Source organism: Nitrospira marina, assembly GCF_059568365.1.
Genome location: NZ_JCANTH010000001.1, coordinates 1,672,475 through 1,787,817 on the forward strand (window position 1 = coordinate 1,672,475; position 115,343 = coordinate 1,787,817).

Annotated in this window: 102 protein-coding genes (1 of these 102 cut by a window edge); 53 read left to right on the top strand and 49 right to left on the bottom strand. The window is 52.0% G+C overall.

The annotated features are described in order from the left end of the window. Positions 1–8: 8 nt before the first annotated feature. Together LX98_RS06815 and LX98_RS06820 are read left to right on the top strand one after the other, a co-directional pair. Positions 9–422, top strand: a complete 414-nt coding sequence (locus tag LX98_RS06815) for a hypothetical protein (protein WP_496428189.1) — start codon at positions 9–11, stop codon at positions 420–422. Positions 423–669: 247 nt separating this feature from the next. Further along, on the top strand, positions 670–1,632 hold the full coding sequence (locus LX98_RS06820; protein ID WP_496428190.1) for a CorA family divalent cation transporter: 963 nt from the start codon (positions 670–672) through the stop codon (positions 1,630–1,632). A gap of 207 nt (positions 1,633–1,839) precedes the next feature. Here LX98_RS06820 and LX98_RS06825 read toward each other — a convergent pair whose 3' ends face one another. The 15 genes from LX98_RS06825 to LX98_RS06895 all read right to left on the bottom strand — a co-directional run bounded on the left by LX98_RS06825 (position 1,840) and on the right by LX98_RS06895 (position 20,783). Beyond that, the gene (locus LX98_RS06825; protein ID WP_496428191.1) at positions 1,840–2,175 is read right to left on the bottom strand and encodes an EF-hand domain-containing protein; all 336 of its coding nucleotides are present in this window, start codon (positions 2,173–2,175) and stop codon (positions 1,840–1,842) included. Between the two features lie 12 nt (positions 2,176–2,187). After that, a complete protein-coding gene (locus tag LX98_RS06830) occupies positions 2,188–2,628 on the bottom strand; it encodes a hypothetical protein (protein ID WP_496428192.1) in 441 nt (146 codons plus the stop codon). A 38-nt stretch (positions 2,629–2,666) separates the two neighbouring features. After that, positions 2,667–3,287, bottom strand: coding sequence for a TMEM175 family protein (locus LX98_RS06835; RefSeq protein WP_496428193.1), 621 nt, complete (start codon positions 3,285–3,287; stop codon positions 2,667–2,669). A 697-nt stretch (positions 3,288–3,984) separates the two neighbouring features. Next, on the bottom strand, positions 3,985–5,022 hold the full coding sequence (locus LX98_RS06840) for a haloacid dehalogenase-like hydrolase (RefSeq protein WP_496430575.1): 1,038 nt from the start codon (positions 5,020–5,022) through the stop codon (positions 3,985–3,987). A 392-nt stretch (positions 5,023–5,414) separates the two neighbouring features. After that, complete coding sequence (locus LX98_RS06845; protein WP_496428194.1) at positions 5,415–6,986, bottom strand: sulfatase-like hydrolase/transferase; 1,572 nt, start codon at positions 6,984–6,986, stop codon at positions 5,415–5,417. Between the two features lie 242 nt (positions 6,987–7,228). After that, positions 7,229–7,480 carry a hypothetical protein gene (locus tag LX98_RS06850; RefSeq protein WP_496428195.1) on the bottom strand — a complete coding sequence of 84 codons (252 nt, stop codon included), beginning with the start codon at positions 7,478–7,480 and terminating at the stop codon, positions 7,229–7,231. A gap of 213 nt (positions 7,481–7,693) precedes the next feature. Continuing rightward, positions 7,694–10,114 carry a sulfatase-like hydrolase/transferase gene (locus tag LX98_RS06855; RefSeq protein ID WP_496428196.1) on the bottom strand — a complete coding sequence of 807 codons (2,421 nt, stop codon included), beginning with the start codon at positions 10,112–10,114 and terminating at the stop codon, positions 7,694–7,696. Positions 10,115–10,239: 125 nt separating this feature from the next. Further along, positions 10,240–11,499: an SUMF1/EgtB/PvdO family nonheme iron enzyme gene (locus LX98_RS06860; RefSeq protein ID WP_496428197.1), complete on the bottom strand. Its 1,260-nt coding sequence runs from the start codon at positions 11,497–11,499 to the stop codon at positions 10,240–10,242. A 173-nt stretch (positions 11,500–11,672) separates the two neighbouring features. After that, positions 11,673–12,386 (bottom strand): DUF4410 domain-containing protein, encoded by a 714-nt coding sequence (locus LX98_RS06865; RefSeq protein WP_496428198.1) that lies wholly within the window; start codon positions 12,384–12,386, stop codon positions 11,673–11,675. 243 nt (positions 12,387–12,629) lie between these two features. Then, positions 12,630–13,598 carry a peptidyl-prolyl cis-trans isomerase gene (locus tag LX98_RS06870; RefSeq protein WP_496428199.1) on the bottom strand — a complete coding sequence of 323 codons (969 nt, stop codon included), beginning with the start codon at positions 13,596–13,598 and terminating at the stop codon, positions 12,630–12,632. Then, on the bottom strand, positions 13,595–15,826 hold the full coding sequence (locus LX98_RS06875) for a DUF3604 domain-containing protein (RefSeq protein WP_496428200.1): 2,232 nt from the start codon (positions 15,824–15,826) through the stop codon (positions 13,595–13,597). Before LX98_RS06875 ends, LX98_RS06870 begins: the two co-directional genes overlap by 4 nt. A 209-nt stretch (positions 15,827–16,035) precedes the next feature. Beyond that, on the bottom strand, positions 16,036–16,746 hold the full coding sequence (locus tag LX98_RS06880; protein WP_496428201.1) for a DUF4410 domain-containing protein: 711 nt from the start codon (positions 16,744–16,746) through the stop codon (positions 16,036–16,038). A gap of 198 nt (positions 16,747–16,944) precedes the next feature. Next, the gene (locus LX98_RS06885) at positions 16,945–18,906 is read right to left on the bottom strand and encodes a DUF3604 domain-containing protein (protein ID WP_496428202.1); all 1,962 of its coding nucleotides are present in this window, start codon (positions 18,904–18,906) and stop codon (positions 16,945–16,947) included. A gap of 15 nt (positions 18,907–18,921) precedes the next feature. Continuing rightward, positions 18,922–20,043 carry a HupE/UreJ family protein gene (locus LX98_RS06890; protein ID WP_496428203.1) on the bottom strand — a complete coding sequence of 374 codons (1,122 nt, stop codon included), beginning with the start codon at positions 20,041–20,043 and terminating at the stop codon, positions 18,922–18,924. Next, positions 20,040–20,783, bottom strand: a complete 744-nt coding sequence (locus LX98_RS06895) for a peptidyl-prolyl cis-trans isomerase (RefSeq protein WP_496428204.1) — start codon at positions 20,781–20,783, stop codon at positions 20,040–20,042. Before LX98_RS06895 ends, LX98_RS06890 begins: the two co-directional genes overlap by 4 nt. A 616-nt stretch (positions 20,784–21,399) precedes the next feature. Between LX98_RS06895 and LX98_RS06900 the strand changes: the two genes are divergently transcribed. Continuing rightward, complete coding sequence (locus LX98_RS06900; protein ID WP_496428205.1) at positions 21,400–21,561, top strand: hypothetical protein; 162 nt, start codon at positions 21,400–21,402, stop codon at positions 21,559–21,561. An 85-nt stretch (positions 21,562–21,646) separates the two neighbouring features. Here the strand turns inward: LX98_RS06900 and LX98_RS06905 are convergent, their stop codons facing one another. Both LX98_RS06905 and LX98_RS06910 read right to left on the bottom strand, forming a co-directional pair. Continuing rightward, positions 21,647–22,705, bottom strand: coding sequence for a hypothetical protein (locus LX98_RS06905; protein ID WP_496428206.1), 1,059 nt, complete (start codon positions 22,703–22,705; stop codon positions 21,647–21,649). Between the two features lie 381 nt (positions 22,706–23,086). After that, the gene (locus tag LX98_RS06910) at positions 23,087–23,800 is read right to left on the bottom strand and encodes a DUF4410 domain-containing protein (protein ID WP_496428207.1); all 714 of its coding nucleotides are present in this window, start codon (positions 23,798–23,800) and stop codon (positions 23,087–23,089) included. A gap of 1,567 nt (positions 23,801–25,367) precedes the next feature. On the opposite strand from LX98_RS06910, the gene LX98_RS06915 reads away from it, so the two are divergent. After that, on the top strand, positions 25,368–25,928 hold the full coding sequence (locus tag LX98_RS06915; protein WP_496428208.1) for a hypothetical protein: 561 nt from the start codon (positions 25,368–25,370) through the stop codon (positions 25,926–25,928). A 777-nt stretch (positions 25,929–26,705) separates the two neighbouring features. On the opposite strand, the gene LX98_RS06920 is transcribed toward LX98_RS06915, so the two are convergent. Continuing rightward, positions 26,706–27,512 carry a transporter family protein gene (locus tag LX98_RS06920; RefSeq protein WP_496428209.1) on the bottom strand — a complete coding sequence of 269 codons (807 nt, stop codon included), beginning with the start codon at positions 27,510–27,512 and terminating at the stop codon, positions 26,706–26,708. A 473-nt stretch (positions 27,513–27,985) separates the two neighbouring features. On the opposite strand from LX98_RS06920, the gene LX98_RS06925 reads away from it, so the two are divergent. Then, a complete protein-coding gene (locus tag LX98_RS06925) occupies positions 27,986–29,485 on the top strand; it encodes a transglycosylase SLT domain-containing protein (RefSeq protein WP_496428210.1) in 1,500 nt (499 codons plus the stop codon). A gap of 68 nt (positions 29,486–29,553) precedes the next feature. On the opposite strand, the gene LX98_RS06930 is transcribed toward LX98_RS06925, so the two are convergent. Continuing rightward, on the bottom strand, positions 29,554–29,766 hold the full coding sequence (locus LX98_RS06930) for a hypothetical protein (RefSeq protein WP_496428211.1): 213 nt from the start codon (positions 29,764–29,766) through the stop codon (positions 29,554–29,556). A 73-nt stretch (positions 29,767–29,839) separates the two neighbouring features. Beyond that, on the bottom strand, positions 29,840–31,672 hold the full coding sequence (locus LX98_RS06935) for a mechanosensitive ion channel domain-containing protein (protein WP_496428212.1): 1,833 nt from the start codon (positions 31,670–31,672) through the stop codon (positions 29,840–29,842). Between the two features lie 303 nt (positions 31,673–31,975). On the opposite strand from LX98_RS06935, the gene LX98_RS06940 reads away from it, so the two are divergent. The 9 genes from LX98_RS06940 (at position 31,976) to LX98_RS06980 (ending at position 38,743) form a co-directional block, all read left to right on the top strand. Next, entirely contained in the window at positions 31,976–32,227 is a 252-nt protein-coding gene (locus LX98_RS06940; protein ID WP_496428213.1) for a hypothetical protein, read from the top strand. A gap of 208 nt (positions 32,228–32,435) precedes the next feature. After that, positions 32,436–33,167 carry a TetR family transcriptional regulator gene (locus tag LX98_RS06945; protein WP_496428214.1) on the top strand — a complete coding sequence of 244 codons (732 nt, stop codon included), beginning with the start codon at positions 32,436–32,438 and terminating at the stop codon, positions 33,165–33,167. A 72-nt stretch (positions 33,168–33,239) separates the two neighbouring features. Further along, entirely contained in the window at positions 33,240–33,692 is a 453-nt protein-coding gene (locus LX98_RS06950; protein ID WP_496428215.1) for a globin family protein, read from the top strand. Between the two features lie 114 nt (positions 33,693–33,806). After that, positions 33,807–34,292 (top strand): hypothetical protein, encoded by a 486-nt coding sequence (locus tag LX98_RS06955; RefSeq protein WP_496428216.1) that lies wholly within the window; start codon positions 33,807–33,809, stop codon positions 34,290–34,292. 390 nt (positions 34,293–34,682) lie between these two features. After that, positions 34,683–35,078, top strand: coding sequence for a lipoprotein N-acyltransferase Lnb domain-containing protein (locus tag LX98_RS06960; protein ID WP_496430576.1), 396 nt, complete (start codon positions 34,683–34,685; stop codon positions 35,076–35,078). A gap of 218 nt (positions 35,079–35,296) precedes the next feature. Further along, positions 35,297–35,770 carry a hypothetical protein gene (locus tag LX98_RS06965; protein WP_496428217.1) on the top strand — a complete coding sequence of 158 codons (474 nt, stop codon included), beginning with the start codon at positions 35,297–35,299 and terminating at the stop codon, positions 35,768–35,770. A 497-nt stretch (positions 35,771–36,267) separates the two neighbouring features. Continuing rightward, positions 36,268–36,963, top strand: coding sequence for a DUF3313 family protein (locus tag LX98_RS06970; RefSeq protein WP_496428218.1), 696 nt, complete (start codon positions 36,268–36,270; stop codon positions 36,961–36,963). Positions 36,964–37,027: 64 nt separating this feature from the next. Continuing rightward, positions 37,028–37,357, top strand: coding sequence for a hypothetical protein (locus LX98_RS06975; RefSeq protein ID WP_496428219.1), 330 nt, complete (start codon positions 37,028–37,030; stop codon positions 37,355–37,357). Between the two features lie 72 nt (positions 37,358–37,429). Continuing rightward, entirely contained in the window at positions 37,430–38,743 is a 1,314-nt protein-coding gene (locus LX98_RS06980; RefSeq protein WP_496428220.1) for an outer membrane protein transport protein, read from the top strand. Positions 38,744–38,912: 169 nt separating this feature from the next. On the opposite strand, the gene LX98_RS06985 is transcribed toward LX98_RS06980, so the two are convergent. Further along, entirely contained in the window at positions 38,913–39,623 is a 711-nt protein-coding gene (locus tag LX98_RS06985) for a DUF3313 family protein (protein WP_496428221.1), read from the bottom strand. A gap of 356 nt (positions 39,624–39,979) precedes the next feature. On the opposite strand from LX98_RS06985, the gene LX98_RS06990 reads away from it, so the two are divergent. Further along, on the top strand, positions 39,980–42,133 hold the full coding sequence (locus LX98_RS06990; RefSeq protein WP_496428222.1) for a helix-hairpin-helix domain-containing protein: 2,154 nt from the start codon (positions 39,980–39,982) through the stop codon (positions 42,131–42,133). Positions 42,134–42,292: 159 nt separating this feature from the next. On the opposite strand, the gene LX98_RS06995 is transcribed toward LX98_RS06990, so the two are convergent. Both LX98_RS06995 and LX98_RS07000 read right to left on the bottom strand, forming a co-directional pair. After that, complete coding sequence (locus LX98_RS06995; RefSeq protein ID WP_496428223.1) at positions 42,293–42,595, bottom strand: hypothetical protein; 303 nt, start codon at positions 42,593–42,595, stop codon at positions 42,293–42,295. 182 nt (positions 42,596–42,777) lie between these two features. Then, the gene (locus tag LX98_RS07000; RefSeq protein ID WP_496428224.1) at positions 42,778–43,674 is read right to left on the bottom strand and encodes a LysR substrate-binding domain-containing protein; all 897 of its coding nucleotides are present in this window, start codon (positions 43,672–43,674) and stop codon (positions 42,778–42,780) included. Between the two features lie 143 nt (positions 43,675–43,817). Between LX98_RS07000 and LX98_RS07005 the strand changes: the two genes are divergently transcribed. From LX98_RS07005 to LX98_RS07015, 3 genes are all read left to right on the top strand, one after another. Beyond that, positions 43,818–45,278 (top strand): MFS transporter, encoded by a 1,461-nt coding sequence (locus LX98_RS07005; protein ID WP_496428225.1) that lies wholly within the window; start codon positions 43,818–43,820, stop codon positions 45,276–45,278. A 164-nt stretch (positions 45,279–45,442) separates the two neighbouring features. Continuing rightward, a complete protein-coding gene (locus LX98_RS07010; RefSeq protein ID WP_496428226.1) occupies positions 45,443–45,994 on the top strand; it encodes a hypothetical protein in 552 nt (183 codons plus the stop codon). Positions 45,995–46,112: 118 nt separating this feature from the next. Continuing rightward, a complete protein-coding gene (locus LX98_RS07015) occupies positions 46,113–46,427 on the top strand; it encodes a GIY-YIG nuclease family protein (protein WP_496428227.1) in 315 nt (104 codons plus the stop codon). 1,420 nt (positions 46,428–47,847) lie between these two features. On the opposite strand, the gene LX98_RS07020 is transcribed toward LX98_RS07015, so the two are convergent. After that, entirely contained in the window at positions 47,848–48,162 is a 315-nt protein-coding gene (locus LX98_RS07020; protein ID WP_312642032.1) for a hypothetical protein, read from the bottom strand. Between the two features lie 446 nt (positions 48,163–48,608). On the opposite strand from LX98_RS07020, the gene LX98_RS07025 reads away from it, so the two are divergent. Both LX98_RS07025 and secB read left to right on the top strand, forming a co-directional pair. After that, entirely contained in the window at positions 48,609–49,499 is an 891-nt protein-coding gene (locus LX98_RS07025) for an MBL fold metallo-hydrolase (protein WP_496428228.1), read from the top strand. A gap of 498 nt (positions 49,500–49,997) precedes the next feature. Further along, the gene (gene secB / locus LX98_RS07030; protein WP_496428229.1) at positions 49,998–50,465 is read left to right on the top strand and encodes a protein-export chaperone SecB; all 468 of its coding nucleotides are present in this window, start codon (positions 49,998–50,000) and stop codon (positions 50,463–50,465) included. A 691-nt stretch (positions 50,466–51,156) separates the two neighbouring features. On the opposite strand, the gene LX98_RS07035 is transcribed toward secB, so the two are convergent. From LX98_RS07035 to LX98_RS07135, 21 genes are all read right to left on the bottom strand, one after another. Beyond that, positions 51,157–51,510 (bottom strand): HepT-like ribonuclease domain-containing protein, encoded by a 354-nt coding sequence (locus LX98_RS07035; RefSeq protein WP_496428230.1) that lies wholly within the window; start codon positions 51,508–51,510, stop codon positions 51,157–51,159. Further along, positions 51,500–51,793 carry a nucleotidyltransferase domain-containing protein gene (locus tag LX98_RS07040; protein WP_496428231.1) on the bottom strand — a complete coding sequence of 98 codons (294 nt, stop codon included), beginning with the start codon at positions 51,791–51,793 and terminating at the stop codon, positions 51,500–51,502. Before LX98_RS07040 ends, LX98_RS07035 begins: the two co-directional genes overlap by 11 nt. A gap of 897 nt (positions 51,794–52,690) precedes the next feature. Beyond that, positions 52,691–52,882 carry a hypothetical protein gene (locus tag LX98_RS07045; protein WP_496428232.1) on the bottom strand — a complete coding sequence of 64 codons (192 nt, stop codon included), beginning with the start codon at positions 52,880–52,882 and terminating at the stop codon, positions 52,691–52,693. A 32-nt stretch (positions 52,883–52,914) separates the two neighbouring features. After that, entirely contained in the window at positions 52,915–53,400 is a 486-nt protein-coding gene (locus LX98_RS07050) for a DUF1456 family protein (protein WP_496428233.1), read from the bottom strand. 782 nt (positions 53,401–54,182) lie between these two features. Further along, positions 54,183–55,265 carry an SIR2 family protein gene (locus LX98_RS07055; RefSeq protein WP_496428234.1) on the bottom strand — a complete coding sequence of 361 codons (1,083 nt, stop codon included), beginning with the start codon at positions 55,263–55,265 and terminating at the stop codon, positions 54,183–54,185. 1,231 nt (positions 55,266–56,496) lie between these two features. Then, positions 56,497–57,924 carry a BamA/TamA family outer membrane protein gene (locus LX98_RS07060; protein WP_496428235.1) on the bottom strand — a complete coding sequence of 476 codons (1,428 nt, stop codon included), beginning with the start codon at positions 57,922–57,924 and terminating at the stop codon, positions 56,497–56,499. Between the two features lie 766 nt (positions 57,925–58,690). Beyond that, a complete protein-coding gene (locus LX98_RS07065) occupies positions 58,691–59,356 on the bottom strand; it encodes a class I SAM-dependent methyltransferase (protein ID WP_496428236.1) in 666 nt (221 codons plus the stop codon). A 93-nt stretch (positions 59,357–59,449) separates the two neighbouring features. Then, positions 59,450–59,740, bottom strand: coding sequence for a type II toxin-antitoxin system RelE/ParE family toxin (locus tag LX98_RS07070; RefSeq protein ID WP_312642001.1), 291 nt, complete (start codon positions 59,738–59,740; stop codon positions 59,450–59,452). Beyond that, positions 59,733–59,969 carry a type II toxin-antitoxin system ParD family antitoxin gene (locus LX98_RS07075; RefSeq protein ID WP_312641999.1) on the bottom strand — a complete coding sequence of 79 codons (237 nt, stop codon included), beginning with the start codon at positions 59,967–59,969 and terminating at the stop codon, positions 59,733–59,735. The genes LX98_RS07070 and LX98_RS07075 overlap by 8 nt, the downstream gene beginning before the upstream one ends. Before the next feature lie 161 nt (positions 59,970–60,130). Further along, complete coding sequence (gene pdeM, locus LX98_RS07080; protein ID WP_496428237.1) at positions 60,131–60,811, bottom strand: ligase-associated DNA damage response endonuclease PdeM; 681 nt, start codon at positions 60,809–60,811, stop codon at positions 60,131–60,133. Further along, on the bottom strand, positions 60,808–63,288 hold the full coding sequence (locus tag LX98_RS07085) for a ligase-associated DNA damage response DEXH box helicase (protein ID WP_496428238.1): 2,481 nt from the start codon (positions 63,286–63,288) through the stop codon (positions 60,808–60,810). Before LX98_RS07085 ends, pdeM begins: the two co-directional genes overlap by 4 nt. Then, positions 63,285–64,901, bottom strand: a complete 1,617-nt coding sequence (locus LX98_RS07090; RefSeq protein ID WP_496428239.1) for an ATP-dependent DNA ligase — start codon at positions 64,899–64,901, stop codon at positions 63,285–63,287. Before LX98_RS07090 ends, LX98_RS07085 begins: the two co-directional genes overlap by 4 nt. Further along, a complete protein-coding gene (locus LX98_RS07095; protein WP_496428240.1) occupies positions 64,898–65,914 on the bottom strand; it encodes a ligase-associated DNA damage response exonuclease in 1,017 nt (338 codons plus the stop codon). Before LX98_RS07095 ends, LX98_RS07090 begins: the two co-directional genes overlap by 4 nt. Before the next feature lie 380 nt (positions 65,915–66,294). Then, entirely contained in the window at positions 66,295–68,721 is a 2,427-nt protein-coding gene (locus tag LX98_RS07100) for a heavy metal translocating P-type ATPase (protein WP_496428241.1), read from the bottom strand. Positions 68,722–68,947: 226 nt separating this feature from the next. Beyond that, positions 68,948–69,088: a hypothetical protein gene (locus LX98_RS07105; protein WP_496428242.1), complete on the bottom strand. Its 141-nt coding sequence runs from the start codon at positions 69,086–69,088 to the stop codon at positions 68,948–68,950. Further along, complete coding sequence (locus LX98_RS07110) at positions 69,085–69,303, bottom strand: heavy-metal-associated domain-containing protein (protein ID WP_312641985.1); 219 nt, start codon at positions 69,301–69,303, stop codon at positions 69,085–69,087. Before LX98_RS07110 ends, LX98_RS07105 begins: the two co-directional genes overlap by 4 nt. Before the next feature lie 196 nt (positions 69,304–69,499). Continuing rightward, positions 69,500–70,096, bottom strand: a complete 597-nt coding sequence (locus LX98_RS07115; RefSeq protein WP_496428243.1) for a sigma-70 family RNA polymerase sigma factor — start codon at positions 70,094–70,096, stop codon at positions 69,500–69,502. A 223-nt stretch (positions 70,097–70,319) separates the two neighbouring features. After that, positions 70,320–70,994, bottom strand: a complete 675-nt coding sequence (gene deoC, locus LX98_RS07120) for a deoxyribose-phosphate aldolase (protein WP_496428244.1) — start codon at positions 70,992–70,994, stop codon at positions 70,320–70,322. Positions 70,995–71,114: 120 nt separating this feature from the next. After that, a complete protein-coding gene (locus LX98_RS07125; RefSeq protein WP_496428245.1) occupies positions 71,115–71,378 on the bottom strand; it encodes a hypothetical protein in 264 nt (87 codons plus the stop codon). Between the two features lie 448 nt (positions 71,379–71,826). Next, positions 71,827–72,231 (bottom strand): hypothetical protein, encoded by a 405-nt coding sequence (locus LX98_RS07130; protein ID WP_496428246.1) that lies wholly within the window; start codon positions 72,229–72,231, stop codon positions 71,827–71,829. A gap of 258 nt (positions 72,232–72,489) precedes the next feature. After that, entirely contained in the window at positions 72,490–73,461 is a 972-nt protein-coding gene (locus LX98_RS07135; protein ID WP_496428247.1) for an aldo/keto reductase, read from the bottom strand. A 238-nt stretch (positions 73,462–73,699) separates the two neighbouring features. On the opposite strand from LX98_RS07135, the gene LX98_RS07140 reads away from it, so the two are divergent. The 5 genes from LX98_RS07140 to LX98_RS07160 all read left to right on the top strand — a co-directional run bounded on the left by LX98_RS07140 (position 73,700) and on the right by LX98_RS07160 (position 78,293). After that, a complete protein-coding gene (locus tag LX98_RS07140; protein WP_496428248.1) occupies positions 73,700–74,254 on the top strand; it encodes a hypothetical protein in 555 nt (184 codons plus the stop codon). Between the two features lie 546 nt (positions 74,255–74,800). Beyond that, positions 74,801–74,965 (top strand): hypothetical protein, encoded by a 165-nt coding sequence (locus LX98_RS07145; RefSeq protein ID WP_442433243.1) that lies wholly within the window; start codon positions 74,801–74,803, stop codon positions 74,963–74,965. A gap of 84 nt (positions 74,966–75,049) precedes the next feature. Further along, positions 75,050–75,898 (top strand): CBS domain-containing protein, encoded by an 849-nt coding sequence (locus LX98_RS07150; RefSeq protein ID WP_496428249.1) that lies wholly within the window; start codon positions 75,050–75,052, stop codon positions 75,896–75,898. Positions 75,899–75,948: 50 nt separating this feature from the next. Continuing rightward, complete coding sequence (locus LX98_RS07155) at positions 75,949–77,001, top strand: alcohol dehydrogenase catalytic domain-containing protein (RefSeq protein ID WP_496428250.1); 1,053 nt, start codon at positions 75,949–75,951, stop codon at positions 76,999–77,001. A gap of 200 nt (positions 77,002–77,201) precedes the next feature. After that, on the top strand, positions 77,202–78,293 hold the full coding sequence (locus LX98_RS07160; RefSeq protein ID WP_496428251.1) for a HEAT repeat domain-containing protein: 1,092 nt from the start codon (positions 77,202–77,204) through the stop codon (positions 78,291–78,293). A 164-nt stretch (positions 78,294–78,457) separates the two neighbouring features. On the opposite strand, the gene LX98_RS07165 is transcribed toward LX98_RS07160, so the two are convergent. Then, positions 78,458–78,772 carry a hypothetical protein gene (locus LX98_RS07165; RefSeq protein WP_496428252.1) on the bottom strand — a complete coding sequence of 105 codons (315 nt, stop codon included), beginning with the start codon at positions 78,770–78,772 and terminating at the stop codon, positions 78,458–78,460. Positions 78,773–79,033: 261 nt separating this feature from the next. Here LX98_RS07165 and LX98_RS07170 point away from each other — a divergent pair, with 261 nt between their 5' ends. From LX98_RS07170 to LX98_RS07200, 7 genes are all read left to right on the top strand, one after another. Continuing rightward, on the top strand, positions 79,034–79,288 hold the full coding sequence (locus LX98_RS07170) for a SemiSWEET transporter (protein WP_496428253.1): 255 nt from the start codon (positions 79,034–79,036) through the stop codon (positions 79,286–79,288). Between the two features lie 134 nt (positions 79,289–79,422). Further along, on the top strand, positions 79,423–80,577 hold the full coding sequence (locus LX98_RS07175; protein WP_496428254.1) for an SGNH/GDSL hydrolase family protein: 1,155 nt from the start codon (positions 79,423–79,425) through the stop codon (positions 80,575–80,577). Next, positions 80,574–81,914: an ATP-grasp domain-containing protein gene (locus LX98_RS07180; protein ID WP_496428255.1), complete on the top strand. Its 1,341-nt coding sequence runs from the start codon at positions 80,574–80,576 to the stop codon at positions 81,912–81,914. The genes LX98_RS07175 and LX98_RS07180 overlap by 4 nt, the downstream gene beginning before the upstream one ends. 76 nt (positions 81,915–81,990) lie before the next feature. Beyond that, the gene (locus tag LX98_RS07185; protein ID WP_496428256.1) at positions 81,991–83,217 is read left to right on the top strand and encodes an MFS transporter; all 1,227 of its coding nucleotides are present in this window, start codon (positions 81,991–81,993) and stop codon (positions 83,215–83,217) included. A 34-nt stretch (positions 83,218–83,251) separates the two neighbouring features. Next, entirely contained in the window at positions 83,252–83,578 is a 327-nt protein-coding gene (locus LX98_RS07190) for a YnfA family protein (RefSeq protein WP_496428257.1), read from the top strand. Between the two features lie 509 nt (positions 83,579–84,087). Further along, on the top strand, positions 84,088–84,723 hold the full coding sequence (locus tag LX98_RS07195) for a DUF1326 domain-containing protein (protein ID WP_496428258.1): 636 nt from the start codon (positions 84,088–84,090) through the stop codon (positions 84,721–84,723). A 306-nt stretch (positions 84,724–85,029) separates the two neighbouring features. Further along, entirely contained in the window at positions 85,030–85,797 is a 768-nt protein-coding gene (locus LX98_RS07200) for a copper chaperone (RefSeq protein WP_496428259.1), read from the top strand. Between the two features lie 40 nt (positions 85,798–85,837). On the opposite strand, the gene glgC is transcribed toward LX98_RS07200, so the two are convergent. Further along, on the bottom strand, positions 85,838–87,061 hold the full coding sequence (glgC, locus tag LX98_RS07205) for a glucose-1-phosphate adenylyltransferase (protein WP_496428260.1): 1,224 nt from the start codon (positions 87,059–87,061) through the stop codon (positions 85,838–85,840). A 120-nt stretch (positions 87,062–87,181) separates the two neighbouring features. After that, positions 87,182–87,682: a glutathione peroxidase gene (locus LX98_RS07210; protein WP_496430577.1), complete on the bottom strand. Its 501-nt coding sequence runs from the start codon at positions 87,680–87,682 to the stop codon at positions 87,182–87,184. Positions 87,683–88,005: 323 nt separating this feature from the next. Between LX98_RS07210 and LX98_RS07215 the strand changes: the two genes are divergently transcribed. Together LX98_RS07215 and smbP are read left to right on the top strand one after the other, a co-directional pair. After that, entirely contained in the window at positions 88,006–89,277 is a 1,272-nt protein-coding gene (locus LX98_RS07215; RefSeq protein WP_496428261.1) for a DEAD/DEAH box helicase, read from the top strand. A gap of 358 nt (positions 89,278–89,635) precedes the next feature. After that, complete coding sequence (gene smbP / locus LX98_RS07220) at positions 89,636–90,019, top strand: small metal-binding protein SmbP (RefSeq protein WP_496428262.1); 384 nt, start codon at positions 89,636–89,638, stop codon at positions 90,017–90,019. Positions 90,020–90,122: 103 nt separating this feature from the next. Here the strand turns inward: smbP and LX98_RS07225 are convergent, their stop codons facing one another. After that, positions 90,123–90,662 carry an FKBP-type peptidyl-prolyl cis-trans isomerase gene (locus LX98_RS07225; protein WP_496428263.1) on the bottom strand — a complete coding sequence of 180 codons (540 nt, stop codon included), beginning with the start codon at positions 90,660–90,662 and terminating at the stop codon, positions 90,123–90,125. A 403-nt stretch (positions 90,663–91,065) separates the two neighbouring features. Here LX98_RS07225 and LX98_RS07230 point away from each other — a divergent pair, with 403 nt between their 5' ends. The 19 genes from LX98_RS07230 to LX98_RS07320 form a co-directional block, all read left to right on the top strand. Next, positions 91,066–91,710 carry a molybdopterin-dependent oxidoreductase gene (locus LX98_RS07230; RefSeq protein WP_496428264.1) on the top strand — a complete coding sequence of 215 codons (645 nt, stop codon included), beginning with the start codon at positions 91,066–91,068 and terminating at the stop codon, positions 91,708–91,710. 175 nt (positions 91,711–91,885) lie between these two features. Continuing rightward, positions 91,886–92,569: a complement resistance protein TraT gene (gene traT, locus LX98_RS07235; protein WP_496428265.1), complete on the top strand. Its 684-nt coding sequence runs from the start codon at positions 91,886–91,888 to the stop codon at positions 92,567–92,569. A 238-nt stretch (positions 92,570–92,807) separates the two neighbouring features. Then, a complete protein-coding gene (locus tag LX98_RS07240; protein ID WP_496428266.1) occupies positions 92,808–93,941 on the top strand; it encodes a hypothetical protein in 1,134 nt (377 codons plus the stop codon). Positions 93,942–94,191: 250 nt separating this feature from the next. Next, positions 94,192–95,304: an enolase C-terminal domain-like protein gene (locus LX98_RS07245; protein WP_496428267.1), complete on the top strand. Its 1,113-nt coding sequence runs from the start codon at positions 94,192–94,194 to the stop codon at positions 95,302–95,304. 258 nt (positions 95,305–95,562) lie between these two features. Then, positions 95,563–97,122, top strand: a complete 1,560-nt coding sequence (locus tag LX98_RS07250) for an insulinase family protein (RefSeq protein ID WP_496428268.1) — start codon at positions 95,563–95,565, stop codon at positions 97,120–97,122. Then, positions 97,119–98,606: an insulinase family protein gene (locus tag LX98_RS07255; RefSeq protein WP_496428269.1), complete on the top strand. Its 1,488-nt coding sequence runs from the start codon at positions 97,119–97,121 to the stop codon at positions 98,604–98,606. Before LX98_RS07250 ends, LX98_RS07255 begins: the two co-directional genes overlap by 4 nt. A 73-nt stretch (positions 98,607–98,679) precedes the next feature. Then, positions 98,680–99,597: a M48 family metalloprotease gene (locus LX98_RS07260; RefSeq protein ID WP_496428270.1), complete on the top strand. Its 918-nt coding sequence runs from the start codon at positions 98,680–98,682 to the stop codon at positions 99,595–99,597. An 82-nt stretch (positions 99,598–99,679) separates the two neighbouring features. Beyond that, positions 99,680–100,711, top strand: a complete 1,032-nt coding sequence (locus LX98_RS07265; protein ID WP_496428271.1) for a WD40/YVTN/BNR-like repeat-containing protein — start codon at positions 99,680–99,682, stop codon at positions 100,709–100,711. Between the two features lie 122 nt (positions 100,712–100,833). Further along, positions 100,834–102,114, top strand: a complete 1,281-nt coding sequence (gene clpX, locus LX98_RS07270; RefSeq protein ID WP_496428272.1) for an ATP-dependent Clp protease ATP-binding subunit ClpX — start codon at positions 100,834–100,836, stop codon at positions 102,112–102,114. Between the two features lie 280 nt (positions 102,115–102,394). Next, positions 102,395–102,724 carry an RNA-binding regulator gene (rbp, locus tag LX98_RS07275; protein WP_312748148.1) on the top strand — a complete coding sequence of 110 codons (330 nt, stop codon included), beginning with the start codon at positions 102,395–102,397 and terminating at the stop codon, positions 102,722–102,724. A 192-nt stretch (positions 102,725–102,916) separates the two neighbouring features. Then, positions 102,917–104,695, top strand: coding sequence for an AAA family ATPase (locus tag LX98_RS07280; RefSeq protein WP_496428273.1), 1,779 nt, complete (start codon positions 102,917–102,919; stop codon positions 104,693–104,695). Between the two features lie 59 nt (positions 104,696–104,754). Next, complete coding sequence (locus LX98_RS07285; RefSeq protein WP_496428274.1) at positions 104,755–106,293, top strand: proteasome accessory factor PafA2 family protein; 1,539 nt, start codon at positions 104,755–104,757, stop codon at positions 106,291–106,293. Positions 106,294–106,298: 5 nt separating this feature from the next. After that, positions 106,299–106,514, top strand: a complete 216-nt coding sequence (locus tag LX98_RS07290; RefSeq protein WP_496428275.1) for a ubiquitin-like protein UBact — start codon at positions 106,299–106,301, stop codon at positions 106,512–106,514. A 2-nt stretch (positions 106,515–106,516) separates the two neighbouring features. Continuing rightward, entirely contained in the window at positions 106,517–107,311 is a 795-nt protein-coding gene (locus LX98_RS07295) for a proteasome subunit alpha (protein ID WP_496428276.1), read from the top strand. Then, positions 107,304–108,122, top strand: a complete 819-nt coding sequence (locus LX98_RS07300) for a hypothetical protein (RefSeq protein WP_496428277.1) — start codon at positions 107,304–107,306, stop codon at positions 108,120–108,122. Before LX98_RS07295 ends, LX98_RS07300 begins: the two co-directional genes overlap by 8 nt. A gap of 22 nt (positions 108,123–108,144) precedes the next feature. Continuing rightward, complete coding sequence (locus LX98_RS07305; RefSeq protein ID WP_496428278.1) at positions 108,145–109,677, top strand: proteasome accessory factor PafA2 family protein; 1,533 nt, start codon at positions 108,145–108,147, stop codon at positions 109,675–109,677. A gap of 1,146 nt (positions 109,678–110,823) precedes the next feature. Next, complete coding sequence (locus LX98_RS07310) at positions 110,824–111,918, top strand: efflux RND transporter periplasmic adaptor subunit (protein ID WP_496428279.1); 1,095 nt, start codon at positions 110,824–110,826, stop codon at positions 111,916–111,918. A gap of 32 nt (positions 111,919–111,950) precedes the next feature. Then, complete coding sequence (locus LX98_RS07315; protein ID WP_496428280.1) at positions 111,951–115,160, top strand: efflux RND transporter permease subunit; 3,210 nt, start codon at positions 111,951–111,953, stop codon at positions 115,158–115,160. 167 nt (positions 115,161–115,327) lie between these two features. Beyond that, positions 115,328–115,343 carry the 5' end (the start) of an efflux transporter outer membrane subunit gene (locus tag LX98_RS07320; protein ID WP_496428281.1) on the top strand. It continues 1,313 nt past the right edge of the window, so 16 of the gene's 1,329 nt are visible here — the first part of the coding sequence; it begins with the start codon at positions 115,328–115,330; the stop codon falls past the right edge of the window.

Sequence of the window (115,343 nt, forward strand, 5' to 3'; positions counted from 1 at the left end):
TCCGGTTTATGAGCAAACGAAGCACCATCGGGACCAATCCACTGGATGAGATCATTCCCAATCCATTGGAGACTGCGGTACCTGACCAACACAAAGGTTCAGAACCAGTAGCGCTTCAAGAAGTTGAGAGGTCGGAAAATGGAATAAGGCCTGCCGGGCAGCAACCTGTGCGAGGTCGTGTTCCTCATGACAAAAAAGAGGGGACACGGCTTCATGCGGTTTTACAGGATGACGGGCCTCAACGGAGAACCAAAAGCCCCCAAGGGAGTCCCGTATCAGCAGCTCAATTAAACGTAGAGGTGCTTCCGGCGATCGGTCAATTATCGGAGCGCCTTGTTGAACTTGAAGAGGAGAATCTTTGCCTGAAGTGGGCATTGGGATTGATTCTCGCGCCTCTTGTCCTGTTAGCCTTGCTGGGGTAGGCCCGATTCGATCGGATTGCACCTTCCGGCCCACCAAAAGGGGAGGGATGGATCTATGGTCTTCCTCGAGAAAAAACTTATCGAACCTTTTTGACCTGGCATTGGCATGCAGGCTTCAGCTCATAGGCAGGTAGGTAAACAACATCCGCCCTTTGTATCGATTCTGCTCTGAACGGTTTCCACTTCCCAATGATTGCGGGCTTCCAAGGACTTTGATAAGAACTATTAGTATTGGAGAGTGCTCCCAGTGCAGATACATTGCTTCCGACTCCAAGAGCAGGGTTTGCTTCAACTGACCGAGGAAAGACCTTCGGCATCATGGCTTGGGGATGGGATCGTCCGTTTATTGGATATTGATAATCCCGACTTGACCAAAGAGCTGCCGGAGCTTCTTGCACCCTTGAACCTGGATGACGCTTTGCTGGACAAAGTCAAATCCCAAGCCGGGGGTGTCAGTGTGGAAACTTTCTCGCACGCCTTGTTTCTTCGATTCCCACGCCCGGCCTTACATGATTTTAAGGATCCCTATATTACCGCGATCTGTGTGAAAGAAACCCTCATTGTCCTTCACAATGAACTCTATTTGCCCCCGGATCAAATTCTCGCAAGGATCGATCGATTCGGTGGGATCGGAACCACCACCATCACGGACCTGCTTCTCCATATCCTGTTATTGGGCATTAATCGTGATATCGAATTGTATCAGCAAACTCGACAATTGATTGCGGAATTGTCAAATGACTTTGACCAGTGTCTCAACACCGACGTCCTCAATGATATTCAGAATCTGACCAATCACGTGAGCCGCCTCCAATCAACGACCGAAGATCGTCTCATTCTTATGGGAAGCCTCCTCACGTTGAAATCTTCTTTGTTGGATTTGCATGAGGTACGATTGTATTTTAAAGAAGCCATGAACGAATTAAATCAAATGCAGCGTTGGCTGGAACGGTTGGAGGGGCGGCTACAGGGATTATCCCAACACTACAATTTGTCACTCCAGAATAGCACGAACAACCGACTTCAAATTCTGACGGTGATTTCGGCCATCTTTATGCCACTCACCCTTATTGCCGGTATTTACGGCATGAATTTCCCCAATATGCCGGAACTTCAGATGCCCTACGGGTATTTTATCCTTCTTGGTCTCATGGCTGTGATAGGTGGGGGATTGGGAATATTTTTTTATGTGCGGGGCTGGTTTGATTAGAGGTCTCTTTCGATTTGTCTTGAACTCCTGAAAAATAGTCGGGAGCCTTTTATGGCCTCTCTCCAGGAAAAGCCTCCCCTGACGAATTGTTTGTGAAATTTCACCAATAGACCTGTTTCAGGTCATCCGCCGATTGGTTAAGCAAAGATTCCCGAGCTCATGTAACGGAGGTTTGGTCCGAACCGTTCCCATTCTCAATAGGCAAAATTATTTGTCCTGGGATGAACCCTCGCCCGGTTCCTTCGCCATTTCTTTTTTGGGTGGCGGGCTGTCCTCAAGTATTGATGCGAACTCATTCCAGGAAATGGCTCCGTCCTGATCCTTGTCGAGTGCCTTTAAAACGCCTTCCACCCATAGTGTTCGGGTCAGGAAATTTCCTATCTTGGCATCCGCGAGAAGTTGCTCCAACGCGGATGACCCGATCTTTAAATCCTGGCCATCGATGGAATCGTAATGGTCGAAGCCTTTGCGAAAGTCACCATCAAATTTTTCCTTGACCAGTCGACGAATTTTTTTTGCCAACTCCTCCTCTTCGGCTCCCACTGCATCTCCTTTCTATCGATTGCAGGGCTTGGGTCCCGCATCAACCTGTTGCGGTGTCTTTCGAAACTCGAACATAAAACCATCCGGGGTTTTCAATCGGAGTTCATCCCCACGGAAGGAATAGTCAAGGCGAATTCGTTCCTTTTCTGGCGATGGGATCAAAAGGAGAGCGTGGCCTTGAATGCGATAGGTTCCCGAATGGCAAACGCCTTCAGGTTCGACCCATGTAAATGTCCCATGCCGGTCCAGGACCAAGCTGACATTCCTGGCTGTGTTAGAGGCCAGCGCCTCGGAAAAAAAGGGAGAATGATGGGAAATCTCAGTGCTTGCCCACGATCCTGTTAATAGGAGGTCTTGCGAGGCACAGGCAAAAATCCCGACCGCGCAGAATAGAGTGAATGTCAACCAGAGTCGCCCCAAGCATGCCAATCTTCGTCGATAGGGATTCATCATTCATTCTCAAAGTGGATCGTTTTTGCCTCGGGGTCCAATTATCTCTGTGAGAAAAAACGTGCCCAGAGCGGCGCGAGGAACCAGAAGGCAATCGCGCCATTGACGTTGCTGAAAGAGATGAGAATAGCACCTATCGCGAAAATTGGTGCCGGGTACATGGCCCACAAGTTCGGGTTCGTCCAGAGCTTGGGAGCACCATCCAGATGCCAATCGCGTTTGGCGGCCACATACTGGTGGAGGATAAGTAAGGAAAAACTTGCCAGACCAAGAGTTGAGGAAAAAATGATGACGGCAACGGCATCTTCTTCGTAATGTCCGAGCAACGAGGCCGCGTAGGGGATGAGCGATACAAACATCAGATGAACAAAGTTCAACCAGACTGTTTTTTCATCGCATTTCTGGAGATGCTTGAGAATCCAGAAATTCCTCATCCACAGAAACGCCGCCATATAAAAACTGAGTATCCAGGCAGCAAAATTTGGGATCTGTTTCTGCAGGTCGGTAAGAAGCTGCCCTGTGGTCAGTCCTGGAGTTTCAGGCACCTTCAAATCCAGCACCAAAAGGGTGATCACAATTGCGTATACACCGTCGGTGAGGGCATTGAGACGTTCCAGTGTGGTGAGATGGCCTAAAAATATGCCTCGACTCCAATTCCTCATAATCCTGCGGTGTCCTTGAAAATGAGTAGACGCTCACCCCACTATTTTATGTCTCGAGTATCCAGAAGTGTGAGTGACGTATTGTGCGACGTTGAAGTGGGCGCCCAATGCAATGTTGAAAATATTACCTCATAGAAGACTTGGAGTGCTACCTCGGTTGTTTGCCGACTTGCCGGTCACTCCTGAAACGCATCGGAACCGCCATGGAGAACAGCATGAGAATCCAATGAGTTGGAATAGCGTGAGGAGTGAAATGAAGGAAGAGACGAATGTTATAAACGACTCTTCAAAGTTGGGCTGGCGTTGGGACTGAAAGTGGGGGGCAAGCCTCTGGACTTGCCGTTCAGAGAACGCTGTACTCTTTCAGAATAATCCACGGCATGTTTAAAGAACAGGGTATCTCGTCACTGATCCCTCATCAGAAGAGGAATGGTTCGAGTCCTTCAGCAGAAGGGTTTTATTTTTAAGGCAGGACCGTATATCTTCCCATTCCAATGGAAAGCGATCATCCGAATTTTTTTGATCCATGCCCGGCGTGACCGGGTTGGGATGGAGTTCCCCATTTTTAAACCAATACAGCGATGACCGGCAGATGGCCCACCGGGTTTGGTGGACCACATGCATTTCAAGAGGAAAGCGTTGTCCAGCAATGTACTGTTCCCTTGGCTCATCCTCCGATAAATCGGCAATATGAAATTCATCTATCCGAGGATTCGGACATAGACATATCACCGCTATGCCTGTGAAACGGATAGACGGCCTTCCAATCCTTTTTCATATCTACCACCGTCCACCCATTGCCTTTCGCTTCGTCCAGTGCCGTATCTAGATGGCCGATGGATGACTTGCGGTCATAGGCCCATTCACGCTCAGCGTCCGTGTGGTGGATGAGAGCCATGAATCGTGCTCCGCTTCCGCTTGCCGTCCACTGGAGCATTTGAAGATCGCCGTCTGAGTTGCCGATGGCAAGAATGGGCCTCCGGCCGATGTGTGTCTGAATGCCGACAGGTTTGCCGTCCTTGTCGTCAATGAAGTTGATTTCAGGAAGCTTGACGAGTACCGGATCTCCATCGCGCAACGCATATTTCAACTTGCCGCTGCTGCCGACGACCTGTTCGGGTGGGATTCCATACACGCGCTCCGTCCAGGGTCGCATGAACTCGATGCCGCCGCCGGAAACAATGAACGTCTTGAAACCATTCGATCGAAGATACGCCAGCAACTCCAACATGGGCTGATACACCATTTCGGTGAGCAGACGTTCGGTCTTGGGGTGTTTCGCAGCCGCCATCCAGTCTTTCACGATTGTCTCAAACTCCGCCGTCGTCATCCCCGCGTGGGTGGCCATGACGATTTTGAGGATTGCGTGTTCACCGCCAGCCAGAGCGCCCTTTACATCCCCTTGGAGCAGGGAGGCGAACGGCTCCGTGGTTTTCCATTCGGGATGTTGTGGCGCCAAGGCTTTGACGCGGTCAAGTGCAAAGAATAATTGGAAGTACATGGGCTGTTCCGCCCATAGCGTGCCATCATTGTCGAACACACCAATGCGAGCAGCTTCAGGGACAAAGTCGGGACCTGGTGTGGTGACACGTTTGACAAAGCTTACGAGGGCCTGTTTGTTCAGGCCGTCGTTCCAGGATGAAAGCTCGTCTGCGGCGTAGATCAGGGTTGCCGGGAAAACCGAGATGCAAAAGACACTGGCGGCAACAAAAATATGGGTGCGGTTCGTTTTCATCCGGAGTCCTTTCTGTGTTTGAAATCGATCTTGGACGACGATCCCTTGATCAGGTTCACAGAGGTGATTGAAGGCAACCGAGGCACCATACACGGTGTGAAGCACAGCTGCCGGCTAAAGACCGGTTCCAGAGAGCCTGTGCCTGCATACTGAAAGACTCTGCGATGAGACCGCCGTCTGTATCGAGGGAAGTACCAACCAGAATCACAGCCGGTGCCGATGGGGAAAGGACTCACGCTAAACCTGTCCCGCCTCAAGCATCGCTGTCAGGATGAACAGAGATCTGAGTTGCACCGTGAGTTTTCCAATGTGCGTGTATTGGGTTAGCCCGCATCCTCCGATTGGGGGGATGCGGGCCGGTAGGTTGATTCAGTTTGTCAAGGTATCGGGCATTACTTGCTGCCTACGCCCGTTTGAAGTGTCTCCAGAACTTGGTCGATGGTGAAGCTGGCCGCCTTTTGACGGGGCGGAAATTCTTTAAAAGATCCCAAGAATCTCCCGACATAATCCTGTGCCGGCAGCAGGAGGTAGGCATGATCGATATACCAATCCCAGTAGGTATTGGACGTAATCGGTGCTCGTTCATAGGGGTCCATTCGTAGGTTAATGAGCAAGGGAATCCGGGTCTTCACGAAAGGCTCGCTCCAGACCGCCAGGGTACCAGCTGCCCGTTGCTGAGCAAAGATCACCTTCCAGTTGTCGTAGCGCAAACCTGTCAAATCCCCATCGTCAGAAAAATAGAGGAATGATTCGCGAGCGCTCTTCTTCTGCTGGCCAGTAAAGTACGGTAACTGGTTAAAGCCGTCCAGATGTACTTTGTACGTCATTTTTCCAATCTGGTAGCCCTTTTTCAATTTTTCCTTGATGTCGGGCTCGCCGGCGGCGGCCAAGAGGGTCGGTGCCCAATCAAGGTGGGACACAATGTCGTTGGCTACGGTGCCGGGCTGAATGTGGCCGGGCCAGCGCACCATAGCAGGGACGCGATAGGCTCCTTCCCAGTTGGAGTTCTTCTCGTTACGGAAAGGTGTCATCCCGGCATCCGGCCAGGAATTCATGTGAGGTCCATTGTCGGTACTATACACGACGAGGGTGTTGTCGCTAAGACCCAATTCATCAAGTTTGTCGAGTACGGTGCCGACGTTCTTGTCGTGATCGATCATCGTGTCGTGGTATTCACTCTGCCATCGCCCGGACTGGCCCACATTCTCCGGCTTGGGATGGGTGCGGAAATGCATGTGAGTAAAATTGACCCAGACAAACATCGGCTTGCCGGCCTTGGCCTGTTTCTCGATGAACTCCGCTGCACGGTCGGCAATGTCGTCGTCGATTGTTTCCATACGCTTCTTGGTGAGAGGACCCGTGTCCTCGATTTTCTGGGTACCGTCAGAATTGGCAAAGCTATGAATCACTCCGCGCGGACCGAATTTTTTGCGGAAGTTGGGGAAGTCGGCTTCTTTAGGATAATCGGGCTGTTCCGGCTCTTCTTCGGCGTTCAGGTGATACAGGTTCCCATAAAACTCATCGAATCCATGGGCGGTAGGGAGATGCTCGTCCTTGTCTCCCAGGTGATTCTTACCGAATTGGCCTGTGGCATACCCCTGTGCCTTTAGCAACATGGCGATGGACGGGTCTTCCTTCCTCATGCCGATGGGGGCGCCCGGCATGCCGACCTTGCTCAAGCCTGTACGGAAAACGTTCTGGCCGGTGATAAAGGCCGATCGCCCGGCGGTGCAGCTTTGCTCGGCGTAATAGTCGGTGAACATCATACCCTCTTTTGCGACACGATCAATATTGGGCGTCTGGTAGCCCATCATGCCTCGTGAATAGGCGCTGACATTGCTTTGTCCTATATCGTCGCCCCAGATGATAATGATGTTCGGTTTTGTTTCAGCAGCGTGGGCTGTCGTCAGCCCGCTCAATGTCAGCAAGACGGCCAGCCTACAAGCGGTCAGTAATGATTTCATTGCTGCGGTGTTCCTTTCTGTGAAATTTGGGGGTGATTTTTTGTGGGCTATTTTGGGCAGATGAATGGCGTCATTATCTTGTCGCGTTCTTGTCCTCCTGCGGGTAACCGCCTCTTATCCCAAACGACTTAGAGCGGGCTTGCGAAAATTTGGCAAAATCAGATTCGCTTGATGAGGAGTGCGGTCAGACTATACCTCAATAAGGCGGCTCGATTCCATCTGCTAAAAATTTCTTGTAATTTTTAGCGAAACACCAAAATGAGGAATAGATAAAACACATGCAGGAAACTGTGCCAGAAGACGTTCTCCTTCCCTAATGCCATAAATCCGTTCGTCAGGGCCAACATTCGTTGCAGTGCATTAGTTTGATCTCGAAATAGGCCTTTTCCCATTTTGGGGATTTCAGTCGTACCTTTCTGACTGAGGAGTGGGTTCATCCCCAGGTCTGGAGGCCGCAGGTCCTTCTTCATGTCCGGTCGGGCAGACAATTTCATGTACTTCAATTCGATGAAAATTCTTTTGATCTTCTCCGTCAATCGATAAGGCAGGGTGATTTCGTAATCCTCAACTATCGCGGGTCTCGTCATCTTCCGTAACAGCAGCCATGCAAATTCTAGGCATTACTTCTTCACCCATCCATATTCACGGAAGAGGAAAACAGGTAGGAAAAGTCGCAAGCCTTTCCCTGTCCGTACCATGCAGCATTTTTAGTCGGACAAAGCTTTTTTGTGAGTATATTCAATGCGAGCTTGATTTGCTTCGTGCCGGTCGGCAGCTGTCATATCTTGAAGATCAACTGTGACCTGCTTGATTGTTCCGTTGAATCGATATGGCGCCGGAATTCCATAGTTCTCAATGACAGGCGTCCCTTCATCCAACCCTACATCCGCACCCTCGTCCGCGGAAAACACGCAGCATTGCGTGCGCTCGATTTTTCCCTCGGCCACTTTCTGATCATTGATAAAAATTGTACCGACGCCGCCTTTGCCCATACCTGGTGCCTCATAGACGAATTCGTACCGTATCGTGACTTTGCCGGGTTCAAGAGTATGTGAAGCCGCCACGGTGAACCGCTGTAAGCCCAGGAAGTTATAGGTATAGGTCGGCTTCCCGTCTCTCACATAAAGACTCCAGCCGCCGAAACGGCCCGCTTGCGCAAGAATCACGCCGTTAATGTCTCCATTGGGAATCTCCAACTGAGCAGTAATAGTGTGAGAGCGATTTTTGGTATTGATGAAGACGTTTTCCGACATTCCCTCCATGCCCTCATAAAGGGTAAGGGATGTGCGGCCATCCATCAAATCCGGTCGGCCCGCCGTAGCTGCATTGACGCGCTCCAGGAGGCGGTCATCTATGGGCAACACGCGATATTTGACGGCTTCCTCCAAAAACAGAGCCTGCAGTTCCTTCAGCTTGTCTGAATTCTTGGCCGCCAGATCGTTCGAAAGGCTGAAATCAGTGCGCGTATCGTATAGCTCCCATATATCATCGAGAAGTGCTCTGCGCGGCTCGAATTCCCACGGCGCCCGATGGACCGTTCCGGCAAACCAGCCGTCCGCGTAGATGCCGCGATTGCCCATGATTTCAAAGTATTGCGTGGTATGCCGATCTGTTGCCTTCGGATTATCAAATGTATACACCATGCTCACGCCTTCGATGGGAGCCTGTTTCGTTCCGTTGACCATGCTCGGCTCCGGCAGGCCGGCAGCCTCCAGCACGGTCGGTGCTACATCGATCACGTGGTGGAATTGTTGGCGAATCTCCCCTTTGGCCTTGATTCGTTTGGGCCAGTGAATGACCATTCCGTTCCGGGTGCCGCCGAAGTTGGAAGGCACTTGTTTGGTCCACATAAAGGGTGTATCACCGGCCACCGCCCACCCGGCCGCCATGTGAGGATACGACATCGGTCCCCCCAGATCATCGTAATGCTCCAGAATGTCCTGGACAGTTTCGGGTACTCGATTAAAATACGTCATCTCATTGAACAGGCCGCTCATGCCACCTTCCGCACTTGTGCCATTGTCCCCGATGATGTAGATGATCAGGGTGTTGTCCATGTGGCCGGTCTGCTCCACCGCTTGAACCAACCGCCCGATTTCCCTGTCGGTATATTCGCCGAATCCTGCGAAAACTTCCATTTGTCGTGCAAACAACTTTTTTTCATCCGCTGTCAATTTGTCCCAGTCCTTGATGGCTTCGGGTTTCGATGCGAGTTTCGTACCGGCAGGCACCACCCCAAGTTTGATTTGACGGGACAGAGTTTCTGCGCGAAACTGATCCCACCCTCCATCAAATTTGCCCTTGTACTTTTCGATCCATTCTTTGGGCACATGGTGAGGCGCATGGGTGGCCCCAGGCGCAAAGTAAATGAAAAATGGTTTGTCAGGCGTAAGCGACTTTTGATACCGCATCCAGTGAATTGCCTGGTTCGTCATGTCGTTCATGAAATGGTAGTTCGGATCTTTTGACAGCTCCACTTGCGACAGGCCGTCATAGAGTAAGGGCGCCCATTGATTGGTTTCTCCGCCGATGAAGCCATAAAACTTGTCGAATCCGGACCGGGTCGGCCAGCGGTCGGTCGGACCGGAGGGGCTCACTTCCCAGGCAGCCGTCTCGTGGTTCTTGCCGAAAAACGCAGTGCTGTAACCGTTCAGCCGCAGCATCTCTGCCAGTGGGGCCACATTGTTCGGACGCCGGCCGGTATTGCCGGGGAATGGCGTGGCCATTTCCGTGATGGCGCCCATGTTGTTCATGTGATGGTTTCGGCCACTCAATAGGGCGGCACGGGTCGGCGAACAAAGAGCGGTCGTATGGAAATGGTTATAGCGGAGTCCCTGATTAGCCAATCGTTCTGCGGTTGGCATGTGTATGGGCCCGCCAAAAGCGCTGGGCATTCCGAACCCCATGTCATCAATCATCACGAGCAGTACGTTGGGCGCGTCCGCAGGGGCCTTTACTTCAAATCGTGGGGGAGGAGTGGCGTTTCGAGCATCCAACTTTGTGATGGGTGGATATTCCGGCTCGTGAATCGGCAGCACTGTCCGATCAAGCTGACTTTCAGCCGCTGCACCCAGCGGAAGGGATAAAACCGCCAGAATGGCGAGGGAAACACCAAGGACACCCTTCATAATTTTCTCCTTTTCTCATTCATGTCATAAGTTGGTATCTGTATTTTCATGATTTTCTTGCTTACGGTTTTCGTCCGATGGCCTGTCGTGTCGCCATATGATCGCTCATCATGCTCTCAAGATTTCTATTTTGGGGACATGACACACCGAAATCCCAGGTGATTGGTTCCCGTGTTGATTTCACCCTTGCCGCGTGTGCCGACCATGTAGCGGGAACAGTATTGATCGGTGCACAAAAACGACCCGCCACGGTGCACGCGTTTTTTTTCGCCGGGTTCAGTGGGATCGAACGGGGAGTCGGGCCCTTGGGGATTGTGTGCGACTCCGCCTGCTATTGCGAGTCGTGCGTAATAATCGGGCCGATACCAGTCACTCGTCCATTCCCATACGTTCCCGGCTACGTCATAGAGTCCGTACCCGTTCGGGGGAAACTTTGCCACCGGCCCGATGCCCATATATTGATCGTCACCGGTATCTTGATTCGGAAAATGGCCTTGATGGCTATTGGCCATCCATTGGCCCTCTTTTCGAAACTCATCGCCCCAGGGATAGACCTTGCCGCTTAATCCTCCGCGCGCGGCGAACTCCCATTCCGCTTCGGTGGGAAGCCGTTTTCCGGCCCATGTGGCATAGGCCTCCGCGTCTTCATACGCGATGTGCACAACAGGATATGCTTCGCGACCATTGAGGTCGCTGGTTGGACCAAGCGGATGACGCCAGTTGGCACTCTTAATGTAACTCCACCATCGAAAATGGGTATCAAGCGGCACAGCATGGTCCGGTGGAGAAAATACGACGGATCCGGCCACCAGATTCTCCGGGGGGGCACCGGGAAAATCCTCCGCACGCGGTGTGCGCTCCGCGACCGTGATATAGCCGGTGGCGTCGACGAACCGTTTAAACTGCGCATTCGTGACCTCGGTTGAATCCATCCAGAATCCATCGACGTAGACACGGTGGATCGGGCGGGAATCTCGCGTTGCCTGCATGCCGACGTCATTCATTTCCTCATCGGATAAATCGGCTGCCCCCATGGAAAATTCACCACCGGGAATCCAAACCATTCCCTCAAGAGCCGGATCGGAGGGCGGCGACGAGTGTACAGCATCTGATGATACATCTGCGGATGAGACCGATTGGCCTGCAGGCAGGGTTGGTTGCGCATTCGTCACTGACAGAGGTCGGCCGGACTTCGCGGCAGAAATACCCATATCGCAGGTCATGCCGACCTGTGGATCCGGCACAGAGGACTGGTCTGATTGTGCCGTGCTATACCACCAGGTTCCGATGACCAAGAGCACGACGAAGGCCACAGCGCCAATTGGTTTGATCCCATTGTATTGCAACCTTTTGCCTTTATCTTTCACGCGACGACGGGCTTTCATGATGGCTTCACATTATTTGAGCAAATTTTTTATTCTTGTGCGGTGAATAGGGACTCACACGAATCTACCAGGAATTGTAGATGTTTTCTACCTGTTTCACGCCGATCGCATGATCGGCGTTTGGCAGGGATTTCGTCCCCATATTGTGGTTCAACCTGAAAAGAGACGAGGACCTATTTGATTAAACCTTTTTCCTTGAATCTGATCCGTAGCTCTTTACCGATGGCCTCAGCCGTTCGTTTGGCCGCCCCTTCGATTTTGGTCCTGCCTGTCATTTCACCTTCCACTTTTGCTGTTCCCATCACAATCAGGCCGATCGGGTTGGCGGTGGCGGCGAGAACGGCTATTGGGGCAATCAGGCCTGGCATTTTCCCTCCACCGGAGTCCAGTTTGCCGGTCCCGAGCAGGCGTGGGCCTGTATTTGTCATCTGGTAACCTTCCACCACTGTCCGTAACTCAGCAGCCCCGGAGCCAAACCCAAGTCCGAGGCGTTTGACCGTGCTGCCTTCTTCGACCCCTTCAAAATAGCCAATAATCATGAGATCGTTGAGTTGCGGAAGGCTTTTCTCATCACCCTCCAATGCCAACACTCCCATTTCATTAATCTCCGTCACCAGTTCTTTGGCTACCAGCGTGCCCAGCTTGCGACCAACTTCAAGTTCCTCCAAAGTGAGGGGCTTGCTGGGTTTGGCATATTTCTCCGCTGCGGTGGACCAGGGTGGGATATCCTCATGGGTTGGCGCAAAGGGATATACATAGATACGTTCTGGCTTCGCGATCTTCTCCGTCCCCATAAGCCGATGACGGTCGGTGACTTTGGTTGAAGCGCATCCAACGGCCAGCATGACGACTAAACCAGATACGACAAGACGTGTGATCGACTGCATAACAGACCTCCTATGATAAATGTCTCCTGCATCTGCACGTGTGATTGTTCTGCACGAAACTAGACTCAAGGCTTTGGGGTGGTAACAGCATCGCAAAGCGCAGGCAGCCGGCACCATACTTCAGGCTTGTCATTTGGCTCTGTGATCAGGCGATCAGAGCCTATCTCTGAGCAGTCGTACACACAGTAGTGCCAGAAAATACATGCATGCACCTCTGCCTGCCGTATGGCAAACCCTTCCCCCTCACCCGCCCTTCGTCCTGTCAACCATGGTCGGAACGTGAGGCAGAATCACCTCGTAGCGGGCCTTCATCGCGTCAAATGTCCGGCGGCTGGATTCGATTCGTTGCTCCTCGGTCCATTGAGCTTTAATGTCCTGTTCAATTTCCTCGAAGGCGGGGATGCGACCTGGTGTGATCGACTCCACCCAGACTATGTGCCAGCCCAATCCGGACTCAATCGGGCCTTGCCAGGATCCCGGCGTCATCAGGAGCAAGGCTTTGGCAAACGTGGTGCCGAACACTGAGGCCACCTGCTCCGGCGTCCGGTCATTGTAGGAATCCTTGAACATGAAAGAATCGGCCGACGTCGCCCGGACGGGCGTACCCAATGGCTTCCCGTTAAGTTGTTCACGCACTGATTCAGCCTCGTCCTTTACCCCTGCGCCACGCCGGTCGGGTGAAAAATAGAGATGATGAAACGATACACGTGGGACCGGCGTGAAGCGTTCGGGGTTCTTCTCGTACCAGGCCCGAAGTTCTTCAGTTGTAGGATTACGAAGGGCAGCGAGGTCTTCGATGAGAAACTCCATCTTCTGTGCCAGTCGGCGTTTGACGATGATGTCTTCCTTGTCCAGGCCAAGCGCAAGTGCCTCCCGGTAGAAAATCTCCTCCCGGACCTTGTTCCCGATGAGACGACGCATGTCTTCGGGAGTGGGCGAAGGGCGTCCCTGCGCAAGCCACGTTGCCTTGAGCTGGCGCAGGTCGTCCCCGGTCAGCACAATCCGGTCGGAAACATCCGGCCCTGTCGTTTCCGGTTGGAGCAGGTGGTACCCGACAAATATTGCAACGCCGATCAGCAGGAAGTGCAGCAGCGGCTCGCGTCCCCATCGCATGAGACGCGATGGAGTTCGCCCGACGGAAGCGGGCTCATCCTGATCCGGATCAACACGTTCTTCCAAATGCACCTCTTCACGCCGGCTCAGACCGATCATTCGTGTGCAGCTTCGATCTCATAATTGGCGTAACCGAACTCATTGCTGCGTGCCGCCACGTGCTTGTTGCCTATCTTATAGACGATCACTTCGAAGGGTGTCCCCGCAACATCGACCATGTAGCGTCCGTCGCGGATTTCATACTGCATTTGGCGGCCATGCGCCAATTCGCCCATGACATCCAGGCTAGGCAGGTTCCCGTCTACGGCTGTGATGAGACGCCGGCCGTCCGCTCCATGGAGGATTTCGAACCGTTGCCCGGTGACCGAATTGCGGACCAGGATGGTTTTGCTGACGATCAACTGTTTCAACTCCTCGTCACCGAGAGCGGTCGCGCCTTTCTGTGTGAGTTCGGCGACGGTGATCCCCGGTTTGGCCGTTTTGCGTGCTTCCTCGTTTGGTGTGTACCAGATCGGCGATGTCCAGGCCCGTTCCTGGATCGTCGCGGCCACACCGTCAGGCGGTACTCTGCCCAACTTCACGGCTTGGATGGTGCTCCATCGGGGGGTCGGAATCTCCAGAACACGGGCGTAGTAAAATGCGTCGAGACTGGGATCGAAGTCCGGATCCGTCCAGACAGTCTTCAGCTCCACTGCGCCGATGGTGTTCGTATACGTTGCCGTCACGAGGTTCACCGTGTGACCGATGGAGGGCAGCTTGCCGGTGGCCGGGTGCGGTTTCCGCTCGCCGGCCCAGGCGACATCATAAATTTTTTCAAAGGTCTGACCATTTTTGGACCAGCCTTTGACGATCTGAACCCGATCGAGGTTGCCGCTGTCGGGGTCTTTCACCGCCCAGACGACAAATGACGGGGCCTTGGCCGTTGCAGCCGGCAGATCGCCACCCATTGATACGCCTTTGGTGTAAGCCGCCTTCACCCAATCCTTTTGTTTGAGCACATCGGGTCCGAATTCCCATCCGCCGAATAGCCGTACCCTGAGGCGCACGCCGCTGGTGGAGTAGGTCTCCTTGCGTTGCATGGCGGCGAAGATGGCCTCGCGCGTATTTTCTTCCGCCCACACCACGCTCAAGCCTGCAGGGCTGGCCCAGAGGTTCTTGAATCCAAAATGGCCACCTTCCAGGCGCTTCTCCGGTGTTTCGTCAAAGCTGCCTCCGTGGATGCCGAAGAAGTTGTTCTGCCGGTAGGACACCGCAGTGCTATGCGAATCGGAGCCGCTGACGACACCAAATTTGTAAGGATTGAGACCGAGCCTGTCCTGCATGGCCAGTCCGTCCTTATACGCCTGGCGGATGTAGCTGCCAAAATTGCGCGGATCGCCTTTATAACCCAGGAGCTGCCAGACGACGACTTCGTAATTGGCAAACTCGTCGTTGGGTGAAAGTCCCGGCGTCGTCTCTGACTGACCCTTGACCTGCTTGAGTTCCCCCAGCGGTTCGTTGCGCATGCGGGTCTCCGCCCACGCCTTGTCGATCGGTCGCCCTCTATCGTCCACCTCCGTTGGAAACATCAGGCCATTACTCAGGTTGGGATTATGGGTAATCGCGAGGAGCTCGTTGCCGGCTTTGCGTTGGGCGTCCATCCACTTCCAGAGCGCACGAGGATCGTCCGAGTCGATCGCGCTGAACGGCATGTCCGGCACCTTCTTGGTATCCAGAAAAAAGATGTTCCGATGCAGGTTTGCGCTGTTCGGTGTCGAGGTCCATTCGTAAGCTGCAAACGTTGTGAACCTGCCCGGCTGGTAGTATTTGTCGGCGATCTCCACCAGCCGCTTCCAGTAGGTGCCCAACACATCAGGGGCCATCAAATCAGTGAGGGGGTGATTTTTGAGCATGGTCACCGTGAGGAGCTTGTATGTGGCCTCGGCCTCTACCCGGCTGCCGAACTTCAAGGACTTCCCGAGCAGGGTCTTGCTGAGCTGCGAATCGGGGTCCAGCGCGGCCTGAACCGCTCCGAGATACTCCGCATGCTCGGTCGTCGCCCCCCAGTCAAGCGGTTTCGTGATCTTCACCGTGAATCCCCCAGGATGCGTGATGGGCTGTCCCAACGAATATTTGTAAAACTCTTCCGGCCCGGCGATGGTGTTCCCGAACCCGAGGTAGGAGTCGAGCGACCAGCTCGTATGCACATGCGTTTCGCCGAAAAAGGCCTCCCGTTCCGGTGCGGATTGGGCGAAGGCCGCTTGACCCGTCTGGATTAAGATTCCGGCTAACAATAGGGTAGTGAAGATAGAGCCGAGGTGCACGCGAAACAGGACACGGTTCTGCATAGCAGTCTCCTTTTTCTCGCATGGAATTCGTTCGGGGCAGTAAATGCCCGTTCTTGCCGGGGTGAGTTTCTCAGAATTCCAGTTGGCATTGAGGCTGGAGATAGGCGATGTCCTTCTTGCATCGGTCTCAGGCCGCATGATTGATGCCGGTGTTCGGGTTTGTCCTTGCCGTGTCCGCCGGGGTGTCCCGCGGAAACGCCACGATCGGTTTACCTAATCCAGCCTTGTTGTTGGAATCTGGGCTTGATCTTATCGGCGATTTCTTTGGCAATCGCCTTTTCCCGGCCCTCGATTTTGGCGCTACCGCTGTACTCCCCGTACGCCTTCATCCCGCCTCCAACGATAAGGCCCACGGGGTTGGCCGTGGCAATGAGGGCGGCGGTCCCTACCGCAGCTCCGGGGGTTTTACTTCCTCCGGAATGTACGGTGCCGGATCCAAGTTTTCGCAGCCCCTGGGCCGTCATTTGGAAGCCTTCGGCCGCCACAGTCAAGTCCGACCCACCGGAGCCAAATCCCACCGCGACGCGCTTGACCGCACTGCCTTCATCGATTGCAAGGAGGTACCCCCGGATTACGAGGTCGTTGATCTGGGGGGTGGTTTCACTCGAAGCCCGTCTGGCTGCCAGTCCCATGTAGCGAATCTCCTCGACCAGTTGTTCTGCAATGTGAATACCCACCTGCCGACCGGCCTCGATCTGTTCGGGAGTTTGGGGAGTCGGATGATCGGTATGCTGCCCGGCGAGCACGGAGTCGGCCGGAACGTCGGCGGAGCTGGCGGCAAAGTCGTATACCCAGATGTGAGCGGGTCGAGCGACTTTTTCGGTCACGAGTATCTCGCGGTTCGAGGTCTCGGTCGAGGCGCATCCGACTGTAACTACGAGGGACAACATACATACCGTGGACTGGATTAAGAGCTTCATGGCGGATCTCCTTTGGTCAGAGGGCATGTGCATCGCCTTCGGTTTCACACCAGACATCGGGCGGACCTTCGGACGGGCCAGGATCAGGACCTCGCCGCACATGAGATTTTGAGTATAGTAACTCGATGGATCGACTATTCATTTCCTGCTGGTCGATTATGGCCGTTTTGATTGGTAAGGCGATTTCTGTTGTGAGGTTTATGTCCCCGGGTTGTACCAGATGGGTGAAGTGTATGCGCGTTCCTGGAGGACCATTCTGGTATTCGGTGGAGGTCTCACGCCAAAACGTTTCGCATCGTAGGCGGTCCAACGAGGCGTCGGAATTTCAAGGACACGTGCATAGTAAAAGGCACGAACCGATGGGTCAAAATCCGGATCCGTCCAGACCGTGATTAATTCCGGATCGCCGATGGTGTTGGTCCAGGTGGCGTGTTCGAGATCCACGGTACTACCCACAGGTGGTAACTTGCCGTCAGATTCGGGCTGGCGTTTATCGGCGTCTCCCCAAACAACATTGTAGACCTTTTCCTGAAGAGCCCCGTCCTTGCTCAACCATCCTTTGATAATTTGGATGCGGTCAAGGTTTGCGCCGATAGGATCTTTCAGCGCGGCGACAAGAAACGTGGGCGATTTACCTTGGGGGGCATCGCGCAAATCACCGCCCATCGGAACACCTTTTGTGTAGCCGATATTGGCCGGCATCCGGTTGTGTGCGTCAGCCGGCTCGAAATCGAAGCCGCCGAAGAAGCGAACAAACATACGCGGTCCGGTCGTGGCATACGTCTCCTTTCGTTCCATCGCGTCCCAGAGTGCCTCGCGAGTATTCTCTGTCGCCCAGACCCCGGCGTATCCCGCCGCAGCGACCTCCCAGTCCATCACCTTCACCCCGGTTTTGGGATTATCAAAAAAGGCTTTGGTCATCCGTTCCGGACTGGGTTCCTGGGGCGTGGTTTTGCCAAAGAAGTTCTCCTCTTCCAGCGCGGATAGACCGGTGTGGGCATCGCTGCTGCCGATCAGGCCGAACTTGAATGGATTCGTGCCGAACTTCTCTTCAAGCATAAGGCCATTTTTCAGGCCTGAGCGGGCATATTCGAATTCGAGCATCTCTTTTGTTTTGGCCACGCTCCCGTCAAGATTGCCTTTATCCCATGTCTCGAAATCCGCAAACTCATCATTGGGTGAAAGGAAGGGGTGAGTCTCCCCGTCGCCTTTAGTCTGAGTCACCTCGTAGAGGCGTTCCCACTTCGCCCGGGTCTCGACATACTCGCGATCGATCGTTTTGCCAAACGTCTCGATCGTCGGAAACATGAGGCCGTTGCTCAAATTGCCATTGTGGGCAATCGCCAGCACGCTGCCGCCGGTTTTTTGCTCATAGGCGGCCATCCATTTCCAGAGATCCTCGGGATTATCACTACCCATCGGAGGATAAACGGTAAATGGCTCAACCTGGCTGGCCTTATCACCATTGTCGCGGAAGATGATGTTGCGGTGCAGGTTATTGCCACCGGTGTTGGATGTCCACTCATACCCGATAAAGGCGGTAAAGCGGCGTGGTTCGTTGAATTCCTCGGCGGCCTTGATCGTTTCCTGCCATGCGTTTCGATAGGGCCGGGTACCGGGAAAATACATCAACGTCTTCGGAAAGGTTCCGTGGGAAAATGACATGATAATCTCGATGGCTGCCTCCGCCCCCTTGCCGGATTGAAGCATGTCGTACCACTTCCGTCCGGTCGGGTCGGCCAGTATCTCGGGCTTTCCTGCGAAGAGATCGGGGAAAAACCCCATGTTGTCGGAATGGTCCGCAACCACAAGAAAGTCCAGCGGCCGTGAGAGTTTAACCGGTTGGCCGTTCGACGCTATGACTTCCTCGCCTCTGGCGAACTGATACGCATCACGCGGTGTGAGTCGTGCGCCAAACGCCCCGGCATCCATCGAGAACGACGTGTGCAGATGGGTGTCGCCGAAGAAGGGTCTCGTAGGAAAACTGCGGCCGGCATAGGGCGAGTAGGGGGGCTTAGATGGAAACGCCTTTTCCACCGTTTCCTTCTCAGGGGCACTGAGTCCCGGCGAGGCGCCAGTAGCGGTATCGGCCAGAGGAAAGCTCAGGGTAAAGACCATCATTCCGCTGAGGATCGTTTGACCAACAACTCGTATTTTCATCAGGCATTCTCCTTTTTAAAATGCTGAAAGGCGTTGAAAGACCCAGAACATCGCCACACTGCCAATGGTGTACGGCGGGATATATCGGGTCCATGGTGGTATTTGAATGTGAACCTGTCGGAAAACTGTCATGACACCCATTACGGCAGCGATGAATAGCAATTGACCGGCCTCCACTCCGATATTGAAGAAGAGCAAGGCCACTGGAATATGTCCCTCCGGTAGACCGACTTCGCTCAATGCGCCCGCAAACCCGAATCCGTGCAGCAGACCGAACGTAAACGCCACGATCCACGGCGCACGCGCCGTGATTCCTTCAATGCCACGCCGGGTGTGAATGATTTCCGCGGCAACCATCACAATACTCAACGCGATGAGTGCTTCGACAGGTTGCGATGGCACATGGATAAATCCCAGCGTCGCCAGTCCGAGTGTGATGCTGTGCGCCACCGTGAAGGCGGTGATGGTTTTGACCAGATGCATCGTCCCCCTGGTAATCATCAGCAACGCAAGCACGAAGAGCAGGTGGTCAATGCCGAGAAGAATGTGCTCTACGCCAAGCTTCGAGTATTGGCCGGCTACCTCCCATACACTTTGCTCCACGGGAACCGTGGCCACGGGGTTGGATGGGGTGAGCCGTTGGATCCACGAACTGCCGTCGGCAAATTCAATTCGCACCAAGACATCCGTCATCGTCCGTTCAAGCCCGCGAATTCCGATGGTTTGACCGCGTAGGGAATCGATGGTCCGGATATTCCACGTTTGCACGGCGGCCGTTTCTGTCCGGCGGGTCACGAAGGGGGTGATCTTTTTGTGGCTGGCGGAGAATTCCGGTGACAACGCCAGACGCCTCTCTCCGCGCGCGGGTGTTTTCCACAGCACGCTGAACTCTCCGGTTGTGGTTTCTCGAAGTTCCAAATAGGCCGGACGAACCTCGTGGGCGAAGACCAGTGTCGGCAGGAGGATGGGCAGGAATAAAACCGCGCAGCAAGCAACGAGCTCCAGCCCTTTTGTACGGCGAGGTTCGGGCAAAGAGAAGATCATTTTGGAGACGGGAGCTTTCCAAGAGATAGCGGCCTTGATGCCCCGTTGGACAGACGCCCACCGGGACGTAACGGCCCATGTAGGACCGATCATCTTCGAGCCATCTCCATGTTTCCGGGCGGCCCCATCAGCGGTTTGACGCTCTCATCCACGATGATGTCATATTTCTTCAGCAATTCCGAAAAAAACTGTGCCTGGATTTTCGCCTGTTGTGAACGATGCCACTCGTTGACGACCTGGCTGCGTACCTCCTCATAGGGACGCAGCTCTGCAGGCACTCGTTCGCCGATCCGCACCAGATGAAAGCCATACCCGGATTCAATCGGACCCCGCCACGGACCTGATTCGAGAGTAAATATTTGTTCAGAAAATTTTGGTCCGAACAGACTGGTCACCGTCTGCTCGTCGGTTTGGATAAATTCGCGCTCCAACAGGATGGGGTCACCAACGTCACCAGTGCCGGACGTCTGGAGCTCTTTTAAACCTTGACGAGCTCCTGCTTCACTTTTGAAATAGATTTGGTGAAACGAGATGTGGACCGGGGTTGTGTAGTTGTCGCGGTGGGCCGCATACACCTGACGCAGTTCGTCCTCAACCGGTTCAGCAAGAAGGGCGGTGTCCTGAACCAGGAATTCCATCTTTTGCGCCAACCGACGGCGGACAACGGTATCGTTTTCGTCCAGGCCTAATTCGCGTGCCTCGTGTGCGAGCAGTTTTTCCTTCAGGTAGTCAGTCACGAGGCCACGGAGTTCCTGGTCGTCTGGTGGACGTTGCCATTGGCGCTCCCAGGTTTCCTTAAGCCAATTCACTTCGGCCGAAGTGACGCGCACCATACGCGGTTCATGAGCGGGCGCGCGATCGAGCCAAGTGTAACCAGCAAATATCAGCCCACCAACTATGAGGAAATGTACCAGGGGCTCTTTAAGCCAATGTCTCATGATGCACAATCTTACACTTCCGGGAAAATGGCTTGGGAAAAACATTTTTCATGGACTGAGTGAAGGGCATCTCTCACAATTCCGGAATAAGCAGTTTCCTAAATTTATCCCTTGGTGTGTTTCTGGGCTATAGATGCTCTCCCTCGGAGAAAGCTCTTTTATGGTTGATTACTATACAAGAATTGTCATCGTGACTTCTTGCCATTTCCTGTTAAAAATCTATAAACACTCAATTTTTAATCAGCATGCTCAAAAACCCTTACTCATGATTGGACGAATCCATTTTTTATATATTGAGGTTTAGGATTGGATTATTTCAGATGTGCCCAATAGCTGCACTCGGACGTTGTCGACCCAACTACGCAGGCCGATGGTTCAACGGCTCCGAAAGTGAATGATGAGTCGTTTCGTCTCTGTCGTTTTTTCAAAAGATCGGGTCCGTCGCAGCCAACGACGAAAAAGCCGTGAAAGAAGTCCAGGTGTTGAGCTTTGATAGGATTTGGGCGGACCGATGGAGGGTTCTCGGTCGTGGCCACAGGTCGAGGCGACGATTCAGATGGATTGGGAGCAAAAGGAGCAAGCCTACCGGTCACTGGAATACTATGAGGATATCGGTTTTCATCTGGAAATAGGGAGGAATCTTGGTCAATCAGGGGGCGGGCTCTCCGATTAGGAAATCCATGGAAATTTTTGGTAAAGGATTGCCGCCGTTCCCAACGCCACCGTCCAGGTCCGAAACAATACTCGGCCGAAAGAGTCTACTGTTTCCCTACTTTGGTTTGAAGCTCTCGGAACATGTCCTTGATATACGGTGCGGTGATCGCTCGTGAAATGGGATGTTTAGCGGAACTTCCGAATCCTCCGACTTGGTCGGTCGAAACCCTGCCGATGTAAAACAAGAATGTGCCGTCCTTGGTCGGAAGAGCAGCGATGCCTTGCAACATGCTGTTGTAATCGTGGCTCGCATAGTATTGACGCTCGACGGCAAATGCCGCCTCACCCACATGGTATAACATGCGGTGAACCAGAACGTAGGTCGGTCGACCAAACACGTCAATGTTCAGCCAATAGAAGATTTCCTCCAGGTTTTTAGCCTCATCCTTATCAAGTCCCTGTGGATAGGTGAGCAAGAATTGATGGAAGGCCGGCAAATACTTGGCCACGCCTGTCAGTTCCTTCGTGGAGAGAAGCAATTCATCGCCGGCATTCCGTTGGTTGCCGTCACCACGTTCGTAAGGCGCAATGCCCGAAAGCCCCTTTGTCCGATAGGCCTGGTAGCGGGCGAGTAATTTCTGTCGGATAAGGTCTTCGACCTCCTTCACCGGCACTTCGTTACCCTTGTGGGTTGACTTGAGAGCTTGAAACGCGGCCATCTCGTTTGCATCAAGGTTTAGTTTGTCGCCCGGTTCCACGTTCAAATAACGCCCGGCTTCTTTTTCTGCATTTGGCTGCAACTTTACCCCTGCCAAATCCGCCATGGTCCCTTCGCCCGTCAGCCGGCCATGCGCCGTGATGACCGAAACTTCTTTCAGAATAATGGCCTCTTGATAGAGCTTTTCCAGATCCTCCGGTTTAGCGTTCACCAGAAAAGCCATGCCAAGCGCCAATTCCCGATCTGATCCTTCACTGGGTGACCAATCGACAATCTTTCCCTGCCGGATGTCCTCTCCGTCGCTATCCGAGAGGTGCAACTCCTTGAGCACTTCATCGACTGTCGGCAAAGCTCCGGCCTCAGGGATAGGGCCGTGGAAGAGCAGGGTGACGCAGAGGCATACCAGAACTTTGGAAATGTGGGATTGGTTTGTCTTTAACCGCATGTGTTTTCTCTCCACTGTGGGGTTGGGCGAATAATTTCAACATCCCCAGGATAAAGTCAAGCCGGTCAAAATGACGCTTCAAGGTCCGTATGCGTATTGTCTGATTCGTGAGGAGATGCGTTTCATTTTGCTCCCAGGCCGTTGGTGGTTTCGTGGCGGTTCTCTCATATCTTCCCCGATGGCACGTTCGTAAAGGACGAATGCGTGAACCGTCCTGCTTCGTGTAGGGTGCGATTCGACATGATGGCAGAATTCCTTTTCACTCGCCCCGGTGACATGCGTGATATTCCGTCTGCGAAATGCCTGCCGGTACCACGCACCGTGACCGGTGGTATTTTCAATCGGCTTCTATTCGTGCCATTTGGATCTTGCCGACCCAAATTACCGGATCCACCCCTGCTCCTTGAATTTTCCCTCAAGGTGTTCGGCGATCGCATCTGCCGTTCGTTTCCCAGCGCCCTCGATCGTATCTTTTCCTGACATCTCCCCGTACACCTTTGCACCTCCTCCGACGATCAGTCCGATTGGATTAGCGGTAGCTGCCAGGACAACAATAGGTAAAGCCACTCCGGGCATTTTATTTCCCGCGGAATCCATCTTCCCGGATCCGAGTTGACGGGGACCATTGGCTGTCCACTGGTACCCTTCCGCAGCCGTCGTGATTTCAGCCGCCCCGGATCCGAAACCCAAGCCCATACGTTTGAGGGTACTGCCTTCATCGAACGTGCCAAAATACCCTACAATCAACAGGTCGTTGATCCGGGGGGTCGTCTGTTTGCCCGCCACCAAGGAGGGTAGGCCCATTTGTTGGATTTTGGATACCAATTCCTCCGCGACGGTGAGACCCAATTTGCGCCCAACTTCGAGATGCTCAGGCGATGGCGGTGCGCCGGGTGGGTCATGCTGTTTGGCTGCCGAGGACCAGGCGGGAAGATCCGAATGGGTGGCAGCAAAGGGATACACATAGATGCGTTCCGGCTGGGGAAGTTTCTCTTTGCCATACAATGGATGTGTTTCGGTGATCTTGGTAGAGGAGCACCCTGCTGCCATAGTAATGGCAAAGACTCCTAGGACGATACCTGTGAGGGACCTCATGACAGACCTCCATGTGATTGGGTGGATTTTGGATGTTTTTAATTTTCTGTCCCTGCGGGTTTCCCTGCAGGTCATAACGTCAGTAAGAATGATTTTCTATGGTTGGTATTGACCGTTCAATCGTATAAAAGAAAGCCCGTCATGGGTATGGATCGGGCATTGTAGGGTAAACTGCAGGAAAAATCGAGGATGTACCCCATGCTTTTATGTTGAACATTTTTCTGGAGACCAATTCGGAGATTGAGGAATTGCCTGCTAAAAGAAATCAGAACCCATAGAAGGTTCTTGGGGCGATAAACATCGGGGTGGGGCAATCAATGGCTGCTGTTCGGCTGTCAGGCAGATGACAAGTCGAAGCGCCGGTCAGCCAACGAATTTTTTCCTTTCCTATATGACGTGTTATTTCTTCCTTTTTTTTGAGTCCAGGTCTCTCCGAGATGTGCCGATGGGGAACAGGGAAATTGGTGAGGATGGGGGAAACCCAGCTTTTCCCCGCGTAAAAATGTTTGGTACATTGGCGTGCATCCGTTACATTTTAATATAAACCAAGGAGAAAGAATCCAGAAGCGATTGGTGGCGGAACCGTGACCATGACAGTTCTCATTGCAGTCACGTTGATGCTGAGCGGGTGTGGCCATGCAGAAGAAGGCAGTGTCAAAGTGATGTCTCGGTGAAAAGGGGTAGGCTTTGCAATTGATCTCAAAGATCCAGGAGAGGGAAATTTACGATGGTCAGCGGTGCTGAGTCGGCCCAACAACTCGGAGAGGGGGTCGCGGGGTGGTCTAATTTGACGTTTCATAATCCCGGTAAGAAATAAGCACGAAACAATTTACTCTCTACTTGTGGAGGCATCGAGGCGTACGTATTTGATCATGGGCCTGCTGTTTGGACCGGGGTTGCTTCTCCTTGCCCCTCCCTTGCGAGCGCAGATGTTTGTGCTCCCCGAAAATGACAGCATCCGGAACAGCAGGAGTTAGACGACTAGACGCGTGTGGGCCAAGCAGCAGACCAGTTACGATCCGGAACATTCGACCCTGGCTGCCGCGCTACCACCGCCCTCCGACGGCGGGTTGGGCTTGATGGGACAGCACTTTCCCATCCGTGTACCCAAAGCGGGTAGGTAGCCGGCATAATCCAGCAACAAGGGCAATTCCATCCTGCCCTTGGTGCGGCGAGACACAGACCGATCATGTTGGATTACAAGCTGACCGGTCTATACGTGAATCGGAACTTGCGTACGTCGATCGCATGAGCCGCGACGCACTTCTGGAGTCTACAGAAGACCTGCGCGAAGCGATTCACGACCGGTGAAGATTGGTCAAAGACAGAGACGAAACGGACGGCCCATTGAATCCGGTTGATCCATCCGGTCGGTTGTCAATGCTATTCATGGAATTGATCCCTTAAAGTTAACAATGCCGTAACAAGCTCTTGACCCGGCTGCAATCAGTTCGAGGTAGGCTTGGACTCTCATATGAGAAAAAACTCCCCATGCAACCGGATGCAATCGCATTCTGTCGCGGTCTGCATTGTCAGGGCTTTTGGTTTCACACAAAGGAGGATCTTCATGAGAAAAGGGATTATCGTACTTGGCATATTGGGACTGTTAGGGTTGCAGGTAGGATGCGCGGCATTACCAGGCTCCGATTTATTATCTTCCAATTCGAATGGGACAAAGACGGTGACCTCCAACTCGCAGTTTGATGAGATAGCGGACAATCCCTCAAGTTACCTGGGGCAGGAAAAGAGGCTCGCAGGAGCAGTCGTCAGTATTGATCAAACGGACGAGGGATATTTAATATTAGCGGAATGGCTGCCCTATCCCAAAACGCAGATGGAGGAAGGGCCCCAAATAGGTCAAACCGATAGGAGTAGACATTTTCTTATTCGGTTTATCGGAAAACGCGAAAGGGAATTTTATACCACCAGGGGGAATATCTTTCTGTTAGAAGGAACCGTGGAAGGAACTCAAAAGGCACTGGTGAATGTTTTCGGTCCTCGAAAAGATCTGCTGTATGTCAATGCGAGATGTATTCGTATGTGGGAAACCGGGCAAGACGATTCCCGCTCCAGCCAGTTGGACAACCAATATCCCCCAACGAGAAATAGAACACTCTGTGCGGATTAACATAAGAAGTTCGTGGTTTGTGAAACGTCCCATTGATCTATGCAATGAATAGACGGCAATGGGTGTGCCTTCCTATAGGGGATTACTACCCTTTCATCTTCGCATTAGGGGCCCTGCATGCAGGGCCCTACCCTGACGGGTCATCGTAACAACTCTTCCCATCGTTGTATGAAGGTTGCGCGCAAGGAAGCAGCAGATGTATTCAAGCCGGCCTGAAACCATCGTGGCGTCGTATTGAAAAGCTGACGGTTCACTCGACATACTCACGTGTCCAACCGTGGCTTTCAAGACATTTCTCCCTCATCATTTCCCCTCCACCTCTTGGATAGCTTCTTGGGCGGGTGGTTTCGTCTTCCGGACCGAAATGTGCGAATCGATTTTGGCCAAAATGCACGTTCTCCCGATCACAGAGGATAATCGCCGATTTCAAGTCTTCCTTTGTTGCGCCTGGTTTGACCCACTGTGGTGTAGGACCACAAGCCGATAAGAGTAAAAAACATAACCCCACACATGATGATACTTTCATTGTCTTACCCCACACAAATGGTTACATTGTGAACCGGGATGTCTTATTTGCCGGCAGAATGTCAATTTTATCCCAAAATGGTTTTGAGTATCGTCTGCTGGATGGCCTTTCAAATCATGAAGGAGTCAAAGCAACTCCTCCCATTAATCCCATTCTTCCAACTCACACAGAGCAGGCCCTGACTCAGATTTCAAACAAGATTAAAAAGCGCGGGATGATGAGAAAGCAAGATGGAAATGAGGCGGCCCCGTTTAGGTGGGCTTATCTGGGAACAGGATTTGAAACTGGAGTTGGAGCGTCCAGTCAGGTGCCCGATCCTGTTTTTCCAGATAATAAAATCCCTGGAGTTTAATGTTGACCGGACGTTTTTCTCCGCGAAACACCACTTTCCCGAATCCGCCTCCAATGGGTACCGTCCACCGGTTCCTTCTGGCCTCCGCCTCCCAATTTGCGATGATTAACGGGGTAGAGGTCAGATACCAGCCATTGGGGAAGTTGTAGTTGAGAAAGGGTTGGACTGAAAGTAGATTAACCTTGAGGCGTCGATTATCACCTGCAAACGACCAGATATTACTGACGACGGCCCCTATCACCCACGGATCCGGTACGCTCACGATTGCGAGTGTCGGGCCGACGCTCCATTTGCCAGTGCCCAAACGATCATCCGTGGCGGTGTCGAGGATAAAGGTTGGGCCCAGGCCGCCGATTAATTTGAACCGTCGCTTGGATTCATCACGGGCCAAAAATCCCGTATACTGAATGTCCCCCAGCCCGGCGAGACTTCCCGTTTTATCTTCAAAAGCCGTGGCTGGAAAATAGGGGAGGGGAATCGTGAGCCGGTTAAGGAGCGCCCAATCCCCCCATTTTCTGGTGGTATCGAACTGCAGGTTGAAGACATTCGAAAGATGGTTATTGAGCCCAGCCCCGAAAAATGTCCCATTGGTAAATCCTAATCGTACAAGATCGGACACCGGGTTCTGTACTTCTTCTGCAAGTGTTTTAATATCCTCGGCCTGGGCCGGTTGACTGCCGAGGAATCCCAGGATAACCCCCGCCATAACCCAGTTTTTGAAAAGTATTTTTTTTTGAAAGGCCAACAACATTCTTTTTGCGCAACTAAGCCTCGGTTGAGGTGTAGTCGAATTGACCATCAATGGGTACTATAAGGAGAAGAGGCAATTATTTTTTGTGTAGTTTAGCAGGACTGGTGCGAAAAAATATCTCTCATCAACATTCTCAGGACGAGCGGAGGAGACTCTATTTTCCCGGTTTGCTTATCTTGGGTAAAAAAAGGAAGACCGGAAAAAATGATGGAATAAGGGGAATGAAAAACTTTCGATTCCCACGGGAATTATGGATGGGAGACTTCGCGTTAGCATTTAACAAATGAGCCATTCATCAAGCATTGCGGGAAATATCGCCACTAAGATGGAATAACCAAGGGCTTTCGCAGGTTTTCTTAATGCCGACTCAATACCGTCTTGGATTTCATCTATCGAATACATTCATAATGGCATATCGGAAATTGCCCATGATAGGCTCCTCATATATGACCATGATGATTTTAACGCGACAAAAAACCAGGTGTCTCTCTTATCTTGTGGTGTTGACCGCTGTCCTGTTTCTCATCTCTGGCTCTGAATCAGGCGCTTCTCAGAAGTTGGAGGATGAGCAATTCGGCCCTCAGTTCCGTCAGGCACTGAAGCCGTGGACAGGTGATTGGGACGGGATGGTCAATCGTAACCAAATTCGGGTGCTTGTCCCCTTTAGCAAAACCTTTTTCTTTCTGGATGGCGGCAGACAGCGTGGGCTCACTTACGATCTTATGAAAATATTTGCAAAACAGATTAACGAAGATTTGAAGCGGAAGGTCGTGCAGGTTCAGTTAGTCTTCATTCCTGTGAACCGTGATGAACTCATTCCGGATTTGCTTAATGGGGTTGGTGATATTGCCGCCGGTGGCCTCACGATTACATCCGAACGGAAGGCACTCATTGATTTTTCGGAACCGGTTCTCACCAACGTTCGCGAGATTATTGTCACGGGGCCTAGTAGCCCCTCTCTCTCCAGTCTTCACGACTTGGCCGGCAAGGCCATCCATGTGCGGAAGTCCAGTAGTTTTTACGAACACCTTGTTCGCTTGAATGCCTCATTTCTCAGTGCCGGAAAGCCGGAGATTACGCTCATCCCTGAGGAGGAGAACCTTGAAGACGAAGATCTTCTCGAAATGGTGAACGCGGGTTTATTGCCGATGCTCGTCATGGATAGCCCAAAAGCGGAATTTTGGGCAAAAATCTTTAAAAATATTCGTCTGCATCCCGACATTGCCATCCATACAGGCGGGGAGATCGCTTGGGCCTTTCGCAAAAACAGTCCAAAGCTGAAAAAGGTGGTCAACCGGTTTGTCAGGAACCATAAGAAGGGCACCTTAGTCGGAAATATGTTGTTCACCCGGTATTTGAAAAATACCACGTATGTCAAACATGCCCTGGCAAAGCAGGGACGCAAGAAATTTCAAAGTCTCATGCACGTGTTTGAAAAGACCGCCAAGCCCTATGGATTTAATTGGGTGCTCGCCATGGCCCTTGGCTACCAGGAGTCCATGTTGGACCAACAGAAAAGAAGTTCTGCGGGTGCAATCGGTGTGATGCAGCTTCTGCCCAGTACTGCTCGGGATCCCAACGTGAATATTCCCAATATAAATAAGCTTGAACCCAATATTCATGCCGGAGTCAAATACTTGCATTTCCTGCATGACCGGTATTTTACGGATCCGGACATAAGCCAGTTAAACCAATGGCTTTTTGCGATAGCGTCATATAATGCGGGCCCTGCCAGGGTCGCGAAACTCCGAGCTGAGGCTCCGTCGATGGGCTTGAATCCGAATAAGTGGTTTAAAAATGTGGAGATAGTGGCCGCGAAGCATATTGGTCGCGAGACCGTGCAATACGTGAGTAATATTTACAAATATTTTATTGCGTATCGTCTGATTTTGGAAAAAGAGGCCATGAAATCAGCGTTGCAACATTAAGCAATCAGCGAGGCTTAGCGATAGCGGAGAGTATTGGCCCAGTCTTGAAATGATTCTTCGACGTCATTTCATTCTGAGATGACTTCTGACAACGATTTTGTATCCCCCCGGCGATCTACAGAAGCGGCCGAAAAATGAGTCCCGCGTTCTGCATCGATAATTCCGGCGTGTACGCCGGCGCTGCTTTCAAACGATCCGGTTCCTGTTGCGAGGGATTTCGTGCCTGAAATGAGATAGCCCGTCGAAAGGACACTGGAAATAGTATCCAGTACGGTGTGCACTCAAGCGGCACGGAACTTCAATTGATTCTTTTGCCAGGTCTTTTACTCCCTGGACCATGTTCCTCATCCTACCCTAAGAAGCAGTAGCGGAAACCGGTGCACCCGGGGGAGGATATTCCAACGTCCCGTGGAGTTCGGCGATCTTGTCCGCAGGGAAATTCGGAAGATACAGCGCCTGCTGTTCCCGCCACTCCTTGACTTGAGCCTCCGCTGCATCCCCCAAATGGGTGTCCGGGCCTTTCCCCTTTTCCATGTGAAGAGTTTGTGAAGGCAGTGCGAAACTTGCACCAGCTTTCTGCACAATGTCCATGATGCGTAGGTTCAAATCCTCAGCCACTTCGAGAAATTCTCCATAATCCGTGACGTCGACATATGCAAAGATTTCAAGGTTAAAGGAAAATGAGCCAAACTCCTGGAAACGAATCCTGGCAGGATCGGGAAGGACTTTGGGGTGGGCGTACAAAAGCTTTCGGATTTCAACAAGAATGAAACGTATCTGGTCCGGAGTTGTTTCATGTCGCAATCGAACTTGCGGGTGATACCAAATCTTTTTTCTCTTCGAATAGTTTTCCAGTTGCGTTTGTGCGAAGTCGACGTTAGGAACAGTGATGATCGTATTACTAAGGGTTCGAACTTTCGTCGCTCGCAACCCGATCTCCTCAACCGTGCCGATGTTATCGCCGAACCGGCAAAAGTCTCCCACGGCTACCGGTTGCGAGGTGTACAAAGTGATGGCCGAAATCAGGTTTTCAATGGGCTTTTGCAGGGCCAAGGCCACTGCCACCCCTCCGATGCCGAGCCCTGCTAGAATGGTGGTCACTTCAAATCCCAGATTATCGAGCCAGACTAATACGGCGATAATGACAAAAAGGGTTTTAAGACCCGTACCCAACGGGGATAAAATGACTACGGCAGAACTCTTTCCCTGCCGTTCGAATCGCTGGGTCAACCGGGCCAGCATAAAATCCACCATACAAAATGTCGACCAGACGAGGGCAATGGTCATCACCGTTCGTGCCTGAAGAACGGCTTGAAACCAAATGGGAGGATTAATATATTCAATTAAGACTCTCCCTATCAGGAGAAACAGAAGAAAGCGTCCGGGACCTTTCGCCAGGCGTGACAATTGATCACGGGAAGCGGATGGGCGAGAGTAGACAAAAAAATGAATCAGAGAAGTGAGGGCATACGCCGCCCCATAAGCCATGATGGCGATGGTTACGAGGCCGACCCACAGCCAGATTTCTACCCCCAACATCTTTAGATCGAAAAAGGCGTCAGGAAAGATATTTTCCAGGTACCCGTATCCGTATTCTTGGTACAACCCTGGGACTTGAGCGACGGTCGCATTAGAAAATTTCCAGATAAATACACCATCTTCGCGGGGCACCCGCTGAAGAAGAATATCGATGGTTTGTCCTCTCACCTCAATGTGTCCCACCGAGTCTCGGTAGGAGGGTAAGCCGTCTTCTTGCTTGCCGGTTGCATCAATGCTCAAATCGGTAGGATCAATCCAAAGAGCCCGATCCAGTACGATTTCGAATTGCCTGGCGAGATAGGGCTGCGGGATTTGGGCAATCTTCTCTGGCAGGTAACGAAAATCGAGGTATTCCGTGGCGCGTTCGTACTGACCCTCCTTGCCGGCGGCTAAAAAGCCTTCCACGGTGCCACGCGGAGTCCCACGACCGAATGGGTCATCCGGAACCGGGAGTTTCGAGTTGTTTGTATCTTCGCTCTTGTCTTGTTCTAATTCCTCATTTGTCGAGGGCTCCTTTCCTGCCACGATTTCCTTCAACGTGGGTTGTCCGAGAGCAAAGCCTCCCAACATGAAGCCAGCCGAGGACAGGCCGATCACCAGTGCCAACACCTGACACATAAAAGTCGTCACCCGTTTTCTCGCGTGCATACATTTTCCTCCTTTGCTTATCTTCCTTTTTTAAGTTATGGATCGTGTCGAAGGTGCTGAGTTTTGGCTTTGGGATTCCTGATATTCAACCATTTTCCATCAACAATCCAACCTTTTGTTGCAATGGCGACGCCGGTCCTGGCTGAGGATGCACAATCCAACACCATGCAAATCCTGATCGATAAAGTGAAAAGGGATAAAAAGCTCTTAATCGCCGCTTATATAGATTCGACGGATCAGAAGTTTAAGAAGGTGTGCCTCCGTGCGAAGGCTATCAAAAAGGATTGGGACAGTTAAATACATATGGCCAGTATGGTGAATGCGCTGATTCCCCAAGTGCTCCGCTTGCCCGTCAAACTCCGTCGTTCCTTGACGTGGGATCAAGGGATGGAAACGGCAGCAGACAAGCCATTGAAGGCAGGGATAAAGGTAAAAGTCTTTTATCGTGATTTACATTGTCGCCGGTATCGAGGGACGAAAGTAATACCAATCGGTTGGTCCCGCAGTATTATCCTAAAAGGACGGATCTGGGTGGGTATCTATAAAAGGAGTTAGACCACGTGAAGTTACGGCTGAATTAACGTCCACGCAGAACTGGCGTTTCAGACGCCAGCGGAGAAACTCCAACCAAGTGATGAAGGGACCGGTTGGATTCAAGCCCTATACATATATTTAATGATGTAGGTTTGTGAAAAAATCTATGTTTGCGTGCATAATGTCAGAATTTGACGTAAAGTCATTTATTGTGCTATACAAAACAGTAATGGCTACCTCAGAAAGAAAAAAACGAGAGTATGCACAGCGGGAAACGCTGATTATCGACACTGCCAGGCACCTGTTGTTGGAGATTGGCTATATCGAACTCAACATGGACCGAATTGCGGAAATTACCGAATATTCAAAAGGAACGATTTATCAGCATTTTTCCTGTAAAGAAGAAATTTTAGTCGCGATGCTTATCCAATCCGCCCAGAAATGTGGCACGTTTCTCTTGAGAGGGTCCCAGTTTCAGGGCACTCCCAGGGAACGAGTGGCTGCTATGGCTTTGGGATACGATTTGTTCATTCAGCTTAATCCTGATCATTTTAAATCAAAACTATTGCTTCAGAATGAATCAATTAGGGGAAAGGCCTCTCCGGTTTTCCAAAAAAACTTGGAAAAGGCCGAGCAGGATAATATCGGGATTGTCGCCGGAGTTTTACGGGACGCTGTTAAAGAAGGCCACGTCCAACTTCGGAAGGGGGTGACCATTGAGGAGGTTACCTTTGGATTGTGGACCGGGGCTTATGGAGCCTTTGTGCTCATGTTTTCCGAAGTGAACTTGGAAGCCCTTGGAATTTCAGATCCGAGAAAAGCGGTGTGGGAAAACATCCATGCCTTATTGGATGGGTTTGGCTGGCATCCGTTTTTTCATGAGCTGGATTGGGGAGAAACCAGGAACCGCATCCTGAAAGAAATTTTTCCACACGAGTGTCATCAAGCAGGCATGGCTTAGGAAAGACTATTTTTTTGGGAAATAATGACTAAAAGTCAAAAATTGACTCATGAACATATTAGGATCAAAACGATGACTCCAAATTCTCAACCAAAATATTTTTATGCCCTCACTGAGACCCAACGCATGTCCATTGAAAAGGGTTTTATTTGGTTAAGTGAAGATACTTCTCCATTTTCCAGGAAATTGTATGACCGCCTTTTAGAGGAACATCCGGTCATTAGGAAGCCTCTCATGGCCACAGGATTTCAGGAATTTCAAAACGCCTTTCTAAAAGGTTTTGAGGCAATGGTTTCCGCCTTACAGACAGGCCGGCATATTGGGTCGGCATTGCAGGAATATTGGACGTTTCCGATTGTGGAGCTCACGCCGGCTATAGAAAGAAGGCGGTTTAACAGACTGGCAGAGACCTTTTTGAAGGTCGTTGCGGAGTGTGTGGAGGATGCCTGGTGTCCGTCCGTGGAGGAGGCTTGGAGGGTGGCAATCAAGGAAATGGAACGCGAACTTGTGGACCCCGGTGATTGAAGAACCTCTTACTCAGACACCGAAGGCCCGCCTCTCACGTTTTTTCTTTGGACAATAGAGGGCTCCCCTTGGAAGAAAAGATGGTGAACGGGTAAAATGAAAGGAAGGAGTGGCGTGATGAATTCAACAGCCAGAACAAACATTTCCAACCCAATTCTACTGTCATTCATTCTTTTGTTGCTGTCGTGGTCGTGCTTGGGAATTTCTTCGAAGGCAGAAGCGATGTTAGTCGACGGTAACATTGTGGGCGAAAAGGAATTCGGTCCCATGCCTGATCTCACGGAAAAGAGCACAGCCAGATTGCGAGATTCCCACAGATTGGAAAGGAAATTATTCGACGTCCCGCTCCTTCAGGAGGCTCCTCCGAAATACGACTTTCAGTGGAAACATGGTCCAAATTTTTCTCTCAAAGATCCAGGGATGTTACCGGGAATCCAATTGGGCGTTGAAATGCACAGTTTTCAGGCTTTGGAAACGGTAATCCCCGAAGGAAGCCTTCCGAAAGAAATTCCCGTAAACCGTGACCGGCTGCCGCTGGTTCTTCCTCCCTCCGTCACTGGTCCTGACTATAACGGAGGATTTCTCCGGTTCACCTGGTAAAGTCCGAAATTAATTTTTCTTCTTGGGCCGCCGGGGCGAAATAAAGATCCACTTCTTCGCTTTCATCAAACGGGATGGTGAAGTCTCCAAGGAATTCGGCGAAAGCCGTCCTGAACCGGCCAAAAAAAATTTGGAAGATCTGTATTCACGTCTCAAACATAAAGCCGATTGCACCGGCACACCTCTTGAACCCGGCAACTCAATCTTTCAGTTCCAAATCTGAATACTTTTGAAAATATCCGGATCGTTGATTGAAATTTCTCGCGTATGTCGGGTTTTCCGGATCTTCTGTGGCATTCGCCACTGTGACGCGTATTATGTGGTAGGCTCCGCAAGGAACCAGGAGAACAAGACACCTCAACTCTGACACACAAACTCTGACACACATGAATCAGGGTCCGGACGAATTACCGAAAAGAGCCACCCGAAAACGTGTATCTGTATCCATTGACGGGATCACCCGAAAACGCCAGACAGGTCTTTCCGGGTTACATGCACACCAACAACGGGCTGTGCGAGCAACCAAGGTTTTATAATACGCTCACCGCCAACTGTACGAACGTCATTTGGATGCACACGCGTTTGAATCCCGGCCATGTGCCATTTTCCTTTAAGATCCTGTTAAGCGGGTACACGCCCGCCCATCTCCATGAACAGGGAAAACTGGGCACCGGTTTTTCTCTTGAAGACTTGCAACGTCGTTCACACCTCAATGAGGTGGCCTTACCAGCCGATCGGGCTCCTGACTTTTCCCGGCGCATTCGTCCCCATCTTTTCTCCCCCTGATTTCCGCATCCAGGACTCTAGCCGGTTCCGGCGCTGCGGCCATGGTGTTCTGTCGGTTTTAACCGAATCGAAGGTCAGGGTGAATCGCTTTTTCTTAAGCGTTTACTTTAATTAGTGCCTTTGTTAGGCTGGCTGCCGCAAATCCAGGCGAAGATATGAGAGTGTGCGTTCGATCGCTTCGCATTCACCATCTACTTACAACCAAGGGGTGTTATCTTATGAAGCCGTTCATCATGTTTGTCGTTGCCGCTGCTATTACGTTTGTGACTCCAGCATTTGCGGAGAATGCGCAAATCACCAATTTGCAAATCCTGATCGATAAGGTCAAAGCGGATAAGAAGCTGCTCATCGCCAGCAATATGGATTTGACGGACAAAGAATCAAAAGATTTCTGGCCCCTGTATGAGGGGTATCAAAAAGAACTCGAACATTTAAATCAACACTTGGGCGGACTCATCAACGAATATGCGGAGGCCTACAATAAAGGGTCCGTGCCCGATAAAGTGGCCAAAGATCTCATTAACGAATCAATCAAAACCGAAGGGGCGGAAGTCAAAATGCGAAGGGAGTATGCCGAAAAACTCAGCAAAGTGCTGCCCGCTCATAAAGTCGCGCGGTACCTGCAAATGGAGAATAAAATCCGGGCGGCGATCAAGTTTGACCTGGCTGCGAATATTCCCTTGATGGATTAGTCGAGGATTCAGCCATGGTTTCTGGTTTTTCCTTCAGCGGGATCGTATAGGTTGGATCTCTCGGTTTTGTGCCGACCGGACCGGCTCGCTCCTCCCTGATGGAGGGGGCGAGTCGGTGATCCGAGTGTAGTCATGTGTGAACCAATCCACGAAAATCCTTGATTCAAAATGTGTCGGTGGCAGTCTTTACCCAATTTTCTGAAAAGAATGGCTATGGACGATGGCGAGTGTGCAAGTTAACTGCCGATGGTTTTGTACCGGAAGGGATTGGGAAGACTGTCTGTCTGATGGTATTTTCCTAAACTTTGGAAGCTTCTTGAATCACCACTGTTCGAGTGTACTGTTGCGTGCGGAGTTGTTCAGTTGACGGTATGGGACACCACGTTACCGTGCCTGTTATTCCTCGTATTTTTTGAATGCTGATATCGCTATAATCCCGATAAAGACAACTGCCTTTTACGAGCATCTTATCAATCTTAAGCGAGGGGAGAAGCGTAATGATCCGTTTACCGTTACATGTGGTTCTCATCCTGTTGGTGGGTGTATCGGGTTGTGCCGGCACTCAGCAGACCCGGAGTGTGGAACAATCAGGATTTCTCGGAGACTATTCCATGTTACAGGAAGGGAAAAAGGACGAAACCCTTTTGATCTATAAAAATCCTCAAGCCGATTGGAAAAAATACCAGAAAATCATTCTTGATCCCGTCACCCTCTGGATCGGCAAGGACTCCCAATTGAAAGACGTGTCCGCGGAAGATCGTCAACGGATGGCGGATCTCTTCTGGGTCAAATTGCATGATGCCTTAAAAGACGATTATGAAATCGTGACCACACCCGGTCCGGATGTCATGCGTCTTCAGGCGGCCATTACGGAAGCCGAAACCTCCAATCCCGTTTTGGATACAGTGTCCAGCATTGTTCCTCAGTTGAGAGTCTTAACCGGAGTCAAAGGTTTCGCGACAGGCGTTTCCGGTTTTACCGGTTCGGCGAGTGTGGAGATGAAAGTCACGGATTCCTCGGACAAGACTCTGCTGGCCGCTGCGGTGGATCGCCGGGGAGGGACGAAAAGTCTGAGCGGAGTCACCAATTCGTGGCACGATGTCGAGGAAGCCTACCGGTATTGGGCGGAAAAAGTACGCTGGCGGGCATGTCTGCTTCGAGGTGGAGAAAATTGTGTGGAACCTGAGGCGTAAGGGCCAGGCATTCCCAACAAGATCCGGTCATATCATCGTGTGATTCACTGACAAGGAGATGGCTATGAAAGGCGTGCCCTGGTGGTCCGGTTGCGTGATACTTACTTTGGCGTCCTGTGGTGGAGGAAATCTTCAGCAGATGGATGCCACACCGTATGCTCAAATGATCGAGCGTCCTAACGGGGAGTGCCCGCATTCCAAGATTGAACAAGGTCTTGTCAATAAACATCCGGAGACGACGGTCATGGTCACCGTTGCCGAGATCACAGGAGACAAGGTCATCACGACTTCCCAAATACCGGTGAAAGCCAATCAAACGGTGTATCTCGGGTGCGCCTTCCTGCCGTCCGGCCAGGATGCGGCTCGAAGGATTCTCGACGTCCAATTTGAATAAGCGATTCCAGGGCCATGTCCGAATCGTGGCCCTGGACATTCCGGCAAGGCATCCTTCACATAAGGAACAATTATGAATGTCTGGTTTGCGGTGAAATTCCGATTGTCTATTCTGTGTCTATTCTTGATAGGAACATGGCTCCTGCCTTCATGGGCTCAAGCCGGAGGACTCTTTCTGACCGAGATCGGGACTCCGGACGTGGGACTCGCTGGAGCGGGATGGGCGGCCCGCGCACAGGACGCATCAACCTTATTTAAAAATCCCGCCGGCATGTCCCTCCTGGAGGGCACACAATTTCAGGGTGGCGCCCAGCTGTTATATGGAGATATTGGATTCACCTCCGACGGCAAATCTACCCCGACCGGCGGCGGCGGCGGGAATCCCATCGATGTGTTTCCGGGAGCCAGCGGATTTTACGTGCATCCCCTGGGAGATGATTGGAGAGTGGGCTTTGGCATATTTTCCAATTTCGGGCTTGGATTGAAATATACGGGGGAATGGGTCGGTCGCTATTACGTGAAGGATGCGTTGCTGGCCGGAGTCAGCTTCATGCCCACGGCAAGCTATCGGGTGAATGAATACCTGTCTGTCGGCGGAGGCGTCAACGTGATGCTTGGCGCGGTCAAACAAACCGTTGGTATCAACAATCTGGGGAGTACCAACGATGGACAAATGCAAATCAAAGATCAGGCAGTCGGGGTGGGAGGCAATATCGGTGTGATGTTTACGCCGACACGAGGGACACGTTTCGGCCTCACGTATCAATCGCCTATTGATTTGAATTTTTCCGATAAACCGAAGTTCTCGAATCTTGGTCCTATCGGCACCGCCCTGCAGAATAACGGGCTGCTGGATAATAAACTCGATGTAGGTATTACCGTCCCCCAATCGCTGATGTTCAGCGCCTACCACGACCTGAGCAGGCAGTGGGCAATCATGGGTGATTTCGGATGGCAGGACTGGTCTGAATTCGGGAAGGTGGATATCGGCGTGAATACGGCGAATCCCACAAGCGTTGTCGCCAACCTGAACTATCAGGATACCTGGCATGTGGCGTTTGGGACCCAATATCGCGTGAATCCCGCATGGGTGCTCTCATCCGGTTTTGCCTATGATAGTTCCATGGTGAAGGATAAAAATCGCACCCTCAGCCTTCCTGTTGGCGAAACCTACAAATTCGGGCTGGGAGCCCTCTGGCAAACGACGCGAACCATCAATCTTGGTTTTTCCTATGAACTGACCTGGGTGGGAGATATGCCGGTTGATCAAAATCGTGGGCCACTGGCCGGCCGGGTATCCGGTGACTTTAAGAACACGACCCTCCACTTTTTTGCATTGACCGTCACCTGGGGAGAAGGGGTTATGATGGGGCCAGGAGGAGCCTAACGCCACAATCCTTCGGGAGCGCATCCGTGACCAGGTCGGGGGAATGGTTCGCTGATGGGCTCGGAACGATTTCTCCATTCAACGCTTCGATCCTGACTGAATGAGGGAATCAATGCTTGTGCTGTTCCCTTGGGTATCGGGTGAAGGGGGCGTGACACACCACCACGGATTATTCAATATCTTTCCGATACTCCCGTAGCCCGCGTTCCTCGTCTAACCGTTGTCGAAGTTTCTTGCCCCAATAGTCAAAGATCTCCAGCACCGGTCCCAGGGAATCTTTATCATGGGTGATGAGGATCTCGGAGCTCATGCGCTTTTCCACATACGCCACCAGTCGTTCCCGGCTCTGAGTATCCAATATTTCGACCTCAATAGCTGCCTCTCCCTCCAGGGCATTCATGCCGGAAATCTTTTCGGAAGCCCGGATCAGAAGATCATTGGCCAGCGGAAGGATATGGTCCGGCGTGGACACTGCAGGGCGTTCCAATAATACGTCCGTCAGGGCTGCTCGAAGCCGAAGGACTCCAGGACCGGGATCTTTCACAATCACATAGCCTCCCGCCAGTGCCCGGCTCATACTATCCTGGAAACCCAGAGCCAATTTCCAGGCGGTTAAGGCATCAAGACCGCCATACTCAGAATCTTGGCTGGGCCAGATCACCAGGGGATCCAGAATAATGTGGTCGTATCCTTTGAAATTGACACCCGGCTTCCGATAACTCCAGGCACCGCTGTCATCCGGCGAGGGACGAAGGCTGGTGTAATCGGTTAAAAATCCGGAAAAATTCAACGGCTCGATTTTGGGAGCACATCCGGAGAAGCTGACGATCACGCACAAGAGCACACTCAGCCGTTGTAATTGCGGAAAGGTGTGAATCACGGTATCCTCATTTTTTTGAGATCGAAAGTTGACGAGTATATCCCGTCTACTCCATAAAGGCCATATTACGGCCGCACTTCAAATCAACTCCATCGAGAACACGAGGGTGTCCATTTTGAGGGCATGGTTTGTGGTTGGTATGAGTAACCTGCTCTTGTCTGGAGGCACGGTCGTGCGGTCTGTCACACACGAAGCCACCGGGTGACGTTGAACCGGGTTTGGGAGAACACGGATGGGTCCCGAAAACACCGCCCAAGTGATCTGCCGGGAGTATGTATCTTGAATCGGGCTTTGGTTGTGACGAACGGCTCGTGATTACCATTTCACTCATGATTCAGTAAGGATGGAACGAACATATGAATTCAGCATTGCATGATCAGACCATTGCGAAGGAACTGAAGATCTCCGACAAGCAGGTGGCAGCCACGGTGAGCCTGCTGGATGATGGTGCCACGGTGCCGTTTCTTTCACGGTATCGCAAAGAAGTCACGGGCGGGTTGGATGAAGTCGTGATTACCGCCATTCGGGATCGTATCGCGCAGCTTCGGGAATTGGATAAGCGGCGGGACGTCATCCTGGTCTCGCTTGAGGAACAAGGCAAACTCACCGATGCGCTGCAAGGGCAGGTACTCGCGGCCGCGACCATGACCGAATTGGAAGACATCTATTTACCCTTCCGCCCCAAACGCCGCACGAGAGCCATGATCGCCAAAGAGCGTGGCTTGGAGCCGTTGGCGTTGAGCCTCTGGGCGCAAGAGGCCCAATTGCACGTCGAAACCGAGGCGAAAAAATATCTCAACCCGGAACTCAGTGTGGAGACCGTGGAGGACGCGTTGGCCGGCGCGCGCGATATCATGGCCGAATGGATCAGCGAAGATCTGCAGGCTCGCGCCTCCATGCGGGCGCTGTATTTGGAGCAGGGGATCTTTAAAACCACTGCGGTGCGGGGGAAAGATGTTCAAGCCAGCAAATATCGGGATTATGTCGAATGGGAAGAACCGGTCGCCAAGGCGCCCTCACATCGGGTGCTGGCCATGCGGCGTGGAGAAACAGAAGGGTTTCTGACCTTTCGGGTGATGGTGCCCGAATCCGAAGCGCTATCCCTGCTGCATCGCCTCTTTCTCAAAGGAAAAGGACCGGCATTGGAACAGGTCACTCTGGCGATCAAGGACAGCTTTACCAGGCTCTTGTCCCTCTCAATGGAAACCGAAACCCGCCTGGTCACCAAAACCCGCGCTGATCAAACGGCGATAGAAGTGTTTGCGCAAAATGTTCAGCAACTGCTCATGGCTCCACCGCTGGGACAGAAGACCGTGCTGGCCATCGATCCCGGCTTTCGCACCGGATGTAAAATGGTGTGTCTGGACCGCCAGGGCACCTTGCGTCATACGGAGACCATCTTTCCGCATCTGGGAGCAAGCGGGGCCGCCAAAGCGGGAGACACGGTTGTGGAATTGTGTCAGCGTTTTCAGGTTGAGGCGATCGCGGTGGGCAATGGGACGGCCGGGAGGGAGACCGAAGCGTTTCTCCGCGCATTGAAATTGCCAACCGCCATCCCCATTGTGATGGTCAACGAGAGCGGCGCGTCCGTGTATTCCGCATCCCCGGTCGCACGTGAGGAATTTCCCGATCACGATGTGACGGTGCGTGGCGCTGTCTCGATCGGGCGACGGCTCATGGATCCCTTAGCCGAACTGGTGAAGATCGATCCCAAGGCCATCGGCGTCGGGCAATATCAACATGATGTCGATCAGGGCATCTTGAAACAACGGTTGCAGGATGTGGTCATCAGTTGTGTCAATCGGGTAGGGGTGGATGTGAATATGGCGAGCCCACAACTACTCACGGCCGTCTCCGGTGTGGGTCCGCAACTTGCTACGAATATTGTGGCCTATCGCCAGGAGCATGGCCCATTTGCCAGCCGAACCGCCTTAAAGAAAGTCCCGCGCCTGGGAGCCAAAGCGTTTGAGCAAGCGGCCGGATTTTTACGCATCACCGATGGCGAGCATCCGCTGGATGCCAGCGCCGTGCATCCCGAACGGTATGCCGTGGTCAACGCGATGGCCAAAGACTTAGGCTGCACCGTGAAGGATCTCATGAAGGATCCTGCCCGGCAACGCACGATCGATCTCACTCGATACATCACCGAGGACGTGGGCAAACCGACCTTAATGGATATCCTCACCGAGTTGGCCAAGCCCGGCCGTGATCCGCGCCAACAATTTGAAGCCGTAAAGTTTGATGAAAGCGTGCAATCCATCGAGCAGGTCACGCCCGGCATGATCCTGTCCGGGGTGGTGACCAATGTCACGGCCTTTGGCGCATTCGTCGACATCGGTGTGCATCAGGATGGTCTGGTGCATATCAGTCAACTCGCAAATAAATTTGTCAGTGATCCCAACACGGTGGTGCAGGTCAATCAACAGGTCAAAGTCACCGTGCTGGAAGTCGATGTGCCCCGCAAGCGCATTTCGCTGTCGATGAAAGCGGCGGCAAACGGGAAGTCCTGAGTCGCGGTGGTCATGTCTCCTTGTCCTTATTGGCATGCTGAGACCTTTCGACTCCACGCAGGCAGGCTCTACGAAGCGTCTCGCTGAGCAGCATGAGTGTTAAATGTGGCGCGAGTGAAGGCTGATATTTGGCTATGGTGTGAGAACAATTCCTGTGTGTCAGAAATTGCCGGGTCTCGGCCCGGCAGCCGAGGTCCTTTTCTTTCGGGAAAAGGACCCAAAACCATTGACGCCCCGTCTGGCATATTGAAGGGGAGTGACGCCAACCCCTAGAAGAGCGGACCAACTCGCCGGGCTCAAACACGGTCCGCCAACGGATAAGAGCGTCCCTCCCTGGGCCAGCCGGTAGGCGTCGGACCATAAGAAGACCAATTCTTCATGACAACGGGATGTGTAGCGGTTGATGCGGCCCACGGGTTGAATGGTCTGGAGGGTATCCCGGATAAGGGATAGGAAGATCAAACCTCCGGGCACTTGATCAGCGTCGTGCTCTCACAAGCGGCGTACCTGGCTTCTAGGGGTTGAGCAAGCCGTCGTATTGCCAGTCGCGATCTTTACAATTAATCCTTCACCTCGATGGGTCGCATGTTATTCGGCAGGCAATCGGGAAGCTTGTCCTGGTGGATCTGGAGAGACCTACCTCTTCAGCGAATCGCCGCGCAGATATCCCGGATGTGGCCGCGAAGCCAGCGATGCGCGAGATCGGCATCCAGCCGGGGGTGCCAGAGCAAGGAAACCGTCACCTCCGGGGTGGAGAACGGAAGGGGAAAGCTCTGCATGCCGGTCCGCAGATTTCCGGTGTGTCGTTCGGGAACACTGGCGATCAGGTCGGAACCCCGGGCGAGCGCTAGCGCGGCCGAAAAGCCCCCGACGATCGTCACGACCTCCCGTTTCAGACCCAAAAGCTCCAAGGCCTCATCAATCGGTCCCTTGTCGAGACCTCTCCGCGAGACAACGACGTGCTTTCCGGCAGCATACCGGGAAGGCGTGATCTTCCCCTTGCTCAGCGCGTGCCCTTTTCGCACGACGCCGATAAACCGGTCGCGAAACAATGCCTGCGCGCGCACCTCCGGAGCCGTCGTGTCAGCCACCACGCCGGTTTCCAGATCCACGATCCCGTCGCGAAGTGGCGTGCTGTCTTTGTTGGGCTTCTGTACAAAGCGCAACCGCACGCCGGGCGCTTCCTTGCCGATGCGGGCAATGAGAGCCGGTCCGAAGTTCTCCACAAAGCCTTCGCCGGTCCGGAGCGTGAACGTCCGGACGAGCTGTGCGAGGTTGAGCTTTCCGGCGGGGCGCAACACCGCTTCGCCGTCCTGCACGAGCTGACTGACCCGCTCGCGGAGTTCGAGCGCCCGAGGGGTGGGGACGAGACCGCGTCCGGCCCTCACCAACAGCGGATCGCCAATCGTCTCACGCAAGCGCGCCAGCGCGCGGCTCATCGCCGATGGACTCAGCCGCAACCGTCGGGCTGCGCGCGCCACACTCCCTTCCGCGAGCACCGCATCAAGCGTGATCAGCAGATTGAAATCAGGGGTCGACATGCAGGGATTGTAGCATAGTTTTTTTCTGATGTAGCGTCTCATGCACGAATACAGTGCAAGTGGTGCGTCTTCCGCCAGGTCACCGCAGAGAGTATATTTTGGAACATGACAGGTTGAGAGTGGCCAAAAACGCGGAGGGTAAGGTGAAGACAATTATTGCGAAACAATCTACGGTCGTCCATGAAAATGCGGAGCAGAAACCAACGGTACGATGGGCGCTCGTCAGCCTTTCGCTCTCCATGTTGCTCTCTTCGCTCGATACCAGTATCGCCAATGTGGCTTTACCGACATTGGCCCGGGCGTTCACCGCCTCCTTCCAGGAAGTCCAGTGGGTGATCCTCGCATATCTTCTCGCAGCTACGACCCTGATCGTCAGCGTCGGACGGCTCGGTGATATCATCGGCCGGCGCCGGCTGCTCTTAGCCGGAATTTTCCTCTATACGGTAGCCTCGGTCCTGTGTGCTGTTGCGCCCACATTCTGGTTGTTGATTGCCGGGCGGGCGGCGCAGGGCCTCGGTGGGGCTATCATGATGGCGCTCTCCATGGCGTTTGTGGGTGAGACGGTTTCGAAGGCCAGGACCGGGAGCGCCATGGGCCTGCTCGGCACGATGTCCGCAATCGGCACGGCTCTTGGCCCATCGCTCGGCGGCGTGCTGATCGCCGGATTCGAATGGCGGGCCATCTTCCTCATCAACCTACCCCTGGGGATGCTGACTTTTCTTCTCGCGCAGCACTATCTCCCCGTGGATCGCCGCGGGCCGGAGCCGGATCGGGCCGGATTCGACCATGTGGGCACGTTTCTGCTGGCGCTGACGCTCGCGGCCTATGCCCTCGCCGTGACGCTCGGTCGCGGCAGTTTCGGTGCCCTCAATCTGGCGCTGCTCCTGGCTGCGGCCATTGGCGTCGGGCTCTTTGTGCACGTCGAGGCGAGAACCGCCTCGCCGTTGATCCGATTGGCGGTGTTTCGCGATTCCCTGCTGAGTGCAAGCCTCGCCATGAGCGCACTTGTCACCACCGTGGTGACGGCGACGCTCGTCGTCGGGCCGTTCTATCTCTCTCGTGCGCTCGGGCTCGATGCGGCGATGGTGGGACTTGTCCTATCGGCCGGGCCCCTGGTCGCTGCGCTAACCGGGGTGCCCGCCGGGCGCATGGCGGACCAGTTTGGCGCACCACGCGTGGCGATCGTCGGGCTCATCGGCATGGGGGCCGGTTCCGTCATCCTGGCCGTGCTGCCGGCGACACTCGGTATTTCCGGCTACCTCGCTCCCATCGTTGTCATCACCGCCGGCTATGGGTTATTCCAGACGGCCAACAACACCGCCGTCATGACCGGTATCAGTCCGGACCAGCGGGGCGTCATATCCGGCATGCTCAACCTCTCGCGCAACCTCGGGCGCATCACCGGGGCATCCGTGATGGGTGCGGTGTTCGCATTCGCCTCGGCCACGATCGACATCACCACGGCGCCTCCAGTGGCCGTGGCCAGGGGTATGCGAATCACATTCGCCGTCGCCGCGATGCTCATCCTCATCGCGCTCGCCCTCGCAGTCGGCATGTACCGCCGCACAGCCGGTAGTCGGGGAGTGGCTCCGGAAGCAGAGTAGCAGGCGAATGAAAACGTTTCGGGATGAATCCGGGGTGTGTCACCAGAAAACAACTCGATACACGACAGGTATGCCTGCCGTCCCATTCCCATATGTGTTTCCATCCGATAACATTGACAAGGTATCCGTAACACCACCAATATCCAGGCTGGAAGAACCTCCACATGAACAATCTTAAACGTATCCTCATCTTTACGGTCAGTGTGTTTCTTCTCTCCTTTGGATACTTCCTCTCTCCCTATCCGAATCGGCCCGATGATCCCGAGCACGAAACGTTTTTGCGCGAAATCGGGGAAGGCTTCGGGACGCTCGGCCTCTGGGCACTGGGCATTATTTATGGGAGAACGTTGTTGAAGTTGGCGTGTGGCCAGGGTGGCCTCCTTCAGCGACTTGTCCCGGACGAATACGACATGTCTGCGATCCCGCCATTCAGCACCCTTCTCAATGTGTTGAATCGCACGCACGTTTATGTGGGGATTGCGGCCATCGCGGTTATCTTGTTGCACATCGCGATGCTCGGCCTGCACGCCGACATCTTATTTTTTCCGGCCGTCCTGGCGCTGGTGGTGTGGCAGGGCATGTTTGGATTTTTTCTGACATGGCGATATTCTCCGCAGGATTTGAAAAAGTTCTCCTATTTTGTGCATGCGCAATTCGTGACCGGCATCATGATCGGCATCTTTTCGGTATTTGGACATCTGCTGCTCGACGATTAGTCATTGGGCGGATCAACACGGGAATGTTTCAGGTGAGATCCCTATGGCCTCGAATGGGTATGGGCCATGTCACTTACAGTCGGACCGGGCTGCATGAATAATGAGGAAAGGGCCTTGTATGGCGTGGACGGTCTATATGTTGGAATGCGCCGATACCAGTTTGTACACCGGGATCACCCTGGACTTGAAACGTCGTCTTGACGAGCACGCGAAAGGGAAAGGGGCCAAATATACGAAACACCGTGGTCCGTTTACCGTGGTGTTCACCGAACGTCAGGAGACAAGAGGCCAGGCATTAAAAAGAGAAGCCGCGATTAAATCCATGAAGCGAAAACAAAAACTGACCTTAATCGGGACTCGAAAAAACGATCGGTATTCATTTTCCCCTCCGTCGTGCCCGACGGGAGTCAACAGATCCGAGTTGTCATTCTGAGCTTCCTGTCTCCTTGGCATCCTGAGCCCCTTCGACTCCGCTCAGGGCAGGCTCGTCGAAGGATCTGTGCCCAAGGTACCGCACATCAAACCCATCTCTGCCTTCAGCCCCGCAAGTTGTAGTTGGGAATTTATCTTCGCTTCGTTTGACTTCCCATTTTTTCTGCCTTCCGTCATGCACCAGGCTTGTGGGCACCCATCCTCTCGCTGCCATCATCCTTTATCAAAAAAGAGCTGGATCTCGTCCCGGCAGACGAGCCACTTTTGTTTCGGCAAAAGTAGCCAAAACCATTGATGCCTCGTCTGGCCTCATTCGATGAAGTGAACGCAAGCTTCAGGAGGGCGGACCAACTCGCTCCGCTCAAACAAGGCCCGCCGTTTCATTAGAGCGTTCACTTCTGGGGCTAGCCGCCAGGCAACCGTGTTGGGGAATAAAAATGGGAGGAAAAGAATTCGGAGTACAGGTTAAGGTGGGAGTATGGGTGGGTGGAAGGCCTGACTTCAAGCTCTGGTAGGGGAAATTAAAGGAAGGTTTACCGAAACTACCACCTTCAGGTCGGCCATCCGGGCTGACGCTCAAATCAAGAGGCGGCCCTTGTTTGAGCGGAGCGAGTTGGGCCGCCCTTCCTAGACCTGCGTCAGCATGATGTAATGAGGCCGACCTGGGTGGAAATGGTTTTTGGGTCCTTTTGCCGAAACAAAAGGACCTCGGCTGCCGGGCCGAAACCCGGCATCTAAAAGACAAGTTTCATCCACCTTCGATTTACAAAACTTTTCCCACAAGAACCCACAGACAAAAGTGAACCAGCCTAGACAACCAGGAAGGTAGAAAATGGGCTGGGAAGATGTGTGAATAGAAGGTTCCGATCCCAAGCCTTGAGAGGAGAAATGGAAGGTAGGTGTCTCTAAACTATCACCTACGGGTCGGCCAACCGGGCTGACCTTCAAATAAAGAGGCGGGCCTTGTTTGAGCTTGGCGAATTGGTCCTACTTCTTTTCTGAGTGCAACCGGCACCGGAGAAAAGGCGGGCAGTGTTTGAGCCCTTCGAAAAATCAGGACAGGCTCCGCGAGTTGGTCGTCCTCCATGGACCTGCCTCGGCACGCATTTGTTTTGACCCGACGCCTGCCGGTTGGCCCAAAGGAGGGATGCTCTTACCATCTGGCGGACCTTGTTTGAGCGGAGCGAGTTGGTCCGCTCTTCTCAGGGTTGGCGTCCCTCCTCTTCAATGAGGCCAAACGGGGCGTCAATGGTTTTGGCCACTTTTGCCGAAACAAAAGTGGCTCGTCGCACGGGGGCGAAACCCCGCAGAAAAAAAGTAAGCCATTCTAAATAAGCAAAAAGGTAGGCAGTGAACTGCGAGTAGATGTGAATGTAAAACCTGCCCTCAAACAGATTCAAGACCAAACAAACGTCCCAGATTCACCCCGGCTTATGATAGCCATACACCCGGTTTAACACTTCCGACAAAATTTCTTCATGTTGCGCCTCCGCTTCATCCCAGGTGGAGCAGCGGCGGCACGTTTGATCAAGATCGCCACCAAACACCATCGTTTCGAACAGGAGAGGGGGGCCGGCAAAGAATTGATGATCAATCCCAAGGAACACGGTAGACACCTCAATGTCTGCGACCTGTGTGTGACTCACAACCCGATCAGCTGTTTCCACCCATTCGCCAAATTCCTTGGCACTCGAAGCGGGAACGACGACCTGATTGCGTAAAATATAGAATCGCATGCTCAGACCTCCCGGTTAGATTCGACGCCACCGTGGTCTCTTCCTCTATAGCATACGACATGATGCCAATCTCTGGCCTTCCACATCAACCTGGGCACGGAATTTCCTATCTGCCAGTTAATCGTTGTCCCGGTTTGGGAAGATTAAAGACTATGTTGGTCTAACCTTTTTGCTTCGGCATTTTTCTCATAAACCCGGGAAACACCCGGATTGCGCGATAGCTCCTGGAACGTCGCACACCACGCGTCATTTTGGTTGCCTTGGCGAATAAATGGCCCGGATGGTGTGGGCAATGATGACCCAGAAAACGGTACACCGATCACAAATGGTCGTTGTCCTCTAGTGTTTTGTCCTCAACTCTTGAAATGCGGTATGTTCTTAAAGTGTTTTTAGGAATGCTATTCCTCGGACTTCAACATTATCTGTTTAATCAAGGAGTTGATGGCATGAAACACTTTTCGAGTCTAGTGGTGGTGGCGCTCTTTTTATCAGGTATCGCATTGGGAAAGGATCTTCCCGCGAACACCGCCAAGATCGCGGAGGGGGTGTATAGCTATGGAAATCCGGCCAACGGCTATTTTTCGATGTTTGTGGTGACGAATGAAGGCGTCATCGCCATTGAATCCGTAAGTTCGCAACACGCCCGCGGCATGATAACGGCGATCAAGGAAATCACCGATCAGCCTATTCAGTATCTCTTGCACAGTCACAATCATTGGGACCACGCGAGTGGCGGGCAAGTCTTTCGTGATGCCGGAGCTACCCTCATGGCCCATGAGGAGGCCTACGCATGGATGAAGGCAAACACGGGTCCGGATATGATCGTTCCAGACAAAAGTTGGCAGGGAAATCGAAAAGATATCACTCTTGGCGACACTGTCGTTGAATTACATTATTTGGGGATGAATCACGGTCTCGGCATGACCGTATTTCTTCTTCCGAAAGAAAAAATTGCTTATGTGGCCGATCTCGTGGTCCCGAATCGGGTCATGTTTAATATTGTGCCAGATTTCAATATTAAAGAATGGGAGCGATCGTTAAAAGTCATTGAACAAATGGATTTCGACAAAGCTGTCTACTCACACAACCATAATGCCGATCCTTTACAAGGGGGCACCAAGCAAGACGTGAAGAATTATATCCAATTTATTCAGGACTTACGCGGAGCCATTTTTGCTGAATTTAAAAAGGGTACCAATCCAATGATGGTTCCCAATGTCGTACAACTTCCTAAATACAAAGATTGGGCAATGTATAAAGAATGGTTGCCAATGAACGCCTGGCGAATTCTCCTCGATGAATGGATGGGTCCATTTCCCTGGATACCTGAACACTAGTATGCACTTATTGGCGCGCCGGTGATGAGTGAGACCCCATTTTGGCGATTTCCTTCAAGGCCCGCAGGTATGGGTGCTGCACAAAAAAGCCGGACACATAACCGCACTTGACCTGATTATATCAATGTAAAAACCTGGGTCCCCACAGGGCTGTCCACACATAATTGTCCTTGGCCATCCATCCCAAACGCCTCATGCCCGACATTCGTCCTCGGACATCCATTCTCATCTTTGTTCGACCGTTCCCGTCGGAATCGACGGTGAGAAGTGGAGCAGGCTTAACAACGGATGATGTGGGACAGGGCGTGGGGTATGGGTGCCTGCAAGGCGGAACTCCGATCTCCCTCTTCATGAAGAAGAAAACGAAAGCCGGGTTGCGTCTCATGAGGTATGGATGACAATATGGGTTTCTTTTTTTTTAGAATGCCGGAAGATCAGGTTGCTCAGGCCCGTGTGTGGCTTGATGACCATCTCTATTCACTCACAAGAGGATGACCCATGACTGAAGAACAGAAGCCCGTGTTTACCATAGAGAAAATCTACGTGAGGGATATGTCCTTGGAAGTCCCCAATGCACCCGGCATTTTTCGGGAGGGTGGAGCCCCACAGGTTCATGTCGAATTGAAGACGCAACATACTCGTGTGGAAGAGGGCATGTATGATGCGTCCGTGACGGTGACCGTGACGGCCAAGGTTAACGAAAAAATCATGTTTATTGTGGAGGTGGAACAGGCCGGCATATTTCGGATTCAGCATGTCCCCGAATCGGAAATGGGACCGGTGTTAGGGATCGGGTGTGCAAATATTCTCTTTCCCTATGTTCGTGAGTCGGTGTCTGATGCGGTGACGCGGGGAGGATTCCCGACCGTCATGCTCAACCCGGTGAATTTTGAAGCCCTGTATCAACAGCAGCAACAACATCAACAGAAGCAGACGACGCCCGATTCCGCAGCCACCATCCACTGAGGCAGCAGCTTTCCGGGCGAAGTGTTTTCCTGAAGGGAGCGGGGCACTAGCGTATTGAAGGGTTACATCACGAAAGAAATCGGCAATCCGTCTTTCCCTCATTATTATACTCGTAGGAAGAGAGCAGGCAGGTATCAAATCCTCCGTCATCCCTGTCCGGTTGTAACCGGTAATCTATCTCCATTCTCTAAGCCGATCGAGACCAGAGAAAACAGAAAAGCAGAATTCCCTCGCGGTGCCACACAATATCGGCCAATAGAGGTGGGGGAGGAGGTTAGGGGGCAAGGTGGGAGTGATATGTGAATGGAAGCCCTGACCCTGCAGCGCGAACAGTGTTTTTTCCGTAGTCCGACGCCTTCCGGCTGGCCCAAAGGAGGGACGCTCCTAATCCGCGGGCGGACCGTGTTTGAGCCTTGCGAGTTGGTCCGCTCTTCGCTTGATTAGCGTCCCTCCTCTTCAATGAGGCCAGACGGGGCGTCAATGGTTTTGGGTCCTTTTGCCGAAACAAAAGGACCTCGGCTGCCGGGCCGAAACTCCGGCCTCTAAAATGCAAGTGCCACAAAGACCCGCAGAGGAATACAACATTTGACACCGATTGTGAAAGACAGGAGAGTTGAAGGAAATTAAGTGGCAGGCGTGGTTCAAAAACCTCACCACCTCATCTGTCGACTGAGATAAGAAATCAGACGGCTTAAGTTTGATCATTTCGTAGTGTTGTCAGCAGTTTTTCGACAGACCTGGAGATGTCTGGGATTTTGTTCCGGGCCACATCCCAGATAATGTGGACATTCAAGCCAAAGTAGCCATGGGCGATCACATCACGAAATGCGGCGGCTTTGGACCATTCAACCTCCGGCATCATTTCTTGGACGTCTCTTGGCAAATGTTTGGCGGCCTCGCCGATAATTTCCAAATTGCGGACCACGGCATCGAAAACCAGTTCATCACGTTGGAAGGTTTCCAGTGTCAGGCCGTTGGTATAGCGAAGCACTTTATTGGCGGCTTCCAGAATATCCTCAAGGAAAAACGTCCAATCACGCGACACGAATCAAATCCTTTTCGATCAAAGAACGCATGCGAGGCTTCACGGTATCCTCAAGGACCAAATCGACATTTGTCTGAAAAAGATCCTCCAAATAAAACTTGAGATCCATATAGGCATCGAAGGTGGGGGAGGACTGAAACTCCACAAGAACATCAATATCGCTTCCCTCATGCATTTCATCACGGGCGGCCGACCCGAAAATACCCAATGTCTTAATGGCAAATCGGCGAACGATTTCCTCCCGCCTGCTGCCCAATAACGAGACAAGATTCTTGTGGTTCATGACATCGCCTCCACATGAAAGTATGCGCCCTGCCATCAAAAAAGATGTCAGAGCCTTCCAGGCACCGATAGGTGTCTTCTGTCAATTCATCGTCATTTTTCTGGCTGAACCTTACCAAAAACGATTTAGGTTAGCATTATCACAATTTTTTGGCAGATCGTCTGCATGTGCCGAGGGCACACTCGGTCGATGCGAAGACCCATCCTTGCACCCAATAGAGGCATCCTTAACCGTGGTATTTTCCCTTTGCAAAGGCGGTGGGCCATAACTATGTGGCCTACCGGACAACTGTTATGGGACATTCATCTTCATGCAGCCATGAACAATGCGGAGTAAAGACCCCGGCCAAAAGGCGAGCCATCCCCGTTCGATATCCTGAGAGGCCAGGACCTTTCTTTAGGATGATTCCCGGACGAGAGCAGTCTGGCAAAGGAAAAAATAGGTTGTCATCCTGAGCAGCAGCGAAGGATCTGTGCCCAGCCTCATCCCGCGTATCGAAACATTACGCCCTTCCGTCCTTCCAGGTGGTCGTCAGTGGGGAGGTTGCGGGCAAGGTGGGAGTGATATGTGAATGGAAGCCCTGACCCTGCAGCACGAACGTTGTTTCTTCTGTCGTCCGACGCCTGTCGGCTGGCCCAAAGGAGGGACGCTCTTATTAGCTGGCGGACCGTGTTTGAGCCCTGCGAGTTGGGCCGCTCTTCAAAGTTGGCGTCCCTCCTCTTCAATGAGGCCAGACGGGGCGTCGTTTTGCAAGGTGCGTCTCGCGGAGCGCAACCGTTGTTTGGTCCTTTTGCCGAAACAAAAGCACCTCGGCTGCCGGGCCGAAACCCGGCGCATGATTGTTCCCAAATCAATGGTCGAAAGATTTAATCCTTAGTGGCATCGCGGTTGGCGGCTTCAAATAACCGCATTGCACTCGCGTCCCAGAATGCCACCCATAACCTTCGTGTTCTGAAATGGCGTACGGCGCGCCACCTCCTCGGCCCGGATACCGATTTGCCGCCACCCGTGTTGTTGCAGATAAGGAATCGACGTCCCGAAGTACACGGTGGCCATGCCGGCCAGTGGGAGAGGCGGAGTAGGAGTCAACCAAAGGCATCCCCCACGACTTCAAGGGGTGGCTATTGTAAGAGTTCGTCGGGTTTCATCTCGGGACGATACTGAAGTTGCAGGCCTTTCAAGAAGTTCCGCAAAATCTGGTCTTGGCATTGGCGATAGTGTTTATGATCAGGTCTGCGAAAAAATGCACTCAGCTCATGCTTGCTGATACGAAAATCAGCCAAAGCCAATATCGACAAGATGTCATCGGCTTGTAAATTGAAAGCGATTTTCAGTTTGACGAAAATAATATTATTGTTGAGCCGTTGTTCCGGTTCAACCTGCGCGCCATCCTTCTTGCCACGCTTATCGTTAATCAACCCATTGAGAAACGTGGCGAACATGGGGTCAGGACATTCCACAAAATCCAAATCATCATCTTTTTTTAACCACGCACTCACCTCTGCTCGTGTCACGGTCTGGTTGGCCTGAGCAAAGACATCAATCATTTTAGAATCACTAAAATCCAGGATGTAGCGAATTCGACGCAGGCAATAATTATTGTTCATGTCTGTGTTCCCGTGACTTCATGGTTCTCTGTACCACGAATTGGTGAGAGTTGGTTTCGAATTTTCTCATCAGCGAACGCGATCGTAGCACCGGCCATTTGGCCTTGTTGAATAAATCTCAAAAATCACCGGAATATACACGAGAAAAATTTAAGCATCAGCAGCTGACGGGAATGTTCAAAAACGTCATCCAGCAAGGCCACAGCCATTTTGGCGCCCGGAGCGTACCCTCAGTACGTGAGCACGACAAAACGGCGAGAACGCCGCTGGTAGCTTTTTTCAACATTCCCATTATGTTCCTTCGCGTGTGCGTGTCGACTTTCCCATTAAGCAGGACAAGCCCAGGCCAGAAGCAGTGTAACGTATGAAGGCATGACCCGACCACCAATCCAATAAAAAGTCAGAAACTCCCTCGTCCTTGTAGGGGTTTGTTTCGAAGCGGAACTCGCGCCGCCTGTCCTGAGCGAAGCCGAAGGGCTTAAACAGTCCTCGCCGAATCTCCGCAGTTGGCTGCGCTCCTCGGCCACGCCAAAGGCAGGTTAAGCTCTGAGTCAGGAAGAGGCGGCCAGAGAAAATCGAAAAGAAGAAGTCTCTCCCACTCCAACACGATGTTGTTCAATAGAAATGGGGGAGGCGAGGAACGGAGAAGTGTGGGTGCAAGGGAGTAGGTGGAAGTGATGTGTAAATGCCCGGCCTGACCCTGAGTATTTGTCTTTTAGAAATAGAATTTTGATCCTCACAAGTTTAAGGAGTCATCATAGATCTCATTTGTGAAAGGGTAATTAAGCGCCCTTTAAAAGATTTCGGCAATATTCTAAGGTACCGCAAAACTCAAATTGGTTATCTGGAATATCCGGAAAAACCTCTCGGTAGACTTCACGTAAAGCCCCTTTAGCTGAATCATCGTTAGCTCGGTTCACGACCCAAATCTTTGAGTTATTATTTTCATTTAAGTGACGCAATCCCTCACTAAATAAAAACCTAGCAGCTATATCGGTACGTGGAAATGAATACCCAATAAATACAACCTTATTGGCTGTGGAAAGTTTTTTAAATGCCAAACTCCAGAGAAGTCTCATCATTGGCTCTGCAGTCAGGGCTGATTTCAATAAGACGGGCAAGACAATAAGCCGTTCATCCTTCAAATGCCTTTCGATGAGGTTTTCAGGAGGAAAAGGAAGTTGTTGCAATAACTCCTTTGGAGGATACCACGATTGAAAGTGGATAATTGAATGGACATCATAAGGTGGAGGTGCTCCAAGTCGTATTCGCCAATTAATTGAACCATGCAATTTCAATAAAAGCATGGAAGTTTCTTCCATTTTATAATGTTGATCTTCCACTAATGAATCAGCCGGACGACAAAAAAATCCATATCCTCCATCGGGATGCCAATAAGGTCGATATTCTCTTCTTAGAAAAACTTCTTTATGCTTCCATAAAGCCTGATCTAGAACATCGTCATAATTAAAAGTAATACAATCAAATTTATTCTCTATGCAGTAATCTGCGAATTTTTGTAACAACTGATCAGGAGGATAATCCTTTATGGCATTTTCAAGCCCTTTTATAAATTGGTCTTTAACATGGTGATATAGGTGATCAAGTTCCTGAATTCCTTTTTCTTGAAAATCATATGGCATATGACCATCAAGACGAGTCATTAATCGCTCAATATCTATACCGTTCGACCCTTTGCTCTTTAATTCTGCATTCAAAATGCGGTGAGCAATTGGAAAATGTTTTTCATCAAATTGCTCTATAAGAGGACCTATATCAAAATCTCCCACCAGAAGAGGAGCTTTTGGTAAAAACCCTTTAGAAAAACCTGCACCCAAGACGAAAATTGTTTTTTCTTCCGGCATAAAACCCGTTCCTTACTTAGGACTATCCTTTGCAACCCTATAAATTTTGGTTCAGATATACTTGGTTATTCAAACTAAGAAACAACAATGGTAGATGGTTGCCACAAATCTCAATTTCTATCGTTCAAATTCGGATTGGGCGGTGGTGAATTGAATTTCTAGTCGATCGCAGAGGGCCATGAGTTAATCCACTTTGGCGACGATGCGGCGTTGTTCGGCGAGGACATTTTTATTCATAAGGATTGAGGTACATATTTTACGAGTACCTTGCCTTTCGAATATTTTTGACTCTTTAGTTGATGGAAAAAATTCAGGACAGATGGTGCGAATGTGCCCTTATGATTTATGGCAACGACTAGGCGGAGTTTCTCACTTTGGCTGGATACTTGGTTGGGAGGGAATGGCATAAACCTGTTGGGGGAGTCAGGTAATATCCAAGGTTTGGAAATGTGTTCATTAGTAAATCCTTGGGGATCGTACATCAGAAGTGAAATGAAGTACAGAAAAAAATTGCTTTGGGAGACTGAGGAATAGTTTGAGATCCAAATAGAAAAAATTTTAATAAATCGGATAAGGTTCCTCGACAGGTTTCTTCCAGAAATTCTGCAGAGGTAAATTGATACGTGTGCCGCGAAATTTCGAGGGTGATTGTTCAACATTCTAAGAACCAGAATTGAGGAAATTTCTTTTGAAGTTCTGAGGAATTTATGATTGGTCTAGTTTGGACTCGCGAGGTGGCCTTGAGATTTCAATGGTAAGGTGCCGGGGTTCGTCCCGGCGGCCGAGCCACTTTTGTTTCGGCAAAAGTGGCCAAAACCATTGACGCCCCGTCTGGCCTTATGGGAGGGGAGGGACGCCAATCTTTTGAAGAGCGGACCAACTCGCCTGGCTCAGACAAGGTCCGCGAAATGCGAAGAGCGTCCCTCCCTGGGGCCAGCCGGCAGGCGTCGGAACACAATGCAAGCGTACTGAGGCAAAACCACGGAGGGTGGTCCAACTCGCGGAGTCTATCCTGAGCCAATGCCGAAGGGCTCAAACACTGCCTGCCTTTTTTCCGACGCTGGTTGCACTGCTCGGCCATGTCACAAGGCCATGGGAGCCTAAAGAAGAATAGGGAATCAACTCGCTCTGCTCAAACAGGGTCCGCTAAATGCTAAGAGCGTCCTTCCCTGGGGCCAGCCGGCAGGCGTCGGAGCAATGGTGAGTCTGGTTTTCTTTCAGGGAGGACAGGTTAAAAGGGGAGGCCGAAGCCTGCTGTGAAATTCATCCCGTCTTCCGAGAATCCGAAATCGGCGCGAAAGATGGCCGCACGCTCCAACGTGAACCGGGCGCTGACCCCGTAGCTCTGGCGCACGCGTTCCTGGAAGAAATCTAATCCGTTCTTTGCGACACTGCCGACTTCGTAGAAGAGCGCCAGCCCAAGGCGCTCGATCCGAAGATATCGCCAGATGGGGAAACCGCGTGGGAGGACCCAGACGCGATATTCGGTGGCCGCAGCCCAGGCCGCATTATCCCGCCAGCGACCGGCGATGTACCCGCGTAGCACCCGGCTGCCGCCGAGGGTCGGCCGCGCAAAAAACGGCAGGTCGCCGGAGCTTAGTTGGCTCTCGAGGTGGAGCGCGATGGTGTCGGTCGGCGGGTGCTCTTCGTCTTCGCCTCCTCCATCGTGAAAGAGCCCTGGAACGGGGATCAGCTGGTCGCCGAAGAGTTGGTAGATCGCACCCCGGTTCCAATCACTCTGGAGTAGCGCGGCATCGACTCTCCCGCCCAGGACCGTCCCGCGGTAGGGATTGCGCTGGCTGTCACGCGTGTCCCAGCGAATGCCGCCGCCCACCCACCCGAGACCATAGGGATCCGCCTCGGCGAAGAGCCCGGGAAACTCGGTGTCGGTTTGCCCGGCGCCCCCAACGCGGCCCCGGCTGAGCCAGTGGTGTTCCCCTCGCACATCCAGCTCGAGGACGACATCTTCCAACGATCCCTCAAGCGACTCCGAGAGACCCAGTTCGAGAAAGGCGACCTGGTCGGTATAGCTTGTCTCCTGACTTTCCTTGGTCGATGGCCCGATCCCGAAGAAGCGGCTGGTCAGCGTCTTGCGATATCCCCCGCCCGCGCTTACGAAACTGCGTTCTTCCTGGAGCACGCCACCCGTGGGAACTTCGAGATGCTTGAGCCACCGTCGCCACCGCAACACATAACTCTGTTGGCCCTCGGTCGTGTGGGAGAGAAAGGCCCCAAGGAATTCACGACGACGTTGAGCACGGAAATCGATGTCGGTGATTGCCACGCCCAATCCGGCGCCGACAGCGGAGTTGGCGAAGAAGAACGGAAGCAAGAAGCTCGAGACCAGGAAGCGCTCGAAGAACCCGCCGGGCTTGAGTCGGCCCTCGGGGATATAGCGCCAGCGTTCGGGCTTGGTGACAAGAGCGGCTTTGTCGATCCTGGGAATCCGGCCATTCTGGTCCAGTCCTCGATAGGGGTCGTAGGCTACCTCCTTCTCGACCGCGGCAGAAGCGGGAACGCTGTTTTCGGCTACTACCGGAAGCGGGAAGAGGAGGAGCATCGGCAGGACCCAGAATATGTAGAACGAGACGCAGCGGATTCGACGACCATTCATCATTCTATTTGTCGAAACTTTCGATGGATATTTTTTCTGTCCCATTCGCCTGATGTGTCTTGATCAGGTGCGAATTTGATTCATCAATGAACCCGCGACCATGCTACCCAACCCATGAAAAAAAAGTACAGAATTATTCTTGATGAATGTTTGGCGATGGGGTGTTGGGGGTGAAGCGTATCGAATCGCTAGGGCATCCGTTGAAATTGGGTGTTTTAGAATCTGACGGGGTTTCGTCCCCGGACGACGAGGTCCTTTTGTTTCGGCAAAAGTGGCCAAAACCATGTTGGCCGTGGCATGGCCCTTCGGGTGCCCTGCGCGTTTCACCGACACCGGCAGCGGGCAAACTCGCTGCGCTCAGACACTGCCCGCCTTTTTCCCGGTGCCGGTGGCACTGCTCGGCCATGCCACCAGGCCAGGGGAGCTTCATGAGGGGAAGATAGATCCACGATAACAACTGTCGGGGGTGACGGAGGAGGAGGACAGTAAAAATCGAAGGGCTCACACACGGTCCGCTACATGCGAAGAGCGTCCCTTCCTGGGGCCAGCCGGCAGGCGTCGATTGACCTGAAGGTGATGAGTCCGTGGACCTTGGCATATGTTCTATCGGTCACTGCTGTCGGTTGATTAGGAAAGCTGGTGCAAGGGCGAAAGGTCGGTGCTTATGTTGTCGCGGCCACTGCTTTGCTAGATCCTTCGGTGCCCTCAGGATGACAAAAAGGTGAAGGAGGACTGAGTGGCCCAGGATGACGGAGGGGTGCAAGAGACAAAGGGATGAAGGAGAACAAAGAGGCGCAGGATGACTGGGGCGCTACTGCTGCTTGGGGATGAGATAGATGTCGAAGCGGTGTTTTTTTGTTTTGATTGAGGCCTGGGGTTTGATGCCGGCGAGATAATCGGCATAGGCGGGGCGCTTGACGACGACCCGGTTGGTGGCAATCGTGAGCGCCACCTTTAGTAATTCATCGGCATCGGTGTCCTGGCCGACGACATCCTGGACCATTCGCATGGCTTTTTTTACTAAGGCTGATTTGTCTTTTACAGGAAACATGGGATCGACATAGATGACTTCGGGTGCAAACGGGACCTGGAGTAGCGCCTGACGGCTATCGCCGCAGGTGAGTGTGAGTTTGTCTTGGATGAGCGCGCCAATTTTCTCATCTGCTGCGGCACGACGTAAGCCGTCTTCCAGGAGTGCGGCGATCATTGCCGATCGCTCGATCATATGCACGCGGCAGCCAATGGTAGCCAGGACAAAGGCGTCACGCCCCAACCCGGCAGTGGCATCCACAATTGTCGGGCGTTTGCCTTTTTTGATGCCGACCGCTTTGCTGATGGCCTCGCCACCGGCGTGCCCATATTTTCTCCGGTAGGCGGTTCTGCCGGACACAAAGTCAATGACCACCGGAGTCAGGTCCGGCGCATCCTGGTCGATCAATTGCCATTGTTGATTGTGTAATTGCAGGCAATACTTCATGTGTTTATCGACGGATTTCTTTGGACATGGTCCCGGTAGGAAGGATGGGAGGAGAGAAGTTTCCTGGGAGAGTAGCGGAACGATCCAACCTGATTACATGTGGATGTCCGGATTCATACTTTGGTGGATGACTCTGGCGATCACAATCCGCTTCTTTCCCATTTTGTAAAAAATTGAGTGGGGGCCACATTCGAAGCGAAAATACTCGGGCAGGATTTCACTGCAGTCCCTTCCCAATGTTGGACTGTCGGCCAACTGCAGCAGGCAATCCCTGAAGGAGAGGAAATATTCATCCGCCATGTTTTGCCCGAATTGCTGGATGGAAAATTCATAGGTTCGCTGGAGGTCCTGGTCTGCCTTTTTAGAGAGTTGATACTCACTCATGGTCTGCACATCGTTTTTTCACATCGTTCATAATATCCTCAACTTTCCGGCGGCTCACACCGCTGCGGTCTCCTTCGAGAAGTGTCCGTCGCAACACTTCGACCTTTTCCTGATCCCGCCGGATTAGATGACGAACGTAATCGCTGGCGTTCGCGTATTTTCCCGTTGCAATTTGACCCTGCACCCAGTCCTTCATGGGATCGGGAACCGACACATTCATTGTTGCCATAGACTCGCCTCCATTTTTTCATTTTGGCATAGATGGGCAATCCGTTCCAACCAGACGTCCTGTGCGACTTTCGTTCGGGTCGTCTCGAGGGGCGATTCTTTATATTGACCCGCTCACCTTCATCGTTGGGAACGGCCTTCTCCAGCCGATGGATATGATGTTCAGCGCGGTGGAATTTCAATGACTTCCCCGGTGCCGATAAAAAATATTCGGTCGCCGGGAATGCGTGAGATATTGTATCCCCCGGTAAACGTCCCGAAGGCCGGGAGGACCGCTGAGTCGGGCCGAAACCAAAAGACCGGACTCCGGAGACGGTCTCCACGGCTGGCAAGTAGAAAGGTGGGATGAAGATGCCCGGCGAGCGTAAACAGTCCCTCAGAAGATATGGGTTGATGGGCGTAGGCAAAGGGGGCCGCGACATGGGGTTCGTGGAGCCACTTGACCTGCGACCCGAACATCTCCCGGCCCTTTACGCGGTCATGATTGCCGGCGACCACGGCGATTTCCAACGACGAATGAGATTTCAGCCATTGTAAGAATTCATCCGGCCACGTTTCGTCCTGCCCGGGGGCGGTGTGCATTAAATCGCCGAGCACGATCAGCTGATCCGGACGACACCAGGCAATGAGCTGTGAAAGACGCAGAAGATTCGAGGGATGAATCCCATACGGCATGGCCAGGCCCGCCCGTCCGAAGGCCGCTTCTTTCCCCAGATGGATATCAGCCACCAGCAATGTCCTGGTGGAGGGACGATAGATGGCTCGTTGACTATGGAGAATGAGGGTTTCCCCCGCGCAGTCAATGACCCTTTCTTGATGATGACCGGCTCGCCTGGCGTTCATCTGCGATGACCGGTCAGTACGCGTGCCATTCTGACACTCCGACGCTCGTGCGATTCCTTCTCCAGCGAGGCAATCATGTTCAGCACGCGTTCCCGCCAGGTTTCGCTGGAAATCGTTTGACTTTGTATTCGCTCGGCCCAGAGCGGAAAAGCCAGGGGCGTCAGGCGTTTGGGATGGGTCAGAACGAGAGTTTGGGTATCGATACGCTCGAGGATCCTGGCCAGTCGGGTCGATTGAAGCTGGTTTTCCATGACCTCGCGCCACGCTTGATCGAGGAGAAGGTTGTGGGGATCATAAGCGGTGAACACATCGTAAATGAGACTACTCGAGGCCTGAATCTGTTTGGTGGTTTTATTCTTTCCCGGATAACCCTGGAAGACGAGTCCGGCGATGCGCGCGATATCCCGAAACTGGCGCCGGGCAAGTTCTGTGGTATTCACACATCCGTGAAGATCATCCAACAAATTCTGCGTCGTCAACATCTTCGAAAGAAGCGTTTCGTCCAGGTCGGGGTCTTCTTTCGATAATAATTCGAACCCGTAGTCGTTGGCGGAAAGTTTGAAGGTCATCGGACGGAGGCGGGTCAACCTGTAGGCCAGGAGGGTTGCCAGGCCCTCATGCACCAGGCGCCCGCCGAAGGGGTAACAAAACAGGCTGACCCCTTCCCGTCCCCTCACCATCTCACACAACAGGATGGAGGGATCGGGGATGCGAGACCAGCGGCTTTGGAGGGTCAGCAGATCCCGGATGGCCTGCATTTCGGGGTCGGGGACGTTCTCCGTTCGGGATCGTCCGAGCAGCGCCAAGACGCTGTCGGCCAACTCACTACTAAGCGGCATGCGCCCGCCCTGCCATCGAGGGACCGTTCGCGCTCCGTTTGTCGCATGCTGCACGTAGGCGGTCATGTCCTGGACCATCATCAATTTGACCAGTCGGCCGGCAAAGAGGAAGCGATCGTCTTTTCTGAGCTTGGCGATAAAATCCTCTTCAATATGACCGAGGAGTCCACCGCGTAGCCACCGGACTTGCATGGCCGTATTGCTGGTGATCGTCCCGATACTCATCCGATGATGGGCGGCAAGACGTCGATCCTCCACCCGATAGACTCCCTGACTCTCGTTGACTTTATGGAACTGCGGATAGCCCTGCAGCGTTTGGCCTCCCCGGGTGATAAAGTCCAACACCCATTGCCATTGCGCGTCCTGAAGGCCGACGAAAGCCATTGTGGATTCGATTTCTTCCCGCATCGCCTCGGGTTCAAATCCGCTGCCCAGGGCGATGGTAATGAGATGCTGCGCGAGCACATCCAGACACCACCGGAGAGGAGGGCGGGATTCCAAAAACCCGGCTTCCGCCGCATGCCGGGCAGCGGCGATTTCGACGAGTTCAAATGCATGCGTGGGGACGCACACCACCCGTGATTCGGCGCCCGGTTGATGGCCGCTCCGGCCGGCCCGTTGCAACAGGCGGGCAATGCCCTTAGGACTTCCCACCTGAATCACTTGGTCCACAGTGCTGAAATCCACCCCAAGGTCCAGAGATGAGGTGCATACCACGCAGCGCACGTCACCGGCCCGCAATCTTTCCTCGATACGATGACGCAACGACTGATCGATCGATCCATGGTGAAGTTCGATTCCCGGCGTCCAGTCAGGCCGAGCTTTACCAAGGGCCTCCGCCCACTGTTCGGCCTGCGCCCTCGTATTGGTAAACAGAAGGGTGGTGTTGCTGTTTTCCAAAAGTTCGATGACCTGAGGAAGAAGCTGAAGACCCAAGTGGCCGCTCCAGGGAAACTTTCCGGCCGAGACCGGAAGGACCGCCTCGATGTGAGTGGTTTTGGGCTGCGAATCCCGAATCATGATTCCCTTCCTATGCGGACCCAGCAAGGCCTCCATCGCCTCATCGACATTCCCCAATGTGGCCGAGAGACCCCAGGTCTGCAGGCCCGGCCGCCAGCGTCGAAGTCGGGCCAGACACAATTCAAGCTGAACCCCGCGTTTGGTTCCGATGAGTTCATGCCATTCGTCGACGATCACGGTATGCAATCGGGAAAACAATTGCTCTCCTTCAGCGTAGCTCAACAGCAACGACAAACTTTCGGGGGTGGTGATGAGAGCCTCCGGAGGCTTTTGCCGTTGTCGGGAGCGGACGGATGAGCCGGTATCGCCCGTCCGGATCTCTACTCGCCAGGGCAGATCCAGAGCTTCGACCGAATCGCGTAGATTCGTGGCCAGGTCGTTGGCCAACGCGCGCAGCGGAGTAATCCACAACACCTGCAACCCTTTGTTGTCGGCAGGGGTCTCGAGCGCGCGACGAACCGGCCCGAGCCAGGCGGCCAACGTTTTTCCGCTACCGGTCGGGGAATAGATCAACCCCGACCGCCCTTGTCGATAAGCCCGCCAGGCTTCCCGTTGAAAGCGGAATCGGGTCCACCCTTTTGCCTTGAAATACGCATCGATTCGTGTGCCTGTGCTCATGCGGTTTCCGTCCCGGGCAGGGAATGAACATCAGCAAGCGAGTCGGCATCTTTGGCATGAAGGTCCCGTCGCCATCGGGCAATGCGGGGAAACCGCACGGCTACACCCGATTTGTGGCGGGATGACCGGTTGATCGCCTCGAAAGCCAATTCGAAGACTTGTTCGGGCTTCACGGAGCGCACGGGCCCGAATCGTTTGAGGGTATGTTGCCGTATCCATTTATCCAATTCATAAATTTCCTCATTGGTCAGTCCGGAATAGGCTTTGGCAATCGGAACCAATTCCTGATCCTGCCACACGCCGAACGTATAGTCGGTGTATAAATTGGCGCGGCGCCCGTGGCCGGGTTGGGCATACATCATGACCGTATCGAGGGTGTGAGGGGTGATTTTCCATTTCCACCAATGCCCGCGACGGCGCCCGACTTCGTACAGGGCGTGCCGGTGTTTCAACATTAATCCTTCAACAAATCGCCCCCGCGATTCCGCTTGCCACTGTTCGGCCTCTTCCCAACTGGTGACGGACAGCAGCGGTGAAATTTTCAAAACCGGTCCGGCTTGTTTGAGGAGCGTATCCAGCAGGGCACGCCGTTCCGTCGTCGTATGCTGACGCATGTCCTGGCCTTCATGCTCGATGAGATCATAGGCCATGAAACAAATGGGAATGTCTTGCAGAAGTTTTTTGCCGACGGTCTTGCGGCCGAGCCGGCGTTGCAGGATCGTAAAGGGCATCACGCCTGTCTCCTCCGACCAGGCCAGGATTTCTCCGTCGAGCACGGTGCCTTCAGGCAACCCATACGCGGCGTCCCGCACTTCAGGATAGCGATCGGTGACCAGTTCTTCCCCGCGGGTCCAGATGTAACAGGCCTCAGGCCGTCGCAAGAGTTGAGCTCGAATGCCATCCCACTTCCATTCCACCAACCACTCGCGCGCGTCTCCCAATTGCGTCTTCAGGTCCTGAAGTGTTTTCTGTTGCTCCAAGGGGCTGGCCAGGCAAAAAGGGTACGGGCGGGAGTGATCGGTGGAGCCGTCATCCGGAGCGATCAATTGGTTATAAAATTGCGGGGTCGGTTCCCAATGGCCCATCAGCCGGTGCAGAATGACCGGCCGAGGTAAATTGGCGCTGTCGGCTAATGCGCGGGCGACGAGAAGATGGGAGACACCAACCCGGAGCGAGCCGGTCAGGAGTTTATTCACCAAATAGCACGTATCGTAATCCAGATGTTGCCACCAACTTTGGATCCGCAGGCGCTGTTGGTCAGGAGGTTCCATGCCTAATACCAGCATTTCTTTCTCCATCCATTCCGATAGGGAATGGTTGATTGAAGTTGGCGCTTGGGTATCGGTCAACAGCGCCGCAGTTTCAGCCAGGTCTCCGACACTGGCGTAAGTCTCTTCCACCAACCAGGCCGGAAGATTCGAGGCTTCGATCATCCACTGCCGCAAATTGGCCGGTCCCACCATGCGCTTGAACCGGCGGCCGGACAGGAAATACAGCGCCCAGCTCGCATCGGCCGGTGGGACGGACTCGAAATACCGCCGCAGGGCGGCGAGCTTGATGTTCGTCGAGGTGGTCTGATCCAAAGCCCGGTAGAGATTGGCAAACCGTTTCATACCGACTCCAAATCCGCAAAAGGTGATCCCAGGCTGATCGCATTCACACCCTGCTCGCCAAGGTACCGCACCAGGATGTCGGAAAATCCGTGATGCAGTTGGATGCGGCTGGCTCGGCTGTCGTCAAACGTTTGCAGCAGCGATGGCCAGTCTGCGTGATCGGACAGGACAAAGCCCCGATCATATCCACCGCGACGGCGATTGCCGCGCACCCGCATCCAGCCTGAACAAAACCCGGTCTGAGCGCCTTTAAACCGTCGCATCCAGGGCGATCCCAGCGCGCCGGGAGGAGCCAATATCATTTCACCGGCATAGTCCCGTTTATTCTGGAGGTCGATTTTCTCCGTCGGCAACATGGCAATGCCCGCTTCTCGATAGATATCCACGATGGGTAAGATGGCACCATGCAGCAATACTCTGCGGTCGGTGAGTTTATTGAGCTCAGCGAGTACGCGCTGTGCCTTTCCCAATGCGTAACAGAACAAAACCGAGACCTGGTGGAGTTCGATGTTTTCGTCCCACCACGCCAGGATATCTCGGGCCACCTGCCCGGCAGGAGGCCAACGATAAATCGGAAGGGCAAACGTGGCTTCGCTGATCAACGTATCGCAGGGAACGACCTCAAACGGCTGACAGGTCGGATCGTGGTCCCGTTTGAAATCCCCGGTCACCACCCAGACCTCTCCTTGATGCTCCACGCGGACCTGAGCCGAACCCAAAATATGGCCGGCCGGGTGCAAACTGACTGTGGTTTCCCCAAGAGTAAACGGGTCACCATAGGAAACCGTGCGCAAAGAAATGGCGTTGGATAAACGTTTCTGCAAAATCGGTGACGATCCAATGGTGCTGAAATAGGTCTCGGCCACATTTCTGGCATGATCGGCATGTCCGTGGGTGATGATCGCCCGCTCGACCGGTCCCCGGACCGGATCGATGTAAAACCTCCCCTGTGGACAGTACAGGCCGTAGGGGGTCATTTTGATCAATGCGGTTTCAAGTGCAAAAGAAGTCATAGTGTCTCTGTCCAGGGGTAACCCATAATTGTATCAAATGGGCGTTCCTTCCAAGGTTGGCGAAGGTCTTCCGCTTCCTCCAGAAGAGGATTTATCAGGTTTGGAAAGGAGAAAAAAACCAAAAGGTTAGACACGCGACATATGGCGGGCCTCCTGGGGAGGGCAAATTCGTGAGCTCTTTGCGTGGCATTGCGTGTCGACAGTGTTGAAAAGGATTTGAAATATGTTGAGACAACAGATCAGCCGGATTGCTGTTGTGAGAGCTAATAAAAAACGTTGACTCCAATTCCTGAAGCCAGATACCGGAACGATGAAAAGCCGGGAGGAAACGGATTCGTTTCTTCCCGGCTGCCTGGGCCCATCAAGTTGGCTGACGATGCTCAGTTCTCCGGCGACCACATGCGGAGGCGGAGGCTGTTGGTGACGACACTGACGGAGCTGAAGGCCATGGCGGCACTGGCCAGGATGGGGCTGAGCATGATGCCCCAGATGGGGTAGAGGATACCGGCCGCAACCGGGATGCCCACGACATTATAAATGAAGGCCCAGAACAAATTTTGCTTCATGGTCTTCATCGTCTGCCGGGCCAACTCGATGGCGGACCCGACCGCTCGCAGATCGTTGCGCATGAGGGTGACATCGCTGGCTTCGATGGCAATATCGGACCCTGCTCCCATGGCAATGCCGATATCTGCCTGGGCGAGGGCGGGTGCGTCGTTCATGCCGTCACCGACCATGGCGACGACTTCTCCTTTTGCCTGGAGCCGCGTGATTTCCGCCACCTTTCCTTCGGGTAAGACGCCCGCCACGACCCGTGTGATCCCGGCCATTTGTGCCACGGCTTCTGCGGTGCGTTGATGGTCGCCCGTGAGCATCATCACCTGATACCCCAGCCGGTGCAAGCGGTCGACGACCTCGCGAGACGAGGCTTTCAGCGGGTCGGCAATGGCTACTAAGGCCGCCACGGTTCCGTCGATGGCCACATACACGGGGGTTTTCCCTTCCAAGGCGAACCGCTCGACATCTTTTTGGATTGCGCCGGTCTGGATTCCCAACTCAGACATCAGGGCCTGGTTTCCCACGGCGACTTTGTAGTCTTCGACCACTCCCACGGCACCCCGTCCGGTCATCGCTTGAAACGCGTAGACCGGTGACAGCGGGTATTTCCCTCTTGTGGCATGCCGCACGATGGCTTGGCCGAGCGGATGTTCCGAGGAACTTTCCACCGAGGCGACGAGACGAAGGATCTCTTGTGCGGTGTGTGTGACGCCGGGGGCCGACAGGATTTCGGTGACGGCCGGTTGTCCTTCGGTGAGCGTGCCGGTTTTGTCCATCACGATGGTCGTGGCCTGGCTTGCCCGTTGAAGCGCTTCTCCACCTTTGATGAGTATGCCCAGGTCGGCTCCTTTGCCGGTAGCCACCATAACGGCCGTGGGCACGGCCAATCCCATCGCACAGGGGCAGGCGATGATCAGTACCGACACGGCGGCAACCAGGGCGCGAATGGCAGGGGCGGTATCCGCCATCACAAACCACACCATAAATGTCGCAATCGCCAATGAGAGAACCACGGGAACAAAAATCCCGCTGACACGGTCGGCCAGTTTTTGAATGGGCGCACGTGACCCCTGGGCCTCGCGCATGAGTTGCACTATGCGAGAGAGCACACTGTCTGAGCCCAAGGTCGTGGCGTGATACTGAAACGCCCCGGTGGTATTCATGGTGCCTCCGATGAGGCGATCGCCGGGTTGTTTGTCGACGGGCATGGATTCTCCCGTGAGCATCGATTCGTCGACCGAGCTGGTTCCGGCGAGCAATGTGCCATCCACGGGGATGCGTTCTCCGGGACGGACCAGCACGGTGTCCCCGGTGCGCATGTCTTCCACCGGGATCTCCTGTTCCCGGCCATCCCGGATGATCCGGGCGGTTCGGGGTTGAAGCGTCATGAGTTTTCGCAAGGCCGCCGATGTTTGGCGTTTGGCTCTTGATTCAAGTGCATTACCCGTCAAAATCAACGCAATGATCATGATGACGGCCTCATAGTAGAGTTCCGGCGCCATGCCTCGGCTCAAAAAGATCTCCGGCGTGAGAGTGGCCAGGAGGGAGAAAAGAAAGGCTGCGCCGGTGCCAACCGCCACCAGGGTATTCATGTCGGCGGAATGATGGCGGAAGGCGGCCCAGGCCCGCGTATAAAAATGTCTGCCTGCCCAGGTCATGACGAAGACGGTCATGGCGAGCAGGGTGAATGCCAGGATATTTGGATTTATCGCATAGAGATCGGGAGCGAATGATGTCAGAACGGGTGTCATCCATCCCATGATCCAGTGCATGAACGGATCGGTCACCCCACCGTGCGGGTGTGTGGGTGCGGCACTCATGAGCGGCATGGAGAGCACCATGGCAACCACCCCGAGTATTCCGCTGACCACCGCCTTGTTGCGAAATGATCGAAATTCCTCCGCCTGCTTTTGTTCCTGTTGTGCCTGCTCATCCTGGTCCGTGTGATCCGACGAATGGATCTCCGCTTCATATCCGGTCTGTGTAATGGCCCGTCTGACCGCATCCGGTGTCGTGGTGACCGGATCGTAGGTCACCTCCGCCGATTTCAACATCAAATTGACTGAGGCCTGAATGACGCCGGGTTCTTTGTCCAGCGCACGTTGCACGCGGATTTGGCAGGCGGCGCAGGTCATCCCGCCGACCGAAAGACTGACCCGTCGGGGAGGGCTTATGTCAGCGGATTCGTCCTGTTTCCTCACGGGTGGATGTGATCGTATGCTCTCTGGTTTTGCGATGACAGTGTTCATGTCCGATTTCCTATTCTGTCGGCTCGATGCTGATGGATAAGATTGTTGATATCAATTTTCAGGCATGTAAAAAGTCTGCACGTTCTTGCTTGGCCTCCCACCCCGTTGTCATCCTGAGCCGTTCGGCGAAGGATCTGTGCCCAGGTGCAGACTTCCACGCTGAACGAGATTCTTCGTTGCACTCAGAATGACAAGGAAGCTAGGGCGTTAAGGTTTCATTGATCGTTCATCGTGGAGCTGATGTCCTGAGTTCCGTCTTCCTCTGCACCCGCTTGGCTGCAACAGCTTGAGCCATGAAGAAGTACCAATTGACCCAGGCAATTGCCGTCAGCCCACCGATGATGACGATCCATTCGATGGTGTTCATACGGCCTCCATGCTGAGCCGGGCTTTGTAGCCTTCCTCCTCGATCGCGTGAATAATTTGGTCGGGTGTGATGGTCTGCGGATAAAAGCCAAGGGTGGCCTCCCCAATTTTCACCTGATCCACCTTCACGCCCTTCAACTTGGAAAGGATGTTGGTGATGCCTTGCACACAATGCCCGCAACTCATGCCTTCAATCGTGAGTGTGAGATCTTCCATAGGAACCTCCGTCTGTTGAAATTGGTTTGTGTGTGGTGCATGTCCTGTTCGGTGTCCGACATGCCCGTTTGCTTATATAGACGGAACTCTTTCCTGATTCTTACAGCGAGGGATTATTTAAAACTGGAACGGGAAGAAAATTGAGCAAAAAGGAGGAAGAGGATGTGGGAGATGTAGGGAGAAGGGGAGTTGGGGCTTATTCGCAGGTGCAGTTCAAGCACCCATGCTTACTACAAATCCCGCAGGAATCTTCCAGAGACTTGCGCAAGGCCTGGCGCGCTCGATGTAAACGGACCGTGAGGTTATTGGTGGTGATGTGTAACTCCTTGGCGACGGATTGCAGCGATTCTCCGGACAAATCGATCCGGCGAATGATGTCGGCATATTCAGGTTTGAGGGTGACCACGAGACGATCCAGACAGGCACAAATCGTCGGTTGGAGTTCATCCAGCGAAGGGACCTGATGGGTGCCCAGTGTCTCGGTCTCAAGCAGAAAGGCTTGAAACCGCTTGGTGTCCGTTTCTTTGCTTCGATAATAATCAATCAACGCATGGCGAAGGATTTGATAGAACCAGGGGATGATCCTGTCCATCTTTTTGATGGAATGAAAATGGGCCAGGGCTTTCATGAAACATTGTTGCAGGAGGTCTTCGGCAAAGGCGGGATTACCCAGACGGCGGGTCAGGAAGGCGTGAAAGGCCTGGCGGTGATCCGTTAACTGCTTCATCACCTCGTCCAAGAGGGGATGGTGTTGGGCATCTTTCCCCATTTCAGATGTGGCTTCGGTTTTCATGGGCTATTCAAGTTTGTCGTCAACACGTTCAGGAGGGCGAGACGATAGCACGCCCGGTCGGCATTCGGAAAGATCGGGTACGTCTAACGGAAGAGACGACCTGGAACCATACCTTACCGCTTACGCCCGGCGGGAATGATGACTCGAAAGGGAAATTGAATGGAAAAGGATGGCTGGTCATCCAACATCGTGCGCGAGTTTGAATGTGCAAAGACGACGGTCTTTACCCAGGCCACATGTGCATGATGGACACTGATGAGGAACTACCCAGGCGGGAGGCTCCGGCATTGACCAACGCCACCGCAGTGATCAGGTCGCGGATGCCCCCGGCCGCCTTGACGCCCACCCGTGTTCCGACAATACCCCGTAAAAACCCCACCTCTTCAATGGTGACGTGGCGACCGGTAAATCCGGTCGACGTTTTCACATAATCCGCTCCGGCCTTCTCCACGAGTTGGCAACCTGTTTGTTGTTCTTCCTTATTTAAGAGCGATGTTTCCAGAATGACCTTGACCAGGATTTTTGATCGGGAGACACGACGCGCGACGTTCATGACGCCCTGAATATCGTCCAGGACGGCTCCATGATTGCCCGCTCGAAGCAAGCCAATCTGGATCACCATATCTAATTCATGCGCTCCGGCTTCAATTGCCAGTTTGGCCTCGTAGGCTTTCACATCCGGAAGCGTGTTGCCGTGAGGAAAGCCAATAACCGTGGCAATCCGGACGGGAGATCCCGTCAGGCAACGCGTGGCAAACGGAACCCAGAGCGGGGCGATGCAGACTGCCCCGAAGCCGAACGTCATGGCTTCTTCGCAGAGCTGTCGGATCTGGTCTTTGGTGGTTTCCGGTTTTAACGCGGTATGGTCAATAATTTTGGTGAATTCGTCGCGGGTCATCCTGCAGGCTCCGATGAGTGTTTCGAGAGGTTGCGGTATTCCCTCCGAGAATTCCTATGACCTGACCATGTTGTATTGGTACCCGGATTAGACAACAAACACGCACTGACAGGGTACGGATTACAATGCCTTGCGAATATTGTCGTAGCCTTTTTTTAGTTCATCCAGCACCAGTCCCAGGCCGGAGGACACGGACTCGGTTGTGTGACTGGCTTCCTTTTTGACCGCTTCCATTTTGGTCTTGACGTCTTCCCACCGTGTTTCAAGTTTCGCCCATTCATCACGCGCATCCGCTTTGGCCAGGTGTAATTTTACCTGAAGCTCGTCACGTTGACGTTTCAGATCATCGGCAATCTTTTGCAGCTGTTCTAATGATTGTCCCATGAATGTCTCCTTTTCTTGAAACCCTACAGAACTAGTCGATGAATCTTTTACTAGATTAGCAAGAAACCGGACCAAGAGTGTACTTCGCCATCAAGGCGAATCCATTCACCGGTCAACCGGCGATTCCTTTGCTGTGCAGGGAGACAGGAAACATTTCGATTTTCAGGAGAAGGCGAGGAAGCGTGGCACCTGGTCCTGTGGAGCACAGGGTTGTGTTGGGTCGAGTCGTGCAAGTGTCTAACTGGCTGTTGAAAACCTCAAAGTTCTTCTGAGAGCGTATCGGAGTCCAGAATTTTACGATCTTCTTTGAGCGAAGCAGGATGTTTAAAAAGAACAGCCCAGTTCTGTACGAAGGTTTTTCAATGGAAAAGCCGCAGCCGCTTTAACGGGCGGAGCGTACAGAGAGGTATGTGCGTACGGCCAAGGCGCTTATTTAAGACCCTGCGAGTTAAAAAGGATCTTTTTGTGCCATCGCGTCCTCCGTCTTCACTTCGTAGGGGACGATATCGCAGGTGCAGCCTTTGACCTTTCGGTCGACAAACATGGTCCAATGTCCGTCCTGGTTCACATCATGCCAGTAGAATAATGGCCATTCTTTGGTTTCGACCACCGAATTCCAATGTTCATTATATTCCGAGATGAGAATTTGGCGGGCGGTTTTGTAATCCACGATGCCGTCTTTTCGGAGGGAATATTCTCGGATGTAGAGGCCGGTGACAATATTGATATCTTCGTCGACCAGGTAGGCCTCATCCGGTTCGGGAGGCGGCATTTCCGCTGTGACGATTTCTCCTCCAATGAGAATAAGGGCTAAAACGATGGTGAATGCGTGAATGGGGATGGTCGTGCGCATGACATCCTCCTTGGCTTGAGGCCCTGAGCCCGACTCAACCTGGTTGTGAGTGGACTTCCTCTCTGTTCCTTAGAGCAACCGGTATGCCACAGATGACGTGAACGGTTGGTTGTGATTTAGGGGAGGTCAACCCGTTGAGTTGAAAGGAATTCGAATGGTGGTGAGGCCGGTGTGGGGGGCAACGCACCCGTCAATATTTTGTCGATGATTTATCCCTTTATGCACAAGGTACAAATTTTTGACACCCGGCGAGGGGGCTCACCAGGCGTAGGCTTCGGGTGCGGGGCCTCCTGGTCCGGGGAAGATGGTATCCAATTTTTTCAACACCTCTTTGGAAAGTGCGATGTCGATGGTGTGCATGGCGCCCTGTAACTGATCCAGGGTTCGGGGCCCAATGATAGGTGCCGTGACGGCTGGTTGATGAAGAAGCCATGCCATGGCGATATGTGCAGGCGTTTCGCCTACTTCCCGGCACAGTGTTTCGTAGGCTTCCAACCGTGGCCGGAATTTTTCCACGTTCTTTCGCAGATCCTCATCGGCCCGTCGTCCGCTGGTCGCGGGTTCAAGCGCCCCGGCCAGGAGGCCGCGGGCGACGGGACTCCAGGGAATTAAGCCAATACCGTACGCTTCACAGGCTGGAATGACCTCCAGCTCAATCATGCGGTCATTTAAGTTGTACAAACTCTGCTCCGCCACCAGTCCCAGGAAATTCCGGTGCCTGGCCATTTCCTGTGCTTGCGCCAGATGCCATCCCGCAAAGTTACTACTCCCCACGTATAAGATTTTTCCCTCGCGCATGAGCTGTTCCATGGCCTGCCAGATTTCCTCCCATGGCGAATGCCGGTCAATATGGTGCATCTGATACAGGTCGATATAATCGGTTTGGAGCCGGCGCAAACTGGCTTCACAGGCCCGCCTGATATGGAGTGCGGACAAACGAGATTGGTTGGGCCAGTCTCCCATCCGCCCGAACACTTTGGTGGCCAGGACGACTTTTTCCCGGCGTTGGCCTCCTTGCGCAAACCAACGACCGATGATCTGTTCGGTAATGCCTTCCCCCACTTCCCAGCCATACACGTTTGCGGTATCGAAAAAATTAATGCCGAGTTCCAGTGCGGTATCCATGATGGTTCCACTGTCGGCTTCTGTGGTTTCCGGTCCGAAATTCATCGTGCCCAGACACAAGCGGCTGACTTTCAACCCGGATCGACCAAGGTGGACATATTTCATTCAGCCCCTCCTCATAATAGATGACGCACACAGCGGACCACGGATGCACTCTAGCAAGAATGAATAAATCTCTTCCAGGATAAGAGAACACGAACGCCGGAATGGGGCTGGTGTTGGGTGTCCTGAATCCCCTGGGCCCCGGCCTTTATGACGATTTTGAACTGCTTTCCCATTTGGCGTATGATGACCCCTTCTTCACGATTGTAGTGGGAGGCCCCATCCCACCCGGAGGTCCACCATGCTCACGTCAGTTCAATATAGCATCGATAAAGCCGATTGCATTCGGTTTATCAATGAGGGGTGGCTACAGTTTGCCTGCCAAAATGCCGGAGGGCATCTGAATCGCGCGTATGTCATTGGAAAGTCCCTCTGGGATTTCATCGACGGGGAGGAACTCCGTCAGATATACCGCCATATTTTTAAGGTCGTGAGAAAGAAACAGCAAGCAGCGGTTTTCAAGTTTCGCTGCGATTCCCCGGTATGTCGCCGGTATTTTCAACTCATGGTGTCTCCTCTTCAGGAGGACGAACTGATGTTCTCGACTCACCCCATCCGTGTGGTTCCACGAGACCCTGTTTTGTTCCTCGATCCCGATGTACAGAGAGGGGAGCCCTTTCTGACGATCTGTAGTTGGTGTATGAAAGTCCGTCTCCCGAACCAGGGATGGGTCGAGTTGGAGGAGGTGGTGAATTATCTTGATCTTCTTGGCAGCAGGGTTGTGCCTTCCCTGACGCATGGGATTTGTCGGAAATGTGAGGGCAACATCGAGAAAGAGTTGAAAATCCTGAAGTGACCAGGTAGAACAGGCCATGGCCCGGTTCATGGCAATGGAATCCTTGGAGCCTGTCGGACTTAGGATGAATCGGCTGCAAAAGCGTTTAAGCGGTCCATATTTCACCGCTTTCTTGGACCATAGTCTTACTATGGGCCGGCGAAATCGTCAAAATCTGGCCTCGCTCAGCCGCTTTTTCGCTCCCGATCCCCCAAGTCCGACTGGCTCCTGTGTGCTCGAAAAAATTTGACATGGTGGTGTATAGTCGTTCAGCGTATTCGTGGACAAAAGGACGCAAATCTCTGTGACCGGTTGTTCGTTGGGAGATTTATTATTGGTCAATTGGAGGGTAGTATGGCCGTAACAAAGAAGTCGATCCGTCAAGCATCTAAGAAACGCACTCCTTCTTCGAAGAAAAAGCAGACGCCTTCTCGTAAAAAAGGACCAGCCTCCTCCAAGAAAGGACCGGTCTCCTCCAAGAAAGGGACCGCCTCTCGAAAAAAGGGGATCGCCCCCAGGAAATCAACGCGGCCTCAACGGGTGGGGGGGTCTCGTGCACCGGGAGGCATGGCCAAAACGATTGAGTCTCTCACTGAACGCCTCGATATCATGCTCCCTGAAGTCATGTTCCGGATTGCTGCAATTGAGCATCTCTTGGTGAAAAATCAACTGTGCCTGTATGAAGAACTCACCAATGCGCGACAATTTATTCAGGAACAGGAACGTACGTGATCGGAATGTCCGGGCCGGGGATCATGATCGAATGGGAAAGAGCGGCATGGAGGATATTCACCCCTTGAGGAAGAAGGGAAGATTATGACCGTCGATTTCAAGGAAACCATTGCCCATTATATGCAGCGCGATCTTGAAGGGGTGAGCGAAGACACCTCGGTGCTGAATGCGGTGAGTCTCATGGCGGCACGACGGATTGGGAGTCTTGTTGTTCATCCGGCAGGGCAGGAATCTCAGGGAACAAAAATTATCGGGCTCATTTCAGAGACCGATCTTATCCGCCTGGTCATCGCTAAAGATCTGACTGCGGCCGGAACGAACGTGGGGCAGATTATGGCAAGCCCGTTACTCTCCATTCCCTCTGATCGAACGATGCTGGATGCCAGCCATTTCATGGAGAAGCATGGCATTCGGCATCTTTGTGTGACCGAAGGGGAAGCGGTTGTCGGGTTGATTTCCGTTCGCGACCTGGTGAAACATTTTGTGTATGCTGAGAAGGGGCCGATCCGAGATCTTGATGATGTGTACCGGCCGCTCAGCGTGCTAATGCGGCGTGACATTGAAACGATCGATCGGGAAGCGACACTCATCACCGTCGCCCAGCGTATGACCGACAAGCGGATCGGGGCCCTCATGGTGACGCAGGCTGGAAAGATGGTGGGAATTGTCACGGAGCGAGATCTGATCTACAAAGGCATGGCTCAGAACCGGGATCTGACTCAGGCCAGGGCGGGCTCCGTGATGACGCAAGCGCTGATCGATATTGATATCAACCGCACCGTGCATGATGCCAGCGATCTTATGGCCGAAAAAAGTATCCGGCATCTGCCGATTACGGAAAATCATGCGATTGTGGGTATTTTGTCTGTGAGGGACCTGATGCGAATGATTTCCGTCAGGGATCGTCCCAGGTTTCTCAACCAGCAATCATAGGGCTCCTCACCCATGACCGGATCGAATTCTTCAATTTTAGGAGCGCACTGATGGGGGCAACCCAAGCCTATGCCGCGTTGCAAGCCGGGGCCTTACTCGAACCGTTCAGCTTTGACCGGCGACCGGTCGGGTCGAATGACGTTCTAATCAAAATCGATTTTTGCGGAGTCTGCCACTCGGACATTCATCAGGCGCGAGACGAATGGGGTGGATCCATCTTTCCTCTAGTCCCCGGGCATGAGGTGATTGGTACGGTGACCAGGGTGGGGGCAGGTGTTAAGAAGGTGAGTGAAGGAGAGACGGTCGGAGTCGGATGTTTTGTCGATTCATGTCGCACCTGTTCATCATGTACCCGTGGCGTAGAGCAATATTGTGAAGCGGGTATGATCCTGACTTATAACGGTCTCGACAAAGATGGCCGGCCGACTTATGGCGGCTACTCCAGCGAAATTGTGGTGCATGAATCATATGTGCTCAAGATTCCTGACTCTCTTCCGCCGGCAGGTGCCGCCCCGTTGTTGTGTGCTGGAATTACCACGTACTCTCCTTTGCGGCAGTGGGGCATAGGGAAAGGCCATAGGCTTGGGGTGGTGGGACTCGGGGGGCTTGGTCACATGGCGGTCAAATTTGGGAAGGCCTTTGGGGCGGAGGTCACTGTCTTGAGCCGCACGGACCTGAAGCGGGGGGAAGCGGAACGTCTTGGGGCGGCAGAGTTTGCGGCGACTTCGCAGGAAGGGACCTTGACGCGTTTGGCCCGTCAGTTTGATTTCGTAATTGATACGGTCTCTGGCACTCATGATTTCAATGCCTATCTGGGGTTGCTTAAAACCGATGGAACATACATTGTGGTCGGTGCGCCGAGCGAACCGCTCTCCGTTGAGGCGTTTGCGCTTATTATGCGGCGGCGGCGTCTGGTAGGTTCCCTGATTGGCGGGATTCGTGAGACGCAGGAAATGCTGAATTTTTGCGGGGAGCATGGGATCACTTCCGATGTGGAGGTCATTCCCATCAAACAGATTAACGAAGCCTATGAACGGGTCCTTCGGGGGGACGTCCGTTTTCGTTTTGTCATCGATACGGCCTCGTTAACCGACACCCCCTAATAACGAGAGCTTCTGTGTTTATTGCCGGCAACTTCGGGAAGGATATCTTTGGCTCGCCAGCCCGATTGCGGCAGGAGGAGGTGTCAGTTCCCATTTCCCTTGTGAACAACTAATCTTTTTTCATAAAATTCCTCTTTCTACAAAAGAGGGGGTTGCGATTCCATTAATCTCTGGTACTCTTGCTCAAAAGGGAGATTGCCATGATGGGAATAGTGGTGCATCTCGTTATCCTTCTGGTGCTTATTTTTCCGACGGACAGTGTGGCCCGCCGCGCCTCTTTCACACCTGAACAAAAAGCACAGCTCTCCCGCATTCAAACTATCCGGGTTTCCGCCCTGGCGCTGACTGAAAAGGGTTTTACCTCGCCCGAGCTGATTCTCCAGGTGGTTCAGCGGCGATTCGAAGAGCTGGGATTTCAGGTGGTCACGGATGCCACTCAACCGCATGATGTGGAATTCCATATCATCTGCGAAGAGCGTAAACACCAACAAAGCGTCGCTCGCTTTGGCGGAGATAATGAGTTGACCAATACGCCCGACCGACTCTGGCATGGCCCGGCCTGCCAATTATCGTATCTCCTTGAGGGGAGGGATCTGAGTTGGCACAAAGAAGTACACCCCTCGATGGAGCAGGATTCTCATATTCTGCGAGAGGCGCAGGACTTAGACTCCGGCGTTGCTGTGTTTGAGCAACTCACCCGGGAACTTGAACGGTTTGATTTTCCGGTTATGCTCCTCAGTGAATGGGGGCAAACCCATCGACTGGTGTCCGTGCTGACCAATCCCGAGACGTCCCAAACCCGTCAATTGATTATTCTTGATTTGCTCCGTCAGTTCCCCGATCCCGAAGCCCTTCCGTATCTCCTGAAAGAAGTTGAACAGGGACAGGCTCCGGAGCAAGCCATTGCGGCCATTTCCGGTCTTGGACTCGAGGTCGTTCCGTACCTGCAAGGGCTGTTCGAAAGCCAGGACAAACCGGTCTCGATTCGAGCGGCGGCAGCCAAGGGATTGGGACGGATTTTGCGAGCCGAAGGGGATCTAGAGGTGATGACAATTTTGCTGACGTATCTGTCCAACGCAACGTCGAAAATTCGGTCTTCTTCTGATATTGAATTTCCGGTGCTCACTGAGGTTGTGTGGGGAGTTGGGTCCATTCACCATAGACCAACGGTCGCACTCATTATCAATCTCCAAGACCGACTGTGGCTGATTTACGATAACTCACCGGAGATGAAGAAACTACGGGATGTGGTAAGCGTCGTTCACAAATATCAGGATTTCAATCAGCTTTAAACAGTGGATGTGAGTGAAGGACGTGACAGCCGGGATTGGCTGAAGAAAGACACGCTGAGAGACTGTTGCATCATTCTCGAGTCCCACCCGTTTCATCCCTTACCATTTTATTACGGAGCAATCTGGAGTACAGCGGATCGCGCTCAAAAAGTCCCTACTCCCACTTAGGTTGGGGGAAGAAGGGGCCCCGCCCATTGCCCTTTAATGCGCTGAACATCCACCAGATTATTCGGCGGACCAAGATCGGCCATGAGTTTGGTATCAATCCGGCCATGTGTCACATGCAATAGTTGTGGTTCACTGACGCCCAGCGCTTTAAACCAATACCATCCGGGACAGGCAGGTGTGGTGTCGTTCCAGGTTGGAACCACATGGCGCAGGTCATGTTCCAGTTTCGCTTGAACCTGGTTTGCGTCATGCTGTCCCAATAATGATCGAATGCCTGCATACAATGCTTCCGCATGGGCTTGCAAGGTCATTGGATTGAGAATCCTTTCGTTTGGAAATTTGTGAAAGATCGCCACACACCATACGTCATTTTCTTCCGGCGATTCAACGTTCTCCATGAATCGCAACGGAACTGAGGTGCAGCCGAAAGAAGGGTGTTCTATCTCAATAATTTGTAGAGGATGTTGTCCGAGAAGCCAACGGGGCGGTATATGGCACGTTTGGAAATTTGACCAGCGTGGTTCACTGAGAAACCCGCATCGGCTAATGGGAAACATCACAGAGGAGGCAACATGGATTGGGTGACGGTTATGGGATATGTCGCGGGGGCCTGCACGACCTCGTCGTTTCTTCCCCAGGCGATTCAAATTGTGAAAACGAAACATACCAAGGATCTTTCTCTGAGCATGTATTCAATCTTAACTTCGGGCTTGATGCTCTGGAGCGTATATGGATTGATCAATCATGATTGGCCGTTAGTCATCGCCAATATGGTGACCTTGTTTCTGGCTGGTTGGATATTTATCCTCAAGCTCCGGTACGGATAGAGTAAAAGTATGGGGAAACTTCGCCTTGTTTCAGAAGGCCGGTTTTTTGAGATGATAGGGAAAAATGAGGGGGATGAGAGCGAGTGGTAGGGAAGTGGGCAGGAAACATTGCATTAGTTTTCATTGGATGTGGAATGGTCTTTGTCCTCGTTGAATTCGGCCTTTACCTTTTCGGAATTTCTTACCCCTCGTTCTTTATTGCTGACAATCTGACCGGCTATGCGCATAAACCGGGGGCTGAAGGTCTTTATTCTAATGAAGGTGAAGCCTACATTCGGATCAATAGTATAGGGCTGCGCGACCGTGAGCACACTCTGGAAAAGCCTGTTGGGACTTTCCGGATTGCGCTTCTGGGCGATTCCTACACGGAAGCGATGCAGGTCCCGACAGAACACATCTATGGGGCCAGGCTTGAACATGAGTTGTCAGATTGTCCCTCCCTCGCCGGGCGTCAGGTAGAAGCCATGAATTTCGGTGTGTCCGGCTTCAGTACAGCCCAGGAATTACTGGCGCTGCGTCACAAGGTTACTCCCTATGATCCGGATCTCGTCCTGCTGGCATTTTATACAGAGAACGATATTCGTGGGAACCTGAGAGAACTGAACGCGAAAACCAATATCCCCTATTTCATCATGAACGACGGACGCCTCGTCCTCGACAATTCCTTCCATCACACGACGGAGTTTTGGCTTCAACAATTTCCGCTGAGTGACGAAGCCTTTGAAATCTCCCGCGTACTACAGGTGTTTCGCCATGCCAAATACAAACTAAAATCCTTTTTGGAAGATAGGGCTCAGCAACAGCAGTTGAAGGACTGGGAAGATCCCGCTCTTCGTCTCGATTTACTGGTCTATCTCGACCAGCCGGACCCATCCTGGGAAAGCGCCTGGAAGATTACCGAACAATTGATCGTGCAAATGAAGCGAGAGGTAAATGATGGGGGACGCCGATTCCTTCTTGTGAGCCTTTCGAATCCCGACCAGGTTCATCCCGATGTGCAACATCGCCAGGCATTGGCCCGTCAACTTGGCATACGGGATCTTTCGTATCCTGACCGGCGCATCCAGGCCTTGGCGAAACGGGAAGACATCGAATTGTTGAGTCTGGCAGAACCTCTCGCCACCTATGCTGAACAGCATGGTGTGTTCCTGCATGGATTTCAGAACAGTGAATTAGGGAGGGGCCACTGGAACGCCGCCGGTCACCGGCTTGCCGGGAAGCTGATGTCTGAAAGAATCTGTCTGATGGTGGAATCGAGCGTTCCGCCGAAGGACATAAAGGCGGAATGACACTTATTACTTCAACCCTCGGTGGGTCTGATGTGACGCACATTTTTGTGCATGATCCGGTCGCACTCGCAAAGAATCTTCCCTTGGAGATGCGTACTCCCAATTTCCGTGCCTACGATCAGCGGGCGCTCGTCATGGCCAGGCGGCACGATGTGGTCTGTATGACAAGAAGTAAGATTGACCTGTCCTATTTTGAATTTCTGTACGAGTTGGGTGTCGGGCCGGAACTGGGAAATATCATTGAACTTGAGCCCGGCCCCGAATCTGGCGAATGCCTGGAAAATGACCTCTTCTGTCCCTCTGTCGACTCCTTACTCAGAATCTGTGAGCGGATCTCACCCCAAAATCAGGTCGTTCTGAATCCTGATGGAGTGTCGCAGAAGGGGTATGTGATGGCCCAGGCGTTGGAGAACCTCCTTGGCAAGACAGTGAAGTTCATGGGCGGCAATCCTGAGGTGACCGAGGTGGCGAATCTCAAACACGTGGCGTATCGGAAGGCTCAGGAACTTGGTATTCCGGTTGCCCGGGGCGAAATTGTTAAGTGGTCTGATAGCCAAGCCAAGAATGTGGCTATCCTTCGATCGGCAATTCGTCGTTACGTTTCTGAGACGGGCCGGGTGATTATTCGATCCGCCGAAGGAAGGGGCGGGTCCGGTATCTTCCTTGTCGAGGATAATGCCGAAAGCGAGCGACAGGCATTGGAGCTCATCTCTCGAAGGCCCTTATCACCGGTCTATCTCGTGCAGGTATTGTATGAGGTCGCCTTCTCCCCCAATATTCTTGTCGATGTCCAGCCTGATGGGGGGGCGGTGGATGTGGTCGGGATATCCGATCAGCGTTTGAATCTTCATCTGGGACATATTGGAAATGTCTCCCCTTCCGGGGCACACATGCTGAATGACATGAGTCGGGCTGCTGAAGTATTGGGACGATGGCTGCAGGAAGATGGCTTCACAGGGTTGGTCGGGTTTGATTTTGTGGAACATGCGGACCTCCGGACCGGAAGAAGACGGTGGTTTCTTGCAGAGATTAACGCCAGGTGGAATGCATCCGTCTATCCAACTTTTTTGATGGCGCATCTCAATGTGCGTCAAATGGACCGCGGGTTCCCGGTGATTGGGGCTTTCTTTTCGATGCTTGCAAGAATTCAGACCGTGTCTTTTCCAGAGTTTCGGAATGCGTTTGACGCAAGGCTGTTCAATCCTCGCACTGGCCGGGGGATGATTCCCTATGGATTCTGCCAACAGAAAATGTGTTGTAATATGGTATTCTTTGGACCCTCAAGAGATGAAGTGAATGCCATGCATGAGGAGTGCGTTGCGCAATTATCAGGGTGATGACTTCAGGTACCCCGCCTGCTGATCCATCGTGACCTTCCCTTTTAGTGTGCAATAGAACACTCTACGCTCTGCTATGATCGATCCTGTATCTTCTCTTAATTCTTCTCATTCCGATCGACCACGAATCCCGAAAAGTATTTGGGCCCTGGGCCTCGTGAGCTTGTGTATGGATATGTCGTCCGAGCTGATTCACAGCTTGCTTCCGGTCTATATGGTGACGGTGCTTGGTGCCAGTCTATTGTCGGTGGGCATCATTGAGGGATTTGCTGAAGCCACGGCCTTACTGACCAAAATGTTCTCCGGCGTGCTAAGTGATTATTGGGGCAAACGCAAGCTGCTGACGGTGATTGGCTATGGGATGGCTGCAGCCACGAAACCGTTATTTCCGTTAGCTTCCAGTCTGACCACCGTGTTTCTCGCGCGGTTTCTGGACCGCGTAGGGAAGGGCATCCGTGGGGCCCCGCGTGATGCGCTGATTGGAGAGTTGGCGCCGCCGAATTTGCGCGGGACCTGTTACGGGCTTCGCCAATCGCTCGATACCGTCGGCGCGTTCCTTGGGCCGTTGATGGCCATGGGGTTGATGGTTCTGCTCGCGAATGACATCCGGGCCGTGTTGTGGGTTGCCGTCATTCCCGCAATATTGGCCGTGGTCCTTCTTATTGTCGGTGTCCAGGAGCCCCCATCCACTCAGCATGAAGGAATGCCTCGAACGATTATTCGGTTGGGTGATCTGCGGAGGATTGGTCCGGCCTACTGGTGGATTGTTGCGTTGGGAGGCCTGTTAACCCTTGCCAGATTTAGCGAAGCCTTCCTGGTTCTACGGGCAGAGGATGTCGGGTTATCGGTGACATTTATTCCTCTGGTGATGGTCGTGATGAGCGTGACCTATGCTGCGTCCGCTTATCCCGCAGGCAGGCTTGCGGATAAGATGAGTCGCCGTCCGTTGTTGGTCGCAGGATGTTTTTTCTTGCTGATGGCTGATGTGATTCTTGCTGTTGCCGGCGATGTGGTCATGGTGATGATTGGAGTCGCGATCTGGGGGATTCATATGGGCCTCACGCAAGGTCTCCTGGCCACTCTCATTGCGGATGCCTCACAGCCCGAGTTTCGCGGAAGTGCTTTCGGTATATTCAGTTTCGTAAGCGGTGTGGCACTCCTCTGTGCGAGTGTGCTGGCAGGATTCCTCTGGGACCAGTTCGGTCCGTACGCCACCTTTCTGAGTGGAGCGGTGTTGACGGCTCTGGCTCTGCTCGGATTTGTCGTCCATAACCCGGACACCCTTCATTCAAAGCGAGGGTAATGGGGACTGTGTTTTCACGGAATAGGGATAATGTATGAATGCTGTATATTGGTATGTCGGCGCCGCGCTGGCGGAAATTAGCGGGTGTTTTGCCTTTTGGGCCTGGTTACGACTTGGGCGATCGGGGTGGTGGACGGTTCCCGGCATGGTGAGTCTGATTGTGTTCGCTCTCTTATTGGCGCGAACGGAAGCTGCATTTGCGGGTCGAGCCTATGCCGCATACGGCGGAGTATATATCGCGGCCTCTCTCTTATGGCTCTGGGGTGTTGAAAAGATCCCACCGGATCGTTGGGATTGGCTCGGGGCCGGGCTATGTCTTGTCGGAGCGGCGGTGATTCTTTGGGGCCCTCGTCCCGCTTAATACATTGGAGAGCAACGGATTTCGCGGTGGGTGGTACTCGTCAGCTTGGTGGATGCTGAGGGGAATTCTTTAAGCGTTGACGAGGGGGCGTTTCCTTCCGCCTCGTCAACTCGCGTGTCTTCACCGGTTGGCACGAATGCCCTGTGCTATTTTTTGCCTTTTTTTTCGGCCCGCTTTTCTTTCATGGTTTTCGCTGGCTTTTTTTTGGTTTCTTTGCGTGCGTCCTGGCTCTTTCCCATGGTGTGCTCCTTGTGTTGTTAATGGTGCGGCTTTTCTGTGGTGCCGTTCGGAGGCGAATGGTAGCGAACCTGTGGGAAAAAGTATAGGTGGCGTGATGGGGAAAGAAGGGGCTTGTGGATGCATGAAAGCGGAAGAACAGGTTCTTGACAAAGACCTTTGCATGGATACTTCATACACTCGAAGCGGAGGTAGAAACGAAAGCCAGTGTCATGGTAAAAAAATGAAAAATTAGAAGGGACGTCCGACCCTGATTCAGAAAGGAGCGCACAATGGCTGATCAATGGATGCTGCGAGGTGTCGAGTTTGCCAATTGCAATTGTAGCTATGGGTGTGGATGCCAGTTTAATGCCCCCTCGACGAACGGATTTTGCGAGGCCATGGGCTCGGGATATATTGAAGAGGGTTTTTTCAATGACACGCGTTTAGATGGATTGAACTACGTCATGCTCTTGCAATGGCCGGGGGAAATCGCACAAGGAAATGGAACTCAGCAGATTTTGATCGATGCGCGAGCGGATGCCATGCAACGCGAAGCACTCCGGAAAATACTCCATGGGGAGTCCACAGCCCCGGGAGCTACCCATTTTTTTGTGTTCAATAGTACGATGTCTAACGTGTTGGAACCCCAGTTTGTTCCGATTGATCTCTCCATAGATGTGGAGGGAAGACAAGCCACGGTCAATGTGCCGGGCTTGGTGGAATCGAAGGGTACACCGATCCCCAATCCTCATACCGGAAAAGATCATCGCGCCAGAATTCATTTACCGGAAGGATTTGAGTATACCGTGGCCGAAGTGGGCAACGGCTCGACCAAGGCTCAAGCTGGAATTACGTTAAACCTGTCTCATAGCTATGGACAATTTAATATTCTTCACATGAATCAGGATGGAGTGATCAGACCCTGATTGTTGAGGGATGCGTCTTGTCTTGTAAACGACTTTTTCGTCGCCCATCGTCATTTTCCGCCATGTTGAATGTGCAGAGTGTTGACCACGCCGTTGTGAGTCTCGTGGTTTGGCCCAGGACAGCCCCAATCCTGTAATCTTTACAGTAGCGCCCACGCGGGCTTCGCCCTTCCGGTGAGGAAGGAAAAGTTCTATCAAGCCAAAGTGTCCGCTTCCCGGGTCTTCGACCAACCTGTCAGTTGCTGATTGTTCCAGGGGTTCTTATAGTCCATTTTCATGAGCCCCTCTTCCGCCTCTTCATTTCCTATGTTACCCAGGCGTGATCGAATCACGATTCTCTCAGCTCTGATTGGGGTGATTATTTTGGCCTGGGTGTATGTCCTGTATCTCTGGGCGAAGATGCCCATGATGAATGCTGATGTGCCCGGGGCGATTATGCAGTTGCATCCATGGACCCCGGTGGACTTTGTGTTTATGTTTCTGATGTGGGCTGTCATGATGGTCGGGATGATGCTGCCGGGTGCCGTCCCGATGACGTTGTTGTATGCAGGCATGGTTCGCAAGGCCGAACGGCAGGGTTCACTCATGGCTCCGACGGGGGCATTTGTGGCCGGGTATTTGGCTCTATGGAGTGTTTTTAGTGTAGGCGCGACTGTCGTGCAGTGGGGATTGCATGCAGCGGCTATGCTCTCGCCCATGATGGTGGCCCAAAGTCATGTTGTCGGTGCAGGGCTTTTAATTGTCGCTGGTCTGTATCAACTTACCCCGTGGAAGACTGCGTGCTTAAATCATTGTCGGGCACCTGCTCATTTTATTGCCGAGCATTGGCGCCCGGGCACTTCCGGCGCGTTTCGATTAGGACTTCATCATGGTGCATTTTGTCTTGGCTGCTGCTGGGCCTTGATGGGGTTGTTGTTTGTGGGTGGAGTGATGAATGTGCTCTGGATCGCGGCGATTACGGTCTTTGTGTTTTTAGAAAAAGTGTTGCCGGTCGGTGCCTGGAGCGGAGGATTGGGATGGGTGGCCGGGATCGGCCTGATTGTGAGTGGGGTAGGCGTTTTGTTTCTGGCGTAATGGGGTGTCCGTTTTGGGATGTGCCCGTTTCACGACTGCTTCATGACTTTGTGGGTGAATCGGGTGTAACAACGACCACGCCGTCTTCGGTGACGGGAAAGCGTTGGCGATCGTGCTGGAGATCGTGGCCGATGACCGTATCGGGGGGAAGGACGACGCCCTTATCGATGATGGCCCGGCGGATACGGGACCGGTCGCCGATTTTGACATTTTCCATGATGACGGAATCGTGGACTTCGGCATGATGCTCGATGTGGACGTTTGGTGAGAGCACACAATTTTGCACCAGACTTCCGGAGATAATGCAGCCTCCTGAGACGATGGAATCCAGTGCCATGCCTCTGCGCCCTCCCTTGAACTCATCGGCAAAGACAAATTTGGCTGGCGGGTATTGGCCTTGGTAGGTGCGGATAGGCCAGGCCTCATCATAGAGGTTGAGGTGGGGATCAACCCCGACGAGATCCATGTTGGCTTCGTAATAGGCATCCAGGGTACCGATGTCCCGCCAATACTTGACCTCTTTTTTGTTTTCATCTTCAAAATTATAGGCAAAAACTTTTTTGTTGTTCTGAATCATGTTGGGAATAATATTTTTCCCGAAGTCATGGGCCGTGGGCATTTCGGAATCTTTTCGCAGTTCTTCATAGAGGTGTTCTGTGCGAAAAAGATAGATGCCCATGGAAACAAACGCATGCGTTGGATCATCAGGTAGGGGAAACGGGTTGGCCGGCTTTTCTTCAAACCGGGTGACACGGTTTGAGGGATCTACCCCAAGGACCCCGAACTGTCGAGCTTTTTCGACCGGCCACTCAAGGGCGCCCACAACGGCATCCGCCTCCGTTTCTTGCATGAACCTGAACATGTCGGCATAGTTCATTTTGTAAAGGTGATCTCCCGCCAGCACCAATAGAAAATTCGGGCGTTCTTGTTCCAGCAGAAATAGGTTTTGATGGACTGCGTCGGCTGTGCCCCGGTACCACTCGGCGTTGATCCGTTGTTGCGGTGGGATGGAAAAGATGAATTCGCCCAGTTCCGGGTTGAAAATCGACCAACCTCTTCGGATGTGGCGGTCCAACGAGTGGGATTTATATTGGATAAGCACGGCAATTTTGCGAATCCCCGAATTGAGGCAATTGCTCAAGGTCACGTCGATGATGCGGTATTTGCCTCCAAAGGGCACCGCAGGTTTGGCGCGATGTTGGGTGAGCGGGAGGAGCCGTTCGCCACGGCCACCGGCAAGGATCATGGTATAGACATCAATCATGGGGGAAACCATGATATCAAATGGCCGGGATGGAAGGAATGGGTTGGGTACGGGCTTTGGTTTGGCGCGCAAGCCCCGGGCTGTCAATACATGTTGTTACTTGGAAAGGTCTTGTCTGATTTATGCCTGCTTCGCCTTGGCGTCGAGGAGTGCTTTGATGTCTGACTCAAGGTCTGAGGGTTTGGTTGCAGGGGCATAGCGTTCCTTGACCGCACCGGTTTGGTCTACCAGAAATTTCGTGAAGTTCCACTTGATGGCCTCTGATCCGAGCACTCCCGGTGCCTCGGCTTTGAGGTGTTGGAAGAGGGGATGAGCATCGGGCCCATTCACGTCCACCTTGGCAAACATCGGAAAAGTCACTCCATAGTTGGTTTGGCAGAAGGCGAGGATTTCTTCGTTCTCCCCCGGGTCCTGGGTTCCAAACTGATTGCAGGGAAATCCGAGGATCTCCAGTCCTTGTGAATGATATTTTTTATAGAGATCTTCCAGCCCCTGAAACTGAGGAGTGAATCCGCATTTGGAGGCCGTATTGACGATAAGTAAGACCTTCCCCTTTTGGGTTGCAAGGATTTCATCCTTTCCCTGAATGTTCCGGCAGGTGATGTCGTAAAAGGTACTCATGGGTTTTGTGCCTTTACAGTGCTTGAGTGGATGAATGGTTGTGGTGTGACGTGTGACCGGACATTCACCTTCCAATTGTACCATTCGAATACCAGGTTGGCACGCGAGAGAAGAAGGAAAATTTGACAGGATATGTATTGTCCTGTAATCTAATTTCTGTTCATGTCGATTCGGTCCGACGACGGGAACATTCAATTAATCTTCGGGCCCCGCGATCGTATCGCGACCAGATCCTGCTCGGAGCGGACTTCCCACCTGATTCTGCTTCACTCGGTTTTCTGAATCCGCTTACATACGATCCTTGTAACAAAAGGAATAGTTTTATGTCTTCAACTGCGTTGTCACAGTTTGGTGCGCTTGGTGTGTCTGCTACATTGGTTGGGGTTTTGAACAAACTCGGTATAACTGAACCGACTCCGATTCAAATCCAGGCCATTCCTCCGGCTTTGGAAGGTCGGGATGTGCTGGGTTGTGCCCAGACCGGCACTGGAAAGACTGCCGCCTTTGCCATTCCCATCATTGAACGATTAGCAGATGGTCCGAAGGGCCACCCACGGGCGATGATTTTAGCGCCAACCAGGGAATTGGCTTTTCAAATTCAAGAAACCGTTGATAAGTATGGGCGCGTGCGCGGGATTTTTGCGACCACGCTGGTGGGTGGTGCGGATATGAACGCGCAAGTTCGCGGATTACGGCAGCGTCCCGATATCATCGTCGCGACGCCGGGACGCCTCCTCGACCATATGTGGCAGGGGACGGTTTCGTTTGCCAAGCTTCAGATGGTTGTTCTGGACGAAGCCGATCGGATGCTTGATATGGGGTTTGCCCCTCAGCTTAATCAGATCATTGAGGCGTTACCGGAAACCCGGCAAACCTTACTCTTCTCGGCTACGATGCCAAATAACTTGGCGGATTTGGCGCGGATGTCTCTCAACGATCCGTTTAAAGCGTTGGTGGCGAAATCGGCCACACCGGCTGAAGGGGTGACTCATACCGTGCATCATACGGCCAATTCCGATAAAACATCCCTCCTGCTTTCTATTTTAAAGGAGACAGAGGGATCGGTCCTGGTCTTTACCCGGACCAAACATCGCGCTGATCGAATCGGGGAAACCCTGGAAAAGGTCGGTTGTCGTGTTGCAGTGTTGCATGCCGGCCGACGGCTTCCTCAACGTCGAGCGGCGCTTGAAGGGTTCCGTCGTGGACGTTTTGAAATATTAGTCGCGACTGATATTGCAGCCCGAGGATTGGACGTGGACGATATTCAACATGTGATCAACTATGATTTGCCCCATGTGCCTGAAGATTATATTCATCGTATTGGTCGGACGGCGCGTAAGAATACCAAAGGTTGGGCCACGAGTTTTGTGACCGGTGAAGACAATCGTTCGTTACGAATGATTGAAAAATTGCTGGGGAAGGCGGTTCCCTGCGCTCCTGGAAGCCGTCCGCCAATGCCGGCCATTGCACCGGAGAGACGTGGGCCTCGGCCTAATTCTGCGGGGAGAGGATTTGGTGCTCCTCGTTCGGGGAGCCCTGGCAGGCATGATCGACCGGCCGTTCGTCGACCGCGTCCGTCAACCTTAGCTTCCTAGCCCCTCACACGCATGCTCTTTGTTTATTTGTAAAAGAGTCCTTGCGAGTTTTTCTTGAAGCCCGGATCATTCTGGTCCGGGCTTCATTTTTTTAAATGGTCTCCGTCTCTCCACTTCCCTTGCCTTCTCATTTTCTTCCAAGTCGTGACTCCACATCGTTCGTGGTCATTTGACAGAGCTGTAGAAAGCCTGTGTTACAGGTTTCCCGTATGAAAAAGTACAGCGCTTGTGCCTCGTACCGTGCCTGTGGTGGTGTCTTAGTGCAGGTGCTGGAAAGACTGGAAGATTTTATTATGAGTTTTGCACTACAATTCTGATGATGGAGACGTCTTTTGTTTACTTTTTCAAGGAGGTGTTGATGATGCGTGTCCTACCTAGGATCTCTCGACTGAGTGTCGGTCTGTTGTGCCTCGGACTCGTTGCGGCTTGCGCTCATTCAACCGGACATACCAATCCACATGTGGCGGAAGCCGTCGCGCATGCACAGGAAGCCGTCGATCATGGCGGCATGGGGCATGCCGATGCAGTCGTGACCCATGCGGAAGCCTCCCTTCAACATGCGGAGGCCGGGAAAAAGGACATGACCAATCCTCACCTTGATGCGGCCATTGCCGAATTAGGGGAGGCTATTACACATGGCCAAGCCGGGCATGCTGATGTGGCAACCGATCATGCCAAATCTGCGGTGATGCATTTAAAAGAAATTAATGGAGGGACGCCTACCAGGGGCGGGTATTATTAAAGGATCTCTCTGCATCATGATCTTACGAGAAGTTATAATAGGAAGGGGATCCAAGAACCCCGCCAATTCCGGCGGGGTTTTTGGATGCGATATTCGCCAAACGTTAGGGAGCAGTGGCAGCTTTGACGTCCAAAATTTTTACGTCAAAGTAGAGTGTTTTCCCCGCTAAGGGGTGATTGAAATCCAAGACCACTACCTGTTCTTTTACTTCCGTGACTGTCGGGTGTACGACACGGCCTTGTCCGTCCTTCCCTTGTAATTGCACCCCGACCTTCCGTGCATCAGGTGGAATTTGGTCAATGGGAACTTCCTGAATAGCCTGAGGGTCGACCTTGCCATACCCCTCTTCAGGTGCGACGGTGACTTGTTTGCGTTCTCCCGCCTTCATTCCATCCAGGGCCGTTTCCAGGCCAGGAATAATTTGGTGAGATCCCTGAGTAAATGTCAGAGGTTCTCCTCCTACGTTGGAGTCGAGGACTTCTTTGTTTTCCAAGGTCAATGTGTACTCCATTGAGATGGACTTTCCTTCAGAAACGGTCATGGGTGAGCCTCCCTCTTGAGAATCTGCCTGCGCAGACGTGGTCATCGCTGAGGCCACCAGCAAGGAGCAACATACAACCCGGGCTAATACATGCAGTGCCATGAGACTGATCCTCCGCAAAAATAATGGCTGATATAACAGTTGGCTGGAAAAGAGGGCGGTTGAAAATGTGGGGGTAAATAACCGGACGCTTCCAGGCTGTTGTGAACGAATAAGATAATTTATCAGAAAAATAAATAGCTTGGCTATGAGATCAGGAAATATCCTGTGGCTTTATTCCGCATGACGGCCGGACCTGTCCCCAAAAAGCACTGAGGAAGGAAATCATGAAGAAAAGAGAGCAGGAGGGTGAAGGGGGAGTGTGTTTTGGGTTCTTTGACTATTGCTGAGCCGGCAACCCAGATATAATGCGTCGATTGGCGTTCAGCTCTAAAATATTGATCATGAGAAGTCTGTTTAGTGGTCTTAAGACATCTCTCCTTGACTGGAGGAGGAAAGGCTTGCAATGGAACCCAACGAACGGATGGTGAAAGCGAAGCAACAGGTAGCCCAACATCGGCGAGAATTCTCCTGTCGGGAGGTGGATGAACCCCAGGATGAACGGGTTCCGCCCGGGCAACATGTGGTGAATAATTTTCCGGTCCTGGATTTGGGCTGTAAGCCGGAGATTGTGCTGGCTGAATGGGCCTTAAGTATTGATGGGTGCGTGGCCAATCCACTGACATGGGATTGGGAAACCTTTGCACGGCAGCCTCAGGTGCAGATGACTGCCGACTTTCACTGTGTCACCTCCTGGACCATGTTGGATAATGAATGGAAAGGTGTGAAATTTCAGCATCTCTTGGAATTGGTTCGTCCCTTGCCCGAGGCAAAGTTTGTGTTATTTGAAGCGTTTGATGAGTATACGACCAATGTCACTCTTAAGGTTTGCGACGATGAGGATGTGCTTCTGGCCACCCATTGGAATGGAAGGCCATTGACCAGAGACCACGGTGGACCCGTACGCGTAATTATTCCCAAACGCTACGGTTGGAAAGGGGCAAAATGGGTCAAAAGAATTACATTTTCAGATCGGGATCAAAAGGGGTTTTGGGAAGTGCGCGGATATTCCAATACCGCGCTTCCATGGGACAATGACCGGTATGGGTGATCGAAGGAGGAACCCTCTTCCTTTTAACGAACAGAAATGAGAGATCAACGGTATGCGGCCGCTCACGGGGTTCAGTCGTAAAAATGGGCTTTTGAGGGGTTCAATAAGTCCTAGGGATGTGGCATAATCCCGCTCGTTTCCTCAAGAAATCCTACAAGTTACAAAGGAGAAACTTATGATGGGACGGGTCCCTGGCATTCAAGAAATTGTGCTCATGGCGGCTGGAAGTGTGATGCTTGTAGGATTAGGCTGTTCGGCCACTCAGGTTGCCCTGGAGAAAAAAGATTTAAAAGTCCAGACCAAGATGTCGCAATCTATTTTTTTGGATTTGGATAATCAAATAGAAAAAAGTGCGTTTTTGGAAATCAAAAACACCTCAGACAAAGAAATCGATTTTGATACCCCGGTGCGAAAGGCCATTGAAAACAGGGGATATAAAATCGTCGATAATGCCAAGGAGGCTGCCTATATTTATCAGGTGAATGTCTTGTATGTGGGCGAAGCCGATCCTGCCGCCTTGAGAACAGCGGTCCATGCGGGCTATGGTTCCGCCTGGGGCGGAGGAGCCGTCGGAGGGGCTGTAGGCTATGGGTTGGGTGGAACGGGTCGTTCCGCGGCTCTTGGTGCAGGCATTGGCGGTTTTTTGGTGGGGGGGACGGAATTGGTCACGGGCTCATTAACTAAAGATGTGACATTTGCCGTAATGACCGATTTGCAATTAACTGAGAAAACTAGCAAGGGGAAAAAGATTCATCAAGCCCGTGTGGCCTCGACTGCCGAACAAGTTAATTTGGAATGGGAAAAAACCAAGGATCCCCTGGTGCAAGGGTTGGCCAAATCGTTGGGTGGCCTCCTGTAGTCCAGCGGTCGTGTGTCGGTGGTGTGATCATCCAGGGGGGAAGGTGGAATTTCTGCCTTCCCCAATTTTTTGGGAAAGATCAACTGTCAGATGTGAGAACAGCGGAATAGGTGTTTTGGCAATTTCAACCTACGATGTTGGCAAGCAATCGGTTGATCGAAAAGATTTTTTTCTTTCATTCAGAAAATTGACGTTGTCTTCTGTGTCATTCCGGATGCTCCAAAAGGAAATACCAACAATGAAACTCATCATTTTCTTCTGTTTGCTGGCTGGGGTTTTTCCCGCAATGGTGTGGGCTGAAGAATCAACGACCTCCCACGTCCACCTTTTTCAAACCACATATCCCGATGGTTCCTCGGAAGAGGGATCCGTCAATGTTGCCATACCGAAAGATTGGATGCGCCTTCATGTTGCTCCGGATAAGTTAGACAACAAACGGGCGTCCTCCACACTAATGGAAAGCCAAAATGATATGCAGATATTTCTGGATCGCCAGGAGATGATGTACGTCAGGCATCAGGCAAAGACCTATACGATCATCACCAAGCAACAGATGGAGGCTCTGAAACAATCCAGCCAAAAGATGATGCAGAAATTGGGAGTTAAGCCGGGTTCCACCCAAGATCAGGGAATGAACAATGTCTTGGGGGATGTCATGAATTCGATCCGGGATCAACAACGCATTGGTCTAGAAAAGGCATTGGAAAATAAAGAGCTTTCTCCTGAAGAACGAACTCGATTGGAACAAGCATTGACAACGCAATCTTCCGGGAGTTCTCCCGGGGTCTCCCTGAAAGTCACGAAAACGGGGGAAACCGGTCGACAAGCGGGCATCCCTTGTGAATGGTATACGTTAGAGGTTTTTGATGTTCGGCACATCTGTGCCGCGGCATGGGACGACATTCCAGGCGGCGAGCGGAGCAAGGAGCTCTATCATGCCTGGATGGATTACATGGATGAATGGGCGAAGGGACTTCCGTTTGGGAATGGGTTGCATGAACAACACAAAAAAATTGAAGGATTTCCCATCATTACCATTACGAAGAGCCAGGAGGGAAGCACGCTCTTCAGTGAACAGCGATATCTAGGAACAAAAAAAATGACGGTGGCTTATGGCCCACCGGCCGGTTATATTCTTGAGTCCGGCATGTCGGAGGCATCATTGAGTGGTTCCCGTGAGCGAATTCAAAAATCCTCTGAAAAAGTCGATAACGTCTGCCAAAAAATCAATGGAGAAATTGTCTGTTCCGGCAATGCCGATCCGGTACATTCAAGCGGCCCTTCTTCTGTGCCAGGGCAGAATTTGGAAAATCTTCCACCTGAAACGCAAAAAGCTCTGGAAATGTTTAAAGGATTGTTTGGTAATCAGTAACAAATTCAACGTCATCATACCCCATATTGGCCAATTTTATTGCCCACCTCGACGGAGATTCTCGGTGTTGTCAGAGTGGTTGCCCTATTCCACCATGAGAAATTTTTTCTAAATTCTCAAACGAGTCGGGACTCCTGCACTCATCCGGAATGGGATATTTTGTGTGTTTGGTTATTGACCCCCGAGATTGCAGAATTTCCTCATCCCTATTGTTCTTCACACATGTGATTGAAGGTCTATTCATTTATCCATGATGCAATCGGAAGCACTCGGTATTGCGGCCATTGAAGCCTGGCCGGTTCAACTGCCTCTCAATGCTCCTTTCGTGGTGGCTTCAGGTTCCATGTCGGTCGCCCACAACATTTTCATCAGATTGACCCTCAAGAGCGGGACATGCGGGTATGGGGAGATGGCGCCCTTCCCGGACATATCGGGCGAAGACCAGGCTGCCTGCCTAGCCGCATTTCCTGCCGCCGCCCAGTGTATCCTTGGACAATCGGTTTGGAATTGGCGGAAGCTGTCACATCAACTGGCGGAGGTGGCCCGAGAGATGCCTTCGGTCCGATGCGGCCTTGAAACGGCTTTTCTTGATGCCCTGTGTCGCGAGATGGCCGCTCCAATGTGGGCCCTGTGGGGTGGAGCGGATGTTCGGGTTCGCGAAACGGATATTACTTTGCCGATTGGAGAAACCGAACAAATTGTGTGCAAAGCCAAAGAGTGGTTTATTCAAGGCTTCAGGGTATTTAAAGTAAAGGTGGGACAGGATGTTGATGCCGACATTCGAAGAATTGAGGCCGTGTATAGGGCTTTCCCTGAAGCCTCATTTGTGGTTGATGCCAATCAGGGGTTTACCGTCTTCGAGGCTCTGCAGTTCATCGAGTCGATAAGTCGATTGGGTATTCCTGTATTATTGTTAGAGCAGCCTGTTCATCGAGATAACCGGGAAGGCCTGGCCTCTGTTCGCGGAAACAGTCCTTTTCCCATTGCGGCGGATGAATCGATTCGATCCCTTCATGATGCGGAATTGTTGATTCGTGAACAGGCTGTGGATGTGATGAATATCAAGATTACTAAATGCGGGGTGGTGGAATCAGCGGAGATTGCTCGTTTGGCCAAATCGTGCGGTCTCCAATTGATGATTGGCGGTATGGTCGAAAGTCGGGTGGCCATGGGGTGTTCCCTCAGCTTGGCCCTAGGACTGGGAGGGTTTGAATTTTTGGATCTTGATATGCCGCTTCTCTTGTCAATAGATCCAGTACGGGGCGGGTACGCCTATAAGGGTCCGGTCTTACTGCCATGGGAGGAATCCGGCCTTGGAATGGAGATGAGCCAAGAGCCCTCATCGGTGATCATCGTTGAATAGGGAACGTTGCGTTACGATCAGCATTTTCACCTTCTCTGTTGTGCACAGATATCTCCATCGCACAGGCGGCCGTCCGATGGGCAACAGCTTTTCTTGTAAGTAGCTTGGAGAAAGCTTTGCATCCCCCAATAACATGGACAAGGCTAAAGAATGCGGTTTCTGCATTCAAAAAGGTCTTGCTTGCCAGAATTCTCATTTACTGGGTAGGATCATTTAATGGCCGGATTGAAGATGTTGGCTTAACCAGGATGGTGATGAATGGGAACGGGTAATCGATTGATGGGATGGAGTAAGAGCCTCGGACTTGTGGGGCTGGTGTGGTGCGTCTGCGCGGGGACGGTGTTTGGTCAGGATCTGGCCTCCTTTGAGCAACGTGTGACCCGGCATACGTTAGAGAACGGGTGGACTTTCATTATTGTGGAACGTCCAGTGGCGCCTGTCTTTGCCTTTATGACGCGGGTCAATGTGGGATCGGCTCAGGAAATCATGGGGCAAACGGGACTAGCTCATATGTTTGAACATATGGCCTTTAAAGGAACTCCTCACATCGGGACGACTGATTACGACGCAGAGAAGGTTGCGTTAGAGGCATTGGAAGAGGCTTATCAGGCTTATCAAACGGAGAAGTTTGCGTCCGATCCTGACCCGGAGAAGGTGGATCGCCTCTATGCGGTTTTTAAGGAGCGACAACAAGAGGCTTCTTCGTATGTGGTGAAAAATGAGTTCGGCGATATCATTGAACGGGAGGGTGGGGTTGCGTTAAATGCCTTTACCGGTGCTGATGTCACTGGATATTTTTATGCTCTTCCGGCAAATAAAGTCGAACTGTTTGCGTACTTAGAGTCGGAGCGGTTTTTGCACCCGGTGTTTCGGGAGTTTTACGAAGAACGAGACGTCGTCATGGAAGAGCGTCGCATGCGCACGGAAAGCCAACCCTTCGGCCGGTTGCTCGAACAGTTTGTTGCGACCGCTTATATGGCTCACCCGTATCATCATCCGGTGATTGGTTTTGCCAGTGATATTCAATCCTACACAATGACCGACGCAAAAAAGTTTTATGAAGAGCAGTACGTGCCGACGAATTTGGTGACGGCGATCGTCGGAGATGTGAAAGCGGAGGCAGTCATCCCGATTCTTGAAAAATATTTCAATCGCATCCCTTCGACTCCCGCGCCTCCCCCGCTCCGAATCGTGGAACCTCCGTCCATCGCAGAAAAAATTGTGAAGCTGCAGGATCCTTCCCAACCCTTATACGTGGAGGGTTATCATAAGCCACCCGTGACCCATGCTGATCAACCGGTGTACGATGCGATCGACGATATTTTAACGAATGGGCGGACCTCTCGATTGTATCGATCCATGATTCGGGACAAACGCATCGCAGTGTCGGTGGGAGCCTACGGGGAATATCCGGGAGACAAGTACCCGCACGTATGGATGGCCTATGCTGTCCCCGGCCGGGGTGTGACGAATGACATGGTACAGCAGGCATTACGGGAAGAATTTGAGCGGCTTAAAACTCAGGATGTCTCCGATGAGGAACTGGCACGATTTCGCACCCGTGCCAAAGCGGGGTTGGTTCGGGCTTTGAATAACAACCTTGGTCTGGCCATGCATCTGACTGATTACCAAATGTTGTTTGGAGATTGGCGCGAGTTATTCCGGTCCATTGATCGATTGGATCAGGTGACCAAGGCCGATATTCGTCGGGTCGCCAACACGATGTTTCAACCAACGAACCGGATCGTGGGCATGATTGAGACGGTTTCTCCTGCCGGTGGGCCTCAACCAGTCACTTCCGGGGAGGGTCAATCATGAATCACAGCATAGCTCATCAGCATACGTGGTGTAGTGTCGGTCGATGGTCAAGTCTGAGTGCGGGATTGGTCGTCCTCCTCATGTTCTGTGTACCCGTTTGGGTGCAGGCTCAAGTGACAAAAGTCGAGGAGTTGCAGTTCCCGCCATTGCCGGAACTGGTTATTCCGGAACCTGAACGCGTGGTTCTGGATAATGGACTGGTGGTTTTGTTGATGGAAGATCATGAACTACCGTTGGTGGGTGTGTCGGCCATGATCAAGACGGGTTCACGATTGGAGGCTCAGGACACCATTGGGTTGGCTTCCTTAACGGGAACCGTGCTTCGCACGGGGGGGACGAAAAGTCTGAGCGGAGATGCCCTGGATGAGTTTTTGGAAGGGAAGGCCGCCGCAATTGAAACTCACATTGGGGACTCGTCCGGCACCGCGTCGATGGGTTCTCTTACTGAGGATTTTCCTGAAGTGTTGAAGGTATTTGGAGAGGTGTTGCGGTTTCCGGTGTTTGATCCTGAGAAGTTAAAGATTGCAAAAAATCAGATGATGGCCGGAATTTCCCGTCAGAACGATGATCCGGATGAGATTACCTCACGAGAATATAAGAAGTTAATTTATGGGAAGGATTCCCCATATACCTGGGAGCCGACTTACGCCTCCGTGGGGTCTATCACCCGAGAGGATGTGATCCGGTGGCATGCGACATTCTTTCATCCCAATCGCATTATTTTAGGAGTGAGTGGCGATTTTGAACGTGAAAAAACACTCGCGCTCATTCAATCCATTTTTGGTGACTGGCCCAAGGGTCCGGAGGTACAGGATGCTCCCGTCTTCATTCAGTCAACGGTTCCGGCTGGGGTGTTTTATGTTGAAAAAAACGATATGACGCAAGCAAAAATTGCCATGGGGCATTTGGGTATTCGTCGGGACGATCCTGATTATTATCCCTTGGTGATCGTCAATCAAATTCTTTCCGGGTCATTTGGCGCGAGATTATTTTATAACATCCGCTCCAAGCAAGGGCTGGCTTATGATGTGAACGGTGGCGTTGGATTGCAATGGGACTATCCAGGTATGGCCATCCTCTCGATGTCGACCAAAACGGAAACGACAGCGAAGGGGATTGATGCCTTAGTCGCAGAAGCTCGGAACATGGTCGCTCTGCCTCCTACGGATGAAGAAGTGGCGAGCGCGAAAGCCAGTATTTTAAATTCCTTTGTCTTTTCTGTGGATTCTCCCACGAAAGTGCTTGGTAAATACCTGACATATGAATATTACGGGTATCCTTCGACCTGGCTAAGAGAGTTTCGCCAGGGTATTGAAAAAGTCACCACGGCTGAAGTCCGAAGGGCAGCACACAAACATTTGCGTCCGGAGGAGTTTGCGGTTCTTGTGGTGGGACCTCGTGCCGGCACCAAACCAGCATTGGCTCGCTACGAACAAATCCAGGAATTGGACATTCGTATTCCAGAGCCCACTGCCGGAATGTAATGGTCGTCTGAATGACGGTAGGATGGTAATGGCGTCCTTTTGCTGCGCGACACTGAATTCTTGAGAATTTGAGATGCCAATACGCCGGTGGGTCGCCACAGATCGTCGGGTCTTTTTTTGTGTCCTGCTCCTGAACATCCTGACCGTGGGATGCCAAACCAACCCCTATACGCAACGTTCCCAGTTGTTATTGATGCCGTCCGGGCAAATGAACCAGATGGGGGCTGCCCAGTATAGTGAAGTTTTGCAGGACCCCAAGGTTGTGATTTCCAAAGATCCCAAAGAGATTGAGCCGGTTAACCGTGTCGCGGCTCGTATTATTGAGGCGGCCAAGCGTTCAAAATATGGGGAGGTGGCGAAAGCGTTTGATTGGGAAGTCACGGTCATTAAGGACGATAATACTAAGAATGCCTGGGCTTTGCCGGGTGGGAAAATTGCGGTCTATACCGGGATTTTTCCGATGGCGAAAAATGAGGCCGGATTGGCGGCTATTATGGGACATGAAGTCGTTCATGCGCTGGCGGAACATGGAGGAGAGCGGATGAGCCAGGGACTGGTGGCTCAATTTGGAATGACCGCCGCAGCGATCGTACTTTCGACCCAAGGCCAAAATCCGGCATTAAACGCGTTAGCCATGCAGGCGATGGGGCTTGGGGTGCAGACCGGAGTTCTGTTACCGTTTAGCCGAAAACACGAATCGGAAGCTGACTATATCGGCATATTGCTTGCGGGCGATGCGGGATACGATCCTCGGGAAGCGATTCATATTTGGGAACGGATGGCCGCGGCTTCTGATGGCGCTCCACCGGAATTTTTATCCACCCATCCAGCGCATGAAACCCGAATTGCCGATCTCACGAAATGGATGCCTGAAGCCATGGAGCTCTATAGAAAGGCTCCAAAGGCCCCTGTGGCCAATTTGCCCCTCATTTCACCATCTCCTCCTCAACGCCCGCCACAACAGCCAAACGCGGCTCGTTTCCGTCACTAGCCATGGTGAAAGGAGCTGGCATGGTGTTTCAAACGTTCTGTCGCTTTCTGGGAACGGATTTGATCGTCATTCAAGGCAGGCTATGATCGTCAGTCTCCGTCTTTTTTGGCCTACAGTACTTGCCTGCATGATGTTGGCTGGCTGTGGGAAAAGTGAGGCGGTGGTGGAAATTGTCCTTCATCCCACAAACCCCAAAATTCTTTACCTCGCCACCAACGATTATATTTATAAATCCAGGGACGGAGGCATGACCTGGCAGAACATGTCTGCGGGTATGAGCCATTCTCGCGTCATTGCTCTGGCCATTGATCCCCTGTTTCCGGCTAATATTCTCGCCGGGACCAAAGGGGATGCGGTGTATAAAAGTTACGATGGTGGGCAACGATGGGTGTCACGACGGACGGGATTGGATGATGTGACGATTTCCTCGGTGGTTCATCAATTGGTGTTTGCTCCGGGATCCAGTGCCCATATTTTTGCCGCCACCTCATTGGGGGTGTTTGAATCAGACGATGGGGGAGAAACCTGGAGTAAGCGGATGGATGGCATGAAAGAAGTGCTCATGGTGGTGACGCTTGACTGCGATCCCCGTCAGCCTCAAACGCTCTATGCCGGAACAAGCGGGGGAGTCTATAAATCTATTGACGGGGCTCGCACTTGGAAAATGGTCAATAATGGGTTGGTGGCCTCGGACGTGCTGAAATCCTCCAGGGCATTGGGCGTGACTCGCATAAAGGTTGACCCTCATAAATCCGATACGGTGTATACTGCGACTCTGAGTGGACTGTACGTCACCAAGGATGGAGGACAAGTCTGGACTCGCATTGGGGAGACACTCTCCGATCAGATGTTGAGTGACCTCATTCTCGATCACACCCACCCCCATGTCGTGTATGTGACCAATCGTGACGGTGTTTTTAGAAGTGAAGATGGAGGAATAACTTGGGAAGCTCGAAGTGCGGGCTTGACGAATGTTAATATTCGGGCTCTAGCCATGAGCGGGGTTGATTCCGATGTGCTTTATGTGGGGACCAACGGAAAAGGATTGTTTCGGACGGGTGACCGTGGAATGTCATGGGAGGCTGTGCCCCTGGTTGTGGCCGAATCCCTTTGAGGTTTATCCTGAGTGGGAGATGATTTGATATCCTTCCTCTTGAAGATTAAGATCTCCTTGCATGGGTAAGTGATAGAGTCTTTTAGACTGATTTCTGGTGACGAGTAAGAAAGGTAACTGCCGTGGCTTTTTGGGATTCGAAGCAAGGACGAAATCGTGCGGATGCGGTCTGCTCCTTCTGCGGTCGGGCAAAACCTGGAGCAACCAATTTGATCCAGGCCCCCACGAAACAGGCCTGCACGCAATGTCAGGCACCAGGGTCGGTCTTGATTTGTGCAGATTGCATTCAACAATGTTCAAAATTTTTATCAGGCCATACGGAAGGCCAGTCCGCCATGGAGCCGCCAGCGGGTCCCTTGCCGACTCCTCCTGAAATCAAAGAGGTGCTTGACCAGTATGTGATAGGACAAGACCGCGCCAAAAAGGTTCTGTCGGTCGCCGTCCATAATCATTATAAACGTGTATTTAGCGGTAAAGATCTGCCTGATGTGGAATTAGAAAAAGGGAATGTGATGCTGATCGGGCCGACGGGAACCGGCAAGACCTTACTCGCCAAAACCTTAGCGAAAATTTTGCATGTCCCCTTTGCCATCGCGGATGCCACCACGGTAACGGAAGCGGGATATGTGGGCGAGGATGTGGAAAATGTGGTCTTGAAGTTATTGCAGTCGTGTGATTTTAATATGGCCAGAGCGCAAGTGGGCATCATTTATATCGATGAAATTGATAAGATTAGCCGGAAATCTGAAAGCGCCTCTATCACGCGGGATGTGTCCGGGGAAGGTGTCCAACAGGCATTGTTGAAATTGGTGGAAGGGACGTTATGCAATGTGCCTCCCAAGGGGGGAAGAAAACATCCTGAGCAGGAGTTTCTCAGGGTGGACACGACGAATATCCTCTTTATTTGTGGCGGTGCGTTTGTAGGGGTGGAGGATATTATTGCTCAGCGGACCAATCAGAAACGAATGGGTTTTGGCGCGGTTTCCTCCAATGGTGAGACATTGAGCTCTGATCAATTGATGGAAAAACTCAAGCCGGAGGATCTTTTAAAGTATGGACTTATCCCTGAATTTGTCGGCCGGTTTCCAATTCTGGCCTCTCTGAATGATTTGCGCGTGGAAGATATGGTTCGGGTTCTACAGGAACCGAAAAATGCTCTCCTAAAACAATATCAAGCCTTATTTCAATTAGATGGCGTGCAATTGGACTTCACTCCGGAGGCGGTTCAAGCCATTGCCACCAGGGCTTCGTCTATGAAAACCGGAGCCAGGGGATTGCGTTCTATTCTAGAGGAAGTCATGCTGGATTTGATGTATGATGTGCCCGCCTTGAAAAACATTAAGCGAGTGATTATCTCCGAGGAAGCTATTGACGGCAGGGGGACTCCCCAATTAATTTCCTGAAAATAATGCTCGGAAGCGTAGTTTCCTTGCCGGAGATTGTTGCATTCTTTTCCATTCTGACTTATGCTATTTAGAAGAAATTCATCACGACATTCGGGCCACGTGATGAATGTTTGAGTGACGGGCCCATCACTGATGTTGTTTTGCCAAGGAATCCGCAAGGAGTCTGATTGGAAGTTAGTCCTAAGTCGCCACCTGGTTTGCGTTCTCGGGCCGTTCCTTCCCTTCTCTTCTCTTCGAACCATGCAAAACACCATCGCATTTAGAAGGAGGGACCCCGATGGGTTCAAAGATCTATGTGGGTGGCCTGCCGTATTCCACGGCAGAGCAAGAATTGGCTGACCTATTTGGCCAGCACGGCGCCGTGACGTCGGCTAAAATTATTACGGACAAGTATACGGGGCAATCTCGCGGATTTGGTTTTGTGGAAATGGCCTCGGATGCTGAAGCCAAGGCGGCGATTGAGGCGCTAAATGGAACCGAAATGGGAGGGCGTACCCTGACGGTCAATGAAGCGAAGCCCCAAGCACCGCGAACTGGATTTGGTGGCGGTGGTGGCGGAAACCGTGGTGGCGGTGGAAACCGTGGTGGCGGTGGAGACCGTTGGTAAGTCGCTAAGTCACTAACAGGCTACTCTTCAATAGAAGCAGGGGACCCGGTAACGGATCCCCTGCTTTTTTTTATACCTTGGGTAATGGTCCGGAAACATTGTAGAATGAGAAACTGATCGTTGGCCAAGATGCCTTGTATGGGCATCGCGGTTTTCATGTCCCAATTGAAATAGAATGGAATACAATACACCATGAGTGATTCTTCAGAATTTTCCTCCACCAAGGATTCCTCTCGGTCGGGTGGATCTTCATTCTCGAAATCCTCCCTGAAATCTGGGAATTCCCCGTTGGCGGTCATTGACCAATGTTTGGCATCTTTGCCTGAAGGGGATCACCGGATTCCTCTTCTCTATCAACTTCGACACGGGCTTGTTGAACAAACGACGGCTTCTCAACAACAGGAAGCCGATATGAAGAAACTTCAAGGAGTGCTTGAAAAACTGACAGCCCCGGCAAATCGAGTCGGGACGTTGCTTGATCAGCCTGATAAGGGTGTGGCGAGGATCATGGTTGGCGGGGCGGAATATTATGCCAATGTCGATCCCAGGCTTGAGGAAGAGGGTTTAAAGGTTGGGCATCAGATTTTAGTGAATGAGGCGTATGTGGTCATTCGGTCTCTCGGATATGATCGGAATGGCCCGATTGTGAAAGTTCGAGAGATATTAGGTGATGGGCGTCTTCGTATTGATCAAGAGGCGGGCAGGCAAGGCATTCTTATTCAACGGGCGGATGATCTTGCCGGTACGGAATTGAAGGTCGGCGATGAGGTTCGACTGGACCCATCTCACAGGATTGCCATTGAACGATTAGAGAACCCCCAAGGGCAATCGCATCTTTTAGCGGAATTGCCAACAGTCCGTTGGGAGCATATCGGTGGACAGCAGGAGGCTATTCAAGCCATCCGCCGGTCAATTGAATATCCTCTTCTGCATGGAGAGTTGTTCTCACGGTATCAATTTCAGCAACCCAAGGGCTTTCTCCTGTATGGTCCCCCCGGCTGCGGAAAAACCCTGATTGGCCAAGCCACGGCGGCAAGTCTTGGGCAAATCCTCGCGAAAGATCGAGAAACGCTCACGCCCCATGTTGGAACGGGGCAGGGCTCTGCCTCTCAACTTCCGCCGATTGAGGGTGGCGTGTTTCTGCATGTCAAAGGTCCGGAAGTCCTGAATATGTGGGTCGGGGAATCGGAGCGAATCATCCGCGACTTATTTCTTCAAGCCCGGCAACAACGGCAAGCCGGGAAGTTGCCATTTATCTTCATTGATGAAGCCGAATCCATTTTAGGGACGAGACGGGCGGTGCGATCCTACAATGTCTCCAACACCCTGGTACCGATGTTTTGTGCCGAACTCGACGGGATTGAAAGCCTTTCCCAAGTGGTGGTTATTCTGGCTTCAAATCGTCCGGATATGATTGATCCGGCTGTGCTGCGACCTGGAAGGATTGATCGAAAAATTAAGGTGGGCCGACCTGGGCGAAACGATGTGGCGGAAATATTGCGTGTTTATTTGACGGCTGATCTGCCTTACGACACGAATAAGGCTGCCGGTAGTGGACAGGAGGATGGGGCTCCGGTGTCGCAGATCATCGACGGTCTGTTAGAGGATCTTTTTCAGCGAAGCCAGGAGAATCGAGTATTGGCCATTCGGTTGCGTAATGGACGGCGTGAAATTCTCTACCGTCGGGATTTACTGAGTGGAGCGGTGTTGGCGGGAATCGTCCGGCGTGCAAAGGAACGGGCTATTGAGCGGGCGATTCAAGCGGGCGAGCAGGAAGCCTCGGGTCTGAGCCTCGATGATTTACTTATTGCCAGCAATGAGGAGTTCAAGGAAAGTGAAATTTTCCCGCCGGATGATTCAGCTGAGGAATGGTTGAAACTCCTGGATTATCATCCCGACCAGGTTGTCGGAGTATCCCCCCTACGACCTGGAAAGGCTGAAGAAGAGCATCGGACATCTCAGATTGTGTAAATCACTCTTTCCAGTACGCTGTGACAAATGGGACCTTCCCAGCTGAAAGATTGGAACAAATGAATCCTATTCGCCTCTTTGGTATTGAGACTGAATATGGGATTGCGCGGGAGGATATCGAGACCGCCGATCCTGTCGTAGAATCCATGGAATTGGTGCGGGCCTATCTTGACGGACATTTTACCCGCCGCTGGGATTATCGTGGCGAGCATCCCCATGAAGATCAACGGGGTTTTCGGGTGACTGAGTTAGCTCAGGATAAAGAAGAGGACCTGTTCGCGGAGCAGGATGCCCATCGGCCTTTTTCCTTCCATGAAATGAAAAGTGACCTTGTCCTCCCCAATGGGGCGCGATTTTATAATGACCATACGCATCCTGAGTATTCCACGCCGGAATGCCGATCTCTCAAGGATATGGTCGCGCATGACCGGGCCGGTGAGCGAATCCTTTGGGTGGCGGCACAACGCCGAAATCAGACCCTTGGTGGCCCAATGGTTCAGCTGTATAAAAACAACACGGATTTTCATGGGCATAGTTATGGCTGCCATGATAATTATCTGGTCTCGCGCGAGCTCAATTTTGAGAATTTGGCTCGTGGACTCATGCCTTTTCTGGTCACCAGACAATTGATCGCCGGCGCAGGCAAGGTCGGTCGGGAAGCGCAAGAGCGCGGGTTTGAGCCTGGCGGGTTTCAATTGTCCCAACGCGCAGATTTTATGGAGGCCGAGTTGGGTGTGGATACCATGCACAACCGACCGATTCTCAATACGCGAGACGAACCGCATGCGAATCGTGAGCGCTATCGGCGACTCCATCTTATCGTGGGTGATGCCAATATGTGTGAATATGCCACGGCATTGAAGATCGGCACGACGCGGGTGGTGTTGGATATGATCGCCGGAGGGCTCTTGCCGCCGTGTGAGCTTGACTCCCCGGTGCAGGCCATTCAGACGCTCTCTCGTGACCCTGAATTGAGCACCCTAGTGAAACAACAATCGGGCGGCCTGATTTCCGGGGTGGATATTCAACGGGAATACCTGAATTTGGCTAGGAAATATTTTGTTGAAATGGATGAAGAGACGGCCTGGATTCTTCGTGAGTGGGAGCAGGTATTAGACCTTCTCGAACGGGATCGATGGCAACTTGTGGGAAAAATTGATTGGGTGACTAAATGGTGGTTGCTTGAAACCTTTAGGCAGGCCGAGCATATCGGCTGGGATGATCCTTGGCTTGCCAGTCTGGATCTGGAATATCATAATCTGGACCCCGATCGTGGCCTGTTTTTCGGGTTGGAAGCCGAAGGGCGAACAACCCGGATATCCCAGGAACAGGAAATTCACGAAGCGATGAAGCATGGGCCGCGTGATACGCGTGGAGGTCTTAGGGGGTTGTGTGTGCAACGATTTGGTCAAGACATTACGTCGATACAATGGGAAGGAGTACATTTTCAAGGTCATAATGGGGGACTGCATCTTGACCTGCTGGATCACCTTGAGCCGATGGCGGTCGCTCAATGTCGGTCTGTGATTGAGCATGCCGAAACCCCCTTTGATATGATGGAATCCATGGTATTAAAAAATAGTTCATGTGGAGGATGAGATTTATGATAAACGATTATAAATATGCCCAAGCCGGTGGTGGTCTTGAACGAAAAGAACGGCCAATCGATCCACTCTCTAAACCATCGGGACCCGGCGATCAGGAATCAGGTCCTAAACGCCCGGAAACGGATTCACCATCCCGTGATAATCTCATGAAGCGCATGCGCAAGGTGGATCCCAAGCAGGCAGAAAAATATCGCCAACGGACCGGGGAATAAAGATGATGGGACAACAGGGGGACTTTCTTCAGGTTCTAAGAGAACGTGGCTATGCGGCCGAGGACTTTCGGCAACCGTTCAATGGCGGTACGCCATCAGACCATACTGAGATTACAGCCGGGACGACGGTCTTTGCTATCAAGTATGCTGACGGGGTCCTCGTGGCTGGTGACCGGCGGGCAACGGCCGGAAATGTCGTGATGTATGATCGCACCGATAAGGTCTTGGAATTGGATCGGTTTTCTGTCTTAGCCATTGCAGGTGTTCCTGCCACCGCATTTGAGATGGCCAGAATATTAGAGCATTCCTTTAAGTATTACCGGAGAAGTCAATTGCAGGATTTAAGTTTTGAGGGAAAGTTGCGAGCCTTATCAACGTTGTTGAAAAATAATGCCCCTGCAGCCTTAGCAGGAACTGGAACCGTGGCGCCAATTTTTGCAGGGTATGACCAACTTGAAGGATGCGGAAAAATATTTTTCTATGACATCTTAGGAGCTGAATTCGAGGCGGTGGAATATGCTGTCTCTGGATCCGGGTCTTCCACGATTCGGGGAATTTTGTTTTACATGAATCGGTGGGGAAATGGTCCCGTTGCCGGAATGAATGAAGAGGAAGCCTTGACGTTTGTGCTTCGGCTGATGACTAGTGCGGCAGAGTTTGATTCCGCCACAGGTGGGGTGGATGCGCAGGCGCACCTCTATCCCATCGTGAAACGTATTTCCGCGGAAGGGGTGAGAGCCATCCCCGCGGAACGATTGAAATCATTGTTTTCTGAAAAGGTGCTGAATCATGTATGAAGAACCCTATCGATGGATTGAAGCCGTCGCCAATCGTCGGCAATATTTGGACGATCAATTCACACAAGGCAATCCGTTGGTTGCTGTTTCATTTACCCAAGGGATTTTGTTGCTGACCTTTAATCGTGGAACAGACAAAATTTATGAAATTTACGATCGCATTGCGCTTGGAGGCATGGGCCATCCTGCAGATCTGGAGAAATTACGGTATACCCTATTGGATATGGCCCACGTCGAAGGATTTCAACGGTCCCCTGCGGATGTGACCGCGTCCCGACTGATGAAAAATGGTCTGGCACCTGTCATCAAACAAGCGTTTGAAGAAATTTTCAAGGCACCGCACATCGCCAAAATTCTACTGGCAGAAGTCGGGGCTTCTCAGGAACGGGATCGCCTGTTCAGCATCAATTATGATGGCATGTTTGAGGAACAACGCGAATTCGGTTTGCTGGCAGCTTCCGCCTCCATACGTGGTCTGCTCACTCAGGAATGGAAAAGCCAGAGTCTTGTGTCTTCTCTTCAGTCGGCTGTGGAGCGGAGTCTCCGTTTGTGGGGGATCGCAAGTCTTCTCCAATCTGTACATCCCTTTTTGGATACAGAAGAGGAAGCAACCACCTCTTCAACAGCCAGTTCCATCTCCACCATTCCCGAGGATGAGGCAATTGCTTCCCGAATTCGTGAAACGCTGTCCAAAGAGACACTGGAATGTGTCTTTCTTGATCGGGAGAGCGGGAAGATGGAAACCTATCGTACTCTGAGTCAGTCGGAACTACAGTCCTTCATTCCTACCGTGTTCCAACCTGCCATTTAAATCCCGGCAGAGCGAGGTCCCTATGCATAATCGAATCTTCGGTATTGAAACCGAATATGGTCTGCTTATCAAGGCCGATCAACCGGACATGTCTTCTGCTTGGATTGCCCACCGGATCATTGAACATTTGTTTGGCCGGAAAAAACACGGGGTCATTGACTGGCATTATCGTGGGCATGATGAACCGCCAGGCAATGGGGGATTTCTGCTGAATGCAGGCCGGATGTATGTCGATATGGGACACCTTGAATATGCCTCACCGGAATGTCATTCGCTGTGGGATTTAGTGGCTGTAGACCGCGCCGGAGATTGGCTGTTGCAGGACTGTCTGGAAGAGCTTGGGCTTTCCAAACTGGTGTCGATCATTAAAAACAATATTGATCATGAGACAGACGCGACATTTGGTTGCCATGAAAACTATCTGGTCACGCGGGACTTTCCGTTTACCTATCAAGGGTTGGGGATGCTCATGCCGTTTCTGGTCACACGCCAGGTCTTTACGGGCGCCGGCCGAATCGGAAAGGCGCGTTCCGTGGATGGCTGGATTGGCTTGGACGATATTGAGGGACGGGGAGGGCCACAGTCAGGAAAATCAACCGAAGAGGGGGTAATCTACCAAATTTCCCAGCGTCCGGATTATATCGTCAACGACTTTTTTGAATGGGTTCAGCATAACCGGGCTATTGTAAATACCCGGGATGAACCCCTGGCCGATCCAGAACGATTCCGGCGGTTGCACTTGCTCATGGGCGATTCGAATATGGCAGAGGAAGCGACTCTTTTAAAAATGGGGACGACCGGCTTGGTTCTGCAATTAATCGAAGAAGGGCATGCCCCGCAAGGATTGGATTTCGATGACCCTGTCCAGACCCTGCGAGCCATCTCTCACGACCCTCAGCAAAAATGGATGGTCACGCTCTCAACCGGCCGGCATCTTTCTGCTTTGGATATTCAAGAGCAGTTTTGGGAAGCTGCCGCCAAACAGTATGCCGGGCAGGATGAGGAAACCGACTGGGTCCTGGCCCATTGGGAATCGGTCGTGAAGGATTTACGAGAGGGCTTTCAAGCGGTGGTCGGCCGGGTTGATTGGGCCTCCAAGCTCTGGTTGTTGGAAAACTTTCGGAAAGCGGAGAAGTTGGAATGGGACGATCCCTGGTTGAAAAGTCTGGATTTGGAATATCATAATGTCGATCCGCAGGCAGGTCTTTATCATGGCATGACAGAAGAAGGCGATGCGCCGCGCTTCACGACGAATGATTTGGTCGAATTGGCGAAAGGGCAACCGCCACGAAACACTCGTGCGTTTGGGCGAGCAGAAATCATTCGCCATGTCGTCAAGGAAGGTTGGGCGGATTTTTTAGAAAAGGCGACAGGCCATCACGATCCGCGTCGTCCGCCCTATGTCATCAATTGGTCGGTTTTGCAACTTCAGGGGAGTCCGGCTTTTGTCATGGCCGATCCCTTTCGCAGCTATGTGCAGGAAAGTCGGGATTATTGCGCAGAATGGTCTTCTCGTCCTTCCCTTGAATCCCTCTCGGATAAGGGAGATGCCTAAGTAAGGTCGAGGGAAAATACCTGAGACTGAGCCATTTTGATCTTTTTGCTCCTTTACTCCCATTTTTTTTGAGTGGTAATTTAATCTTTGATAGGGGCAAGCCAGACTGGGGATTGTCCGGAGCGTTACTACAATCGTTTCAAGCAACATCAGCTCTCGACTGATTGATCTTTCCAGATGGGAATTGCAGGCGAAAAATGACATGCCTGGAGTCTCAGGTTTTCGTGGTTTCGTGGTGGTTGGCTGTGTCTAGTCGTGGGGCTCCGGGGGATTAGGATATTTTTTCAAATGGCATCCCAGGATTATGGGCATTTTATTAGATGCTTTTAACTAGTCTAGCCGATGAGGGATTTGGCTCATCACTTGCTCTTTATTAAAATAAGGATAGATGAATTTTTCATTATAATGCGGTCAAGATTTTGGAAATGCATGATGTCAGATGTCAATGGAGTCACCCAAGCTAAGCGAATCTTTCATTAGAATGAATCAATGCAGTGCCAATTGATCGGGTGCGCTTTTTCACAAAATCGAGAGTGAAAAGAATATGGCTTAAGATTTTATACTTATTGATGAAAATCAGCCCTGTTCTGTCGATAAGAAAAAAGTGGCCGGAATGTTCAGAGTATAGGTATCCATTCATCTGGATGAAATCTTTAATCACCACGTTTTGACCATAGTCTTGGTATCACTAAATTCCGAGATAACCTGTTGTCTGTCATGACAGAAACCTTTGGGATCAACATTCAGTAAAGCTAGTCTCGGTGCGGAAAAATCCTAACATTCACCTTTTGACCCTTGGGGAAACTCCTTGGTAAGAGTGGCTGTCCCTCCCTGCACTCAAATCGGTATTGTCTTGATTTGAGGAAACTCATTGGTGTCTTGCTGGCTTTCCGTATCAGGCAGTGTACCTAAAACATATAACGCTTGAATTCCTTACCTAATGGGATAACCGCTTCCTTTCCCTAATTTCGCCTACTCCTGGATGGGGCTCGGTTTTTCTGTTTGATTGGTGAATGTTCGGAGTAGGTTTAAAGATTTTTATACTCAGGGCTTTATGTGATTGGAAAATCTCCATCCGTATTGGTGAAGCATGGGAACACAGTTCGTTCCATTGTTCAAAATTTCACTTCGAATAAAGTACTCAACATGAAAATTAACTTGGTCCTGTGTTTTGCAGTCTGCTTACTCACGGTATCCTGCACCTATAAAAAAGAGGCAGAAAGCGTTGATACCCATAAGGTGATTTACCCCAGCTTAGAAGACGTCACCTATAGCAATAAATATGTCGCTCAAATTCAATCGGTAAATTATGTAGAGATACGAAGTAAAATTAAAGGGTATATTGGAAAAATCTATGTGGATGAAGGGCAACCGGTCAAGAAAGGGCAGTTATTGTTTGCCCTGACCCATAACGTATTTGAAAAAGAATTACAAAAAGCAAACGCGGCATTCCGAAGTGCCGTGGCAGATCTAAAGGTAGCGGAAGTTGAATTAGCAAACGTGAAAGTTCTGGTAGAAAAAAACATTGTGTCTAAATCGGAACTGTATGTTATTCAAGCCAAGGTAGACGCATTGAAAGCGGACGTGGAAGAAGCTCTGGCAAACAAAGAACAGCAAGCCTTAAGTCTTTCGTTTGCTAGAATACGAGCTCCCTTTGACGGCTTTATTAACCGTATTCCAAATAAGGTGGGAAGTTTGATAGCCGAAGGAGACATATTGACCTCACTGTCTGATAATCATGAGGTATTCGCCTATTTCAACCTTTCTGAAGTGGATTATCTTAACTACATTGCTTCTGGAGAACGAGGGGCTAAAGTTGTGAGCTTTGAACTCGCCAATCAAGCCCTATATGAGTATGAAGGGACTATAGAAATGATTGAAAGTGAATTCGATAGCTCAACAGGGAATATTGCGTTACGAGCAAGGTTTCCTAATCCTGACGGACTGTTAAAACAAGGGGCAAATGGTAAGGTCATTGTCAATGAAACCCTTAAAGATGCGTTGGTGATCCCACAAAAATCAACTTTTGAAATTCAAGACAAATTGTATGTGTACGTCGTCAATAAAGATAATGTCCTGGAACAAAGGAATATTGTTTCAAAAATGCGGTTGCCAAAATTTTATGTTGTGGAGTCCGGTTTGTCCAAAGACGAACAGATTCTCTTCGAGGGTGTGGAGAATGTCATGAATGGAGACCAAGTGCATCCTGTTCACGTGAAAATTGCCAAGGCGATGATGTGAATCCCTCACGACTGTAAAAGAATTAGATAAATATGACAGCTACATTTATTCATCGTCCGGTCCTTTCTATTGTTATTTCTCTGGTAATTACCTTACTGGGCTTGTTGTCCTTTACCCAGCTCCCTGTCACTCAGTTTCCAGAGATTACCCCTCCCGAGGTCAATGTGACGTCAAAATTTATCGGGGCAAATGCCGAAGCTGTGGTCAAGGCGGTTGTGACCCCGCTTGAACGAGCCATTAATGGTGTTGCCGGAATGGCCTACATGTCGTCCGTTTCCGGAAATGATGGCACGAGTATTATCCAGATTATTTTTAACGCCGGGACCGACCCGGAAATTGCCGCTGTGAATGTTCAGAACCGAGTGGCTTCCGCCTTGGATGAGTTGCCCCCAGAGGCTATAAAATCCGGGGTAATCGTCGAAAAGGTACAAAACAGTATGTTGTTGTATATCAACATTCACAGCCTGGATCCCACCATAGACGAAAAATTTCTTTACAATTTTACTGATATCAATATCCTGAAGGAGCTGAAAAGAATAGATGGTGTAGGGTTTGCTGAAATTATGGGTTCAAGGGAATATGCCATGCGTGTGTGGTTAAGGCCCAATAAACTTGTCATGTACAACATATCAGCTCTTGAGGTTATCGAAAAATTACAAGCCCAGAATGTAGAAGCCGCACCGGGTAAAATTGGCGAGAGCTCAGGTAGGGATAGGAACGTCCAGGCCCTTCAGTACGTATTGAAATATACCGGCAAGCACAATACAAGAGAAGCCTATGAAGACATTGTGTTAAGCAGTACGGATGAAGGGGAAATTTTGCGGCTAAAAGATGTTGCAGACGTTGAATTCGATTCACAAGATTATGATGTTCTTTCCAAAGAAAACGGGCAAGCCTCTGCGGCCATTCTGTTAAAACAGCGGCCTGGCAGCAATGCCAAGGAAGTGATTAAATCGATCAAAGAAAAAATGCAGGAAATTAAATCAACGGCATTTCCCCCGGGAATGGATTACAGTCTCAGTTATGATGTTTCTGAGTTTTTGGATGCCTCCATTAACCAAGTTCTGACAACGTTAATTGAAGCATTTCTTTTGGTATCCCTGGTGGTGTTTGTCTTTCTGCAGAATGTTCGACTCACCATCATTCCTATTTTGGCCGTACCGGTATCCCTGGTCGGCACATTTTTCTTTATGCACATAATGGGTTTTTCCCTGAATCTCATCACACTCTTTGCATTGGTTCTTGCCATAGGGATTGTAGTCGATAACGCGATCGTGGTGATTGAAGCCGTTCATGCCAAAATGGAGAATTCAGGAATTGGAGCCCAGCCGGCTACGGAACAAGCCATGCATGAAATTAGCGGGGCCATTATTGCCATTACCCTCGTTATGTCGGCTGTGTTTTTGCCCGTCGCGTTTATGGATGGCCCGACGGGAATTTTTTATAGACAGTTTTCCTTGACTATGGCCTGTTCTATTATTTTTTCAGGGGTCACCGCCCTCACACTGACCCCAGCCCTTTGTACCGTTTTTCTTAAAGATACTCACAACAGCCAACAGCCTCAAAATGCGCGGCTGCAGAAATTATTTCATGGATTTAATCGTTGGTATGACAATCTGTCCGATAATTATCAAAAACTTATTAGCGCGATAGCGAACAGAAGAGTTGTGACTTTTGGGATCCTGCTTGGTTTTTCCTTAGGCACCGGTTTGGTCGGGGCGTTTGTTCCATCGGGCTTTATTCCTAATGAAGATCAGGGAACAATTTATGCCAATGTTACTGCTCCAACGGGCGCGACTCTCGAACGTACGGAAAAAGTTGTGGATGAAGTGCAACAGATTGCATCCGGATTTGAGGATGTGACATCCGTCTCAAGCCTTGCGGGATTCAGCATCCTGTCTGAAGGTACAGGTTCCGTCTATGGGATGAATCTCATCAGTTTGAAAAATTGGAATGAACGAACGGCCTCTGATAGGGAAATTATCGGCATTCTTGAAGAAAAAACCAAACATATTAAAGATGCCAGTATTGAATTTTTTACCCCTCCCCCCGTACCGGGTTATGGGAATTCCAGCGGTTTTGAAATGCGGTTGTTAGACAAAACCGGTTCGGATTCCCTTGCAGAATTACAAAAAACGGCCGATGACTTTGTCCATGACCTCAACCAACGGCCGGAAATCGCTAATGCCTTTACCACCTTCAATGCGCGTTTTCCACAATATCTGTTACATATTGATGGCGAGAAGGCGGCTCAAAAGGGTGTCACCGCGGAAAACGCGATGAACACCCTTCAAGCACTGATTGGCAGTGTGTATGCGACTAACTTTATCCGTTTCGGTCAGATGTATAAAGTCATGGTACAGGCGCTACCCGAATTTCGTGCAGAACCTGAAGACCTGATGAAGTTATATATTAAAAATGACGCGGGTGAAATGGTCCACTTTTCTTCTTTTCTTCGCGTTGAAAAAATTTATGGTCCTGAACAGGTGACCCGTTACAATATGTACCCATCAGCCATGATCAATGGGCAGCCTGCAACCGGGTATAGCAGCGGTCAGGCTATTACGGCCATCAAAGAGGTGGCTGCCAGTAAATTACCGAAAGGGTTTGGGTACGATTGGGCAGGGTCTTCGCGAGATGAAGCCCAGATGGGCAATCAGGCCGTTTACATTTTTCTCATTTGTTTAATATTCGTGTATCTACTCCTCGCCGCACAATATGAGAGTTTTCTGCTGCCCATGCCGGTGATTCTTTCGCTACCCATTGGGGTGTTCGGTGCCTTATTTTTCCTCTTACTGATGGGTTTGGAAAATAATATCTACGCTCAAATCGCGATGATCATGTTAATCGGCATCCTCGGTAAAAATGCCATTCTGATAATCGAATTCGCCACATTACAACAAAAGCGAGGAAAATCTCCGCTTGAAGCAGCGATTGAAGGGGCGGCCATTCGTTTACGCCCTATTTTGATGACATCATTTGCATTTATTGCCGGGCTTCTCCCTTTAATGTTTGCCTCGGGTGCAGGGGAGATTGGGAACAATACCATTGGCTCGGCGGCGGCTGGAGGTATGTTTTTCGGGACCATTTTTGGCGTGATTCTTATCCCGGGCTTATTTGTGGTATTTGCAACGATGGGAACGACACAAAATCTTGAGGAAGAATCAACGACAGGGAAGGCTCCGCGATTAAGTTTCAAGTCTCGGTTTAAATTTGCCCGCAGGTTGGCAAAACTTCAATAGTTCCTGATTCCTCAGGGAGTTCCGTCGAATTTCAACGAATACTTGAATTTCTTCCCTCATACACAATGAAACGTTATCTGTATTCCAATCTTTTCATTTTGTTCCTGATTTTATTTTTTAATGGTTGCACAGGACTTAAAACCGACTTGGCTATTCCGGAAAACGAAATGCCAACAAGCTTTA

Bases quoted from the DNA above. Each gene is read 5' to 3' on its own strand.
- LX98_RS06815 (WP_496428189.1), top strand. From the start codon at position 9: ATGAGCAAACGAAGCACCATCGGGACCAATCCACTGGATGAGATCATT.
- LX98_RS06830 (WP_496428192.1), bottom strand. From the start codon at position 2,628: ATGATGAATCCCTATCGACGAAGATTGGCATGCTTGGGGCGACTCTGG.
- LX98_RS06835 (WP_496428193.1), bottom strand. From the start codon at position 3,287: ATGAGGAATTGGAGTCGAGGCATATTTTTAGGCCATCTCACCACACTG.
- LX98_RS06840 (WP_496430575.1), bottom strand. From the start codon at position 5,022: ATGAAAACGAACCGCACCCATATTTTTGTTGCCGCCAGTGTCTTTTGC.
- LX98_RS06845 (WP_496428194.1), bottom strand. From the start codon at position 6,986: ATGAAATCATTACTGACCGCTTGTAGGCTGGCCGTCTTGCTGACATTG.
- LX98_RS06850 (WP_496428195.1), bottom strand. From the start codon at position 7,480: ATGAAATTGTCTGCCCGACCGGACATGAAGAAGGACCTGCGGCCTCCA.
- LX98_RS06855 (WP_496428196.1), bottom strand. From the start codon at position 10,114: ATGAAGGGTGTCCTTGGTGTTTCCCTCGCCATTCTGGCGGTTTTATCC.
- LX98_RS06860 (WP_496428197.1), bottom strand. From the start codon at position 11,499: ATGAAAGCCCGTCGTCGCGTGAAAGATAAAGGCAAAAGGTTGCAATAC.
- LX98_RS06865 (WP_496428198.1), bottom strand. From the start codon at position 12,386: ATGCAGTCGATCACACGTCTTGTCGTATCTGGTTTAGTCGTCATGCTG.
- LX98_RS06870 (WP_496428199.1), bottom strand. From the start codon at position 13,598: ATGATCGGTCTGAGCCGGCGTGAAGAGGTGCATTTGGAAGAACGTGTT.
- LX98_RS06875 (WP_496428200.1), bottom strand. From the start codon at position 15,826: ATGCAGAACCGTGTCCTGTTTCGCGTGCACCTCGGCTCTATCTTCACT.
- LX98_RS06880 (WP_496428201.1), bottom strand. From the start codon at position 16,746: ATGAAGCTCTTAATCCAGTCCACGGTATGTATGTTGTCCCTCGTAGTT.
- LX98_RS06885 (WP_496428202.1), bottom strand. From the start codon at position 18,906: ATGAAAATACGAGTTGTTGGTCAAACGATCCTCAGCGGAATGATGGTC.
- LX98_RS06890 (WP_496428203.1), bottom strand. From the start codon at position 20,043: ATGATCGGTCCTACATGGGCCGTTACGTCCCGGTGGGCGTCTGTCCAA.
- LX98_RS06895 (WP_496428204.1), bottom strand. From the start codon at position 20,783: ATGGTGCGCGTCACTTCGGCCGAAGTGAATTGGCTTAAGGAAACCTGG.
- LX98_RS06900 (WP_496428205.1), top strand. From the start codon at position 21,400: ATGGAGGGTTCTCGGTCGTGGCCACAGGTCGAGGCGACGATTCAGATG.
- LX98_RS06905 (WP_496428206.1), bottom strand. From the start codon at position 22,705: ATGCGGTTAAAGACAAACCAATCCCACATTTCCAAAGTTCTGGTATGC.
- LX98_RS06910 (WP_496428207.1), bottom strand. From the start codon at position 23,800: ATGAGGTCCCTCACAGGTATCGTCCTAGGAGTCTTTGCCATTACTATG.
- LX98_RS06915 (WP_496428208.1), top strand. From the start codon at position 25,368: ATGAGAAAAGGGATTATCGTACTTGGCATATTGGGACTGTTAGGGTTG.
- LX98_RS06920 (WP_496428209.1), bottom strand. From the start codon at position 27,512: ATGGCGGGGGTTATCCTGGGATTCCTCGGCAGTCAACCGGCCCAGGCC.
- LX98_RS06925 (WP_496428210.1), top strand. From the start codon at position 27,986: ATGATAGGCTCCTCATATATGACCATGATGATTTTAACGCGACAAAAA.
- LX98_RS06935 (WP_496428212.1), bottom strand. From the start codon at position 31,672: ATGCACGCGAGAAAACGGGTGACGACTTTTATGTGTCAGGTGTTGGCA.
- LX98_RS06940 (WP_496428213.1), top strand. From the start codon at position 31,976: ATGGCCAGTATGGTGAATGCGCTGATTCCCCAAGTGCTCCGCTTGCCC.
- LX98_RS06945 (WP_496428214.1), top strand. From the start codon at position 32,436: ATGGCTACCTCAGAAAGAAAAAAACGAGAGTATGCACAGCGGGAAACG.
- LX98_RS06950 (WP_496428215.1), top strand. From the start codon at position 33,240: ATGACTCCAAATTCTCAACCAAAATATTTTTATGCCCTCACTGAGACC.
- LX98_RS06965 (WP_496428217.1), top strand. From the start codon at position 35,297: ATGAAGCCGTTCATCATGTTTGTCGTTGCCGCTGCTATTACGTTTGTG.
- LX98_RS06970 (WP_496428218.1), top strand. From the start codon at position 36,268: ATGATCCGTTTACCGTTACATGTGGTTCTCATCCTGTTGGTGGGTGTA.
- LX98_RS06975 (WP_496428219.1), top strand. From the start codon at position 37,028: ATGAAAGGCGTGCCCTGGTGGTCCGGTTGCGTGATACTTACTTTGGCG.
- LX98_RS06980 (WP_496428220.1), top strand. From the start codon at position 37,430: ATGAATGTCTGGTTTGCGGTGAAATTCCGATTGTCTATTCTGTGTCTA.
- LX98_RS06990 (WP_496428222.1), top strand. From the start codon at position 39,980: ATGAATTCAGCATTGCATGATCAGACCATTGCGAAGGAACTGAAGATC.
- LX98_RS07000 (WP_496428224.1), bottom strand. From the start codon at position 43,674: ATGTCGACCCCTGATTTCAATCTGCTGATCACGCTTGATGCGGTGCTC.
- LX98_RS07010 (WP_496428226.1), top strand. From the start codon at position 45,443: ATGAACAATCTTAAACGTATCCTCATCTTTACGGTCAGTGTGTTTCTT.
- LX98_RS07015 (WP_496428227.1), top strand. From the start codon at position 46,113: ATGGCGTGGACGGTCTATATGTTGGAATGCGCCGATACCAGTTTGTAC.
- LX98_RS07020 (WP_312642032.1), bottom strand. From the start codon at position 48,162: ATGCGATTCTATATTTTACGCAATCAGGTCGTCGTTCCCGCTTCGAGT.
- LX98_RS07025 (WP_496428228.1), top strand. From the start codon at position 48,609: ATGAAACACTTTTCGAGTCTAGTGGTGGTGGCGCTCTTTTTATCAGGT.
- secB (WP_496428229.1), top strand. From the start codon at position 49,998: ATGACTGAAGAACAGAAGCCCGTGTTTACCATAGAGAAAATCTACGTG.
- LX98_RS07040 (WP_496428231.1), bottom strand. From the start codon at position 51,793: ATGAACCACAAGAATCTTGTCTCGTTATTGGGCAGCAGGCGGGAGGAA.
- LX98_RS07050 (WP_496428233.1), bottom strand. From the start codon at position 53,400: ATGAACAATAATTATTGCCTGCGTCGAATTCGCTACATCCTGGATTTT.
- LX98_RS07055 (WP_496428234.1), bottom strand. From the start codon at position 55,265: ATGCCGGAAGAAAAAACAATTTTCGTCTTGGGTGCAGGTTTTTCTAAA.
- LX98_RS07060 (WP_496428235.1), bottom strand. From the start codon at position 57,924: ATGGGACAGAAAAAATATCCATCGAAAGTTTCGACAAATAGAATGATG.
- LX98_RS07065 (WP_496428236.1), bottom strand. From the start codon at position 59,356: ATGAAGTATTGCCTGCAATTACACAATCAACAATGGCAATTGATCGAC.
- LX98_RS07070 (WP_312642001.1), bottom strand. From the start codon at position 59,740: ATGAGTGAGTATCAACTCTCTAAAAAGGCAGACCAGGACCTCCAGCGA.
- LX98_RS07075 (WP_312641999.1), bottom strand. From the start codon at position 59,969: ATGGCAACAATGAATGTGTCGGTTCCCGATCCCATGAAGGACTGGGTG.
- pdeM (WP_496428237.1), bottom strand. From the start codon at position 60,811: ATGAACGCCAGGCGAGCCGGTCATCATCAAGAAAGGGTCATTGACTGC.
- LX98_RS07085 (WP_496428238.1), bottom strand. From the start codon at position 63,288: ATGAGCACAGGCACACGAATCGATGCGTATTTCAAGGCAAAAGGGTGG.
- LX98_RS07090 (WP_496428239.1), bottom strand. From the start codon at position 64,901: ATGAAACGGTTTGCCAATCTCTACCGGGCTTTGGATCAGACCACCTCG.
- LX98_RS07095 (WP_496428240.1), bottom strand. From the start codon at position 65,914: ATGACTTCTTTTGCACTTGAAACCGCATTGATCAAAATGACCCCCTAC.
- LX98_RS07100 (WP_496428241.1), bottom strand. From the start codon at position 68,721: ATGAACACTGTCATCGCAAAACCAGAGAGCATACGATCACATCCACCC.
- LX98_RS07105 (WP_496428242.1), bottom strand. From the start codon at position 69,088: ATGAACACCATCGAATGGATCGTCATCATCGGTGGGCTGACGGCAATT.
- LX98_RS07110 (WP_312641985.1), bottom strand. From the start codon at position 69,303: ATGGAAGATCTCACACTCACGATTGAAGGCATGAGTTGCGGGCATTGT.
- LX98_RS07115 (WP_496428243.1), bottom strand. From the start codon at position 70,096: ATGAAAACCGAAGCCACATCTGAAATGGGGAAAGATGCCCAACACCAT.
- deoC (WP_496428244.1), bottom strand. From the start codon at position 70,994: ATGACCCGCGACGAATTCACCAAAATTATTGACCATACCGCGTTAAAA.
- LX98_RS07125 (WP_496428245.1), bottom strand. From the start codon at position 71,378: ATGGGACAATCATTAGAACAGCTGCAAAAGATTGCCGATGATCTGAAA.
- LX98_RS07130 (WP_496428246.1), bottom strand. From the start codon at position 72,231: ATGCGCACGACCATCCCCATTCACGCATTCACCATCGTTTTAGCCCTT.
- LX98_RS07135 (WP_496428247.1), bottom strand. From the start codon at position 73,461: ATGAAATATGTCCACCTTGGTCGATCCGGGTTGAAAGTCAGCCGCTTG.
- LX98_RS07140 (WP_496428248.1), top strand. From the start codon at position 73,700: ATGCTCACGTCAGTTCAATATAGCATCGATAAAGCCGATTGCATTCGG.
- LX98_RS07145 (WP_442433243.1), top strand. From the start codon at position 74,801: ATGGCCAAAACGATTGAGTCTCTCACTGAACGCCTCGATATCATGCTC.
- LX98_RS07150 (WP_496428249.1), top strand. From the start codon at position 75,050: ATGACCGTCGATTTCAAGGAAACCATTGCCCATTATATGCAGCGCGAT.
- LX98_RS07155 (WP_496428250.1), top strand. From the start codon at position 75,949: ATGGGGGCAACCCAAGCCTATGCCGCGTTGCAAGCCGGGGCCTTACTC.
- LX98_RS07160 (WP_496428251.1), top strand. From the start codon at position 77,202: ATGATGGGAATAGTGGTGCATCTCGTTATCCTTCTGGTGCTTATTTTT.
- LX98_RS07165 (WP_496428252.1), bottom strand. From the start codon at position 78,772: ATGACCTTGCAAGCCCATGCGGAAGCATTGTATGCAGGCATTCGATCA.
- LX98_RS07170 (WP_496428253.1), top strand. From the start codon at position 79,034: ATGGATTGGGTGACGGTTATGGGATATGTCGCGGGGGCCTGCACGACC.
- LX98_RS07175 (WP_496428254.1), top strand. From the start codon at position 79,423: ATGGTCTTTGTCCTCGTTGAATTCGGCCTTTACCTTTTCGGAATTTCT.
- LX98_RS07180 (WP_496428255.1), top strand. From the start codon at position 80,574: ATGACACTTATTACTTCAACCCTCGGTGGGTCTGATGTGACGCACATT.
- LX98_RS07185 (WP_496428256.1), top strand. From the start codon at position 81,991: ATGATCGATCCTGTATCTTCTCTTAATTCTTCTCATTCCGATCGACCA.
- LX98_RS07190 (WP_496428257.1), top strand. From the start codon at position 83,252: ATGAATGCTGTATATTGGTATGTCGGCGCCGCGCTGGCGGAAATTAGC.
- LX98_RS07195 (WP_496428258.1), top strand. From the start codon at position 84,088: ATGGCTGATCAATGGATGCTGCGAGGTGTCGAGTTTGCCAATTGCAAT.
- LX98_RS07200 (WP_496428259.1), top strand. From the start codon at position 85,030: ATGTTACCCAGGCGTGATCGAATCACGATTCTCTCAGCTCTGATTGGG.
- glgC (WP_496428260.1), bottom strand. From the start codon at position 87,061: ATGATTGATGTCTATACCATGATCCTTGCCGGTGGCCGTGGCGAACGG.
- LX98_RS07210 (WP_496430577.1), bottom strand. From the start codon at position 87,682: ATGAGTACCTTTTACGACATCACCTGCCGGAACATTCAGGGAAAGGAT.
- LX98_RS07215 (WP_496428261.1), top strand. From the start codon at position 88,006: ATGTCTTCAACTGCGTTGTCACAGTTTGGTGCGCTTGGTGTGTCTGCT.
- smbP (WP_496428262.1), top strand. From the start codon at position 89,636: ATGATGCGTGTCCTACCTAGGATCTCTCGACTGAGTGTCGGTCTGTTG.
- LX98_RS07225 (WP_496428263.1), bottom strand. From the start codon at position 90,662: ATGGCACTGCATGTATTAGCCCGGGTTGTATGTTGCTCCTTGCTGGTG.
- LX98_RS07230 (WP_496428264.1), top strand. From the start codon at position 91,066: ATGGAACCCAACGAACGGATGGTGAAAGCGAAGCAACAGGTAGCCCAA.
- traT (WP_496428265.1), top strand. From the start codon at position 91,886: ATGATGGGACGGGTCCCTGGCATTCAAGAAATTGTGCTCATGGCGGCT.
- LX98_RS07240 (WP_496428266.1), top strand. From the start codon at position 92,808: ATGAAACTCATCATTTTCTTCTGTTTGCTGGCTGGGGTTTTTCCCGCA.
- LX98_RS07245 (WP_496428267.1), top strand. From the start codon at position 94,192: ATGATGCAATCGGAAGCACTCGGTATTGCGGCCATTGAAGCCTGGCCG.
- LX98_RS07250 (WP_496428268.1), top strand. From the start codon at position 95,563: ATGGGAACGGGTAATCGATTGATGGGATGGAGTAAGAGCCTCGGACTT.
- LX98_RS07255 (WP_496428269.1), top strand. From the start codon at position 97,119: ATGAATCACAGCATAGCTCATCAGCATACGTGGTGTAGTGTCGGTCGA.
- LX98_RS07260 (WP_496428270.1), top strand. From the start codon at position 98,680: ATGCCAATACGCCGGTGGGTCGCCACAGATCGTCGGGTCTTTTTTTGT.
- LX98_RS07265 (WP_496428271.1), top strand. From the start codon at position 99,680: ATGATCGTCAGTCTCCGTCTTTTTTGGCCTACAGTACTTGCCTGCATG.
- rbp (WP_312748148.1), top strand. From the start codon at position 102,395: ATGGGTTCAAAGATCTATGTGGGTGGCCTGCCGTATTCCACGGCAGAG.
- LX98_RS07280 (WP_496428273.1), top strand. From the start codon at position 102,917: ATGAGTGATTCTTCAGAATTTTCCTCCACCAAGGATTCCTCTCGGTCG.
- LX98_RS07285 (WP_496428274.1), top strand. From the start codon at position 104,755: ATGAATCCTATTCGCCTCTTTGGTATTGAGACTGAATATGGGATTGCG.
- LX98_RS07290 (WP_496428275.1), top strand. From the start codon at position 106,299: ATGATAAACGATTATAAATATGCCCAAGCCGGTGGTGGTCTTGAACGA.
- LX98_RS07295 (WP_496428276.1), top strand. From the start codon at position 106,517: ATGATGGGACAACAGGGGGACTTTCTTCAGGTTCTAAGAGAACGTGGC.
- LX98_RS07300 (WP_496428277.1), top strand. From the start codon at position 107,304: ATGTATGAAGAACCCTATCGATGGATTGAAGCCGTCGCCAATCGTCGG.
- LX98_RS07305 (WP_496428278.1), top strand. From the start codon at position 108,145: ATGCATAATCGAATCTTCGGTATTGAAACCGAATATGGTCTGCTTATC.
- LX98_RS07310 (WP_496428279.1), top strand. From the start codon at position 110,824: ATGAAAATTAACTTGGTCCTGTGTTTTGCAGTCTGCTTACTCACGGTA.
- LX98_RS07315 (WP_496428280.1), top strand. From the start codon at position 111,951: ATGACAGCTACATTTATTCATCGTCCGGTCCTTTCTATTGTTATTTCT.